This window comes from Paraburkholderia sediminicola (assembly GCF_046027355.1).
GTDB lineage: Bacteria > Pseudomonadota > Gammaproteobacteria > Burkholderiales > Burkholderiaceae > Paraburkholderia > Paraburkholderia sediminicola_B.
Genome location: NZ_JAQQEK010000010.1, coordinates 57,672 through 171,588, shown reverse-complemented (window position 1 = coordinate 171,588; position 113,917 = coordinate 57,672). Strand labels below are relative to the sequence as shown.

Sequence of the window (113,917 nt, the reverse complement as noted above, 5' to 3'; positions counted from 1 at the left end):
CCAGAGCTGGGTATCCGAGGCCAATGCCCGACCATGCAGCTCGGCGAAGTCGCGGCGAATGTCATTGAGAAGCGCGACCGGTTTGTAGCAACTGTGCTGCAACGCTTCGGCTCGCGAGCGTCCGAGAAAGTGCACGAGATCCGCAGCCGGGTCGGTTCCGCGCAACTGGTGCTTCAGCGCATAGACACACGCAATCAATGTGTGGGCGATCTTCTGGCTATCCGCTCCGCGCGGAACATAGCACAGCATTTGCGACGTCAACGCGCGCGTCGAGATGAGGATGCTGCCCCACAGATGGCGTGCCTCATTGAACCGCTCGTAGCTGGCGTTGTTGCGAAACGCGAGAAAGATCGCGAGCGCGAGACCGAATAACGTGAAGGGCGCGGTATTGAGCGGTATCTTCTCGCCGAAAATGCGCCCTTGCGTCAAGACCGCGAGACTGCTCACGATCGCCATGAAAACCAGTTGGGGAATGATCGACTGCAGGACAGAGCCATTCCAGACGAACAGCAACCGGAGCCAGTTTTGCGTCGGCCTCACAATCATGATGTGCTCTTGTAGTGTGCTGACTGCCTCGAGATGAAAACGTCCGCGCGCCGATGCATGACTTCATTGTGCAGCCACCCTCAGTGGTAGCCGGCGTCCCCCTCCCGCACCTTGCCGCGGAACACGCGGTACTGCATGGCGTTGTAGACGAGGATGATCGGCAGCACGATCACCGTGCCGACCAGCGTAAAGAGCTGGCTCGAGTGACTCGACGACGCTTTCCAGATCGTCAGCGAAGGCGGCACGATGTTTGGCCAGATGCTGATGAGCAAGCCGCTGTATCCGAGAAAGCACAGCGCAAGCGTGAGCAGGAACGGCATTGCTTCATGCTGAAGGCGAAGCGAGCGAAAAATGCCCCACACACAGGCGATCACGAGAATCGGCACCGGCATGAACCAGCCGAGATAGCCGCTCCCGAACCAGCGATGCTCGACCGCCGGCAATCCGATCACGGTCCAGAGACTCACCACGAAGATTATCCCCAGCAGCACGGCCAGCAACGGCCGCATCACCTCGCGCATCTTGCGCTGCAGTTCGCCTTCCGTCTTCAGGATCAGCCAGCCGCAGCCGAGCGTCGCATAGGTGAATAGCACACCGATCCCGCAGAACAGGCTGAACGGCGACAGCCAGTCAAACGGGTCGCCGGCGAAACGGTCATCGACGATCTTGATGCCTTGCAGCAGCGATCCCAGCACGATGCCTTGACAAAGCCCCGCGAGAGCCGACCCGGCAATGAAGGCGAGATCCCACGCATGCTGGGTCCGCGTGGCCTTCGCGCGCAATTCGAAAGCCGCCCCGCGGAAGATCAGGCCGACGACCATCAGGATCAGCGGCAGATAGTTCGCCGGCAGCAGCGTCGAATAGACGACCGGGAATGCGCCGTATAGCCCCGCGCCGCCGAGCACGAGGAACGTCTCGTTGCCGTCCCAGACGGGGGCGATGGTGTTGAGCATCACTTGCCGCTCGGCTTTTTCCTCGAAAAACGGAAACAGCAAGCCGATGCCGAGATCGAAGCCATCCAGCATCACGTAGATGAAAACGCCGAGTCCGATGATCGCAGCCCACACTACCGGAAGATCGATTTGCATGGCGTCACTCCCGTTCCAGTGCGTCCAGCGGACGATTGCGCAGGACCGGATGCTTGACGGACTGGCGGGCGTCGACATGTTCCTCTGGTCCGCGCTTCATCATCTTGAGCATGTAGTAGACCCCCATACCGAATACCAGGAAGTACACCAGCACGAAGATCAGCAATGAAACGCCCGCTTGCTGGGCACTGATCGGCGAGAGTGAGTCCTCAGTGCGCAGAACGCCGTAGACCGTCCATGGCTGGCGGCCGACCTCCGTCGTGACCCACCCGGCCAACAGCGCGACAATTCCCGACGGACCCATGCACAGCACGAAAACCTGATACCACCGCGTCTCGTAGAGACGGCCTTTCAACCTGAGCAGCAGCCCTAGCAACGCGGTCAACAGCATCAACATACCGAGGCCCGCCATGATCCGGAAGGTCCAGAAGATGATTGGCGAATACGGACGGTCTCTGGCTGGAAACTCCTTGAGCCCGCGGATTTCTCCGTCCCAGCTATGGGTCAGAATGAGGCTGCCCAAATGCGGTATTTGCACCGCGTAGCGCGTGACTTCCGCTTCCATGTCGGGCAGACCGACCAGATTGAGCGCCGTGCCGCCTTTCTCGGTTTCCCACAGTCCCTCCATCGCCGCGATCTTGGCGGGCTGATATTCGCGGGTGTTGAGGCCGTGCGCATCGCCGACGAAAATCTGGATCGGCGTCAGCAGAAGCAGAATCCACAGCGCCATCGAAAAACTGCGCTTGATCGGTCCGTCGCGCCGGCCATGCAGCAGATGCCACGCCCCGCACGCGGCGACGATAAAGCCCGCGACGATGAACGCGGCGATCGTCATATGCGCGAGCCGGTACGGGAACGATGGGTTGAAAATCACCTTCATCCAGTCGACCGGCACGATCCGGCCGTTCTCCATGGCGAATCCTTGCGGCGTCTGCATGAAGCTATTCGACGCCAGAATCCAGAAAGTGGAAATCAACGTGCCGACCGCCACCATCAGCGTGGCGAAAAAGTGCGCGCGTGGACTCACGCGCTGCCAGCCGAACAGCATCACGCCGAGAAAGCCGGCCTCAAGAAAGAATGCCGTCAATACTTCATATGTCAGGAGCGGCCCCGTGACGTTGCCGGCAATGGTGGAAAATCCACTCCAGTTGGTACCGAACTCGTAGGCCATCACCACGCCTGACACCACGCCCATGCCGAAGCCGACCGCAAAGATCTTCGACCAGAACAGAAACATGTCCTTGTAGACCACGTCGCCGGTCAGCAGCCAACGCCACTCCAGCACGGCGAGGAAACTGGCCATTCCTATACTGATCGCGGGGAAAACAATGTGAAATGAAACCGTGAACGCAAACTGCAACCTGGCGAGGTGGAAGGCATCGAAAATTTCCATGATTGATCAGCGGCTCCAGGTGATAGCGGCATTTGCTGGTCTCCCCGTGTCTCGATCGACTGGACGCGCACGCTCAGTCGATCGACCCGTCAAACTCGCCGGCATTCAGGCTTGCGCTGAGCGCGAAACATGAACAGGAACCGACTTGTACGATGGCGTGCCGCTTTCCTTGTCGATGAAGTCGAGCGGCACCAGCACGTTTGCTTCCGGATAATACGCCGCCACCGATCCTTGCGCGATGCCGTAAATAATTGCCGTGATGTTCTTCAGGCAAAGCTTCCTGCCCGATGAAATAGTCTCGATATCGACCAGATCGCCATGTTCGAGTCCGCGTGCCGCCAGATCGGCTTCATTCATGAACAGCACGTCGCGCCGGCCGAACACGCCCCGGTAACGATCGTCGAGGGCATAAATCGTGGTGTTGTACTGGTCGTGACTGCGGATCGTGATGAGGCGCAGCACATTTTCAGCACCGTATACTTCGGCGTCTTCCTTCACTCCACCGTAGACGGAAAACATCGCTTTTCCGGACGGCGTGTGCCACACGCGTTCAGTTGGAGGAAGCGGCAGACGGAATCCGCCCGGCGTTCTGATTCGCGCATTGAATGCTTCAAAACCCGGCACGGTCTGTTCGATCAGATCGCGAACCTTGTCGTAATCGGCAACCAGTTCCTGCCAGGCGACCTTGCTGTGCGGCAACGTCGCCCGCGCAATACCCGCGACGATCGCCGGCTCGGACAACAAGAATTCGGAGGCGGGTTTGAGCTTCCCGGACGAAGCATGGACCATCGACATGGAATCCTCGACCGTGATGGATTGGCGGCCGCTTGCCTGGATATCGAGTTCCGTGCGGCCCAGGCACGGCAGCACATAGGTTTCCTTCGACACCAATAGATGCGAACGATTGAGCTTGGTCCCGAGATGGACGCTCAGATCGAGTTTGGCCATGGCGGCAAATGACTGTTCCGAATCGGGCAGCGCGACCGCGAAGTTTCCGCCCAGGCAAACCAGCACCTTGGCCGAGCCGTCGATCATCGCCTGCATCGCCTGAACGGCATCGTGTCCGTGTGCCTCGGGCGGCTTGAAACCGAGCACATCCTCGATCTGTTTCAGGAAGGCGCTGGAGGGTTTTTCGGTTATGCCTACCGTCCGGTTTCCCTGCACGTTCGAATGTCCGCGCAAAGGACAGATGCCCGCGCCGGGTTTGCCAAAGTTTCCGCGCAATAGCAACAGATCGGCAATCAGCCGGACGTTGGCCGTGCCTTTATTGTGCTGGGTCACGCCCATTCCATACGTGACGATGGTCGCGTTCGATTTGGCATAGGCGATGGCGACCTGTTCGAGATCGGACCGGCTCAGTCCGCTCGCCGTTTCAATATCGTCCCACGCTGTCGCTTCCAGATCAGCGGCGAACGCGTCGAAATTTTCCGTGTGTGCCGCGATGAATTCATGGTCCAGAACGTTGCCTTCCTCGGCCTCCATCGCCAGCAGCGCCTTCATGATGCCCTTGAGCGCGGCTGCGTCACCGCCGGCGTCGACCTGAAAATAGGTCGAGGCGATTCGGGTCGAGCCGTACGTGGCCATTTCAAGCAAGTTCTGCGGGTCCGCAAATCGTTCGAGTGCGCGCTCGCGAAGCGGATTGAAGACGATGATGGGCACATTGCGCCGCGAGGCTTCATGCAGCGTGCCCATCATCCGTGGATGATTGGTGCCGGGATTATGGCCAATCGAGATGATGAGTTCGGTCTCGTCGAAGTCTTCCAGCGACACCGTGCCTTTGCCGATCCCGATCGACTGCGGCAATCCCACGCTGGTCGGCTCGTGGCACATGTTGGAGCAATCGGGGAAATTGTTGGTCCCGTACTCTCGCGCCATCAACTGAAACAGGTAGGCGGCCTCGTTCGAGGCCCTGCCCGACGTGTAGAACTCGGCCTGGTCGGGAGAGGACAGCCCTTGAAGCACTTGCCCGATGCGAGCGAAGGCGTCATCCCATTCGACAGCGCGAAACTTGTCCGTGTCGCGATCGTAGACAAGCGGATGTGTGAGCCGGCCAAGATCCTCGAGTTCGAAGTCGGATCGTTGCAGCAGCGACGACACCGTATTGTTCTGGAAAAACTCCGGCCCCACGCGCTTGGTCGTGGCTTCCCATGTGACCGCCTTGGCACCGTTCTCACAGAACTGGAATGTAGATTTATGCTCCTTGTCCGGCCACGCACAGCCCGGACAATCGAAACCGTCGGGCTGATTGGTCCGCATCAGCGTGATCGGCGCTTCGATGCTCTCCATCTGTTGCCTGATGGCTTGAGCAGTCGCCCGGAGCGCGCCCCAACCGCCAGCGGGTCCGTCATACGGCCGGATGCCCGGCACTTCGCGTCGCGTGGTCATATGAGACTCCATGAACCGTCACAGGAATCCGGGAACGGTCCTGTCGAGGGCTACGCCATCGTGTTGCGCTCAACCGTCCCTATCCGCCAGGTCGAGCGCCGCCGCACTGCCGCCAGGTGCGGCAGTGATCTTGCCTGCTCGCTACTCACACCATGCATTCAGGAGCGGGCGCCTTCCGTGGACTCGGTGCTGCTGACTTCGTCGGACGACTTCTTCTTTGCCCGGCCATTGGCGCGCTTCGCCTTGGGCGGCGGCGCCTCGCTGCGAGTGAACTTCACTTCGCCGCTGTCCTTGTCGTAGCTGACCTCGACACTGTCGCCCGACTTCAGGTCGTTGTTGAGAATCTCCTTGGCGAGCCGCGTTTCCAGTTCCTGGCGGATCTGGCGTTTCAGCTCACGGGCACCGAATTCCGGCCGATAGCCGGCGTCGGCAAGGTGATCGACAATCGACTCGTCCATCTTGAGCGTGATGTCTTGCGCCGCCGCGGTGCGCGTAACGCGTTCGAGCTGGATTTGCACGATCGAGCGGATATTCTCGCGCGAGAGTCCGTGGAAGACGATCACCTCGTCGATCCGGTTCAGGAATTCCGGACGGAAATGACCCTTCAGCACGCCCATCAATTCTTCGCGCATCGCCTTGTCGGCGAGGCGTTCTCCCTCGGGTTTCTCGAGGTTGTCCATGATGATGTGCGCGCCGAGATTGCTCGTCGCAATGATGATCGTGTTGCTGAAGTCCACGACGCGGCCCTTCCCGTCGGTCAGCCGGCCATCGTCGAACACCTGTAGCAGCACGTTGCTCACGTCCGCGTGCGCCTTCTCGATCTCGTCGAGCAGAATCACGCTGTACGGGCGCCGCCGGACCCGCTCGGTCAACTGGCCGCCTTCGTCGTAGCCGACATAGCCCGGCGGCGCGCCGATCAATCGCGCCACCGCGTGACGTTCCATATACTCGGACATGTCGATACGGATGACGGCCTGTTCATCGCCGAACACCGTTTCCGCCAGCGCCTTCGCGAGTTCGGTCTTGCCGACGCCGGTCGGGCCGAGGAACAGGAACGTCGCGATAGGCCGGTTCGCTTGACCGAGACCCGCGCGCGAGAGGCGCACGGCGTCGCTCACGGCAACCACCGCGTCGTCCTGGCCGACCACGCGTTCGCGCAGCTTGTTCTCCATGTCCAGCAGTTTCTGGCGTTCTTCCTGTGTCAGTTCCGTGACCGGAATGCCGGTCAGACGCGACACCACTTCGGCGATCGCCGCCACCGTCACTTCGAGCGTTTCCGAACCGGTCTTGCGCTGCCATGCCTCCATCTGCTCGTCGAGTTTCGTCTGCTTTTCGCCGATTCGTTCCTCGAACTTCTTCGCCTCGTCATAGCGCTTGCGCGAGGACGCATAGTCCTGCTCGCGCCTGAGCTGGGCGATTTCGGCTTCGAGTTCCTGGATGTCCGCCGGACGTGAAGTTGCACCGATGCGCACGCGCGCGGCGGCCTGGTCGATCAGGTCGATGGCTTTGTCGGGCAAAAAGCGCGACGTGATGTAACGGTCCGACATTTCGGCGGCGGCGACGAACGCGTCGTCGGCAAAGGTCACCTGATGATGCGCTTCGAGCTTGTCGCGCAGACCGCGCAAAATGACGATGGTCTGCTCGACGGTCGGCTCGGGCACCAGCACCGGCTGAAAGCGCCTCTCGAGCGCGGCGTCCTTTTCAATGTACTTCTGGTATTCGTTGAGCGTCGTCGCGCCGATCAGACTGAGTTCGCCACGGGCCAGCGCCGGCTTGAGCACGTTCGCGATGTCGAGGCCGCCTTCCCCGCCGCCCTGGCCAGCGCCCACGATCATGTGCAATTCGTCGATGAACAGAACCAGTTCGTCTTTCTTTGCCGTCACTTCGTCGATCAGCGTTTTTGCGCGCTCTTCGAACTCGCCGCGATACTTCGCGCCCGCCACCATCGAATTGATGTTGACCTCGACGAGCCGCTTGCCGCGCAGATTTTCGGGGACGTCGTCGTTGACGATACGCTGCGCCAGGCCTTCAACAATCGCGGTCTTGCCGACCCCGGGCTCGCCGATCAGCACCGGATTGTTCTTCCTGCGCCGCGCGAGCACCTCGATCGTACTTTCGATTTCCTGCGCGCGACCCAGCACGGGGTCGAGCTTACCCTGCCGCGCGAGGGCCGTAAGGTCACGCCCGAACTTGTCGAGCGTGGGCGTGCCGGTCGGCGTGTCGACGCGGCCGTCCTCGGCGCCTTTGCCGACCACTTTCACCACCTTCTGCCGCAGCGCTTCCGGCGTCACGCCGTATTTCTTCAGCAAGGTGCCCGCGATACTGTCTGGCACCGCCGCAAGCCCGATGAGCAAATGCTCCGGGCCGACATAGGAATGACCCAGATCGCGCGACGCCTGGAACGCGCTCTGGAACACTTTTTTCATGCGAGGCGAGATGGTCATCTTCTCGATCGGCGCATCAGGATTCGCGGTGCCCTTCTGGGCATGCTGATCGATATAGCCTTTGATGTCCTGCGGCGACAACTTGAGTTCCTTGAGCAGCGCCGCGCACATGTCCGTGTCCGCCAGCACGTAAAGCAGGTGCTCGGTGTCGAGTTCGGTGCGTTGAAGCTCATGGGCTTTTTCCGCCGCACGCTGCAACAATTCGAGCGTCTGTTCGCTGAAGGCGTCGGTTGCGTCGACCGATTCGCGCGGCAGCTCCGCGGCGAACCCCTCGTCCTCGTCATCTTCCTCGCCCGCGCCGCCAAGACCGCCGAAGAAGCGGGACAGACCGCCTCCTCCGAGCAGCGAGTCGAACGGGTTCGCCATGCTTTGGTGCCGCATTAATTGCCGATAGTCGTAGTCGCAAATCGATAAAGTTTTCCGCTCGCCGTTCTGCACAACGGTCACACGGGCGACAGCGGGACGGGCGTTACAGATTTCGCAAAGGGCGGGCATCGTAAATTCACCTTTATCAGTTAAGGCAACGTTGTTAAAGGTTATGGAACGCGTTCATGTGAGGGGCGAATGCTCGAAACCTGTCGGCGGCCTTTCGATATGTGGTGCGCCAGGGACCGATGCTTCGCTGGTCAGCGTTCAAAATGCCGGCGTCTCTTTCGGACAGGTTGAGACGCGCGAGCGGCTTCCGGCGACCGGCATGCGCTCGCGTGTTCGCGCTACGCGCCTGATCACCACATGATTGGCATAACGAACCTAAAAAACCGCCCTTGAATTCTATGAGTGGATCGTTAGTAAGGGAACATTGGTTTTTCCGATGATAGGGATTGGCAGGCATGCACAACGCTATCAGGCTGCGAGATGGCGCGCTTGAACGCGCCTGAATGCCCCTACTTGCCGGTCTCTCGGCGGCTCTGCTCCGCGACGGTGAGGATAGCCTCCGGCATGACTTCGAGCCGCTCCTTGGGGATCGGCTGGCCGCTTTCATCTGAGAGACCGTAGGTGCCTTCGTCGATCTTCCGCAGCGCACGCTGGATATCCGCGACGCGCTGGTCGTTCACGTCATGCAGCGACTGGTTGATCTCATTCTGTGCCATTCCCTGCGCCTCGTCCTCGTACTCCTCGGCCTCGTCGCCATGCTCCTCCTGAGCCGTTCTCTCGTCCGCGATCGTATCTTCCTCGCCGCCCAGCAGTTCCCGGCGCAGCGCCTCGAGACGCTTCTTCTGCTGCGCGATGAACTCGTCACTCAGGTCACCCTGTTGCTCCGGCATGGTCTTCTCCCTCAGCTTGATTCGCTCTACTCGCCGTAGAGCCGGGCGTCACCCACCCAGTTCCTGAAATACGTGGCCATTGGCCTCGAGTCCTTTCAGGAGTTCGGGTGTCAGTTCGCTTTGCCAGACATGCCCCTCGAATTGCCAGTCGCTCTTGTCGGCGAGGTCGGGAAGGCCAGCGCCATTGCGCACATAGAGTCCGAGTGTCGGCTTCTTCAGGTTAATGTAGAAATCGAATTCCTGCATTTTCACCACCTCATGCAAGTTAAGGTCTCAATGACTAGAATCACCAGAACAGATATCCGCGGCGCTCCGTTCATACAATGAGTCTATATCCCCAGGTGCTTCGCAACCGGCCACACATGATGATCGGTCTGCTCGCCGGGCTGAGCGCCGGTGTGCTGGCGCCAGCCTCGATACGGACCACGGCGCGCCTGCTGCTCGGTTGGGACATCGCGATCTGGACGTACCTCGTCATGATCTGGTTCCACATGGCCTTCGCCAACGAGGACGACGTGCGAACCCACGCCCGGCGTGAGGACCAGAATGCGGTCACGGTACTGACGGTGATTTGCGCCGCGACGATTGCCAGCATTCTCGCGATCGTGCTGGAACTCGGCACCACCAAAGATCTGACCTTCGAATCGAAGGTGCTGCATTCGCTGCTGACAGGACTGACATTGTTTGGCGCCTGGTTTCTGATCCCGACCATCTTCACGATGCACTACGCGCGGCTCTATTACGGCTCCGATCCGAATGCGCCCGCGCTCGCCTTCCCCGACAGCACGCTCGAACCGGACTATTGGGATTTTCTGTACTTCTCCTTCACGATCGCGGTTGCGTCGCAGACCGCGGACATCAGCCTGCGTGGACGCAGCGCCCGGCGTGGCGTGCTTGCGCAATCGATCCTGTCTTTCTATTTCAACGTTGCAGTGCTGGGTTTGTGCGTGAATATCGCGGCGAGCATGCTGGGCAACTGATCGGCATCGGATCGGGCCCTCATCCGCTACCGGTGTTCCAAAGACGCGTCAACTATCGTCGACGTTGTCCGCGTAATGGTCGACAGTAACCTTGCATTCGTCGACCACGACCTGAAGGAAAGCGGGATCGCTTCTTTCCACCCATCGCTCCACGTGAAGGAAACGCTGCGTGCCGAGATCGGCGACGCGCTCCGCGTCCGAGGTCGTGACATCGACTGTGACTATGCCCCGGCTCCCTTGCAGAGGCGAGATCGTTGCGGAAAACAGGAATCGTCGATACGAGAATTCTTGTGCCATAACGCCTCCTTACGAAAGATCAGTTGAGCCCACGATTTCTTCATACGAGTACGCGTCTTCGTGCGCGGCACGCCACATGGAATTCTATGAGCAAGTCACGACCCGGTGAACGTAGGACTCTCCAATGTTAACTATCGGCGAAATACGGTCGGCGCGCGCCATTCAGACGCGATTTTCTTTGTGTCGGAATGCTGAGATTACGGCATGATGGCGCTGAGCAGAGACCCGCTCGCTAAAGGAGAAAACGATGCCAGCATCTACTGTTTTTTACGGCGAGTTTGAGATGGTCGTGCGCCCCGAGACCAACAAGTTCGGCGCATGGATCGCGAGCGTGAGCCTGAAGAATGGCGCGGGAAAAATCGTCGATATTCGCCCGATGACCGTTCAACCCGAATGGCTGACCGAAGAAGAAGCGATTAGAGACGCGGTCGAATGGGGCCGCCGGTTCATCGATCGTGAGTTCGAGACGCCGCAACCGCACTCCTGGGTCAGCGCCCGGTCTCGCGCGGAGGTCTGGTTCCGTGATGCGGAAGAAAAATCGCACGGGCCCGAAATCAGCTCCTGAACCTTGCAAAGCCGAGCCTGCAAAACCTTTGCAGGCTCGGTGAAATTCCCTCTCAGCCGATTACTGCTTGCGCAAACGTGCCTCGATTTCCTGAGTACTGAGCGCCAACAGATCCTCGCTGATTTGCTCGAATATCAATCGACGCGTGTCCTCGCTCAGATTCGAACGCACCATGCCGAGGAATTTCGCCTCGATGGCAAGCCGCAGCCGATTGTAGAGTTGATGGAGCCGCCCCTCCTCCAGATAGTCGCCCACGCGCTTTGCAAACTTCTCCCGATCTTTTTCCGTCAAGACCGTACCGGTGTATTCGTCGTTGACGAGAACTTCGACCTCCTGCAAGTCGAGCGTGAGTCCAGGCATCTTGAAGACACGCGCGCGACCTCCGTCAGCCACGACAAGCCAGGTAACTTCGACCATCATGCACCTCTAGGCAGGTATTTTTCAGCACATTTGCGGCGCTCGATCGCCAACTGTGCTGACGACACTCACTCAAGATAGCAGTTCGAACCGGATACGCCCAAGGTCAATTCACCGATTCATCATATCGGTCTGGCGTTCACCGCTCGCCCCACGATTGCGGACACTGGCGTCCGATAAGTCGGGAACGCCAGCATATTGATCGCCGCGAACGCCGCCCCCAGAATCATGCAACGCATCACTTCCGCCTTGAGGCATTGCATGAAATCCGTACACGTTACCTCCGATCTTCCCGCTCCAATCTACTGGCTGGCGCTCGGCGCTTTCGCGACCGGCACCGAAGGCTTCATGATCTCGCCGCTCTTGCCCGGACTTGCCGCCGACCTCTCGGTGAAGATCGAAACCGCGGGCCAGCTGGTCACCGTTTTCGCTCTGGCGTATGGGCTCAGCTCGCCGGTGTTGACGGCGCTAAGTGGCAGTCTGAATCGCCGTACCTTGTTGCTCTCCAGCATGATCGCCTTCGCGCTCTCCAACGTGCTCGCCATGGTCGCGCCGAACTTCTGGGCGCTGATGGGCGCGCGCGTGCTGCTGGCGCTGTCCGCGGGTCTGTATGTGCCGGGCGCCAACGCGCTGGCGAGCGTGATCGTGCCGCCCGAACGCCGCGGCCGCGCAATCGCGGTGGTGAACGGCGGCATCACGATCGCCATCGCACTCGGCGTGCCGCTCGGCGCGGTCGTCGGCCATGCACTCGGCTGGCGCATGACGTTTGCCGGCGTCGCCGGCCTGGCGACGCTCGCCGCGGCCGGGTTGGTCATCGGTCTGCCGCGCGACATTGGAGCGGGCATCCCGGTTGCAACGCTGCGCGAGCGCATCGCCGTGGCGCGCAACCCGGTCGTGCTGGCCACGCTGCTGACGACCACGCTCTGGGCCACCGGCGCCTACACCGTCTACACGTATCTGTCGCCGTTTCTCGCCAGCGTCACCGGTTTGGCCGGTGCGCAGATCGGTATGGTGATGTTCATGTGGGGTCTCGCCGCGGCGGCCGGCGTCGTGACCGGCGGCAACGCCAGCGACCGGCTCGGGCCGCTGGCCGTGATCGTGCCGACGATCGTGTTGTCGGGGCTCGCCTTCGCCACGCTGTCGATCAGTGCAGGCTTCATGTCACCCGCCGCCGCACTCATCCCCGTGCTCGTGGCCATCGCGTTGTGGGGCGTCGCGCACTGGGCGTTCTATCCGGCGCAGCAGGCGCGGCTCATCGACATCGCCGGCCTGAAGGTCGCGTCGATTGTGCTGTCGCTCAATGCATCGTTCATGTACATCGGCTTCTCGATGGGCGCCGCGCTCGGCGCACTGACCTTGGCTCACGGCGGCGTGGCCGGCCTGGGATGGGTCGCGGCGGCTTGCGAACTGGCGGCGGTGTTGCTCACGCTGGCGATCGTTGGACGGCCCGCCGTGGTGAGCGCGCCTTGCCAGGCGGAGCGCGGCTAGTCGCCGATTACCGCCCGTGCTATCACTCAGGACGCGCTGTCCAATGCGGCGGCGCATCGCACTGGACAGTCGTCGCATCGTTCTTTTCAACCGTGAGATTGACGGAGCGCGCCCCGACTGGCCGCGTTCGATGGCGCGTGCCCGCTGGCACAGTCAGCAATTGGCCGGCTTGCAGGTCAATCGACCCATCTTCGAAGTCGATGGTAAGAACGCCTTCGACGACGAAAAATGTTTCGTCCGAATTCGGATGAAAGTGCCAGAAAAATGGCGCGTCCATCACGCTCAAATGGACGTCGTGGTCATTCACGCTTGTCAGTACCTTGTTTGAATATCCTTCAGGCGTGTCGCCGGCGATCGCGCCGACGTCGATCATCTGGATCATGTCGTCTCCGTTTAATGTTACAGGCAGGATTGCGCTGTTAATACGCAGAGCACGCCCGACGTACTAACTGACTTGGAACGTCCAGCGTAGTCCCGTATCGCGTGGTCGCTAAGGCAGAAATTTTCATGCGTATGTGAGCGAAACTCGCCGGTCGCCGCATGCTTGCCGATGTTCTTGCCCGTTAAGCAAAGACCGTTCCGAAGATGACGCGGTCGTCGGCATCGTCCACCACCAAACCTCGAAGTTCGGTACGATAAGCCCGCCTGTCGCACGAGCACATCCTGCTATGAACGAAATGACCATGGACTGGGGCGATGTCCGCGTGTTTCTCGCGATTGCCCGTTGCGGCACACTCGGCGCAGCCGCGCGCCAACTGGGACAGACCCAGCCCACCATGGGCCGCCGGCTGCGTGCGCTCGAAAACGCGGTCGGCCAGGCGCTGTTCCAGCGCACCGCCGAGGGCTTCATCCTGACCGACGAAGGCAATGCGGTGTTGAGTTTCGCGGAGCGAATGGAGGAAGAAGCGCTCGCGTTCACACGTTCGCTCGCAGGAACCACGCAGCAGTTGACGGGGTCGCTGCGGGTGTCGTCTTCGGACTGGTTCGGCATTCATGTGCTTACACCTGTCTTCGCCGGGTTTCTCTCGCGGCACCCGCAGCTTTCGATCGAGTTGATCACCGATTCGCGACGCTACAGTCTCTCGCGCCGTGAAGCGGATCTCGTGTTTCGCATCACACCGTTCGACGAACCCGACGTCATCCAGCGAAAGATCATGGATTTGAATTACGCGCTGTACGGGCACGTCGATCTGGTTGCGCCGCAGCCCGGCGATGGCGCGGGGCAATCGCTCATCACGATGGACAGTGCCTTCGAGGCCTTGCCTGACGTGACGTGGATCCGCCGCATGCTGCCGAATGCGCGGGTCGCTTACGCCAGCAACAATCGTGGCGTCCAGGCGCGCATGTGCGCCGAGGGCGGCGGCTTCGCAGTCCTGCCGTGCGCGCTGGGCGACAACACGCCGGGCCTGCGGCGCATCGACCTCGGCGAAACGCCGCCGGGCCGCGAGGTCTGGCTCGGCTACCATCGCGACCTTCGGCGGCTTGGGCGGTTGCGCGCGCTGATCGACGTTGTCGTTGACCGACTCGCAGACGCCTGACAGGCATCTGGCTGCCGCTTAACTCACTCGCGGTCGCCGACCCGCGCGGCCAGCGTCACTCGATATCGACGACGATTTTGCCGCGCGCGCTGCGATCGGTGATCGCGTCGTACCCTTGCTCAGCCGAGCGAAGATCGAAGCGGCGCGGATCGAGCCGTGGCGTCAGTTGACCCGCTTCGGCGAGCCGCGTCGCCTCGCCCAGCATCTCGCCGTGATGCGCCCGATTCTCGCCGGTCAGCAGCGCATGCAGGGTGAACACGCCGGAGTAGGTCGCCTCGCGAAATGAAAGTGGCGCGAGTGCATGCGTACCCCAGCCGAGCGCGCTGACGACATGGCCGAAATGCTTGACCGCCGCGAACGATGCATCGAGCGTCGTACCGCCCACTGTGTCGGCGACCAGATCGAAACCCGCGCCGTCAGTATGCTGCGCGACGTATTGCTCGACATTCTGGGCGGCGTAATCGATCGGCGTGGCGCCGAGGCGCATGAGCTCGTCGTGGTCGCGCGCGCTCGCCGTGGCGAACACTCGCGCTCCTAGCGCCCGCGCCAGTTGCACTGACACGTGACCCACGCCACCCGCGCCGCCCTGCACAAGCACGGTCTGCCCGGCCTGAAGCTTCGCGCGATCCACGATCCCCATGTAGGCGGTGATGAACACCAGCGGCAGCGCGGCGGCTTCGCGCATCGACAGATTGGAGGGCTTCAATGCGAGCAGATCCGCGTCGACGGCGGCATATTGCGCAAGCGAACCCTGGATGCCGCCGACGCCGCCCGTCATGCCGTAGACCTCGTCGCCCGCTTTGAAGCGGGTCACGCCCGCGCCCACCGCCTCGACCACGCCGGCCATGTCGATGCCGAGCACCAGCGGCAGCGGATGTTTGGCATGGGCGGCGCCGCCTGCGCGTATTTTCGTGTCGAGCGGATTCAGACCGGCCGCCGCGATGCGCACCAGCACCTGGCCAGGCAACGGCTCGGGGCGCGCCAAGGTGGTGAGTTCGAGCGGCCCGTTGTACTGGGAGAGAACGAGGGCTTGCATAGTCATGGTGAACGCTCCTTGCAAATACCGGTAAGGGAAAAAGCAGATGAAGCGAATGATGGTCCATGCAAATCAGCCTGAAAACTTACAAATCTGCACACCTGTCATGCATTAACGCATGGCAGGATTTTTCACCGGGCGCGCGGTCGGTTAGCGGTTGAACGGACATACGGCATGGCGGGCAGCGTTGATGACGGCCGGCAGCCTTCCGCGTCACCGAAACATCGCGGCATCGTCGATCAGCGCGGGCGTCACGCGGGCCTTGAGCAGATCGAGCCACGCCTTGGTCTTGGCATCGAGAAAGTGTCTGGAGGGATACAAGGCGGAGACAGTGACATCAGGCGACCGCCATGACGGGAGAACGCGGACCAGACGCCCGTCGCGAATCGAATCCCTCACGGTGAACCACGGCAACAATGCTATACCGCTGGCTTGCTCCGCGGTCTTAAGAAGAACGTCGGGATTGTCCGCAATGATGGGGCCGACGGCTTGCGCCTGATATGAACGCTTGCCCGATATCACTTCCCACTCCGAGGCGACGGAAGGATTGATCAGCCGAATGCAGGCGTGGTCCGCGAGGTTGCGCGGATGCCGGGGCGCACCGTACCGTTCAATGTAGTCAGGCGCCGCGCACATGACACCGAACACCGTACCCAGCGACAGCGCCACCAATCCCGAATCCGACAGTTGTCGCGACAGGTAGATGCCCACATCGATTCCCTCCGCAAGCAGCGCGGGCGCGTACTGCGAAGTCGCGTACTCGATGCTTACTTTCGGAAACGCTGCGCAAAATTCGGCGATCAGCGGGACCACATAGTAATTCCCGAAGCTACCCATGCATTGAACCCTGAGCCTCCCCGCCGGCTCGAGCGTCGCCCCTGATGCATACGCCTCCGCCACATTCACTCGCTCGAGGATATCGCGGCACTGAATCACATACGTCTCGCCGGCGCTGGTGAGCGCAATCCGGCGGGTCGTTCTCTGCAGCAGCTTGGTGCGCAGGCGCTCCTCCAGTCCTGAGACGAGCCGCGAGATCTGCGCGGTCGTGAGGTCCATCTGCTCGGCGGCCGATGTGAAGGTTCCGGCATCCACCACCCTGACGAATGCCGTCATCGCGTGAAGCAGTCCGTAATCCAGATTTTTACGCATGATGTAACTAAGTTTCCAATCCGACTTGATTGTTACTCACAGTAGGACTACCGAGAATGGTCGTCAAGCCGGCACTGCGTCCGAATCCATCAGACAGCGGCGCCCCCTTTTCGCCATCTTTGGAGCAACACCATGAACGGTGCAGAAAGTCTGCTGAAGTCGCTGGTCGCCAGCGACGTGGAAGTCTGTTTTGGAAACCCGGGCACATCGGAAATGCATTTCGTTGCAGCGCTCGATGCCGTCAAAGAAATGCGACCCGTGCTCGGTCTTCAGGAAAACGTCGTCACGGGTGCCGCCGACGGCTATGCACGCATGGCCGGCAAGCCGGCCGCCACGCTGCTGCATCTGGGACCGGGGCTGGCAAATGGTCTGAGCAATCTGCACAACGCGCGCCGCGCCTCCAGTCCGATCGTGAATATCGTCGGCGACCATGCGTCGTCGCACGCAAGGTACGACGCGCCGCTCGCCTCGGACATCGCGGGCTTTGCACGCCCGGTGTCGGACTGGGTGCATTCGTCCACGAGCGCCCGTTCCGTCGGCGCGGATGCGGCACGCGCCGTCCGCGCGGCGCGGGAGGCGCCGGGCAAGATCGCAACACTGATTCTCCCGGCCGACACCGCCTGGGATCCGGCGGTTGAAGTTGCAGCTCCACTGCCGCTTCAGCCGCGCACCCACGCGGCCGGTTCGACTATCGATCGTGTAGCCAGCAAACTGCAGGCAGGGTTAAAGGCGGTCCTTCTCGTTAGAGGCGACGCGCTTCTCGGCGAAGGTCTGGTCGCGGCGGGCAAAATCGCGGCGAAGACCGGGGCGCGGCTGGTGTCGGATACGTTTGCACCTCGTTTGGAACGCGGCGCGGGTCGCGTGCAGGTCGAGCGGCTTCCCTACTTCGGTGAGCACGCCACCGAATTCCTGGCCGGGACAGAACTGCTGATTCTGGTCGGCGCACGTCCCCCGGTCAGTTTCTTCGCGTATCCGGACAAACCCAGCTGGCTGACGCCCGACGGCTGCGAGATCGCTGTGCTAAGTCATCCGCACGAAGACGGCGCGGCCGCACTGGCAGCGCTCGTGGATGCCGTGGATGCACAAGGCGCCGAGGGACGCGTCGTCACGCGGCAAGCGATCCCGTTATCGCTCGACGGCGCACTCGACGCGAAAAGCATTGCGCAGATCGTGGCCATGCACCTGCCCACGAACGCGATCGTGGCCGATGAAGGCGTTTCGTCGACCCTGCCTTACTACGACATCCTGAACAACACCGCGCCGCATGATTTTCTCAACCTGACCGGCGGTGCGATCGGCAGCATGATGGCGGTGTCGACCGGTGCCGCTATTGCGCGTCCGGACCGCAAGGTTGTGACGTTGGTCGGCGACGGCAGCGCGATGTACACCGTGCAGTCGCTCTGGACTCAGGCGCGCGAAGACCTCGACATTGTGACCGTCGTGTTCGCCAATCGCGGTTACAAGGTGCTGAACAACGAGCTGGTGCGCGTGGGCGCGTCTTCGAATGGACCGAACTCGGGGGCCATGCTCGATCTGGGCACGCCGACGTTGGACTGGGTTTCGATTGGACAAGGCCTGGGTGTTGCCGCCGTCCGCGCGAATTCCCGTCGGGCGTTCGAGCAGGCGTTCGTTTCGGCGATAGCGCAGCGTGGCCCGCGCCTGATCGAGGCGGTGCTCGAGTAAGCGCCCGGAACCTGGACTAGGGGCAGGCTCTACATGTCAATTTCGTAATGAAGCGGTGGGGATCGCGTCATTTGCAGAAGCGCAATATGGCTTCCAGACGCTCAGAGAAGAAAGACCCGCGCAATACCAGTAGCGTCGAAGTAGCTGCTGCTATTCAGCGAATTTCCATCAGTCACCCATCGTATTTATTTCGGAGTCTAGATCATGAAGAAAGCTATTGTTTGCCTCGCCCTCGCCGCTGCCGCCTTGTCCGCTCCGGTGATCAGTTTCGCGCAATCCAGCGGCCCGGTGACACGTGCCGAGGTCCGCAGCGATCTCGTGCAGGTGGAGCAGGCCGGCTATAACCCGGCGCGATCCGACGACGCCAAGTATCCGGGCGACATCCAGGCCGCCGAAGCAAAAGTCGCGGCGCAATCCGGTGACCAACAGCCGACGCAGGGCTACGGCGGTGTGTCGGCGAACAGCACGTCGTCAGGTGGTTCGGCGCACACGGCGATGCAATCGACCTGTGTCGGTCCGGTCAGCTTCTGCACGCCGTACTTCGGCAAATAAATGACATGCCCTGCAGGTCCCGTGCTCGTCGGTAAACGCACGGGACCGAGCTCATCCTTGAGCCGCTCTGGGCGGCAGAATGAAGCTTCACCGTTGACAACATCCCGCTGAATCTCAGCTTGCCCCAAGACGCACGCGAAGAAGCGCGTCACCTCTTATCGAATTCCGTCTCCCACACCTGCTCGATTGCCTGCAATGCAGTCAGCACGATCGACCGGTTCAGCGCCGCCGCAAGCGTGCCGTCGCGCTCCGCATACGCCTCGCACAGCCGTTGGTGATCAGCGCACGAGCGCTGCATCCGTCCGGGCAACGACGTGCTGAGGTGCCGCAGCCGGTTGGTGCGCATCCGCATCGAATCGAGCACTTCCTTGAAGATGCCGTTGCGGCTCACCCGCAGCTCTTCATCCCGAAACGCCACGTTGGCCCAGAAATAACCGTCGACATCGGCGCGCGCGGCCGCGTCGGCGAGACGCGCGTGCGCGCGCCACAACGACTCGATGTCCTCGGCGGTGGCGTGCTCGACGATCGCGAGCGACACCTGCCCATATAGCAAGACGCGCAGTTGATAGATCTCGCGCACTTCCGTGAGGGTCATCGACGACACGCGCGGGCGCCGCCGCGGTGACCAGTCGACCAGCCGTTCGCGGTTCAGCACGAACAGCGCTTCGCGCACCGGCGTGCGGCTGACGTTGAAGCGTTTCGCGAGATCGACCGAATTCAGGTCGTCGCCCGGTTGCAGCCGGCCTTCGATGATGCCGCGCGCCACCCAGTCGACGATCTCCCCGACCGGCGATGCGTCGCCCGGCTCCTCTTCGTCGCGTGTGTCGACAGTTTCGTCCATCCCGTTATTCCTCGATATCTCCTGGCGTGCCGCCCGGCTGCGTGGACGGATTCTAGCAAACCGACGCCCGGCCAGCCCGTTACGGCTGCCTGCCCGATTTCAACAAGTGTGCACAGTTTATCTAATTTCTCTTGAAATTCACTCGAGATTCGCCATACACTTGGCGAAGTGTCGACACTACCAATATAGGACAGTAAGTCCAGTCGCAACTAGTTGCATGGGGCCGGAGTAAGCGCTGAAGCGCCAACTCCGGCCGACATCGGAGACGCAAGCATGTACATCGAAAAGGAGATTGCCGGCACAACCGGCGTCGAAGCCAGCGTTTCGGCGCGGCTCGACCGCCTGCCGCCGACGCGTTATTTCAGCGGTCTCGTCGCGCGTATCGCGATCGGCGGCTGGTTCGAGTTTTACGAAATGTTCATGGCGGCCTATATCTCACTGGGGCTCATCAGTAGTGGTCTGTACCGCGCCACCACGGCCGGCCTGTTCGACGTCAACGGCTTCGCCAGCTTTCTCGGCTCGTTTTTCGCCGGGATGTTCGTCGGCACGGTGGCGCTCGGCGGCTTCACCGACCGTTTCGGACGACGCGCCGTGTTCACCTGCGCGATGCTGATCTATTCGGTCGCGACCTTCGCCGCCGCGTTCCAGCATTCGCCGGAAACGATGGATCTCTGGCGCTTCGTCGCGGGCCTCGGGATCGGCGTGCAGCTCATCACTGTCGACACTTATATCTCCGAGCTGACGCCGCATCACACGCGCGGCCGCTACAGCGCGTTCAGCATCCTCGTGATCCTGACGTCCGTGCCGACCGTCGCGGTGCTGTCGTTTCTGCTCGTGCCGCACACCATCCTCGGTCTCGAAGGCTGGCGCTGGGTGATGATCATCGGCTCGGCGGGCGCGGTGCTGATCTGGTTCATGCGGCGCGGGCTGCCGGAATCGCCGCGCTGGCTCGAAAGCAAAGGCCGTGTCGACGAGGCGCGCGCCATCGTCGATGCGATCGAGGCCCGCGTGGTCGCCGAAACCGGCCGCGCATTGCAGACGCCCGCGCAACACACGCCGGAACCGCCGGCCGGCGAGCACAGCGGTTCATGGTCTGAGATGTGGAAAGGCCGCTACTTCAGCCGCACGGTGATGCTGTCGCTCTTCAACTTCTTCCAGACCTTCGGCGTGTACGGCTTCGGCGCGTGGGTGCCGGTGCTGCTCTACACGAAGGGCATCACGATCACGCATTCACTGCTCTACACGATGGTGATCGCGTTCGCGACGCCGCTTGGCGCACTCGGCGCGATGGCGTGCGCCGAGCGCGTGCAGCGCAAGTGGCAACTGGTCGGCTGCGCGATCGTCGTCGCGGTGGCCGGCGTGCTGTTCGGCATGGTGCGCGAACCCGTGCTGATCCTGCTGTTCGGCAGCGCCGTGACCATCGCGAACAACTGGCTGATCGGCATCTTTCACACCTATCAGGCCGAGCTGTATCCGACCCGGATTCGCGCCCGTGCCGTCGGTTTCGTTTTTAGCTGGAGCCGTCTGAGTTCGATCTTTGTCGGTTTCTGGGTGGCGGCATTGCTGAAGCATTCGGGCGTGCCCGCCGTGTTCGTGCTGATTTCGTCAGCCATGTTTGTGATCGTCGTGATGGTCGGGCTGCTAGGGCCGAAGACCAACGGCATTCGTCTGGAGGAGTTGTCTCAATGAGTTCCATCGCCGCCGCATTCGCGCACGGCCTTTTCGCACTGGTGCAGCGTCCGCTGCCGGTTCCGGTCGCGGAAGAAGCCAGGCGTTCCTTGATCAATGTGATCGGCACTTCGATCGGCGCATCGCGGCATCCCGGTGTCGACGCGATCCTCGCCGCCGCCCAGGAGTTAGGCGTCGCGCAGATTGCGCCGGTGCCGGGCCGCAGCGAAAAAGTCGACCTGCATTTTTCGGCGCTCGCGACCGGCTTTGCCGGCCATCTCGACGATTTCGACGACACCCATCTCGCGACCGTCATTCACCCGGCCGCTTCGGTGCTCGCCGTGCTGACGGCGCTTGCACCCGACACGCGGCCCACTGGCGCAGCCGCGCTGACCGCCTTCACGCTCGGCTGCGAAGCGCAGTTGCGGGTCGGCGTCTCGATCTCGCCGGAACACTACGACCGCGGCTGGCACATTACCGGCACGTGCGGCGTGATCGGCTGCGCGGTGACGGCCGCGCTGCTGCTCGGACTCGACGAAGCGGGATTGACGCAAGCCGTGTCGATCGCCGCCTCGATGTTCGTCGGCCAGCGTGAAGCGTTCGGCACGATGACCAAGCCCTATCACCCCGGCAAGGCGGCCGCGAATGGCATTGCGGCCGCGCGTCTCGCGCAGCGCGGCCAGCGCGCCGCCGCCGACATTTTCGAAGCCGCCGGCGGCTACTCGCATTCGCTGTCGACCAAGGTCGATTTCGAGCTGATGAACGGCGCGTTCGGCGAGCGCTGGGAACTGCTCTTCAACACGTACAAGCCGTATCCGTGCGGCATCGTCGCGCATCCGGCGATCGACGCGGGACTCGCGCTCGCGCCGCAAATCGACGACGTGCAGTCCATCGAATCGATCACGCTGCGCTGCCATCCGCTCGTGCCCGAACTGATGGGCAACCCGCAACCGAAGGACGGCCTGCAGGCGCGCTTTAGCGCGATTCATGGCGTGGCGGCCGCGCTCTGCGACGGCCAGGTCGGTCTCGCACAATACGAAGACGCGCGTGTGGTGCAGGACGACGTCACGGCGGTGCGCGCGCTGACGAAGCTCGCGCCCGACGCATCCGTGAATCGCGACGAGGTCTTTATCGCGGCGACGCTGAAGGACGGCACGGTCGTCGAACATCACGTCGAGCATGCGCGCGGCAGCCTCGCGCGTCCGTTGACCGACGACGAATTGATGAACAAGGTCCGTCTGCTGGTGGACCCGCTGCTTGGCGACGGCATCGCCGCACAACTCGCTTCCGCCGTGGCGACACTCGACAGCGCCGCCAATCTCGACGCGCTCTTTGCACTCTGCGCACCGTCCGAGGAACTGAATCATGCATAACGCCGCTCAACATTCCGTCGTCTCCGACGCGCTCGTCGGCTTCGCCGTCGCCGCGCTGCCCGCTTCGGCCGACGCCGCACTCGGCGCCGCCCGCGACGCGCTCACCCACGCACGCCTGCTCACCGATCCGGCGACGCGCTCCACCGAGCAGATCAGCGCACTGCTGCAATCGCAAGGCAGCGCGACAACTGATTCGCGCACCCGCGCATGGATTCTCGGCACGTCGCTCGCGACGCAGGCCGCCGCGTCGCCGGCGATGCCGGTGCTCGCCGCCGTGATCGCAGCCGGCGACACGCTCGGCTCATCCGAAAGCGATGCGATCGCCGCCGCAGCGATCGGTATCGAAGCCGCCGCGCGCATTCTCAGCGCGGTCGATAGCGACGAATTCCGCGCGCGCTGGAACGTGGCGTCGTCGGTGGGATTGCTCGGCGCGGTGCTGGCAGTCTCGCGCCTGTTGCGTCTCGACGAAGTGCATACACGTCATGCGCTCGGCGTCGCCGCAACGCAGGCCGCGGGCCTCGCGCACAACGCGGACCACGCGATGGAAGCGATCGAGATCGGCAAGGCCGCAGCGGACGCGCTCGAAGCCGCGATGATCGCGAAGCATGGCTTCACGAGTGCGGCTGCGTCGATCGACGGACGGCGCGGCTTTGCTGCGCTGATGGCGTATCGCTTCGACGCCGCCGCTATCACGGAAGCGCTGGGTACGCGCTGGACTTCGCTCAACTGAGTGTGACGCGCTTCGCCCAATGTGTTTGACGCATCGGGCGAAGCCGTCACCGAGCGCCAATGCTCGACGCCTTTTATCGGCCACATCACGGGAATCCAATATGACCAGCAAGCGAATCATCCAAGCCTCGTTGCCCGCGCTGTTCTCGCTGTTCTCGCTGTGCGCGGCACTGAGCGGCACGAACGCCATCGCGCAGACGCCCGCGTCGCAACCGTCGGCCGGTGGCCTGCCGGCGCACTCGCCGTTCGATATTCCATACGGCATGCCGATCAGCCTGCAAAACGCCAACCAGGCGCTCGAAGCCGCCGAAGCCGAGGCCGCCCGGCATGGTTGGCCCGAAGCCATTGCGGTGACCGATCCGAGCGGAGAACTCGTCGCGTTCGCCAAGATGGACAACACGCAGAACTCATCGCCAAAAATCGCGCTGCGCAAAGCCGCGACAGCCGCGCGCTTTCGCCGCGATACGCGCACGTTCTACAACGCGTTCGAAGCCGGGCACACTTATTCAGCGACGCTCGATCATTCCGTGGTCGCGTCGCCCGGCGGCTATCCGCTCGTGATCGGCGGCAAGATCGTCGGCGCGATCGGATGCAGCGGCGGCAGCGGCGATCAGGACGCGGATATCTGCAAGGCGGGCGCGGATGCGGTGAAGTAAAGACGCGAGTCGCCGTTTTGCGGCGCTTACGTTGGTCGACAAACTTGCTCGCAAGCCAGCTCGATCAGGATGCCTTTTTAATGCACGGAGAAGCTCATCATGGACGATAAACCCGCTGCCGCGTCAGCGATGCCTCCCAAAGCATCATCGCGGCGCCGGTTCCTGATCAAAAGCGTCGCGGTGTTGCCGGTGGCGGGCGGCCTCGCCGCATGTGATCGACCCGGCGGCGTGACGGCGTCGGCATCGACCATTGCCGGCACAAACGGTTCCAGCGCCACACCGTACCAGCCGAAGTTCTTCAAGTCCGACGAGTGGAGCGTCCTGCAAGCCGCAATCGACCGCCTGATTCCCGCCGATGCGGAAGGTCCGGGCGCGCTCGAACTCGACGTCGCGGCATTCATCGACCGGCAGATGGAAGGCGCGTTCGGTCATGCAGCAGCGTGGTATATGCATGGCCCGTTTCATCCGGATGCCACGCCGCTCGCCGGCTATCAGAGTCCCATGTCCCCTCGCGACCTGTACCGCACCGGCATCGCGGCGCTCGACGCCTATTGCAAGGCGCACTTCGGCGGCAAGCCGTTCGTGCAATTGACGACCGCGCAACAGGACACGTTGCTGCATGGCATGGATAGCGGCAAGGTCAAATTCGAGCAAACCTCGGCCGGTCATTTCATCGCGTTGCTCTGGCAGAACACGAAAGAAGGCTATTTCTCCGATCCGATTCACGGCGGCAACAAGCACGCCGCGAGCTGGACCATGATCGGTTTTCCCGGCGCACGCGCCGACTATCTCGACTGGGTCGCGCAACCCGGCAAAGTGTATCCGCTCGGACCCGTGACGATCGAAGGCAACGCGTAGCCTCCTTCATCCAGCAACGCGCACAGCAGCATCACATAAAACACACGCCAGGAGGAGACACATGGCGAACATCAGTAAACCCAAAGTGGACGCGGTGGTCGTCGGCATGGGCTGGTCAGGTTCGATCATGGCGATCGAACTGGCGGACGCCGGCCTCACCGTGGTCGGCCTCGAACGCGGCGAAAACCGCGATACGTATCCCGACTTCGCGTATCCGAAGGTCGCCGACGAACTGACCTACGTGCAGCGCTTCAAGCTGATGCAAAGCCTCGCGCACGAGACCGTCACGATCCGCCGCCAGGCGAAGGAAGTCGCGCTCCCGTTGCGCCAGTACGGCGCCTTTCTGTTCGGCGATGGCGTCGGCGGCTCGGGTGTGCACTGGAACGGCTTCACGTATCGTGCGACCGAAGCCGAACTGAAACTGCGCAGCCACTACGAGCAACGCTACGGCAAGAGCTTCATTCCCGACGACATGACGATTCAGGACTGGCCCGTCAGCGCCGCCGAACTCGAGCCGTTCTACGACCGCTTCGAATATGTCGCGGGCACTTCGGGCAAGGCGGGCAACCTCAACGGGCAATCGATCAGCGGCGGCAATCCGTTCGAAGCGCCGCGCTCGCGAGATTACGCGTTGCCGCCCCTGCCTACTGCGTATCCGTCGATGCTGTTCGAGCAGGCCGCGCGCGAAGTCGGCTATCACCCGTATCCGACGCCTGCGTCGATTGCGTCGAAGGCGTATACGAACCCGTACGGCATGCAGCTTGGGCCGTGCAATTTCTGCGGCTACTGCGAGCTGTTCGGCTGCTACATGTTTTCGAAGGCATCGCCGCAGACCTGCATTCTTCCCGCGCTCGCGAGGAAACCGAACTTCGAATTGCGCGACCGCTCGGCGGTCGTCAAGGTCAATCTCGACTCGACCGGCAAGCGCGCGACTGGCGTCACCTATATCGACGCTCAAGGTCGTACCGTCGAGCAGCCCGCGGATATCGTCGCGCTGTGCGCGTACCAGATGCACAACGTCCGGCTGCTGCTGTTATCGGGCATTGGCAAGCCATACGATCCCGTGACCGGCGAAGGCACCGTCGGCAAGAACTACGCGTATCAGAAGAACAGCAAGATTCAGGTCTTCTTCGACAAGGACGTCGCGATCAATCCGTTCATCGGTTCGGGATCGGGCGGCGTCGTTTATGACGATTTCAATGCCGACAACTTCGATCATGGTCCGCTGAATTTCATCGGCGGCGCGATTACCTTTGCGACGGTGACCGGCGGCCGTCCAATCGCGCAGGCACTGGTGCCACCCGGCACGCCGAAGTGGGGTTCGGGTTGGAAAAAGGCCGTGAAAGAGCACTATCTGCATTCGTTCGCCATCTCCACGCAAGGCTCGGTGATGTCGTACCGCGACAACTATCTCGACCTCGATCCAACTTACAAGGATGCGTACGGCCTGCCGCTATTGCGCATGACGTTTGACTGGAAAGACAACGAAGGCCGCATGACGCAGTTCGTCAGCCACAAAGCCGCCGATGTCGCGCGCGCGATGAACCCGAAGCCGCAATCGGTTGCGATCAACGCGGGCAAACCGGGCGATCACTTCGACGTCGGGCCGTATCAGAGCACGCATACGACCGGTGGCGCGATCGCGGGCGACCGGCCGGACAACAGCGTGGTGAATAAATATCTTCAGTCGTGGGATGTCCCGAATGTGTTCGTGGCCGGCGCCTGTTCGTTTCCGCAAAATCTCGGCATCAATCCGACCGGCACCATCGGCGCCATGACGTACTATGCGGCAAAGGCGATCCGCGAGACCTATCTGAAGAATCCCGGCCCGCTGGTTCAGGCGTGAGCGACCGTCATGAAAATCACATTCGATCGCTTGAGACAGTATCTGATTCCCGTGTTTGCGCTGATGTGCAGTGGCGCGCCCGGCGGCGCCAATGCGCAAACCCCGAACGCCGCGCTCACGCCGGCGACCGTCGATGCACAACTGGCCAAAGGCGCTTATCTCGCGAAGGTCGGCGATTGCGCGGCCTGTCACACGGCGAACAAGACGCAGCCGTTCGCGGGCGGGCTGCCGCTCGCGACGCCGTTCGGCACGCTCTATTCGACCAACATCACACCGGATCCATCGACCGGCATCGGCGGATATAGCTACGACGACTTCGCCAAAGCGTTGCGCCAGGGCATAGCCAAGGACGGGCATCGTCTGTATCCGGCAATGCCGTATCCGTCGTACGCGAAGATTGACGATAGCGATATGCATGCGCTGTATCGCTACTTCACGCAAGACGTCAAACCCGTCGGGCAGCCGAATCGCGCATCCGAACTGCGCTTTCCATTCAACGTTCGCACGCTGATGACAGTCTGGGATCGTTTGTATGCGCATGACCCGCTGCCTTATCAAGCCGATCCGCACCAGAGCGTCGAATGGAACCGTGGCGCGTATCTGGTGCAAGGGCTCGCGCATTGCGGCGCATGTCACACGCCGCACGGCATGCTCGGGCAGGAGAGCGTACTCGACGAGAAGGACAACACCGCGTTCCTGTCCGGTAATACGTTAGCGGGCTGGTACGCGCCAAACCTGCGTGGTCATATGACGCAAACATCGGCCAGCGATAAAGCGTGGAGCAAGGCCGATCTTGTCGCCTATCTACGCAGTGGTCGTATGCACGACGGCGCGGCATTCGGCCCGATGACCGAGGTCATCGACGACAGCACGCAATATCTGCACGACGACGATCTGAACGCGATCGCAACGTATCTGACGTCGCCCTCATTGCAAGCGGGCGCAACGCCGCCGGCCTCGCAGCAAACCGGTCGCGCGGACCCAACGGCTATCGCGCTGAGAGCCGGTCACATCGATTCGACCGGCGCGCATCTCTATCTGGACAATTGCGCGGCCTGTCACCGCACGGATGGAACCGGCGCGATGCCGGCCTTCCCTAGCCTCAGGGGCAATGCATCGGTGCTGAGCGGCGATCCGGCATCGTTGATTCATATCGTGTTGAGTGGCTCCCATATGCCGTCCACCGCGGCCGCGCCGACGCCGCTCGCCATGCCCGACTTCGGCTGGCGTTTGACCGATCAGCAGATCGCCGATCTGTTGAGCTTTGTGCGAAGCAGTTGGGGAAATCGCGCGACTGCCGTCACTGCTGGCGAAGTCGCCAAAGTTCGCGGCGTGGCGATCAGCGCGAAATAATCTGGCAGCGTTGGCGTGGAGTGTTAGCGCGCAAAGCTTGAATGCATGAATGAAGCCCAGGGCATCGCTCGACGCCCCGGGCTTTATGCGTGAAAAACGAGCGTCCTTAGAACTTATGATGAATCGCGACGCGCGCCACCGCCTGATGATTGTTCGACGAATCGCCGAGACTGCCGATATCCGCAACCGCCGCGGCGCCGGTGGAACTCGTGCCGCTTGCGGTCTGGAAGGTGCCGAGGAGATAGACATCGGTACGCTTGGAGAGCACGTAGTCGAGCAGCAACGAGAACTGGTTGTACTTCTGGTCGCCGATGTCGCCCTTCACCGCGTTGCCCTTCGTATAGTTGTACTCGCCCGACAAGAACAACGCCGGCGTGAAGCGATAGAGCGCGTTCAACTCGTAGCTGTTGAACGTCGCCGTCGCGCCACCGAATGCGCCGATATTCATGTACTTGGTATTCGAATACACCGCGCCGATTTTTGCCGGGCCGAAATCATACGAGCCGCCCGTCGTGATGATTTGAAGCGAATTGGCGGGCTTCGTGCCGAGATAGCCCGAGTTCAGCGAGTTGAACGTCGTGGCGCTCGCGTTGCTGTTCAGAATCGAGCCCAACGCGGACGGATTCTTGAACAGTTCATACGCGACCGCAATCCCGAACGGGCCGTGTCCATAATTCGCACCGAGGCTGTATCCGCTCGACTGCGAAATCTCGCCCGCCACGCCGCCCAGACTCACCGTGCCGCCGAACGTCAGCCCGTTGAAATTGGGGCTCGCGTATTTGATCGTGCTGTTCGCGCGGAACGTGTGGTTGACGTTGTCGAGGTCGCCCGGGTGTTCCGTCGTCGATCCGCCATACGCCGCGGCATAGCCGTAGTTGCCGACGTAGTCGTTGATGCTGTCGTACTGACGGCCCAACGTCACGGAGCCGAACGAGCTGCTGGCGAGACCCACGTAGGCTTGCCGGCCGAATGCGGTGCCGCCTTGTCCGAACGCGCCCGTGCTGACGTTGATGCCCGACTCCAGCACGAAGATCGCCCTCAGGCCGCCGCCCAGATCTTCGGCGCCCCGGATGCCCCAGCGACTGCCCTGCGTGCCCGCGTTGGAATCGACCGAAAATTGCCGGCCGCCGACGTTCTTGCCGTTCACCACGTTCTTCGCGTTGGTGTTGATCATCACGCCTTCGTCGACAATGCCGTACAGCGTCACCGAGCTCTGCGCGTGAGCAGTCACAGCAAAGGTGCCTAATATCGATAATGCAAAAAGCGACTTTTTCATTCTTTCATCTCCACCAAGTCATGATTTATTTGTGCCTTTAACATTTCACTCTGTAATACTAATTAATTTTCCGTCTTCACCGCATAAGCAATCCTCCTGCGAAACCCGCAGCAGCGGGTTCGACTTTAAACGGTTCGACAGCGGCGCGCAGGTGTCGCCTGCCGCGCCGCTGCGGCAACGCTCAGCCTAGAAAAGCGCCGCCGTTCGCATGAATCGCCTGGCCCGTCAGATAGCGTGCTGTCGGCCCGCACAGAAACTGTACGAGGCTCGCGACCTCGTCGGGCTGGCCGCGCCGGCCGAGCAAGGTGGTGCGCTCAGCGTGATGCGCGGGTTCGGTATTGCCCGCCGCGCCGCCTCGCACGGTCGCGATCAGGCCGGGCACCACGCAATTGACCGTGATGCCGTCCGGCCCCAGATCGTGCGCCAGTGCGCGCGTCAAACCTACTAGACCCGCTTTCGCGGCGATCACGTGCGCGCGCCCCGCCGAACCCGCATGCGCGGACATGCCGCCGATATTGACGATCGCGCCGGCCTTCGATTGCCGCAAATAGGGCAAGGCCGCGTGCGCACACAGATACGCGCCGTCGAGAATCACCGACATCACCTCGCGCCAGCGCGCGTAATCCAGCTCCGCGAACGGCACTTCGCGACGCACCGCGGCGTTGTTGACGAGAATGTCGATCTGCCCGAAATGGTGAATCGCCGCTTCCATCAGACTTTGCGCGCCCGCCGGTTCGCTGACGTCGGCCAGATGCGCGGCCGCGCGGCCGCCCGCTGCCTCGATCGCGCGCACGACTTCGGCGGCCTCGGCGGCGGAACTGCGCGCGTTGACGAGCACCGCATTGCCCGCTGCCGCGAGTTGCAGCGCGATCTCGCGGCCGATATTGCGCGCCGCCCCGGTAACGACCGCGACGCCGCTGATTTCTCCACTCATGAATGCACTCCCAATGATTCCGTTGATAGTGTGGGTTTCGCGCTGACTTGCAGCGGCCGGTCGGGACGAATCCAGAACGACAGCGCAATGCCGACCAGCAACAGCGCAATCGACATCACGAACGGCAGGCGATAGCTGCCCGTCATGTCGGTAATGAGGCCAAACGCGACCGGCGACACCACCGCCGCGAGACCGGCCGCGGTGCTGATGAAGCCGCTCGCGACGCCCGCAAAGGCCGGCGCGATATCCATCGGCACGGCCCAGATCGGGCCTTCGGTCGATTCGAGGCAGAAGAGTGCCGCGGCCAGACACAGCGCGATCACCGTCCGGTCTCGCACGAACAGCACGCACGAGAGAAACAGCAGCGAGCCTGCGAAACCGATGATGATCACGTTGCGGCGCGCCGTGTTCAGATTGCCGGTGCGTCGATAGATCGCGTCGGTCAGCAGACCGCCCGCCGTATCGCCGACCACGCCAGCGAGAAACACGCCCGACGTGAACAGCGCGGTGCTTTTGAGGTCGATGCCATACACGCCGACAAAGAAACTCGGCAGCCAGCTCAAATATAGCCACAGCGTCCATGCATGGCAGAAGAACACCAGCGTGACCGGCATGATGCGCCGGATCAGCGGCCACCACGGCACCGCCGTGCGATGACGCGGGCCCGCATACGGCGGCAATGCATCGACTTCAGCGGCGGTGATCGACGGATGCGTGCGCGGATCGTCGCGGAAATACAGCGCCCATACGACCACCCAGATCGCGCTGACGCAGCCGAGCGCGACAAACGCGCCTCGCCAGCCGAGCAGTGGAATCATCAGCACGAGCAGCGGCGGCGTGACGGTGGCCGCCAGGCGCGCGGCGGAATGCGTGAAGCCCTGTGCGAAGCCACGTTTGACCTGCGGGACCCAGTTGGCCATCGCCCGCGTGGCGTTCGGAATCGTGCCGGCTTCACCGAGACCGACCAGGGCGCGCGAAAGCACCAGCGTCGCGAGGCCGCCGGTCACGCCGGTCGCGAGCGTGCCGAGCGTCCACAGGATGCCCGAGAACGCCAGCATCCGGCGAGGTCCGATCTTGTCGCCCAGATAGCCGTTGATGACCTGGAAGATCGCATAACAGTAGCCGAACGCCGACAGCGCAATGCCGAGTTGCGTGTTCGACAGATGCATCTCCGACTTCAGCAACGGCGCCGCGATGGAAAGATTGACCCGGTCGACGTATTCAATGAAATACATCGCGCAGATGAGCATAAACACTCTGCCCGTCGTGCCGGTGAACATGCCTGCTTTCGCTTTCATCTCGAACCGCCCTGCCCGTGACCGCGACTGTGACCGTGATGCATGGTTTGCTCCTTCAGTTTCGATTGCCGCCGACGCCCTGCGGCGCACGACGCACATCATTCGGAATACTTAGGCTTATCTCTGCAGTGCCCGATGCGCGGTTTCCGGCGCCCACTTCACGCAGAACAGACCGACCAGATAGATCAGCGAGACAGCGGTAATCGCGAGCGGATAGGAACCGAACATCGCCGCGAGCGCGCCGACAATCGACGGCCCCGCCGCCCCGAGCACGCGGCCAAAGCTGAAGGCGAATCCGGAACCGAGCGCGCGCTGCATCGTCGGGAACATTTCGGGCAGCCAGATCGTGAACAGCGAGAACACGCCGCTCGTGAAAAAGCCGAGTAGCGGCAGCGTGATCAAAAATAGCGGCAGGCTTTTCAGCAGCACCACAATGCCGAAGTACGACGTGACATTGCAGATCAGCGCGCCGGAGAAGAACAGGCTGGCGACCGATTTGCGGCGCGGAATCCAGCGCACGATCCACGGCATCGCGACGCATCCCGCGAGCGTGCCGACGCTCAGGATCAAGCCGCTCAGCGAGCCGAGATACTGCGCATCGGCAACGGATGCGCCGCCCGCGCGCTGCCAGGTAATCACGAGCGTCGGAATCCAGAACGTCGACGACCACAGCCCGAAGATCAGACACGTCATCATCAGCGCGGCCGACCACGTGGTGCGCGACATGCCACGCGCGAACAGATCGCTGACGCGTGCACGCGGACCTTGTGCGCGGCGCTGTTCTTGCCAGCGACGCGACTCCGGCACGCCGAGCCGCAGCCAGATGGTCAGCAACGCGGGCGCGCTGCCAATCAGAAACAGCACGCGCCAGCCGCCCAGCGGCAGAATCACCAGCGCGGCGGCCGACGCCAGCAGAAAGCCGATCGGCGTGCCGGTATGCAGCCATCCCGACAGACGCTCGCGCAAATGCTCAGGCACCGACTCCTGCAACAACGGCGCGCCCGCGGCCCACTCGCCGCCTATGCCGAAGCCCGTCAGAAAACGAAAGATCGCGAACGACACGATGCCCGGCGCGAGCCCGCAGGCGCCAGTAAAGATCGAATAGATGAGGATGGTCGCGCACATGGTCGGCACGCGGCCGAAGCGGTCCGCGCACCAGCCCCAGAACATCGAGCAGGCCCAGCCGAGCATAAAGAGGCTGAACATCAAACCGCCGAGCCGCGCGATATGCGCGTGATCGGCCACGAAGCCGCTTTTCGGCAGCAACTCGGTCAACGCCGGCACGATCACGTAGATGTAGATGGCGTTGTCGAAGCCGTCCAGCATCCAGCCCGCCCAGGTGGCGATAAAGACGCGATACGGACGTGCTGCTGCGACTGCCACACCGACGGAACTCGACATCTCGTCTCCTGACTGAATTCACGGTCCGCCGCGTTCATTGTTATCGCGGCTTGTGTTATGTCGACAATGTTATCGATGACGCGCGCGGTGCTTGCACGCGGAGCGCGTCATCGGTACTGCACGTGAGCGCTGTTTTACGACGTCTTCTCGACAGGGCGCGCCAACTCAGCCAGCGTCGCGATGTTATCCAACGATTCCATCCGCCATCCTGCTTCGAGCAGTTTCGCGGCGTGCGCGCCGCCCAGAATCGGTTCGACCAGATCGGTGAACTTGGCGGCCAACTCGGCATTGCTCATCGGCCGATCGATGCTGCCGATCGCATGCTCGACATGTTTCTCGAACCGCTCGCCATTAGTCAGCGTGACCGCGATGTGAACAGCGTCGGCCGGCATCGCGGGATCAATCTCGGCGGTGACCTTGTCGCGCAGCCGCACCGTCGCGGCGTCGTGAACAGCTGCATCGCTGTACTGATGCTCGCCGGCGCGACCGTCGATGATCGCCACCGCCGCCGAGTGATAGACACTGAACTTGCCGTCGAGCCCGGTCTGCGGCGTGCGCTTGCCGGTCAGTTCGAGCACCAGCGGATGCACCTTCAGCAGCACCGACGCAATCGCGTCCGCCTTCAGCGCATGTTCGTTGCGCAACTGGATGCAGCCGTCGATCGCCGGATGGATCACGATGCCGCACGCAAACGGCTTGTACGAATTCAGCAGACTTTCATGACGCTCGCCGAGCCCTTCCGTGATTTCGGCGTAGTTGCGATGCGTGCTCGTCACGTTCGCCCAGCCGCGTTTCGCTTCGATGCCCTGCTGCGAACTCGTATAGCCGCGCGCCGCCAGCAACGCCGACACGAGGCCGTTCTGCGCCGCACGTCCCGGATGGAAGCTCTTGGTCATCGTGCCGAACATCTCACGCAGGCCGACCGGCTGCGTTGCCGCGAGACCGAGCGCCCAGATCATCTGCTGTTCGTCGAGCCCGAGCAGCTTGCCCGCGGCGGCCGCCGCGCCGAACACACCCGCCGTGCCGGTGATGTGCCAGCCGATGTCGTAGTGGTTCGGATACACCGCATTGCCGATCCGGCATTCGGTCTCGATGCCGAGCGTCAGCGCGAGAATGAACTCCTTGCCGCTGACCGGCCGATACTCGGCCAGCGCAAGAATCGCCGACGCCACCGGCCCCGCCGGATGGATCACGGTCTTCAGATGCGTGTCGTCGAAGTCGAACACGTGCGAGCTGATGCCGTTGAAGAGCGCGGCGCTCAGCACGTCCACCTTTTCGGTGCGGCCGAGCACTGTCGCCTGCGCCGGGCCGCCGAACGGCGCGAGCGCCGCCATCGCGATCTCGACCGCTTCATGCCGCGACGCGCCGACCGCACAGCCCATCCAGTTGACGAAAGTACGCACCGCGTGGTCGCGCACGGCTTGCGGCAGGCTGTCGGCACGCGCGTTGACAAGGTAGCGCGCGAGAGTTTGGGTGACGCGATCGGCTTGGGTCATCGGATCGGAAAGAGTAGTTAAGGCATGAAAAGGGAACCGCCAGGGTATGAGATCGCATTGTACATATTGTCGACAATACGCAAATCATGGCAAATTCTAGTTGCACGCCTGCGTTGTGGATAGTATGTTGTCGACAATCTTCAAGACGCAATGTGCGTTGTACACTGCCAGCTTTCCCCAAAACAGGTCCGTCTATGCCCCGCCCCACCACTTCGCTCGAGTTGCTTCGCTCCGTCACGCTGTCCGGTCTCGTGCAAGAGGAAATTCTCCGTCGCATCAAGACGGGTGAGCTCGAGGCCGGCATGAAACTCAATGAGATGGATCTCGCCGACCATCTGAAGATCAGCCGCAGTCCGGTGCGCGAAGCGTTTCGCGCGCTCGAGGAAGCGGGTCTCGTGTGGCTCGAAAAGAACCGCGGCGTCTACATCCGCGAGATTTCCGACGACGAAGCCGCCGAGCTCTATGAAGTGCGCGCCGGCCTCGACGAGATGGCCGGCCGCCGGCTCGCATCGAAGATCACCGACACGCAGTTGCAGGAATTGCACGCGATGCTCGATCAGCTCGAAGCCAGTTCGATCCACGGTGAGCTGAACAATTACTTCACGCTGAATATCGCCTTTCACGACCGGCTGGTCGAACTGGCTGGCAACGCGACGATGCTCGGTCTGTACCGGCAAACGATCAACCGTATGCACCTGCTGCGCCGGCGCGGCTTTTCGATTGCGGGCAGTTCGCAGGCGTCGCACACCGAACATCGCCTGATTCTCGACGCGTTGGCGAGCCGCGATCCCGAAGCCGTCGCGACGGCGATGCGCCAACACGTGCAGGCGGGGTTCCAGCGCGCGATCGCCGCTCATAGCGCGGAAGACGCCGCGCCTGCAGCCGCGGACAGCGCCGCCGCCGGCAAGACGGCGCGAGCCACCGTCGCCGAAGGTCCGCACTAAGCCTCACAGCGCGCCCGAAACGCCTGGCACGCGCGCGACACGGCGCGCACGCATTTCATTACCGACTCGGAGTGGTCACCCGTATGAGCGTTGAAAAACCAGAAGGACACGGAATCATTGGCGAAAAACTCGGCGCCTGGATTGCGGATGTGCACGCGTCGGCATTGCCGGCCCAGACGGTCGAAATCGCCCGTCTGCTGCTGCTCGATGTGACGGGTCTGTGCATTGCCGGGCGCGACGAATCGTATATCCGCGCGACGCTGCAAGCCACCGATGCAGGCGGCGCCTGCACGGCGCTCGGCCACGTGGGCAGCTTCAGTGCATTCGATGCTGCGCTGATCAACGGCACTGCCGCGCACGGCGAAGATTACGACGACACGTTTGAAGGCGGTCCGGTGCACTCGGGCGCGGTGGTCGTGCCCGCGGTGCTGGCAGCGTGCGAACGCGAAGGCCTCGGTGGCGAGGCATTGCTGCGCGGCATCGCGGTCGGCACGGAGCTGATGTGCCGGTTGAGTCTCGTCGCGCCGCGCGCAATTCACACCGCTGGTTTCCATCCGACGGCCGTGATCGGCGCGCTCGCGGCAGCGGGCGGCGTCGCGAGTGCGTTACGCCTGAATCCGCAGCAGGCCACGTCGGCGCTCGGCATCGCAGGCAGCATGGCGGCGGGGATCATCGAGTATCTGGCCGAAGGCACCTCGACCAAGCGGATGCACGCCGGATGGGCCGCGCAGTCGGGCATTCGCGCGGCGTTGATGGCGCGCGGCGGCTTCGACGGCCCGCGTACGGTACTCGAAGGCAAGCACGGTTTCTTCAAGGCGTTCGCACCGTCTCGCGCGCCGGATTTCTCGCCGGTACTCGATACGCTCGGCAAGTCGTGGATCATGGAGACCATCGCGTTCAAGCCTTACGCATGCGGCACGATGACCCAGCCGTATATCGATTGCGCGATCGCACTCGCGGAGCGCGGCGTGCAGGCGGATCAGATTCGCGACATCCTATGTGAAGTGGGTGAAGGCACGGTGCATCGGCTGTGGGAAGACCTCGCGGTCAAGCATCGGCCGCCGACCGCTTATGCCGCCAAATTCAGCACACCGTTCTGCATGGCCGTGGGTTTCTTCGATCGCAAGGCGGGCTTCAGCCAGTTCACCGAAGCACGCATTCACGATCCGGCGGTGCTCGCGCTGGCCGGCAAGATCCGCTATGTGATCGACCCGGACAACGAGTATCCGAGCAACTTCACCGGCCATCTGCGCGCGACGCTCAACGACGGCACCGTTCAGGAAGTGCGTCAACCGCATATGCGCGGCGGCGCGCGCGAACCGCTGTCGCGAGCCGAACTCGCGGCGAAATTCACCGACAACGCGCAGCACGGCGGCTGGAGCATCGCACTCGCCGACGAGGCACGCGTATGGTGCGAGACGGTGTTCGGCGAGCCGGCGCTCGGCGCGATTACGCAGTTCCGGCAATAGCCTGGTCGATGCGAACGACGTCCTGCGTATGGGCGTCGTTCGTTGATGACGTGCAGCGTTTTTCAGGCGCGAGGCAGACGCCGCGACCGCGTCAAAGCAGTCACTCAGGCGCACCGCCCTCCCCACCGCCGACGCACACCGCTCAATCCTGCAAGCCGCGCACGTTCCGATACGAACAGCGGCTCGAATCGACATAGCGCACGCGAAATTCGACCGGCTGGTCCTTGAACGTGTAAGCCGTGCGCTCGATGCGCAGCACCGGCGCGCCGACTTCGATATTCAGCGCGCGCGCCACCTCTTCGTCGGCGGCCGCGCCGCCCAGATCTTCCACCACGCGCACGACCGAAATTCCGAAGTGCTCCTGGTAAAAGCCATAGATGGAACCGCGCCGTGCTTCGAACATTCCGGGTTCGAGCGTCGGGAACACGTCGAGCGGAAACCACAAACGATCCAGCATGACAGGCACGTCGTCATGCAGCCGAAGATTGTCGGCGGTGGCAAGCCGTGCGCCGCGCGCAAGCTTGAGCGTCGCGGCAAGCGCCGGGCTCGCGCGCTCCTTGCCGAAGCGCAGCAGGCGCGCCGTGACCTTCAGCAATTCGCCGTCTGTATCGACGAAGCTGAAGTAGTGGTCGAACGCATGTTCGTCGGCGAACTTCGCGACGATCGTGCCGCGCCCTGCCCGGCGAATCAGCAGACGCTCGGCCACCAGTTCTTCGACGGCGCGGCGGATCGTGCCGATGCCGACGCCGAATTCCTCGGCCAGTTGCGGCTCCGTCGGGATCTTGTCGCCGGCCGTCCAGTGGCCGGTACGAAGGCGCTCGAGAATACCGGCGCGGACGATTTCATAGAGCGGTTGCTCTCCCGGAGTACGAAGTCCTGGCATTCAGGTCAGTGTCAGAGTGAAGAAAAAGGAATCGGAAAAAAGCCGCTCGATCCGCGATGAAATGGCCGCGAGACGCACACTTTTCATGCGCCGCTCCCGGTCCGATTCGCAGTCCGCACGGCGAATTCCGGAAGGATACAGGATCGACACCCGCATGCGTGACTGTGATCGGCGCCATGGCGATACCGGGCGCGATGGCCGGAGGCAATCGGCATTGACCCGGACCTATCCATTAATTCGAATCATTCGAATGATTCGATTGACGAGAGCGACATGTCGTCTTAGACTGATCTTCATCGCGCAACCACGCGCGCTTACATCAGAGGAGATGGGCCATGCCGAATTTCATCAAGCACATTGCATTCAAGGTTGAAGACGTCGAGAAGGAACGCGCGTTCTATGAGAACGTGTTCGGCTACAAGCACGTGAATACGGTGCGTCGCAAGGGCAAGAACGGCGATCACATTTCGCATCACCTGACCGACGGTTACATGGACCTGACGCTGATTCACTATGAGAAGTCGGATTCGGACGAAGCCGACTTCGCCGGTCCGGCGCCGTGCATTCACCACATCGGCATGGAAGTGGAAGACCTCGACGCGTTCATCGCGCAGATCAAGGAAAACGGCGGCGAAATCCTGACGGCGCCGGGTCATCTGCCGGTCAAGTTCCGTTCGCCGAACGGCCCGGTTGCCGAAGTTGTGCCGATGCAACGCTGGGAAAAGAAGACACTCGCTGCAGGTGTACACGGCGAAGTGCTCGAGTAAGACGTTTCAGTTCGCATCACACCAATTCATAGCGAACTGTTCGGCGTACGGCGACGTGGGGCGACCCCCATGACGCCGCGACACAAAACGCGACGGCACGTGCCGTTGCGTGGTCGCAAGGAGGAGACACGATGGAATCGATCCGCCGCCGCAACCGCTTTTCCGCGACGACAGGCGTACTGATTGTCCTGTGCATCATGTCGTTCCTGATGTATGTGGACCGCACCAACATTTCGACTGCGGCTCTCGCGATCCGTCGCGATCTGCATCTGAGCAACTCGCAGCTTGGCATCGTGTTTTCCGCCTTTGCGCTGACCTACGCGCTCGCGATGATTCCAGGCGGCTTTATCGGCGACCGTCTCGGCGCCCGCAAGATGCTCGCGGTATGCGGCGTGCTGTGGGGCCTCGGCACGCTTCTGACCGGCTTCGCCAGCGGGCTGGGGACGTTGCTGCTCGCGCGCTTCGTCGTTGGGCTGGGTGAGAGCCCGATCGTGCCGGCATCGGCCCGCGCGCTGACCGCGTGGATGGAACCCGAGCGCCGCGGCTTTTCGCAAGGCATCACGCATGCCTGCGCCCGGCTCGGCAACGCCTCGACGCCGATTCTCGTCGCCGGTCTGATCACCGCGTTTTCGTGGCACATCGCGTTCATCGTGCTCGGTGCGGCGAGTCTCGCGTGGGTCGTGTTGTGGGTCTGGTATTACCGCGACAATCCCGCCGATCATCCGGGTATCACGCCCCAGGACATTGCGCGCTTGCCCGCGAAACTCGGCAAGACACGCGTGCCGATGCGCTGGCCGCCGCTGCTGCGCGCGCTGTGGCCGGCTACCGTCGTGAGCTTCTGTCACGGCTGGATTCTGTGGTTCTTTCTGAACTGGATGCCGTCGTTTTTTGCGCAGGCGTATCACCTGAATATCCGGCATTCGGCCGTTTTCAGTTCGGGGATTTTTTTGAGCGGCGTAGTCGGCACCACGCTCGGCGGCTCGCTCAGCGATCTGATGCTGAAGAAGACCGGTAACATCCGCCGCTCGCGTCAAACGCTGATTACAGTCGGTTTCCTCGCGCCGATCGTGTTCTTCGTGCCGATGTTCCTGCACACGTCGTCGACGCTCGCCGCGCTCTCGCTGGCTGCCGCGCTGTTTCTCTCCGAACTGGTGACCGCGCCGCTGTGGGCCGTCGCAATGGATCTCGCGCCCAATCACGCGGCGACCTCGAGCAGCATCATGAACACAGGGCTCGGCATTGCGGCGTCGGTCTCGCCGCCGCTCGTCGGCTGGCTGGTCGATACGATGCATTCATGGCAGCCAGTGTTTGCCCTGTCGATGTTCTTTCTCGTGCTCGGGCCGATTGCCGCGCACTGGATTCGCCCCGACCGTCCCTATCTCGGCGAGCCGGAAGCAAAGGCGAAAGAAGCCGGCAGCTTTGCGGCGCCGATGGACGCTTATTGAACGCGCCGCCTATCGATGCATGTCTGTTTGGGGCAAGCTGGGCGCGTCGAGCCTCGCGGCGTTTGCCCACGAAATCGTATGCTAAGACTTTGCAGTGTTCCCGTCGTCGTTGTCGTTGCCGATGACCCCAAACTCGACAGGCGTCTTGACGTAGAACAGATGCACACCATCGGCGCGCAGCCGATCGAATAATCGATCGGCTTCGTCGCTCGTCATCGCCATCACGACGGACAAAGGCTGGTCCGCCAACTCAAAGAAGTGTGCGGAGTGAATGCGGTGATGTTGGCCGACTCCTTCGCAGCCCGGTATCACGGTCGCACCGCGCAGGCCGAGCTCGCCCGCGAGATGGACGAGCCAATCGGCCAGCGGCTTGCCGTGATGGCGGCGATCCTGTTGAGTGAAGAAGGTGACCTGATAGCCGTTCATGTCGGTGTCTCCTGTCCGCGCGGATCGCTGTTGATTGTTCTTGTCGGCGGAGAGGCGCGGCAATACCTGCGCCGCCTGTTCGGCGCAGTGCTTGGCATCATCAGCCAAGGTATGGAATAAGTGTAGATGCCGGGTTGAACTAGTACTAGCCCAAGGCGGCTTTCATCAAGCCGACGTTCCATTGGTCCGGCCGCCAGCTGGAACGCCCCGAGGCGCTATGCCCGCGATCGCGCCTGCCGCTACGGCTGCCGGGAAGACGAACATTGCTGCTGCCAGCAGCGTAGGCCGAACAGCGGCACGAGGCCATAAGCATGGTCCAGCATGTCCGACTGCAGGTTTTCGTACGGTTCCCAGCGGGTCTCGTCGATGTAGAGAAAGATCTCCAGCGCGACGACGGGCTGGCTGGACTGCACCTGGCGAATCACGAGAGGCATGTCGCGGCGGATCGCCGGATGGTCGCGAAAATGCGCGGTCAGATAGAGACGGTACAGGCCGAGGTTCGTGCGGCGCCGTGCGTCGTCGGGCGCGAATGCCGCGAGCGGCGGGTCGATATCGCTGCGCAGCCGGGCGAGCAGCGCCTCGTCGGGAAAGCGGACCGTGTCGGCGTCGAAATGAATCGAATGCTTGACGCGCCTGCCGCCCGACTCCGTCATGCCACGCCAGTTCTTCACGCCGTTCGTCAGCAGGACGTAGCTCGGCAGCATGACGATCGAGTTGTCGAAGTTCTGCACCTTGATCGTGTTCAGCGCGATGTCGATCACCGTGCCGTCGGCGACGTAGCCGGGCACCTCGATCCAGTCGCCCACCCGCAGCATGTCGTAGGCGGCGAGCTGGATGCTCGCCACGAAGCCGAGCAGCGAATCGCGGAAGATGATGATGAGTAGCGCCGTCATCGCGCTGAGGCCGGTGAGGAAGTAGGCGGGCGAACGCTCCAGCAACACCGAAATCACGGCGATCAGCGCGATCACGTAGAGCACGATGGTGGCGATCTGCAGGAAGCTTTTGATCGGCCGCTCGCTCGCGGATGGGAAGTGGCTGTAGCGCTCGCTGACACTCTCGAGGAACGCGAGCGCGGCGCGCAGCAGCGTGTACACCATGTAGCAGGCCGCCAGCAACGACAGCGGATGCCCGAGCGCCGCGATCAGCGGGAACGTGATGCCGGAAAGCAGCGGGCCGGCCGCGTAGACGATCGCGGCGGGCACGAGCGGTGCGAGCCGGTGGAAGACCTTGTGGCGCTCGGCGGCTCGCAGCCACTTGTGCCGCTCCTGGCGCGCGAGCCGGCCGACGATCAACAGCATGATCGAGCGCGTCAGGTAGTAGCAGACCGCGCTCGCCAGCAGAATCGCGAGCAGCAGCGCCACGACGAGCAGTACCGCGACAAACTCGCTGTCGGTATAGACGTGGAAGTGATGCCAGTCCGGTCCGCCCTCGATACGCAGCGCCTTGTCGAACATAGACTCTCCCATTGCCGGCGAACCTGTTTCGCCGGGCAGATCCGGTCTGGCTGTTTGATCGGCGCGCTGTGACGGCGAGCGTGCCGCACGATGCTGCAGGCGTCGCTACCGTGCGAATTCGGCCGCACCGGACGGCGGGCGCATCGCACGATGGCTATTGTGACTCACGATCCTCGCAACTCGCGCACTCCCTTACCCAAGCGCCGCCGCAGCAACGTCCGCAAAGTGTGACCGTCCGCATACCCGACCTGCTCAGCAATGCGATCAACCGTGAGCTTGGTCGTCTTGAGCAATTGAACGGCACGCTCGATCCGCAGATCCTGAATGTACTCGACGGGCGTTTTACCGAGCACCGCGTTCAGACGCCGCGTCAACGTCCGCGTGCTGGTCGCCAATGCGTCGGCGACGGCGTCGAGCGAGATTGCCGTGTCGAGACGTTCACGCACCCAACGATCGAAACGCTCGACGAGCGGATCCGAATGGGAAAGGTGATCGGAGATCGCATACGCCGACTGCGATAGCCGCGAATCGAAGACGAGGTACCGGGCCACGAGCGCCGCAAGCTCAGGGCTGTTGTTGCGGATCAGCCAGAGTGCAAGGTCGACGTGGCTCAGGGCCGCCCCTGCCGTCAGCGCGCCGCCGCTGGAAACGACGATCCGGTGTGCATCCAGATGCACGTGCGGGTAACGCTGCCGGAACAGTGGCGAGAGCCACCAGGTGGTCGTGGCTTCGCCACCGTCGAGCAAACCGCTTTCAGCCAGCACAAACGTGCCCGTACAGGCGGCTGCAACGCGGGCGCCGCCGCTGCGCCACGCACGCAGGGCACTTGACGCATCGATCACATCATCGCGGCCGAGCAAAGGCACAAGCGCATCGGCCGTCATGCGGTTGAGCGCCGGCAAGACGACCCAGTCCGGCGCAGGAGCGTCGGACATATCGCAAACGGGTACCTGCATCCCGAGCGCGGTACGCACCTCAGGCCGCAGCCCCACCACGGTAATGTCGAAGCCCGGCGTGGTCATCCCTGTCGCGTGCGCAAGGCCGTTGGCCATCGTCAGGCTATCGAGCACGGTGGTGAGGCCCGTGTCGAACACCCCCTCGAGCGCGAGGACAAAAATTCGCATGGCGGAATTGATACCAAAATTGTCGATTGAGACAGTATTCCCCTGCCCACTCTGTTTGTACAGTGTCACTCACCGCATGAACCCATCACGCGGACACTGGAGAACGAAGATGATCAAGCACGCTTTTTTTGTCCGACTTGAAGCCAAACCGGGAAAGGAGCAGGCGATAGCAGACTTCCTTACTAGTGGACTTGAAATGACCAATCGCGAGGCGACCACGCCGATCTGGTTCGCCCTCAAGCTCTCGCCGACAACGTTCGGCGTGTTCGACGCCTTTGCGAGTGAAGAGGATCGTCAGGCACACCTGCTCGGTAGCATGGCCAACGCCCTGATGGCGCGCGCCGACGAGATGCTGGCAAGCCCCCCTTCCATCGAACCGATCGACGTCCTCGCCATGAAAAATCAATTGCCCTGACCCGTTCGCGCCTCGGCAGCGCACAAACCCGCCGCGGGAGAATTGTCTCCTGTCGATCGGAGTTAGCGCTTTAGCGCTCCGATCCCATGCAACAAGGTTGCTGCAACCGCGGCGCCCCGATTCAATCGCGTTCATGTAGATGGAGTAACTCGTGTCGATTCATTACAAACTAGGCGTTGTGTTCGCTGCCGTTGCGTTTTCCAGCGTGTCTTTCGCGCAAACGCCTGACGTCAAACCGGAACGGATTCGTGGCGATATCGTGTCGTTCAAAGGCGAAATGCTGACCGTACACCGGAACAGCGGCGACACCGTGTCGATCGATGTCAAGCCGGACGTCGGCGTGTCGGCTTTCAAGCCCGCCAAACTTGCCGACGCCAAAGTCGGTTCGTACGTCGGGACGCCGGCGCTCACGGGCAGCGATGGGAAATTGACAGCCACTTCGATGATCGTTTTTCCTGAGGCGGCACGCGGTACGGCCGAAGGACATTTCGCCTATGACTTCGGTCCTAACAGCACAATGACGAATGCAAACGTGGTATCGGTTGTCACCGGCACCAGCGGCCGTGAACTGAATCTGTCATACAAGGGCGGCTCCAGCACGGTAACCGTGCCGACAAACGTGCCCGTCGTGACGCCGGTTCCGGTCAGCAAAGCCGATCTGATCGCGGGAAAGAAAGTTTTCGCCGTGGTGACCCCAGGCGCGAACGGCGTTTATGACGCGCACGTGCTGTTCGTCGAAAAGGACGGTGTGGTGCCGCAGTTCTAACGCATGATGCCGGTCCGCTGTGGCCGCTCATGGCGGTGATCTGGCCTCCTGGCAGCGTGGATGACTGCAGCAGCGACTACACACCACTTTACGCCGTCGACACTCCGATTTTCGTTTCCATTCATTCAACAATCCTAATCTACCGTTGCACTTCTACTATTCAAGGATTCACCATGCGTTTTCCCGCGTTACGATCTGCCGCGGCGCAAGCCGCCGCTGCACTCTGCCTGCTTACCACTGCCGCCGTGCCTGCTTTTGCCGCACCTGTTAAGAACATCGTGGTGGTCCACGGCGCATTCGCCGATGCCGCGGGTTGGCGCCCTGTCTACAACATTCTGACGAAGGATGGCTACCACGTGACGCTGGTGCAACAACCGCTGACATCGTTCAACGACGACGTGACTGCCACAAAACGCGTGCTCAATAGCCTCGACGGTCCGTGCGTACTCGTCAGTCACAGCTATGCCGGCGCGATCATTAGTGAAGCTGGGAACGACGATCACGTGAGTTCGCTGGTCTACATCGCCGCGCATGCGCTCGACGTCGGCGAAACCATTGCGGCCAACGGCAAGAAGTACCCGGGTGCACCCATCTCGATCGTCGGCACGCCGGATAATTTTGTTTACCTGAAACCGGCCGACTATCCGTTGCAGTTCGCACCCGACCTGCCCCGTGCACAGGCCGAGTTCGAAGCGCATGCGCAGATACCGCTTGCGGCGTCCGAGTTCTCAGCGCAGATTTCCGACCCGGCATGGAAGACAAAACCGAGTTGGTACATGGTCGCGAAGGCCGACAAGATCATCAATCCGGACCTCCAGCGCATGTATGCGGCACGCTCTCACGCAAATACGGTCGAGATCAACGGTGCGAGCCATGCGGTGTTTGAATCCCATCCGCGGGAAGTCGCTGCGTTGATTGAACAGGCCGCGCAGAAGTCCGGCCAATAAGCGATTGTTATTCCGAGCCAGCCGCCGGCCAGACGTTTCCGACGACGAGCAACCTCATCAATCACGAGATCGCTTTGAGCCACGCAACGATTCAACCCGCCTGGGTCCGCATCACCCACTGGATCAATGCACTCGCTGTTGTCCTGATGGTGATGAGCGGCTGGCAGGTTTATGACGCCTCGCCGATCTTTCCGGTCTTGCGATTTCCCTCTGCCATCACATTGGGCGGCTGGCTCGGCGGCGCGTTGCTATGGCATTTCGCCGTCATGTGGCTGCTGGTGGCGAATTTCCTCGTCTATATCGGGCTGAATTTCGCTACCGGTCGCCTGCGCCGCAAACTGCTGCCGATCAGTCTCAAGTCGCTTGCAACCGATCTCACCGCCGCGCTGCGCGGCACGCTCGGGCATGAGGATCTCACACGCTACAACGCGGTACAGAAAGTCGCCTATCTGCTCGTCATCGTCGATATCGCGGTCGTGATCCTGTCGGGACTGGCGATATGGAAGTCAGTACAGTTTCCGCTGCTGCGCACGCTGATGGGCGGATACGACAACGCCCGCGTCGTCCATTTTGTCGCCATGAGCGTGCTGGTTGCGTTCTTCGTCGTGCACGTCGTCATGGTCGCGCTGGTGCCGCGCTCCCTGCTCTTGATGATTCGTGGACGCTAACCATGCCCAGGAAGCCCAATACGTTTCTCTCCTCTCACGCTGAATCCATCATCAAGGATGCGCGCAACGAACTGAAAAATCCCGCGCGCCGGCTGCTTGGCAAGCGAGTGCTCACGCTCGGCGGCTTAGCTTTGCTGTCAGGCTGCGATTTGACCAATGACAAGTCCGTGAACACCATGCTGCGCAAAATGTCGTTCTTCAACGACCACGTGCAAGCCCTGCTATTCAATCCGAACGAGATGGCCCCGACCTATCCTGAGTCGATGATCACGCGACCGTTTCCGTTCAACGCGTTCTACGATGTCGACGATGTGCCCGCAGTCGACGCCGCCACTTACCGGCTCCAGGTGGGCGGCCTCGCGAATGGCAAACGCGTCTGGACGCTCGACGAACTGCGCGCGATGCCGCAGGAAAGCCAGATTACGCGTCATATTTGCATCGAAGGATGGAGTGCGATTGGCCGATGGGGCGGCGTGCGTTTCTCCAGTTTCCTGAAGCATTCGGGCGCCGATACCACTGCGAAGTACGTGTCGTTGCATTGCGCGGACAACTATTGGACCAGCATCGACATGCCCACTGCACTGCATGCGCAGACGCTGCTTACGCTGACCTACGACGGCCAGGTGCTGCCACCGAAATACGGCTTCCCGATGAAGCTGCGCATGCCGACCAAGCTCGGCTACAAGAATCCGAAGCATATCGTGGCGATCACTGTGACAAACGAATACCCCGGTGGCTACTGGGAGAACCAGGGCTACAACTGGTTCGGCGGCTCCTGAACGGCACACTTCATCGAACTACCGGCGAATTCGTGCTTGCGCTGATTGACCCCCTGCTTCAGCCGGGACGAAGCATCATCCATGCTCGATGCCAAGCAGCCGCGCGTCAAGCCGCCGCGCTAGCGCCGCGCCGCCTTCGCGCATCACTGCATCGTGGTTCCATTGGAAAACCGGTCGCAACAACGGCGCCAAGGCATTCATCCATGGGCGGTTCGTACGCACGCACCAGTCATAGCGGACCACAGTCAGGTCGCGGCCGTCGCTCGAAAAGCTCCACCGGCCGGCGCCTTCGAGATCGCCACTGGCTTCCCCCTCGAGCGCGACCAACGGGTCGACGCGCGTCACCCGCATATCGAACACGAGGCGATACGGCAACCAGCCTTTCCACGTATAGCGTTGAACGACGCCCACGCCCTGATCGGAACCCTCCTCCAGCTGGTCCACGCGCTCGACGTTATGCCACCACTCGGGCCAGCGCGCCGAATCCTGGATTGCCGCCCACACTTCCTGCACTGGCGCATCGATGCGCCAGGTGGTGGAAAAGCGGTATTCGATCGTCCGCAAGCTGCCTCCATTCTTAGTATTCTTCTAGAGATTTTGTCAGATGCTCGCCGCACTTGCCACCACCGGAGGAACAGCGCTGCGTTGACACGCCTGGCGTTAGGGTTCCTGAAACGTGTGAGATAAGCGTCGGCTGGAAGCGGGCAAACCCGACCGACGCTCTATGGCGTACACGATGCACGGGGCCTTTTGCTAATCCGTCGTCCCCGCATAGGCGGATTTCAACGCGGCGATGTCGAACTTCACCATTTTCAACATCGCGTCGGCAACGCGCGTGGCCTTTGCTGGATCGGGGTCAGCCATCATGTCGAGGACATCGGTTGGAACGATCTGCCACGAGACGCCGAAGCGGTCTTTCAGCCAGCCGCACTCCTCGGGCGCACCGCCGCCCTCGAGAAGAGCGTTCCAATAGCGGTCAAGTTCTGCCTGATCGGCACAGTTGACCATCAGGGATATCGAGTGGTTGAACGTATCGAGTCGCCCCGCGCTCATGGCGATGAAAGGCTGTCCAAAGAGAACTAACTCGACAACCTTCGTGGAACCGGCGCTCGGCACCGCGGTGACCCGAGTGACGCGCGAGTCTGGAAAGATATCCGCATAGAAAGCAGCGGCCTCCTCAGCTTCCGTGGAATACCAAAGAAAAGGCGTGATCTTTTGAATCGCCATGGCAAATCTCCTGTCAGTGGTGGCTGAATGCGGAGGCAAGCCGCATGCTGCCATTGAGACGACGAAGGAAGACCATCAAAATTGACACGGCGGGAAGAAAAAGTTCACTTTTTTATTAGCTCCAGCCATGCCACACGACCGTCGCCTCTCGTCCCATATGACTTATGCTAAGATAAAAGTTCGTACACGAACTAACTTCCAGCGAAGACGCTCAGTCCTCTGGAGCGCAACAGGCGAGGAAAAAAACATGGATCATCGGCTCGTATATCTGCTCAATGTGGGCCAAAAGCGCCTGAATCGATGGTCGCAGACTCGGACAGCCGCAGGTGGAGTCACTGCAGCGCAAGCGGGGCTGCTTTTCTTTCTCGGGAAAAACGACGGAGCCCTTACGAGCGAGGCGGCCGCGGCGCTCGATCTCAAGGCGCCCGGCATGAGCGGACTGGTCGATCGAGCTGAGCGGGCCGGTCTTGTGGAACGCCATTCGGACGAACTCGATCGACGCGCGTCGCGGCTTTGGCTGACCGCCGCGGGACGCGCCGCACTCAAGCGGTCGAAGTCGGGCCTTGCTGAGTTGAATGCCCGACTGACGGAGGGATTTACGGCGTCCGAGATCGACGTGGTTGCGCGCTGGCTGACGAGTTTGCAGGACAAGTTTCCCGACGTCGAAGAGGAAGCGGCATAGGATGACACGCGAACGCGGCGGCACCGCCGTGCCGCCGTTTTGCTCGGCAGTGTACGCCGCTCACATCATCGCGGAATCTTCGTGAAGTCTGGCCGGCGCTTTTCGGCAAACGCCAGGAATGCTTCTTTCGCCTCCGCGCTTGCAAGCCGCTCCACGAATGTGGTGGTTTCCCGATCCATCTGGGTCGTCAGCCGCGCTGCGTCCCGCATGAGCCGTTTCGTTGCCGTCAGTGATCCGTAGGGCTTGGCGGCAATTTTCTCGGCAATCCGGCGTGCTTCTGTACGCAGTTCCGCAACGGGGACCAACCGATTTGCAATGCCCCAGGCAACTGCAGCATCAGCCGAAACCGGGTCGCCGAGCGCGAACATTTCGAATGCCCTGGCATGTCCAATCTGGAGCGGCAGAAGGTAGCTCGACGCGGCTTCGGGAACCAAGGCCAGATTCACGAAGGGGGTCATCAATTGCGCCTCTTCAGACAAAAGCACGTAGTCACAGTGGAGCAACATCGTCGTACCGATTCCTACGGCCTTGCCCTGAACAGCGGCCACGATAGGCACTGTCGCGTTAGCCAGGTTTCGAACAAAGCGGACTACGTGACGTTCCTTTGGACCGTTGCCCGCAGCCTGCATGGCAAATTCCGAGAGATCGTTGCCGGCTGTGAACATGTCCCCATCTGACTGAATCAATAATACGCGAACGTCATCATCGACATTGGCCCGCTCGATTGCATCCGCAAGCGCGCCATACATCACGTTTGTAATGGCGTTCATTTTTCCAGGTCGCGAGATCGTGACGACCAGCACGCCGTTTGCAAGTTCTACATTCACTTCTGGATTCATTGCCTCGTCTCCAAAGATTTGCTCAGGCGATCTACGGGTATGCACGCCTGGGCACATTGGAACGCGTCTAAACGTTCGCATGCGAAGTATATAACATTCGCATGCGAAGTAAACGTCTTTATGATTGATTAGACGACGGTGGCCGTGATCGCCCGCACTCTGCCGCTCAATGCGAATGGCGTGGCACTTCCGCGCCCCGGCAGCCCACCAGAAAGTCGAAGTCACATCCCTGATCGGCCTGCAATACGTGCTCAACGTACAGATGCCGGTAGCCGCTTGCGTCGGCGGGATCGTCCTGGCGTGCTTGAGTCCATGCGGCGAGACGCGCAGCGAGTTCGTCATCGCTGACGTCGAGATGCAGGCGCCCGGCATCGCAGTCCACTTCGATCCAGTCGCCGTTCCGGACCACCGCGAGCGGGCCGCCCGCGCGCGCCTCGGGCGCTACGTGCAGCACCACCGTCCCGTACGCGGTGCCGCTCATCCGCGCATCGGATATCCGGACCATGTCCGTCACGCCTTGAGCCAGCAGTTTTGGCGGCAGGCCCATGTTGCCGACTTCGGCCATGCCGGGATAGCCCTTGGGTCCGCAATTCTTCAGGACCAGCACCGAATCGGCGCTCACGTCCAGCTCGGGCGCGCCGATGCGTGCCTTGTAGTCTTCGAAGCTTTCAAAAACCACCGCCCGTCCACGATGTCTGAGCAGCGCGGGGGTGGACGCGGAAGGTTTGAGCACCGCCCCGTTGGGCGCGAGATTGCCGCGCAGTACGTATAAGCCGCCATCCGGAAAAATCGGCTTATCGAGCGTGCGAATGACTTCCTCGTTGTAAAGCGGGGCATCCTTGCAGTTGTCCCACAGCGACTGCCCATTTGCAGTCAGCGCACCCGGATGCGGCAGCAGACCGCCTTCGCCGAGCCGGCGCAAGACCGCGGGCAGGCCACCTGCGTAATAGAACTCTTCCATCAGGTAGCGGCCCGACGGCTGCAGGTCGACCACCGTCGGCGTACCGCGTCCAATCCGCGTCCAGTCATCGAGTTCAAGGCTCACACCGATGCGTCCCGCAATTGCCTTCAGGTGAATCGCCGCATTCGTCGAGCCGCCGATCGCTGCATTGACGCGAATCGCATTTTCGAATGCCTCACGCGTGAGCAGCGCCGACAGACGTAAATCCTCGAGCGCCATCTGCACGATGCGCATCCCCGACATATGCGCCAGCACGTAGCGGCGCGCGTCCACCGCGGGAATCGCCGCATTGTGAGGAAGCGTGACGCCAAGCGCTTCCGCCATGCAGGCCATCGTCGAGGCGGTGCCCATCGTATTGCAGGTGCCTGCCGAGCGCGACATCCCGGCTTCGGCCGACATGAAGTCGTGCAGCGAGATTTTGCCCGCCTTCACCTGCTCGCTCAGTTGCCAGACGATCGTGCCCGAGCCGATATCGCGGCCTTGATGCTTGCCGTTGAGCATCGGACCGCCGGTGACGAGGATCGCCGGTACATCGCAGCTTGCCGCGCCCATCAGAAGCGCGGGGGTCGTCTTGTCGCAACCGGCGAGCAGGACGACAGCGTCGATCGGATTGCCGCGAATCGACTCCTCGACGTCCATGCTCGCGAGATTGCGTGTGAGCATCGCCGTGGGACGCAAGTTCGACTCGCCATTGGAAAACACCGGGAATTCCACCGGGAAACCGCCCGCTTCCAGCACGCCGCGCTTTACGTGTTCAGCAAGCTTTCGAAAATGCGCATTGCACGGGGTCAACTCGGACCACGTGTTGCAGATCCCAATAATTGGTTTACCGTGAAATTCGTGATCGGGAATGCCCTGGTTTTTCATCCAGCTTCGATACATGAAACCGTTCTTGTCGGCTGACCCGAACCATTGGGCAGAGCGTAGCGGGCGCTTTCCGTTCTTCATGTCCCTCTCCTTCCAGGTGCCAACTCGATAGTAATACTATTAAATCGGTGTATCGTGCACATCATTCCGACGACACGTGATTCCGCGACCAACGAGCCAGACCTGTCCGGTGATCGTGTTGCGCCGCACCCCGAGCCGCGAATGAAAAAGGCGTGAGCTGCGCGACAGTAATTAATTAGTCAGACTAGTTAAGGGTATACATCGATTAGTAGGCAAAAGTGCGTGATATAGCATTTTCTGAGGGGTAGTCATGCGTACGCGCGTGCACGTGGGCTTTCCGAAAGGAGTTATGCCCGGTTCCGGTGCCTGTCTTGCCGGAGCTTTTCCTGCTTGCGCCGTTATAAACAGTGAAGTGTTCAACAACTGAGAGACGGGAGACTGAGATGGCGCAAGCGAAGGAAGACAAGGACGAAGTGCAAGGCATGCGTCGCGGATTGCTGCAGGGCGCGGGTCTGTCCGCAGCACTGGCGCTGATGGGTGGAATGGATGGAATGATCTCGTCGGCCCAGGCGGCCGAAGCGGGTTCGTTCCCGGCGCACAAACGATGGAAGATCGTATTCGTCAACCATGTCACGACGAATCCGTTCTTCGTGCCGACGCAATACGGCATTCAGGACGCGACCGCTTTGCTGGGCATGGACTATCAATGGACCGGTTCGGCCAATGCCGACATCGCCGAAATGGTGAATGCGGTCAACGCGGCGATTGCCTCGAAAGCCGACGCGATCGCAGTACCGATCGTCGACCCCAAGGCATTCGACAAACCCATCCAGGCCGCGCTCGACGCCGGCATTCCCGTGTTCGCCTATAACGCCGACGCACCTTCGGGTTCCACGAATCCGCGCCTCGCGTATATCGGCCAGGATCTTTATCTGTCCGGTTATCAGATGGGCGAGCGGATCGTGAGCCTCATCGATAGCGGCCTTGTCGCGCTCTTTATTGCAACGCCGGGCCAGCTCAACATTCAGCCCCGCCTGGATGGCGCGGTGGCTGCAATCAAGAAATCGGGCAAGAAGATCGACGTGCAGACCATCGCAACCGGCGCGACCGTCAACGAAGAACTCTCGAAGATCAAATCCTTCTTTCTCGGCCACCAGGATCTCAAAGGCATGTTCGCGGTGGACGCGGGCAGCACCCAGGGCGTCGCCGTGGTCATGAAGGAATCCAACCTGCCGTCTAAGGGCGTTCACGGCGGCGGCTTTGATCTCTTGCCGCGCACGGTTGATCTGATTCACGAAGGCTTCCTCGACTTCACGATCGACCAGCAGCCGTACGTACAGGGTTTCTATACCGTGGTTGAGGCGTTCACCTTCCTCGCCTCCGGTGGGCTCGTCGGACCGGCCAACGTCAACACGGGTCTGAAGTTCGTCACCAAGGGTACGGTGGATCCGTACCTGAACACGTCGACGCGCTATGAAGGCAAGAGCACGAAAGCCCAGATCGTGCCACGCACCGGTGCGATCAAAGGGTGACGTCTTCTGTGACGGACGCCCAGAAAGCCGCCCAACGTCCGAGGCGCCGGTCAGGCGCGCTCGGGCGTTCCAGCGAGATCCGCATCTTTGCGGTAGCGCTCATCCTCTGCATCTACTTCGAGACGGTCAACCATGACTTTCTGCTGACCAGCGCGAGTCTGCAGAATCTCTCGCAGTTCATCGCGCCAGTGGCGATCATTGCCTTTGGCGAAATCATGCTGATGATCGGCGGGGAGATCGATCTCTCCGCCGGGATGGTTTTCGCATTTGCGCCTTTCATCATGCATTTCGCCATCGAAGCGGGCTTGCCGCCATGGCTTGGGATGCTCACCGGCGTGTTCGCCGCGGCCCTCGTCGGTCTGATCAACGGCGCCGTGACGGTGTACCTGCGCATCCCATCGTTCGTGACGACGCTCGGCACGTTGTTCTTCGTGAACGGCCTCACGTTGACGATTTCACGAGGCACACCGGTTTCGCCGCCGGAAAATTCAGCGTTTGCGGCATTCATGGGCGAATGGGGTTACAGCGAAATCATCTGGACGCTTGTCATTGCTGCGCTCATGCATGTGCTGCTACGTCACACACGTTGGGGTTTGCATACGATCGCGTCCGGGGCGAATCCACTGGGTGCGAGCGAGGCGGGGATACAGGTGAGACGCCTGAAGCTGGGCAACTTCATTCTTGCCGCGCTTCTCGCCGGCCTGACCGGGATCCTGGAGGGTTTCCGCATCACGTCGATCGATCCGCAAGCTGGCGGCAATCAGATCATGTTTCTCGCCGTCGCCGCTGCCGTGATTGGCGGCACGCCCCTCGCAGGGGGATCGGGCACGATCATAGGCGGGCTGATCGGCGCGGCGGTGCTTGGCATTCTCAACGACGGCTTCACGCTGATCGGCATCAACGCCTTCACCTTCAACATGATTCTCGGCGCGGCAATTCTCGGGGCCATGATCTTCAACATCCACGTGGTTCGTCTCGCACGCAAGGGAGAGCTGTAATGTCCGAGGTGCTGGAGGCGCTGCGCGGTGAAGACATTGTGAAGCGTTTCGGCGCGGTCACCGCGCTCGATGGCGTGACGCTGACGCTAAGACAGGGCGAGATTCTCGGCGTGCTTGGCGACAATGGCGCAGGCAAATCGACGCTGATCAAGATTCTGACCGGCTTTCATCAGCAGACAAGCGGCAAGCTGTTTGTCGGCGGCGAGGAAACGATGCTTCGGTCGGTCGATCACGCCCGTTCGCTCGGCATTGAATGTGTCTATCAGGATCTGGCGCTCGCCAATTCCCTGAGCATCTATCACAACATGTTCCTGAATCGGGAAATCATCCGTCGAGGGCCATTCCGCCTGCTGAACAATCGCGCAATGCGTGAGCGCGCCGCGGAGTGTCTTGAAGAAATCGGCGTGCACGTGCCCTCGGTCGACCTGCCGGTCGAGCAGCTTTCCGGCGGGCAGCGGCAGGCTATCGCGGTCGCTCGCGCGGTCAATTCGAATGCAAAGATACTGCTGCTCGACGAACCGCTAGCCGCGATGGGCGCCCGCGAGGCTGGACTGATCATCGACCTGATCCTTCGGCTCAAGGCGAAAGGCGGTTTGTCTATCGTCATGATCATGCACAACTACGCGCAGACGCTCGACATCGCGGATCGCGTGATGCTGATGCAACGCGGACGTGTGACGTATCAACGGGAGGCAGCCAGCACGTCGGTCGAGGAGCTCATGGATATCGTCCGACGCGAATATCGGGCGATGCGGGCAACGACGCATTGATACTTTGCGGCAAGTGCTGCTTCAGGGGTTAATCGCAGCGGCAGCGCAGCGACGGCACCTTCATCGGCACAAGCGCGGCGTCCACGGTATACCGCTGAACGAGATCCTTATAGATCCTGGGCGCTCGCGCTGCCGAGCAGGGTCGCCGACGCTCATTCAACGGCCGCGATCGCATCACAAGCGTCGAAGCCAAACAAGCTGCGAGGCGTAGTCCACAAAACACGTCGGCGTGCGTCCGGATCGGGAATCAGACGCTGGACCAACGCCAGCAGCGGAGCATAGTCCATCCGCACCGGCGAGCGCAGGAACGGCCAATCCGAGCCCCACACGCAGCGATCCGGGCCGAACGTGCGAAGAATCTGCCGCGCGAAAATCTGCGCGTCTTCGTACGGATATTCAAGCTGCGAAAATTTTTGCAGCCCGGAAAGCTTGACGACGGTGCGCGCGGTGTCGGCAAGGCGCAGGAGCGCCTGGAAGCCGGGCTGATTCAAGCCGGCCGCAATATCGGGGCGACCGCAGTGGTCGATCAGTACCCGCGTCGCAGTCCGCCCGATCAGCGGTTCGAGCGCGACCAACTGATCGCCCGTGACCTGGATCTGCGCGAACATATCGAGGTCGGCCAGCGTATTGAATAACGCGTCGGCATCGTTCATCACGTCGACGCCTTCCATCGCCGGATTGAAGGCGACGCCGACCACGCCGGCGCGCTTCATCTCCAGCAGCGCTTTCCGGCCCACGTCGTTGTCCACCACGGCGATGCCTTTGAAACGATCGCCATGACGCGCTATGGCATCGAGCATGCAGCGATTGTCGGTGCGGTAGCCGCTCGTCGGCCCGACCAGCAACGCATGTCGCACGCCGTATGCGTCCATTACGTGAGCAAACTGCGCAGCGGTGCCGATCTCCTGCATCGACGGCCGGTACGCGGTGTCGGCGCGATAAGGAAAGCGCGCGGGATCGAGAATATGGTTGTGACAGTCGATCTTCTCTTCATCGAAAATATTCATTGATGCGACTCTCCGAGAGATTCGTGACGGCGGCGTGCAACTTCAAGCATAGCGCGCGTGCTTCGGTACGCAAGCTCGAGCCGGTCCTTCGCGGGCAGCGACGGCAACGGCATCTCCACGCCCAACGCCGTTTCAGCGGGCAGCGCGTCCAGCAAGTCGATGAGCGGCAACTCCCCTTCACCCGGCGGCAGACGGCCGGTGCGCGCTTCGAGGATCGTCGCATCGTCCCCAACGGGCGCGTGCTGAGATGCGTCGCAAAGCTGCACGGCTCGCACCATCCCCGCCGGCAGTGCCCGGATGTCCGCCGGGCTGCCGCCCGAGCGCGCGAGATGCAAAGCGTCGACGAGAATCGCGAGGTTGGCACTGTCCACGCGCTCGACCATCGACCGGGCCTGATTCAGCGTGCCGACATGGCGCCAGCGCATGAACTCCAGATCGACACGCAAGCCATATTGCGCGGCCAGTTCGCACAGGGCCGCGAGGTTGGCGGCAAGCCGCCCTGCGTCTGAATCGTCGCCCGAGACTGTCACGCAACGGGCGCCCAGATCGGCTGCGGCCTCGAACATCGGCGCATGGGACGCGACGTCGATATCGGGCAACACCGGAATGAACTCGACGTCGTGCACCGCCACGCCCTCGTCGGCAAGCACGCGCCGCAGTGCGCGATGCGCTTCGCTCCCCACGATGGACGGGTACGCGATCGCATCCGCGGAGGTCGGGTTCAGCCTCAGCCCCACCGCATCGAATCCCGCGTGCGCCGCTTGCGTCACCCATTCCAGCGGGGCCAGCTCCAGCGCGGTGAGATGCGCGACGGCAAGCTTCGGCGCTTCTGTCCGCGCGCTCAATACGTGGCCCTCCCGCCGGTCAGATCGAAAGTGAAGCCGCTCGTAAAGCTGCATTCTGGACTCGCGATCCAGCTAACCATCGCACCGACTTCCTCGATCTGAAGAAAGCGGCCCATCGGAATCTTGGCCTTGCTCGCCTCGATATGCGCGTCGGACATCTCGCTGAACAGTTCGGTTTCGACCATCGCCGGCGCGACGCAGTTGATGAGCACATTGTCCTTCGCCAGTTCCTTCGCCGCGGCCTTGGTGAACGCGATGACACCCGCTTTCGCCGCCGAGTACCCCGAGATGAACTGAACGCCTTCCTTGCCCGCGATCGACGCCACGTTGACGATGCGCCCACCGCCGCGCGCGCGCATATGCGGAATGGCCACGCGGCAGCAGTAAAACACGCTATTCAGATCCACGGCGATCACACGTTGCCATGCGTCCACCGGATATTCCCAGCACGGCGCCACCGGTCCATTGATCCCCGCGTTGTTCACGAGAATATCCACCTGACCGAGACGTTCGAGCGTGGCCGCGAAGGCCTGTTCGACCGAGTCGATGGAAGCAACATCCACCTGCTGAACGTGGTCGGGCGCGAAGCCCAGACGTTGCGCGCCGCAGTCGTCCACGTTCAGGTCCCACACCGCCACGCGTGCGCCGTCCGCTTTCAGCTTTTGAGCGATACCCAGACCAATGCCGCGCGCGGCGCCCGTGACGATGGCCACTTTTCCGTCGAGAGAACGAGTCATACGAAATTTATTCCTGTGCCTGGAGAATGTCGTCTTGTAGTTCGATGCGCCTGATATCACCGACGACGAAGATGTACGAAAGCGCGCCAACCAGCGTGACGGCCGAGATGAAGGCCAACGCGTAGACGAACGAACCCGTCGCGTTGACGATCAGGCCGATCACCAGCGGCGTGACGATCCCCGCTGCGTTGGCGAACAGATTGAAAATACCGCCGCTCAAACCGAGCAGACCTTTGGGGGCGATGTCCGAGACGATCATCCATGCGAGCGCCGACATCCCTTGAGCAAAGTAGGCAACGCAAAGAATCGCGATGACGGTTGCGGTGGACTCGACATAGTTCGCCAGGACAATGCTCGACGCAGCGAGCAGGCCCACGATGACCGGCAGCTTGCGCGACCAGTTCAGAGAGATGCCCCGGCGCAGCATGGCGTCGGAGATCCAGCCTCCCGCGAGCGTACCCACGGACGCGGCGATGAACGGCAGCACCGCGATCAGCCCGACCTTCAGCCACGGCATATGACGTTCGGTGACGAGGTAAGTCGGGAACCACGTCAGAAAGAACACGTTGGTCGAATTGCAGGCGAACTGGCCGAGGCAGATGCCGAGCATGCTGCGCCGCTTGAGCAACGCGCCGATGTCGGACCAGCGAAAGTGCGTGGCCTGCTGGCTTCCGTCGACCACGCCGCCGCCATCCGCGATGTAATCGAGTTCGGCGCGATTCGCGCGCTTCGACTGATGCGGCTCGTGAAAGCGCATGAGCCAGATGCCGCCGAACACGACCCCGACCGTGCCGACGATGCCGAACAGCGCGCGCCATCCATAACGTTGTTCGAGCCAGAACAGGAACGGACTCAGGAAAGCGAGGCCAACGTATTCCGCGAACGTGTAGATGCCGGTTGCGCGGGCACGCTCGCTCTGTGGAAACCAGATCGCGACCACGCGGCTGTTAGTCGGAAAACACGGCGCTTCGGCAATACCGATCAGCAAACGCATGATCAGCAGCGACACGAAGCCCGTTGCCAGACCCTGCAATCCCGTGAAAAGAGACCACAGCGTAAGCGCGAAGAAGTAGGTCCAACGGGTTCCGACACGGTCCAGCATCACGCCGCCGGGAATCTGCGAAGCCGTGTACGTCCACGAGAACGCTGAGAAGATCACGCCCATTAGCGCCGGATTGAGGCCGAGTTCGTGACTCATGCTCGGCGCGGCAATCCCGGCGACGCTGCGGTCCAGATAATTGATCATCGTGCCGACCGCCAGCAGCGCGAGTATGCCGAAGCGGGCGCGGGTCCGCCGCGCGGTCGTGGCAATGTCCATTGCCGCGACTCCAGACTGAGTTGCGTGATTCATCGTGTCTCCATCCTGTCTATTCTTGGCGCGCTTCGCGAGCCGCCGCTTGCCCGAGGCCCGTTGCCCGCTTCGCAGCCGTTGTTCAGGTCGTGCGGCTTGTGCGCGTTACGCATTGCGGGAGACGGGCTCCCGTTGAGCAGATACTAGATAGTTGCCGCAAGCTTGTCGTATGCCGAGTTTCAGCTACCCTATAACTTTTGGTTAATATCTCCGGATACGCGTTCTGGAGGATGCATGCGGTTCAAGCTCAGGCAGATGGAAGTGTTTCGCGCGGTCATGCTGACCGGCTCGATCAACGCAGCAGCGAAGATGCTCTACGTGTCCCAACCGGCTGTCAGCAAGCTCATCTCCCACACGGAGACCACCTTGGGGCTGCGCCTCTTTGAACGCACGAAAGGCCGGCTGATACCGACAGCGGAAGCGCAGGCGCTATTCAGGGAAGTGGAACAGGTCTATCAGGCGGCACTGAGCGTCGATGAATTCGCGCGGGCGCTGGCGCTTGGGCCGGCGAGCCTGTTGCGGGTGTCGTGCAGTCCGTCGTTGGCGACGTCGATTGTCGCGCCCGCCATCGTCGAGTTGAAACGGCAGTTGCCGGGGCTCAGCGTGGATTGGCACACCACCCTGATGGCCGACATGCCGCTTGAAGTGTTGAGCAAGGCCGTCGACGTGGCGGTCACGTCGATGCCGATCGAGCACGAACACCTCGACGTCGTGCCATTCATGCGCGGCAGAATGGTCTGCGTCGTGCCGCCTCTTCATCGCCTTGCCGCGCCCGAACCCATTGCACTGGCCGACCTGATTGGCGAGCCCATGATTCTCTTCAGGCGCGACATTCCGTTCGGCACGATGATCGCGCGCGCATGCCAGCAAGCCAATGTCGAACTGCAATCCGTGGTGGATGTCACGCGCGCGGACCAGGCGCTGGCACTGGTGAAAGGCGGACTCGGGCTCGCTATCGTCGACGAGTTCGCCGCGGAAGGTCAGGGCTTTATCGTCCGTCCGTTGATCGAGGAACTCGAACTCGTCTCGACCTTTGTCTATTCGAAGTTCTCCCCGCCTTCCCGCAATACGGCGCTGTTGATGCACGCCATCTACAAGCAGGCGCAACGTATAAACCGGCAGATTGCGGGTGCGTCGCTGCCGGACTAGAGCAAACCCGCGAAGTGCAGCACGACAAACGACACGGCGCCGCCCGCTATCAACACCAAAGCGTTGATTCGCGTCGTCATCACCAGCACCGTTGCGATTGCCGCGATAAGCCACGCTATCCAGCCGCCATCGAGTTGTTTCATCAACACGTAGACGGCGGCCAGAATGAGACCGGCGGCGACGGGCCGCAGACCCGCCTGTAATGCGTTCAACCAGCGGGCGCCTTCATGTCTGTTCCACACGTGCACGACGCCGCACATCAGGAACGCCGTTGGCCCGAATAAAGCCAGCGTCGCCACGAGGGCTCCGCCAAAGCCGCCGACCTGCCAGCCGATCAATGTCGCCAGCAGCGACCCCGGGCCCGGCGCGAGGCGTGCAATCGCGAAGTCGCTCAGGAATTGGGCATGCGTCATCCAATGATGCACGTCGACGACTTGCCGTTGGACCTCGGCAATGATCCCTTGCCCGCCGCCGACCGTCACGATCGAAAGCGGCGCGAAAACCGAAAACAGTGCGATGAGATTTCTGGACACGTGATGTGGCTTTCTGAAAGTTGCCCGACTGTCGTTATTGCTGCCGCGGCGAACGGACGTATTCGTAGCCGACGCTCAGGGCGCCGGCTATCAACACGGTCCACACGAGCGACGCCCTGAATAACGCCACCGCCACGAAGGTCGCAATCAGCATGAGATACGAAAAAACGCGCCGCGGCAGCCTGCGCGCGGCGGTGATCGCCATCGCCGCGGATAGGCCGATCGCACCTGCCGCCGCACCGGCCAGCGCGGTATGCGTCAGCGGAAGATAGGCGATGGCCGAGAAGAATGCGCCGAGCAGCACGATCAGGATGGCCGGCGGGAAGATGATTCCGCAAAATCCGGCCAGCGCCCCGCGCCAGCCAAGCAAACGATAACCGATCCAGATGGCCAGGTTCTTGACGTTGACGCCCGGCAGCGCCTGCGACAACGCCAGTCCGTTGAGGAATTCATCCTCGCTCAGCCAGTGCCGGTCGTGCACGAACTCGCGCAGAAACCAGCCACTCAATCCGCCGCCAAAACTCGTGAGCCCGATGCGGGAAAAAATAAGGAACAGCCCTAGCGCGGTCACCTTGCCGGGCGCACGTTCGCCGCCTTGCCCGATGTCTTCGTGCCCCGATGCCGCGTCGAGAACGTCTTGCCCGTTGGTGCCTTTGACCAATGCTCCCTCCTTACGAACTGTGTGGCATAGCCTGTGAATCCTGGCGCGTCGTTGGCGTCATTTGCGTCGTTGCGGCCACAACGACGCTGTCACCAGGTTTGCCCCGCGTGCTAAATGATAGCTGCAATAGGCCGGATTCATTCACCCATCATGAAACGACGCCAAAGCCTCGCCCCCTGCGCGTCCGTGCGAACAGTCTCCTTGACACCCGTTCAGGACGGTATTTAATTCCACTATCTGCCGGCCGGGCCACAACGTAGAAGTACATTTACCTGCTGTTGCCGGAAATCCAATTTCGCACCGAGCGTGATTTTCATTTCATGCGGCGCCGTCGTTCGCCTGACCGCCGGACCTTCTGATGCCGTGATCTCGCCGTGACGGGATGCATCCGCTGCGAATCGAGCCGCTTAACGTGCAGTCAACGCTGGAGACGTGCCATGAGCCCGACAATCAATCGACAGTGGAAAAGTTGGGCCGCAATCGCGAGCGCCTTTCTGCTGGTGTCGTGCGGCGATTCGCTCAATTCGAATCCGACGGTCCCCGATTCGATCATGCAGGTGATGCAAAAGCCGATCTACCAGAACGCGACCTGGTCGATGCAGGTGGTCGATCTCGACTCGGGCCATGTGATCTACGACATGAACTCGAGCGCACAAATGCTGATCGGTTCGGTGCGCAAGCTCTTTTCGGTCGGCTCCGCGCTGAATCAACTGGGTGCGCAGCATCAATTCGTCACGCCGGTCTACCGGCAGGGTACGGTCAATGCGAGCGGCACCCTCAACGGCAATCTGATTCTGCTGGCAAGCGGCGATCTGACGATGGGCGGCCGCGCCAACCCGGACGGCACGATCGCCATCACGAACTTCGATCACAACGAGGCCAACTCGCTGGGCAACGCGATACTAGCCACGCCCGATCCGCTCGCCGGCTTCAATTCCCTCGCGGCGCAGGTGGCGGCTGCGGGCATCAAAACAATCAATGGCGATGTCGTGATCGACGACCGCCTTTTCGAGCCCTTCAACTTTCGCGGTGAATTCAACGTGCGGCCGATCTTCGTCAACGACGACGTGGTCGACGTCACACTGAACCAGAGCGGCGAAGGCTCGCCCGTTCCATTCGACTGGCGGCCCAAAACGGCCGCGTTCAGCGTGCAATCCACGCTCGCGACGGGCAGCGCGGCCTCGAAGCTGGATATCGAACTCGCGCCTGAACTGCCGTTGTGCATCGGTTCGCCGGGTTGTGTCGGCAACGTAACCGGTAGCGTGCCGGCGGGCTTCGTGCCGCCACTGACGAACGCCTACCCACTGATCCGCACGTTCCGCGTGACCGAGCCCTCGAATTACGCCCGCACGGTGTTCATCGAGGCGCTGGCGCGCGCGGGTGTCACGGTCACGGCGGCGCCCGTCGCCGCCAATCCGGTTCAGTTGCTGCCCGCGCAAGGCTCGTATTCGAGCGCGACGCAGGTTGCGCAACTCACTTCGCAACCGTATGAGCAATACGTCAGATACATCATGAAGGTCAGCTATAACATCGGCGCCGATACGAGCCTCATGCTGTTCGGTCTTGCGAACAACAACGCCACGACGCTGACCGGCGCGTTGGCGGCGGAACAGAGCGAACTGTCCACCACGTTCAAGATCCCGTCGAGCCAGTACCACTTCATCGACGGCAGCGGCGGTGGCGACTCGACTGCGAGCGGCACGGCGGTCATTGCCATGCTGAGAGGCATGAGCACGACGCTGGTCTTTTCGCCCTACTTCGACGCGTTGCCGGTGCTGGGCGTGGACGGATCGCTGGCTACCATCACCGCCTTCGAATCCGATGCGACGCTCGCGGGAGCGAAAGGCCAGGTGCACGCGAAAACCGGCACTTACGTCACGGAAAACCCCTCTGCGCCGTCGTTACCGTTCCTGAGAGGACAATCCCTCGCCGGCTATATCGATGCGAAAAGCGGCCACCGTATCGTATTCGTGCTGACGGTGAACAACGTTCCCATTTCGGGCATCATCGACGTGCTATCGGTCTTCCAGGACGAAGGCACGATTTCGGCGATGCTCTGGAAACTGCAGTAGCGCGGCGGCGCAGCCTGCCTGCGTTTGGTCAATACCGTGCGTAGACGATGCCGAGTATTGCTGCTTCGTCGTCGAATACATCGAGCGTGTCGGTGAGCGCGGCCACCGGACCGGCGTTGTTGACGAACAGCGCGTAGGCGAGTCGCCGTCCGCTCCTGGCGTCGATATAGCCGGCCATGTTCATGGCGACCATCTGCCCGCCGGAGACGGTCGCGCCACTCTTCACGACGATATGCTCCTTGCCCGCCACGTTTTTACCGATTGCGGCAAGCGAACCATCGACACCGAGAATCGAGAGTGCGTTCCGATACACCGTGTAGTTCGGCCGGCGGCTCATCACACTGAGCAGCGTCGCGGTGGTGCGTGCCGTCGCGCGGCTGTCAGGTGTGCCGCTGCCATTGGTCGGAAAATTGAAGCCGGCTCCGTCAAGGCCCAGATCGCCTGTCAAGGATTGACGCTCGGTGGCCAGCGCGTCGCTGACGGTCCGCGCGCCTTTCGTCAAACCCTGGTACATCAGGCTCAGATTAGCGCCCGTATTCAGGCTGACCTTGAGGATCAGCTTCGCGAACTCCGAATACGGCAACGACGTAAAACTCGCGACCTGCGTCGCGCTCGTATAGGTTTGCGGCGCGGGCAATCTGTCTGAAGCATTCGGCTGGACAGCGGGCGCGGACACCGTCACGCCGGCGCGCATCAATGCGTCGATGAATGCGGTCCGCGCAAAGGACGGCGGATCCTCGACACGCAGGTTGCTGACGTACAGGTCGTTGCCAATCAACGCCGCCTGATAGCCGGCGGGGATCGACGCCGGCGTGCTGAGGCTGGCTTCGCCGGAGATCGTTCCTTTACAGCCGGGCGTGGCGAGACAACTGAGCGGCCCTTCGTCGAGCGCGTCACCGGATGTCACGATGTCCGGTGCGCTGTTGGCCGCGGCCGTAATCGACGTTCCCTGCATGGTCATCGCACTCGTGCGCGGCCGCCAGTCGAGCTGGCCAGGTTGCCCCGCGTTCGCACCGGGTGCGAGCGTCACATCGATCACGTTCTCGTTGATGAGAATCGGCGAAATCAGCACGTTGCCGTTCGGCACGCGGAACGCGTCAAAGAGCCTGTCGTCGATGATCACGTCGCCGCTGATGGACGTGATGCCCGCCGCCCTGACCTGCGTCGCCAACTCGTTCACGGCCGTCAGCGGGTCTTCGGGCGTCAGGATCGCACCATTGAAGGCACGCGCCTCGTTGTGGTCGAAGTCGGTGAAATCGATCGTGCCGTCGGCCTTCATCCGGCCGCCGAAAGTCAGATCGCCGGATGCCTTGACGATGAGATCGCCGGTCAGTTTGCCGGATGCGTCGACCGTGCCATTACGATAGACCGGCGTTTCAAAACGATAATCCGGACCGATTGCGTTGAGCGCCGTTCCCACCGAGAAGAGCTTGCGCACCGAGCCGGTCAATGACAGCACGTCCGGCTGCAGCGAGTACAGCACTTCGCCCGTGCCCGCGTCCATGACGATCATCGACCATTGCGACTTCGCACTCGTATAGCGCGACTTGTCCATGATCTGCGTAATGGGATCTTGCGAGATGTCGCTGCCACAACCACCGACGAACGAACATGAGGCGATCAACGCCAGAACAGCCAGGAATTGCGTGCGCATGGGAATTCCCGCCGATCGCCATGGGAGAGTTTCAGCATAGTATGCCGACGGCAGGAATACAAAATGCTGTACTGCAACGCACGGATTTATTTCGTACGAGAGGGTGATTGGCTGACGCTAGCTCGTCTTCGGACGATAACGCAGTGAATCGATAATCAGCGCCATCGCTCGCGAAGACTCGGATCGGCTGGCGTAATACGCGTGCAAGCCCGGAAACGTCGGACACCAGTCGTCGAGCACGCGAACGAGACGCCCAGCCGTAACGTGAGGCTGCGCCAGGTCAGACGGAATGTACGCGAGACCGTAACCGGCCAATGCGGCGTCGAGCATGTGATAGGTGCCGTTGAACGAGAACTGGCCCTCCACGCGAACCTGAACTTCACGACTGCCCTTTCTCAATTCCCACGCGTAAAACGCTCCGAGTGTCGGCAGGCGCAAGTTGATGCAGTTGTGCGCCATCAGATCCTGCGGCTTCTTCGGCAACGGCTGCTTTTCCAAATAGGCCGGCGTGCCGACGATCGACATCTTCATATCCGCGGCAACGCGCACCGCGATCATATCCTTTGCGACCTGGTCTCCGTTACGAATGCCGATGTCGTAGCGGTCCGTCACGATGTCAGTTAAGCCGTAGTCGGTGATGATTTCGATCTTGATCTCCGGATATTTACGGAGCACCTTCGACAACCTGGGCCAGAGAACCGTGTTGGTCGCGTAATCGGTCGCCGTGATGCGAATCGTGCCAACAGGTTTATCGCGAAGCTCTGTGACGGCTGTCAGCTCGGTTTCGATCTCCTCGAAGCGCGGCGCCACCGTCCGCAGGATGCGCTCGCCTGCCTCGGTTGGCGATACGCTGCGTGTGGTTCGCGTCAACAGCCGCAGGCCGAGCCTGTTTTCGAGTGCGCGGATCGTGTGGCTCAAAGCCGATTGCGATACACCGAGTTGGGCGGCCGCACGAGTGAAACTTCGTTCGCGCGCGACGGCGATGAAGGCGAGCAGATCGTTGAACTTTTCGCGTGGCATTAATGAACCGATCTCATGGGTGATTGCGGAATTTAACCACTAGTCACACACGCGTGCACTGGTTAAATTCGTCAGGTCAATGGCGGCTTGCGATTAGAGCCGGTTGAGACGCGCTACATGAACTAACGCCACGCGTTTGCACAGGCATGCAGGAATATTCATGAATGTACTTCATAACCTCTTGCAGTTTCATGGACTTAATCTCTAGACGGCGAATGTCTATGATCCCAACTTAGCCGCTGTTTATAGCGTGGTCCGGATGCACGTATCGGTTGACGGACAAGTCGTGCCTGTCACCGAGGTCGGTTCCGGCATCGATGTCGCCACGGCCTCGTCGGGATGAGTGACAAAGCACAGGCGTAGCCTGCATGGAGAAAGCTAATGGATTATCGATATCTGGGCCGTAGCGCCCTCAAGGTTTCACCCTTGTGTCTGGGCGCGATGATGTTCGGTGGTGAAACGGATGAAGCCACGTCGAAGCGCATCATCGATAAAGCGTTCGATCAGGGCGTCAATTTCATTGACACAGCGGACGTCTATCACGCCGGCCGTTCCGAAGAAATCGTCGGCCGTGCAATTGCCGAGCGCCGCGACAGTTGGGTAATCGCCACGAAGTTCGGCTATCCGACGACGCAGGGTCCGAACGAACAGGGCCAGTCGCGCAAGTGGATCATTCAGTCGGTGGAAGCCAGTCTCAAGCGCCTCGGCACGGACTATATCGACATCCTCTACTTCCATCGCGCACTGCTCGACGCGCCGCTCGAAGAGGGTGTCCGCGCGATTGGCGATCTGATTCGCCAAGGAAAGGTTCGTTACTTCGGCTTGTCCAACTTCTGCGGCTGGCGCATTGCTGAGATCGTGCGTCTGGCCGACCGGCTCGGCATCGATCGGCCAGTCGTCAGCGAGCCGCTTTACAACATGGTCGACCGCACTGCCGAAGTCGAGCAGTTGCCCGTAGCGGCGCACTATGGCATCGGCGTCGTGCCTTATAGCCCGCTCGCCCGCGGCGTGCTGACCGGCAAATACACGCTGAATGGCGCGCCGCCGGCTGATTCGCGTGCAGGGCGCGGTGACAAGCGCATCCAGCAGACCGAATGGCGGCCTGAATCGCTGGCGATCGCACAGCAGGTTGCGGCGCACGCCGAGGCACGCGGTACAAATTCGATCGCCTTCGCATTGGCCTGGGTGCTCAAGAACAAAATCGTCAGCTCGACTATCGCCGGTCCTCGCACTGAGGCTCATTGGGATAGCTACGTTCAGGCGCTGGATGTGCAACTGGGGGCCGACGACGAAAAGTTCGTGGATAACCTCGTGCCTCCGGGTCACGCCTCGACCCCGGGCTACACGGATCCGGGATATCCGATTGAAGGCCGGCGAACTGTTTGAAGCAGGATAGCGGGCGTACGCGCGGGTGAACCTCTTCACGCGCATCACCCGTCTTCAGGGACGGCGGCGCAGTTCGCGCCGCCCCGCATCTAAAGTCAAAGCATCAGGTGACAAACACCGGAACTCGAATCAATTCGAAATCTCGTCGAGCGCTTTGCCCCGTGTCTCGGACCCCAGCGTGGCGATAACTACCATCCCGCATAGGGCCACCATGGCGAGATAGGCGAACACCGCTTCCACGGCAAAATACGTCAGCAGGGCGCCGATAATCATCGGCCCAAAAACCGACGAAAGACGCGTCACCGCAGCAGCCGCGCCGACTTTGCTCGAGACACCGGATACGGGCGTTCGATTGGCGCCGGATCGCGCCGCCTGGATTCCGGCAGGACTGCCTCATTCGGTTTTCATGGATCGCACATTCCGCTATCACAGCCTTTACATCGACCGTTCCCTCTACGCAAGCGATTCGTTTCTCGTACTCGCAGTCAAGCCGCTCCTGAAGGAGCTGATCCTCGATGCAAGTAACTGGACAACGGATAGTCTGGATTTCAGACAACGCTACCGAAAAACTCTCGTCATCGTCGACGAACTGAAACAGGCTCCTCTGTCATCAACCGGCATTCAGATCCCGGACGATCGGCGCATCGCAGCCATTTGCCGAGAACTCGAAAGCGATCCATCCATCGGCAAGTCCATCGAGGCATGGGCTCGCGACGCGGGGGCAAGCGAAAAAACGATCCAACGCGCGTTCGTTGCCAGCACAGGACAGACATTCCAGCAGTGGCGCCATCATGTCCGCATGACGAGAGCCCTGGAACTTCACGCGCGAGGCATGCGGTTACTCGATATCGCCGTGTCGGTCGGCTACGCGACGGAGGGCGCCTATTCACAGGCATTCAAGAAGTTCTATGGACACCCTCCGAGCTTATTGAGGTCCCGCAAGTTATGAGCGATACCGTCGGCTTGCGTACTGCCCTATAAGGATTCCCTGACCCAAAGTTCAGCATCGACCACTCTTATTTTCTTGATCTCCTGACAGCACCACGAAAACTGGCCGCATACGATGAACGCACGCCGATCGTCCTTTAAATGAGTATCGCCATGGTTCCCTATCTGTCTGAAAGAGAAAATTCGATCGAGCACATCAACGCAATGTGCTTGCATCTCTTCGACCGGTGGTGCGAAACCAGAAGCGTCGTGCCGCTAACGTATCTGTTAAGAGGCTGGCCGATGATGAACAGCGACCCCGAGACGCTTCGGCGTCTTGGAACTGCGTTACGCGAGCTCAGACGGCAACATCTGCACGATTCCAGCGATGCCACCTTTCAGGAAGTTTGCGAGCTATCGGATTGTGTCGAGGATCTGCTGATTCTGTCGTCCCTGCCAACGTGGCTGACGAGCGGGTGGTAGCGCGAACGCAGATGTGGAGGCCAGCGTGCATTTCAACGAAATCAGTGACGAAGAGTGGTTGCTGCTCGCGCCCATCCTGGCAAATCCTCCGATTGTTCACCGGCAGCGCGGCCGGCCACGCGCACCGGTTCGCGTCGTGGCGAATGCCGTGCTGTGGGTACTGACAACCGGCGACTCCTGGTCTATGTTGCCGAGCCACTATCCGTCGGCGCCGACGTGCCGGCACCGCTTCGAGGCGTGGCGTTCGAGCGGCGCCCTCGCGGAGATGTACCGGATTCTTTCGAGTACCGGACGCAAGTTTCGGTGCGGTCCGCAACTGACACTGGAACGCCGCGATGCCCTGACGCGCGGCATCGATCGCCAGACTCGGGACGAAGGTTTTCGCCGGGTGTTCTGGAGAGACCAGGCGTCGTGGCAGACACCGCGCGAGACATGGCAGTCATCCGAAACGGCCGATACGTTCAGGGACATCGCGCGGCAGCTCCCGCATCCCGTCAATTCCACGCATGCCGTAGCCGAGCGCATCGAATCCCGCGCGCCGGTGACACCCCTTCATTCCATTCATCGAACCGCGTCACCGTGGATGGGCCTTGCGTCGAAAGGCCAAACCGAATCCGACCCGCGCGGCTACGTCATCTACATTGCCGCCGACCGGTTAGCGAACACCCGTTTCCGCGGATGGGCCGAGATCGTGCGTGATGAAAGGCGAGTCGCGCGTTCCGGGCTGATCGGTCCGGGCTTCAAAAACTGCGAGACGGCACAGCAATACGCGCTCGAATGGGCGCGGCGATGGATCGACGAGGAAAGCGGTGAAGATAGCGACGCCGCCGAACCGGACAGCCACGTCCGGCAACAAAAAGCCCGCTCCGGGTGAGCAGCGCATCGACAAGCGGGTGCGCCGGCTCGTCTGACGCCGTCAATGCACCACGCCGAAGATCGCGTTGACGCCCTCCGCGGGCGTCAGACCCACATCGAAATAACCCTCCAGCCTCAAAGCGGTCGCGTCGTCGAGTATGAAAGGCGGCTGGATGAAGCCAGTCGCGAATGCGTGGTCGTACCATTCGCTCAGCCACGCGCGCAATTTCGTTTCGTGCCCCGACAATGTCCCCAGGTTGTCTGCGTTCATCGATGATCTCCTTTGTCCGGCCTCGTTCACGTCACACGACGAGTGGCTCGAAGCTCATTCTGCACAGGTTCTTTGCCGGCGGAAATACGTGCCAGGTACCGTCTTCGTGCCGGAAGAAGAACAGCAGGATCGGACCATCCGGACGCCTGACTTCGACGCATACCCGGCAAGTCAGACCGTCCTGCGAACCATGCAGCGTGAGCACACGGACCGGCAGCGTGCCCGCCGTTGCCCATAATTTCTCGCGCAGTCCGCGTAGTGAGCTTTTCGTCGCATCCACATCTGCCCCCGCACCTTAGGTTCCCATTTGACAATCGTGGGACAACGGCGAGGATTCTTCAGTCAGCAGCGCCGGATTGTTGATTCGGGAAACGCTGCTTCGAGCCTCAGGATTTCCCTAACGGCTCTGTCACTCGGTGACCAGACCGTGCCTGATCGCATACCGGATCAGCTCGGCGTTGTTGTTGAGGCCGAGCTTTTGCATGAGACGCATCTTATGGGTGCTGATGGTCTTGGCGCTGAGCGAACACGACTCGGCAATCTCGTTGATGCTTTGACCGGCGGCCAGCATCTGCAATACCTGAAATTCACGGTCGGACAACACCTGGTGCGGTGGAGCGTCGCCGGAATGCGTTTCAAAGACCATCGCGTCGACCAGTTTCGGGTCGATGAACCGCCCGCCTCCCGCCAGCTTGCGGATCGCCGCGAGCAGCACGTCCGGATCGCTGTCTTTCGTCACATAACCCGTCGCGCCGGCGCGCAGCGCGCGCGACACGACCTGTGCCTCGTTGTGGATACTGAGCACGAGGATCGGTAAAGGTGGCTGCTCGGCACGTACGCGCCGGATCAGATCGACTCCGCTGATGCCGGGCATCGTCATGTCCAGCAGCACGAGATCGAACCGCCTCGCGCGCAGCCGGTCGAGCACTTCCGAACCTTGCGCGGCCTCGGCGGCGACGACGATATCCGTGGTCGTCGCGATAATCTGTTTCAGGCCGCCACGCACCACGGCGTGGTCATCAGCAATCAGGACGTCGATCATTTTCTGCCCCGCCTGTAAGCGGAATGTGAATGGAAATAGCAGTGCCCATGCTCTGCGCACTGTCGATAGTCATCGCGCCGCCGATCAGGCGGGCGCGCTCCTGCATGCCGAGCAGTCCATAGGAATAACCCGTACGCGCCATGTTTGGATCAAAACCGCAGCCGTCGTCGCTCACGTGGAGTTCGAGTGCCGCCGCCGTGCTGGTCAGCGTCACGTCGGCCCGCGTCGCATGCGCGTGGCGCCCGACGTTGGTCAGCGAAGCCTGAACGATACGAAATACGGCTGTGGCATAAGCCTCCGGCAGCACCGGTTCGCCTCCGTTGATATGCAACTGGCAAGGAATGCCATTGCGTCGCATGAAGTCCTCCACGAGCCACTCCAGCGCCGACACGACTCCGAAGTTCAGCGCCACCGGCCGCAGATGGTTCGCGACATTGCGGACCATCCAGATCGTCTTTTCGACCAGTTCCCGCATGTCCTCGGCTTTGCGCATCGCGTCCGGATCCTTGCCGAGGCGCATTTTCAGCAGCGAGACGTCCATCTTCAGGGCGGTCAGCAACTGGCCGAGTTCATCGTGAATCTCCATGGCGATGCGCTTGCGCTCTTCCTCGCGAATCGCCTCCATATAGGCGGACAACTCGCGCAATTGATTGCGCGATTCGAACAACTCCTGCTCGATACGCTTGCGCGACGTAATATCGCTGAGGCCCACGTAGATCGCCGGCGCGTCGCCGAACGTCGCCACGCGCGCGGTCGCCATGGCCCAGAACGCCGAGCCGTCCACGCGCCGCATCTGGACTTCGCTATTGTTGAAACTGCCCTCCGTGCGCAGATGCGACACGAGCCGGTCACGGTCGCCGGGATCCACATAGAAATCGACGATGTTGGTCAGCGTGCCCATGCCCGTATCGATACCGAACAGTTCTCGCAGCGGTTCATTCGCGTACAGGATGACGCCTTCGGGCATCGACGTGATGCACAGCGGAATCGGGCTGGTTTCGACAATCGTGCGAAAGCGCGCTTCGCTCGCCTGCAATTTCGCTTCCGCCCGGCGGCGCTCGTCGACCTGAGCGGAAAGCCTCGCGTTCGACTCCGCGAGTTGCCGCGTGCGCTGCTCGACCTGCTGCTCCAGTGCATCGCGTGCGCGCGACAATGCGGCTTCGGCCTGGTGGCGCACCGCCACTTCGTTCAGGAGCTGGCGGTTCTGCACGACCAGCTGCCGGTGCATCACGCGCAAGGCGAGATGGGTCTCGATGCGCGCCATCATTTCATTGACACGGACGGGCTTCGCCACGTAATCGACGCCACCGGCCGAGAAACCCTCGACCATGTCTTCCGCGCCCGTCAACGACGTCATGAAAATTACCGCGATATCGCACGTGCGCGCATCCGCCTTGAGTCGCCGACAGGTCTCGAAGCCGTCGATGCCAGGCATCTTCACGTCGAGCAGGATCAGATCGGGCTGGGAGAACAGCGCGCGTTCGAGCGCCTCTTCGCCGTCGAGCGCAACGAGTACCCGGAAGCCGCGGTCCGTCAGGCTCTCGACGACCACGCCGAAATTCGCCGGCGTGTCGTCCGCAATGAGGATCGTCGGCCGTTCGCCGGCCTCCACGTTGGGCTCGTTCATGGCTTGGGCTCGACATTCAGATGCCGCTCGACCAGATGGAGTATGGCTTTCGACTGGTAGTCGCGAGCGAGCGCGCAGAGTTGCGCCGTGAACGAGCGATAACGCGAATCGCGCGCCGCCACGCTCTCCGCCCACGCGATGATTTCATGCATGTCGCCAAGGCGGGCGAGATGATGCAGTTCCTCCATCTGTTGCCGAGGCACGGCCGCAAGACTGATTTCGGGCGTAGCAGTGCGAGTGGGCGGCGCCGGCGATGCATGGGTCCACTTCAGACCGAGCAGCGTGGCGACCTGTGCCAGCAGCGCTTCGAGGTCGACCGGTTTGGAGAGGAATGCGTTCACCCCCGCTTCAATGCTCATCGCCCTGTTGACTTCGGATGGGCTGGCGGACATGGCAACGATCGGAACATCGGCGAACTCCTGCAATTGACGCAGGTCGCGTGTCAGTTCGAATCCGTTCATTTCGGGCATCACGATGTCCGTGAGAATCAGCGCCGGTCGTTCGCGCTGCGCCTTCTCGAGCCCGTCGCGGCCGTTTTCCGCCTCGACGGTATCGAAGCCGAGACGGCCTAGCAGATCCACAACGATCTCGCGATTGACCTCGACGTCGTCGACGACCAGCACCTTCCTGCGCGGCCCCTCATAGCCCGTCGCCGTGAACGAGAGCGCCGTAGGGCCCGTCGTCTTGCGCAACACGGGCGTCATGCTCGCTGCCGGCAGTTCGAAGCGGAAAGTACTCCCCTGCCCGATTTGGCTTTCCACCTCGATCTCGCCACCCATCGCACGCACGAACTCGCGGCTGATGGCCAGACCGAGGCCGGCCCCGCCTGCTCGTCGCTCGGCCGCGCCCAGTTGCTCGAACGGCTCGAAGATCGTATTCAACTGATCGTGGCCAATGCCGATCCCCGTGTCGCGCACTTCGAAACGGACGCGGTTCGACTCGGACCTCGAGATATGCAGGCTGACGCAACCCGAATCGGTGAACTTCACGGCGTTGGCAAGCAGGTTGAGCATGACCTGCCGCAAGCGCCGCTCATCGGCACGCACGCCGACGGGCGCATCCCCGGCGATTTCGCAGATGAAGTCGAGGCGCTTCTGCTCCGCTTTCACGTCGATGATGTCCCGAATGACATCGACAAACCCTGCCAATGGCACGTCACCGATTTCGACACGCAGCTTGCCCGCTTCGATCCTCGCGAAATCGAGCGTGTCTTCGATCAAGGTCAGCAGATGTTCGCCACTATGGCGGATCGCCGCCACGCGTTCACGCTGCCGCTCGCCCAGCGTGGTATCGCGCTCGAGGATCTGCGCGTAGCCGAGAATGCCGTTCAGCGGTGTCCGCAGCTCATGACTCATATTCGCGAGGAATTCGCCTTTGGCGCGGTTGGCCGCTTCCGCCAGATTGCGTGCTTCGCGTTCAGCCGCCGTGTCCTGCTCGTCGCGATACGCGCAGTACAGCCGCGCGCCCATCGCATTGAATGCGGCCGCCACGCGATCCAGTTCGTCCGGATCACGCCGTTTGCGCCGCTGGAGACTGAACGGCTGAGGCGGCTCACGGAAATCGTAGTCTTCCACCGTGCGCGCGATGGCCGCGACGTGCCGCATCACAAGACGGGACAGGATGTAGACGATGAACAGCGAGACGAGGAAAGTGTTGGCGGCCTGAGTGACAAGAATCATCGCAGCGGTTCGCATCAGCTCATGGTAAAGGTCGAGCAGCGTCGCCTCGACGTAGAGCTTGCCGATCTCGCGCTCTTTACCCTGCACGCTATAGAGGAGCGGAAACTCGCGGGCAATGACGGGACCGGCTGAGCGCTGACCCGCGCTCAGGTAGGCAGATTGACTGTCTTTCCCCGTCTCGCGGATTTCCACGGCACGAATGTCGGCGAGACGCAGAATGCCGTTCAACTCCAGTTGCAGCTGGGCGCCGTCCAGGCGCCAGAGCGCTTCCGCGAGACTGTCGCAATTGCTGCGGTCAATGTCCGCAAGGCGATTTTCAATCTCCTCTACGCCCCGGTAGTAGTCGCGGTAAAGCTGCAACCCGGTCAACAACACAGTGACTACGCAACTGACGAGCAGCACCGTCACGAGAAGCCGCGACACAAGGCTGCTCCTGAAGCTGCCGATCAAACTCCACCATGCATCGAACAGGTTGTGCTTCATACATCCCCGCGAGTGCTACGGTTCTTGTTTCGTCTATTCTGCACTCGTTGCCGCTGCGCGGCCCAGACCAATCGGCCGCCGCATCGGCAGGGTGGCGATTTAATGTTTGCCTGCCCCGGCCGGCCAGTCACTCTCATTTCCTGGTCTGCGCCGGCGCTCATTCTGGGTGAAACGCGCCGTGATTAATCTGACGAGAATCTACATGACGTACATGATCGGCTCGACAGGCGGCGAATCGGTGATCGCCCGCGGCAAGCAGATCCGCGGATACAGCAGAATCTCATCGATGCATGACGTCAGCTCGCCGAGGATCGGCCGGACGCGGCCGCCGAGAGCGTCGGGGTTCGACATCCTCAGTTCGCGCAATCCGTCCGACAGTCGCTTCACGGACGCGTATCCCCAATCCGGCAACGGCCAGCAGTGCAACAGATAGCTAAGCGGTATGACGCTTCTGCTTTCGCACCAGATATCGAACAGGCGCTCGCATGCGGTGTTGAGGAATTCAACCGCGACTTCGCGGTTTTCTGAATGACCGTTCATAACGGGTCCGCTGATATAGACGATTTCGATAAAACATCCTAGGGAGACCGAGGGCGGCACACAGTCAGGAAGCCCGGAAAAATGCACTTCCGATCTGCTGAATATGCCGTCAGGAAATCCTGAATGCCTGCGCATCGGCATTTGGACGCCGGTCTGATGCCGTACGGGGCATCAAAAGCCATGCTCTGGGGAATGCGTCGACCTGTTCCGGACAACATCCCGCACTTCCTGACAAAGGGATTACACGGTTTGTCAGCACGATCAGGACGTGGCACGATGAAAAACCGATCAGGCGAGAATCTGCGCGGACAAGCGCCCAATTGAGCGCGTCATTCCTGTTTCGAGAAATCATCCATCCATGCATCGCAGGCGCTTTGTACTGGCAGCGCTGAGTGCGGCGGGCATCACGCTTCGCGCGCGTGCCGCGCCTGCCGACCCTCCCGTTCACTTTGACATCGTCTATCCCCGCATTCGGCCCGCCCGCGACGTGCACGTCGCGTTTGCGCTCGCCGTCCTCGATCTGGCCATGAAAACGGCCAACGCATCGTACACATTGCACTCAGCCGACATGGAAATGGAGCGCGGTCGCGCGCTGGCCGAACTGGCCGGCACCAACAACATGATCAATCTGCACTGGACGAGCATGGAGGCGCAAGCCGAGCGCGGCAGGAATGTAGTGCGGATTCCGATACATCGTGGGCTGATCGGCCACCGGGTGTTCGTCATCCGAAAGGATCGGCAAGCCGATTTCGACAAGGTCGAGCGCTTCTCCGATCTGAAAGCATTCGCGTGCGTGCAGGGAATTGGATGGATCGATACGGAGATCCTGAAAGCAGCCGGCCTGAATGTCCAGACCTCGACCTATGACACGATGTTCGAGATGACCCAAGGTGGCCGGGTCGACTATTTTCCACGCGGCTTAGTTGAAGCATTTACTGAACTCGATGGACGCCAGCACCGGGAACCGGATCTCGTGGTTGAGAACCGTCTGCTGCTGAAGTATCGATCGGATTTCATTTTCTATGTCGCCTCGGGCCACGAAGCGCTGGCGGAGACGATCGAAGACGGGCTCATCGCTGCGTATCGCAATGGCGCCTACATGCGACTGTTCAACTCTCATCACTACATCCAGGACGCGCTGTCACGCGCCAGGATCGCGTCCCGGCTGACCTTCACGCTCGACAACCCTTTCCTTTCCGAAGCGGACCGCAGGATTCCAGACGAGTACTGGATGAGCTGACGTCGTCCGCGGCGCGCCACGCCGTTGGAAGGGCTATGCCTGGGCCAAAATCAGGAAATCCTGATATCAAGCCGCATGCGGCGTCGCCGTATACATGGAGAGGCGGCGCTAGTCCCGCGACGCGGGCATCAACTCAAATGCAAACGGCCATAAGGAAAAGAAGTGAGCAAATTCGCCCACATCGTCAGGTTCAGAATCATTCGTCGCGACCCACGAACGCCTACACATGGACACTGACAGGTGAAGCCGCAGACGTTCGTCCTACAGGCGCGGCTTTGCGATCGCGCCGCGGCGCTCAAGACGCGCATGGCCGAAGCGCATGACAAAGCGAAAGAACTGGCCCAGCGCGCGGAGGGCTGTCTCGCGGTGCTGGATCACCTGCGGCAGGGCACGTCCGCCGCGGCAAATATCGCTTTGGCGGACGATGCCGGACCTCTTATCGAGGCGCTATATCGGGCGGAGAGTGACTGGCACGGTCAATTGCAGATGTTGAAGGGGCTGCTCACTGAACTCACGGATCAGAGTCAGAGCAACCGTGGCGAGATCGAGTCGCTCGCCTCGCACGCGTTTCGCTCGAAGACGACTCCTGAGGCGATTGCCGCCGCCGGGCGCGCTGTCGAATTGCACGAGGCCCACTTTCAGGAAGTCGACGCGCAATTGGACGCGGCGCGGTCATGGTTCGAACGCTTCGACGTGCAGATCAACGCGATTGTCGCCCGCTTGCGAAAATCGCCTTGACGATTCAATCAGGTTCTCGGCAGCTACGCAGCGTCGACAACCGGTATGCGCACGGTGATCGAGGTGCCGCTGCCAGGCGCGCTGAACATCGAGATCTCGCCGCCCGGCTTCCGCGAAATATCCGATCCGGCTCCAGGCGAAGGAGCGGCAAGCCGCGTTTGCGCCTTCAACAACGTCGCATTCCCCCGCAAATGGCCGGGGTTTACCCTCCAACACTGCGCTAACGCTTGCAATCTCCTCGAAGTGGAGCTCAAAATGTAAGCGCTATCATCGAGATGCCTGAAGCGAAATTGCCAAAAAATCCCATGAATAGCTCAAAATCACCGGCAAATGTAAGCGCTAACATACGCCACTGAACGACACCGTCGCCCAGGTGGATGCGCAATTTCCGGCCGCCCGACATCGCATCGGCGCGGCTTGCTCACACCAACCGAAGACATGAAACGGAGACAACGATCATGAGCGCAACACCGAGCCTCGAGCAGGCGCCACCGAGAGTCCGCCGCGCCCAGATCGTGGCGCTCACGCTGCTGATGGTGAGCGGCATCGTCAACTATCTGGATCGCGGCACGCTCGCGGTTGCCAATCCGCTGATCCGTCATGATCTCGGGCTGTCGCTCGGACAAATGGGGCTGCTGCTCTCCGCGTTCTCGTGGAGCTATGCGCTCTTTCAGTTGCCGGTAGGCGGCCTCGTCGACCGGATCGGACCGCGCAAGCTGCTCGGCATCGGCCTGATCGTCTGGTCGCTCGCGCAGGCGGCGGGCGGATTCGTCTCGACCTTCGGCTGGTTCATCCTCGCGCGGATCGTGCTGGGCATCGGCGAGGCGCCGCAGTTTCCGTCGGCGGCCCGTGTGGTGAGCAACTGGTTTCCGCTGCGCGCGCGCGGCAAGCCGACCGGCATTTTCAACTCGGCGTCGCCGCTCGGCACGGCGCTCGCGCCGCTGTGCCTGTCGGTTCTCGTCGTGCAGTTTCACTGGCGCTGGGCGTTCATCGTGACGGGCGTGGTCGGCCTCGTCGTGGCGCTCGTGTGGCTCGCGGTGTACCGCGACCCCGTCAAGGCCACCATGACCGAAGCCGAGCGGCACTATCTCGAAGGCGACGAAGCCGACCGCAAGCCGGCACCCACGGTCACCTTCGCCGAATGGCGCTCGCTGTTTTCGCACGGCACCACGTGGGGCATGCTGATCGGCTTCTTCGGCTCGGTCTACCTGAACTGGGTGTACCTCACGTGGCTGCCCGGCTATCTGACGATGGAACGCCACATGAGCCTGATGCATACGGGCGTCGCGGCATCGATACCGTTCTTCTGCGGTTTTCTGGGCTCGCTGACGGCCGGCTGGTTCTCCGATCTCATCACGAGCCGCAGCACGAGCCCGGTCGCGAGCCGCCGCAATGCGGTGGTGATCGCGATGCTCGGCATGGTCGCCTTCACGATTCCGGCGGCGCTCGTCGAGAGCAACACCATCGCGATCGTGTGCATCTCGGTGGTGATCTTTCTGGCGAATGCCGCATCCGCGAGTTCATGGGCGCTCGCTACCGCCGCCGCGCCGCCGAACCGCGTCGGCTCGCTCGGCGCCATCCAGAACTTCGGCGGTTTTCTGGGCGGCGCCCTCGCGCCGATCCTGACGGGCTACATCGCGCAGAGCTGGTCGTTCGTCCCCGCGCTGCTGACGGCCGCAGGCATCGCATTTATCGGCGCGATGAGCTACCTGCTGCTGGTGCGCAAGCCGATCGAAGACCCGTCCGCCCCAACCGAATCCGTGCGAGCGCCCGCATGATCGCGCGCGCCGCCTCGACTCAACGAACCCTCTCCGGGAGATCACGAGCATGACCACTTCCAAACAAGCCACCACGTCGATCGAAGGCATCGTCCCCGTGATGCTGACGCCGTTCGACGATACCGGCGCAATCGACTACGCCGGACTCGAACGCCTGATCGAGTGGTATATCGCGCATGGATCGGACGCGCTCTTCGCCGTCGCGCAATCGAGTGAAATGCAGTTCCTGACGCTCGCCGAGCGTGGCGCGCTGGGACGTTTCGTCGTCGACAAGGTGGCGGGCCGCATTCCTGTCGTCGTCTCCGGCCATATCAGCGACGACCCCGAGGCGCAGGCCGAGGAACTCAACGTCGCCGCAAGCACGGGCGCACAAGGCGTCGTGCTGGTGACGAACCGGCTCGACCCGAAGCAACAGGGAACCGAGGCTTTCGCGGCGAATCTCAAGCAACTGCTCGCGCGCCTGCCGTCCGACATTCCGCTCGGTTTGTACGAATGCCCCGCGCCCTACCGCCGTCTTCTCTCCGACGACGAATTGAAGCTGTGCATCGACACCGGCCGCTTCATCATGCTGAAGGACGTGAGCTGCGATCTCGCCACGGTCAAACGGCGCGTCGCGCTCGCCGCAGGTTCGCCGCTGAAAATCCTCAACGCCAACGCGGCCATCGCATGGGACGCGATGAAGGCGGGTTCCGCCGGCTTCAACGGCGTGTTCACGAACTTCCACCCGGATCTGTACAGCTGGCTGCGCAACGATGCGGCGCAAGACCCGGCTCTTGCGGAGGAACTCGCCACGTTCCTCGTGCTCGCCGCCGTCTCCGAATCGCTCGGTTATCCGGCTCTCGCGAAGATCTACCATCAACGGATCGGCACATTCGCCTCGATTCGCTGCCGCGTGATCGACTACGACGTGCGCGAACGCTTCTGGGCGCTCGATGCGGTGCTCGACAAGATCGTCGCCGGCACTGAGCATTTTCGTGGCCGTATTGCGGCACTCGGCGGGAACCGCGCCGTTGGCTAGCGTTTGCCCGGAGGACTTCCGGATCACAGGAACGTCCGCTGAAACTGTCACGCGCGCCCACGCTTCGCGCGCGTAGGCGGCGGTAAGATGGCGGGCGTTCTCCGATTCACTCTGCGCGTTCCAACCCGATGCCTGACTCCCTCGACCCGCCGGCCGCCGCCCGCACCCCGACGAACCGCGCTCGCCGCAGCACAGGCCGCAGCGTGCTGTCCGATGTCGCCAAGCTTGCGGGCGTCTCCACGGCAACCGTATCGCGGGTCTACAACGAGCCGGACAAGGTCTCCGCGAACGTGCGCGAGCGCGTCGAGCATGCCGCGCTCACGCTCAACTGGTTTCCGAATGCGGCGGGCCGCGCCCTCGCCTCCACGCGCAGCCATATTGCCGGCATCATCATTCCGACACTGGATGATCGCGTGTTCGCTTCACAGGTGAGCGGGATGCAGGCAGCGTTCGCGGCACGCGGCATCACACTGGTGCTCGGCTGCTCGAACTACGATCCCGCGCAGGCGCTCACGCAGGTGCGCGCGATGCTGGCGCGTGGCGTGGAAGCGATGGCGGTGGTGGGCGAAGCTCATCCGCCCGAACTGTTCGATGCGTTGCGGCTCTACCGCGTGCCGTATGCGGTCACGTACGCATATCGCAAGGACAGTCCGCACACCTGCATAGGCTTCGACAATCACGCGGCCTATGCGGAGATCACCGAACATCTGATCGCCCTCGGGCACCGCTCGTTCGCGGTCTGCATCCAGCCGACGCGCGATAACGACCGCGTGCAGGCGCGCGTCGCGGGCATTCGCGCGACGCTCGAACGTCACGGCCTCGCCGTGCGGCCGGAGCATATGTTCGAAGGCGAGTCGACCATGGGATTCGGGCGGCGCAGCCTGCGCACGATCTGGCAAGCGCCGGGCGAACGTCCCACCGCGATCATCTGCGGCAACGACCATATCGCGCTGGGCGTGCTGCGCGAGGCGGAGGAACTGGGCATCGCGATTCCCGGCGAATTGTCCGTCACCGGGTTCGACGATCTGGAAATGGCGCAGGAGATTCGCCCGGCGTTGACCACGATGCGCGTCGACACCTATGAGATCGGCCGGCTTGCCGCGCAGTATCTGCTCGACACGCTCGACGGCAAGCGTCCGCTGCACGGGCACGAGGTGCATGCGTTGTTTCAGCACCGGGAGTCGACGGGACCGGCCGCGAGATAGCCTCGCGGCGCGGCGCCTTATCGACGGACTACAGCGTGGCGGTCACGCCGCCATCCACATAAAGAATGTGACCGTTGACGAAGTTCGAAGCGTTGCTCGCCAGAAAGACCGCGGCGCCGACGAGATCTTCCACATCGCCCCAACGCCGCGACGGCGTCCGTCCAATCAGCCACTTGCTGAAGGTCTCGTCCTTGACGAGCGCCTCGGTCAATTCGGTCTTGAAGTAGCCCGGCCCGAGACCATTGACCTGGATGCCGTGCTGGCCCCAGTCGATCGCCATGCCCTTCGTCAGCATCTTCACGGCACCCTTGCTCGCGGTGTAGGCGGCAATGTTGGGGCGGCCCAGTTCGCTTTGCACTGAACAGATGTTGATGATCTTGCCGCGTTGACGCTCGATCATATGCCGCGCCACCGCCTGCCCGACGAGGAACACGCTGTCGACGTTGGTCTTCATCAGTTCCTGCCATTGTTCATGGGAGAACTGTTCGAGCGGCGCGCGACGCTGCATGCCGGCGTTGTTGACCAGAATGTCGATTGCGCCGATTTCGCGTTCGATAGCGGCGATCGCCTTTTCCACTTCATCCGCCGATGTCACGTCGAAACTTGCGGCATGGACGGTGGCCCCTTCATCGCGCAAACGGCTGACAGCCTCCGCCAGCCTCGCCTCGCTGCGGCCATTCAGAATGATTTCCGCGCCGGCGCCGGCCAGTCCTTTTGCGAGCGCGTAACCAATACCGGTACTCGACCCTGTGACCAGAGCACGACGGCCCGACAGATCAAACATGTTCAGATTGCTATTCAACTCAACCTCTCCTCGATTCTAATTCTTCCGATTTCCATTGCGTGCCAGCGGTTGCGCTCAACCATTGCATGACCTCTCGCAGGTTGCAAGCGCTGTCTTGCGACGCGCAAAGATGAAGCACTCCGGCTTCGCCCACAGGCGACTCGAGCGTATCGAACTGATCCGCGACCAGCGTCGCGGGAAACTCATGATCGGTCCGTCCCGCCACGCGCGCAATCGCCGCGGACAAGGGAATGTCGAGAAACACGAATCGCAGCCCGGCGACACGCGCGCGCATGCGCTCCCGGTAATGCCGCTTCAATGCGGAACAGGACAGTACCGCGACGCCTTGAATCTCGTCCATCTGCCCGGCAAGACGATCCAACCATGGTTCGCGGTCACTGTCGCACAAGGCGATACCGCGGCACATCTTGTCGCGGCTTTCCGCCGAATGATGCTCGTCCCCTTCGATAAACACGCCCGCCAGCGCGACGGCCAACTCACGCGCGAGCGTCGACTTGCCCGAGCCCGACACGCCCATCACCACTATCTTTTCTGTCACGTTGCACAATCCAGCCACGTTGTTCCGGCAGACGATCGATCCGATCGCGCCGGCCATTCAAGCGGCAGCGGTGCGCCGATGAGCGCACCGCTACAGCGCACGCTTTCCGCTTCAGGACACCGGCGTGAACTTGAGCTGGTTGATCGGCGTGACCTTGTCAGTGCGCGTCAGACCATAAGGCGTCTTCGGTCCGAGCCATTTGTTGAAGATCGCGCTCATCTCGCCGCTCTGCTCCATCGCCGCCAGCGCCTTGTTGACCGCGCTCAGCATGGCCGGTTCGTTCTGCCGCAAACCCACCGCGATGGGCTCGATCAGCATCGGCTCCGACGCAATCGCCACCGCGCCGTCCGTGCCGTCCACCTGCTTCGCGATCTTCGTGGCGGTCATCTGATTGGTCACGAAGCCTTTGACCTTGTTCTGCTCGAGTGCCAGAAACGCCGAGCTGGTATCGTGAAAGGTCACGGCCTGGCCATCCTTGATCGAAATCGGAATCGACTGCGCGGACGTCGAGCCGTCGGCGGCGCTGATCTTCTGCCCCGTGAAATCAGCCAGTTTCTTGCTCGCGTCGGCTTTCTTCACGACCAGGACTTCCTTGGTGGAGTAGTACGAGTCGCTGAAGGCAATCTGCGTGGCACGCGTCTTCGTATAGGCCAGGTTCGCCACCACGATGTCGACGCGCCCGAGCTTCAATTGCGGAATGCGTGCTTCCACGGCCAACGGCTCCAGCTTCGCCTTCACGCCCAGTTGCTTCGCCACGGCGTTGCATAGGTCCACGTCCATGCCTTCGAGCTGCCGCGTCTGCGCGTTCGGATACGAGAACGGCTCGACATTCGAATACACGCCGCAACTCAATTCGCCGCGACCCTTGATGTCGGCCAGTTGATCAGCATGGGCCGAGGCAATCGATGCAACCGCACCGCCTACGACCAACATCCCCGCAAAAACTTTCTTTACCTGCATCGTGATGCTCCTGAAGTGTATGTGTAAAGCAACCCATTGCTGATCAAAGGTGGGCAAACCGAATCGCTGAGGCGAACCCCTCGCCTCAATGCGTACGAAGATCGGACAGGAATCGCTGCGCGCGTTCGTGTTTCGGACGCGAAAAGAACTCTTCCGGCTCCGCTGTTTCGAGAATCTTCCCTGCATCCATGAACCACACGCGATCGGCGACTTCACGTGCAAAGCCCATCTCGTGCGTGACGCACATCATCGTCATGCCTTCCTGCGCGAGACTCTTCATCACGTTCAGCACTTCGCCGACCATTTCGGGGTCGAGCGCGCTGGTCGGCTCGTCGAATAGCATGGCGGGCGGATCCATTGCCAGTGCTCGTGCAATCGCGACACGTTGCTGCTGGCCACCGGACAATTGTGGCGGGAAAGCCTTGGCCTTGTTCGACAGACCCACACGCGACAGCAGATCCGCCGCCTTGCGTTCCGCTTCCGCACGCTTGAGGCCGTTCACACGCATCGGCGAAAGCGTGATGTTGTCCAGCACGGACAGGTGCGGAAACAGGTTGAACTGCTGAAACACGAAACCGACCCGGCTGCGATATGCATTCAGACCCAGCTTCTTGTCGTGAATATCCTGACCATCAAAAAAGATCTGGCCGCGGTTGATCTCTTCGAGCCGATTGACGGTGCGAATCAAAGTCGATTTACCCGAGCCGGACGGCCCGCACACCACCACGACCTCGCCTTTGCGAACCTCGGCGTTCACGTCCACGAGAGCGTGATATTCGCCGTACCATTTGTTGACGCTGGAAAACTTGATCATGCGAATTACCTCGATGTGATTGAACGCCTAGTTCTCGGTGGGCAGCGGGTCGGCCAGCGCGACGGCGTCGGCCTTGCGGGTCTTCGCCACGACACCGGCACGCTTGCGTGTCACGCGCCGCTCCAGATACTGCGCAAGCTGCGTCAGCGCATAACAGAGGGCGAAGTAGCTCAAGGCGAGAATCAGGTACACCGGAAACGGCTTGGTCAGCAGCCGGTTGTTGATCTGATCCGCCGCGAAGGAGATCTCCTGCACGTTGATGATGTAGCCGAGCGACGTTTCCTTGATCGTCGAAACGAACTGCGTGACCATGCTCGGCACCACGTTGTAGAGCGCTTGCGGCAGAATGACCGCGCGCATGGTCTTCATGTAGCTCATGCCGAGCGCACGCGACGCTTCGGCCTGCCCTTTCGGCAGCCCCTCGATGCCGGCGCGGATGATCTCGCCGAGATACGCGGAGTCGTAGATCACCAGCGCGCACAGCATCGTGACGAATCCGGTGACCGGATAGCCGGTCAGCACAGGCACGAGAAAGTACACCCAGAAGATCACCATCAGCAGCGGAATGCCGCGCACCATGTAGACGAGTCCGGTGGCCGGCGCCCGCAGAAAGCGGAACGGGCTGATACGCGCCAGGGCGACCAGAATCCCCAACGGAAAAGCAATCACGAGTGCCGACAGCGACAGCAGTATCGTCAGCACGATGCCGCCTAGCGGTCCATGCGGATACTGCCCGATAAGCAGCAGCGTCCAGTTGTCGCGCAGGATGTCGAACATGTCACTTCACTCCCGGAATGCGGTAGTGCATCGCGATCCTGGCGCCGCCCAGCATGATGACGAGGGACAGGCCGAGATACACCACCGTGGCGACGAAATACGATTCGAAGGACAGGAAGGTTTCGTTCTCGATTTGCCGGGTGACATACGTCAGCTCCGCGGCGCCGATTGCCATGGCGAGACTCGTGTTCTTGAACAGCAGCACCGCGTGATTGACCATCGGCGGAATCGAATTGCGCAGCGCTTGCGGCAAGATCACGAAACGCATGCCGTTCAGGAAGTTCAGACCCAGCGCGCGCGAGGCTTCATACTGACCGTAGGAAATCGCGCGCAGTCCGCTGCGGATGTCCTCGCTCAGATAAGCCGCACTGCACAAGCCGATCGCGATCACCGCGAAGATGAACTGACCGTTGTAGTGGTTCAGTACGGTCTGCAGCGAGTCCGGCAAGATGTTCGAAATGCCGAAGTACCAGAACAGGATCTGGACCAGCATCGGCACATTGCGATGGTATGCAACGAACGCCGCGACGAAGGCCGTGGCGAGACGATTGTTGGTGAGGCGGATCAGCGTGAGAAGAATGCCCACCATCAGCGAGAGGGTCCATGCCAGCGCGGCCATCGCGAGCGTGAGTTCGATCCCGTGAAGGAACAGCGCCCCGTAGTCGCCTTGCAGCACTGTCGCCAGATCAAAATGAAGTTTCATGTTGCCCATCCCAGTGATTCGGATCGAAGCGATGACCACGGTCTGATTCGACCTGCGGCGGCATCGTTATCTCTGCGGAGGTCGTCGTCGACTCCCGTGTTGAATTGATACTAGCTCGCAAAAAAAGGCCGTTGCAGAGGCCTTTCTTCTGGTGCAATAAGTTTCGGGAATGATGAAGCGAGCGGGCTTCCGGCAACGGAACAGACGGGGTTCTGCATGGTGTTTGTCTCCTGTATGCGGCGCCTCTTTGAACGCCTCATCAGTGGATGCGCGCCTCTGCGGGCGCGCACAATTTCTCGCGAAACGACGCCGGCGCGGCCCGCCGCGCCGGTCTTCGCTCAGGCTGCCGCGGTTGGGCGAGCCAGCACCTGCGGATTGACCGGTGTCGGCGGCTTGCCGGCCGAAGCGCCGCAACCCAGCGCGGCGAGCAAATTGTCTGCGCAAAGCGACGCCATTGCACGCCGCGTGCTGACGGACGCACTGCCGATGTGCGGCGTCAACACCACGTTCTTTTGTGCGAGCAGCGCCGCACAGACCACCGGCTCGCCTTCGAATACGTCCAGACCGGCCGCCGCGATGCTGCCTTCGTTAAGCGCCACCGCGAGAGCCGCATCGTCCACCACGCCGCCGCGGGCAATATTGGTCAGCGTGGCCGACGACTTCATCTGCTTGAGCTCGGCCGCGCCGATCGCATGGTGCGAGCTGGCCGAGTACGGCACCACGACGATCAGATGATCGGACTCGCGCAGCAGCGTCTCCTTGTCGACATAGCGGGCCCGGCAGCTCGCCTCGACATCCGGCGCCAGTTGCGAACGATTGTGATAGATCACCCGCATGTCGAAACCGAACGCGCCGCGCCGCGCGATGGCCTGGCCAATGCGGCCCATGCCGAGAATGCCGAGCGTCGCCCCATGCACGTCGCTGCCGACGAACATGTCGTAGCGCCCGGTCTTGGTCCATTCTCCCGCGCGCAGGAAGTGTTCCGACTCGGTGATGCGCCGGGCTGTTGCCATCATCAGTGCGAAGCCGAAGTCGGCGGTGGTGCCGGTGAGCACGTCGGGCGTATTCGTCACCAGCACGCCGCGCGCGGTGCAGGCTTCCACGTCGACGTTGTTGTAGCCGACGCCGATATTGCACACTGCCTTGAGCTGCGGGCAGGCATCGAGCAAGGTCGCGTCGATCTTGTCGCTGCCTGCCGTCATGGCGCCCACTTTCCCTTGCAACCGGGCGATCAGCTCCTGCTGCGTCCAGATCGTATCTTCCGGGTTGTCGGTCACGTCGAAGTTCGCGCGCAGACGATCGACGATGTCCGGAAATGACGCACGGGTAACCAGTACCGATGCACGCATGGAAAACCTCCTTGTAGAACTCGGGTGATGTTTCTTGCGCATGGGCCATTGGCCGCGCAAGAGTCGGAATGGCTTAGCCGAACGCGCCGACCTCGCGGGTCACCGCGGTCGATATCTCGCGATTGCAACGGAATGGCCGCGCCGTCGGCATGAAGGTCTCGGCGTGCTCGCGCACATGGGATCCGGCCGCGCACCGCCGGCAGCAGCAGCACCGCCGGCCTGGCGCGCAAGTCGCGCGGCACGAACCGAAGACAGGCGTGGACTTATGCGTCGTTGCCAGCCGGATCGCGTTTGATCGTCGTCAGACCGCCGGGCACCTGCAGCGTGGGCAGGATTTCCATATTGCTGATATTGACCGCCAGCGGCGCGGCGATCGCGAAGGCAATCGCATCGGCAATATCTGAGGGCAGCGGCAGCTCGAAGCCATCAATAAACTTCTTGCGCGCCTCTTCGATATCGCCATGCACGTGACCGAAGATATCCGTGGCAACACGGCCCGGGCAGATCTCCGTCACGCGCACACGCCTGCCCGTCGCGTCCACGCGCAACTGCCGCGACAACGCGTGAATACCCGCCTTCGTGGCGCTGTAAATGGAGTTGCCGTTGAAGTTGTAGATGCCCGCGATCGAGCTGATATTGACGATATGGCCGCGATCCCGTTCGACCATGCCCGGCATGGTGAGGCGCACGAGATGCAGGACCGCTTGCAGATTCACTTCCACCTGCAAATCGATGTCTTCGGCCCCGGCGTCCAGAATCGAGCCTTTGGTCGATATGCCGGCATTGTTCACGACGATATCGAACGGAACGTCCTGCGTGAGTTTCGTCAGCGCCGCCAGATCGCGCACGTCGATCGCGTGCGGGATGCAACCGGTGCGCTCCGCCAGTTCATTCAGACGATCGGCGTTGCGGGCGAGCGCATGCACTTCGAGTCCTTCACGGCGGAAGCGCTCGACGATCGCCGCACCCATCCCTGTCGAAGCGCCCGTCACCAGCGCGGTCTTATAGTCTGAAAACGGCATGAATGACCTCTATCTGTAGTTCTGAAATACCGCACCTTCGAGGCGTGCGACAAGCCTGTTACCAATGTATACGCCGTGAAAACGTCGGGCAAAGACGGATTGGCTTTGTAGCGATAAGGCCGGCTTATGGTTCGCCGGATTCGCCGGATTCGCCGGGCTCGCCGATGCGCCGCCTAGCGCACGAGCTTCGACACCGGCACCACCCGGCCACCCGCCGATTCGATCACGCCGCGCACCGTGCGCGCGAGTTCGACGGCGCCTGGCGTGTCGCCGTGCAGCAGGATCGATTGGACCGCGATCTTGAGCTTGTTGCCGGTGATCGTCGTGATGGTGCCCTCTTCGAGCAATTCCTTGACACGCGCCAGCACGGCCGCGCGGTCCTTGATGACCGCGCCCTCGAGTTTGCGCGACACCAGCGCGCCCTGGTCGTCGTAGGCACGGTCGGCGAGAAACGTGTTGGCCGTGCGAATGCCGATACGATCCGCGGCCCGCTCGATTTCCGTATTCGTCGAAACGCTGATGATCACATCGCGGTCGAACTCGGCGACGGCCCGCACCAGCGGCTCGGCCAGCACGTACGACGCCGCGGCCATGTTGCCCAGCGCGCCGTGAAAGCTCATGTGCGTGACGCGATGCCCCGCGGCTTTTGCAATGCCGGCGAGCGCGCCCATCTGATACACCACGTAGTTCGCCAGCTCCAGCGGGTCGGCCTGAATCTGCCGCCGGCCGAAGCCCATCAGGTCGGGAAAACCCACGTGCGCGCCGACATCGATCTGGCGCGCCAGAGCCATCCGCACGGTCTTGTCCATGATCACGGGGTCGCCCGCGTGATAGCCGCACGCGACGTTGGCGGACGAGACGATATCGAGCATCGCTTCGTCCTCGCCCATCCGGTACGGTCCGAAGCCTTCACCAAGGTCCGCGTTCAGGTCGATTTCCACAATTCACTCTCCGTTCTTTGAGCGCTCTACGCCGCCGGCGAGAGCTCGAGCAAGGGCGTTCCATACCCGACTGTCGTTCCGTGCGCGGCAAGCGTGCGCGTCACCACGCCGTTCACTGGTGCGACCAGCGGAATGCACAACTGCGCAATCTGCAGCAAGCCGACGATGTCGCCCGGTTTCACCTGAGCGCCCGCTTCGACCAATGGCGTCGAGTGCGCCGGATGCGTCGCCAGAAAGATGCCGGCCGAACTGGCATTCACACTGACGGACTGCGGTTGCGTGTTGTTCGATGCCCGCGCCGCTGCCGAGGCTGAAACCGCCTGCGAAACCACATGATCCGTCGCGCTTGCATCGGCCGCACACGAGGCCCGCTCCAGCGTCAAGCGAACCGTCGTCCCGGCCCTGCTGATTTCGATGAACTCGATATCGACCGCTGCCAGCCACGACGTGATCTGCCGAAGCTCGCCGATATCCACTTCGTTTTTTTGGGTCATGTTTCAGTGTCGGGAAGGACGAAAGAGCTCAACGAGATTACGCACTTTGACGAGATAGCCGTTCAGTTCGTCCAGTGCCGCAACGGCTTCAGGATAGGTCGTCTTCACAAAGCGAATCTTCGTACCAATGCGCGCCTGCGCAAGCCGCCACAAATCCGCTTCGATGACCGTGCCGATCTTCGGATAACCGCCCGACGGCTGCGCATCCCGCAGTTGAATGATCGGCTGTCCGTTATGCGGCACCTGGATCACGCCCGGCACGATGCCATGCGAACGCTTTTCGATCGCATGCGTCGGGACCAACGTCGGGCCGGCAAGGCGATATCCGTAACGATCGCTTTGCGGCGTCACTTTCCAGCCGTCGCGCCAGAAGGTCTCCAGCGACTCCGGCTGGTAGCAGTCGTATTCGGCGGCGGGCAGCACGCGGACCACGGTTTCGCCCGCTTCGGCTGCGGGAACGGATGACGGCGCCGGCAACGAGTACTCCGGTGGCACCGTGCCGAAGCCCGCCGCGTGCGCAGGATCCTGCGACGCCGCGCGGCCGGCCAGCTCAGCCGCCTTGAGCACATCGCCTTTCTGCAACTGACGGCCGTTGTAGCCGCCGAATTGACCGCGTAACTGCGTGCTGCGCGAGCCGAGCACGACCGGCACATCCACGCCGCCGGCAAGCGACAGATAACAACGTGTGCCGCTGGCCGGTACGCCGATCGTCAGCACGTCGCCCTGTTTCGCCTGCACCGTCCACCACGGCAACACCGGCCGCTCGCCCAAACGCGCCGCGCAATCGGCGCCGGTGATCGCGAATGCGAGGTCTTCAAGGAAGCGGATGCGGAACGGGAACATCGGAATCTCGATGCCGGCGGCATCGTCTGGATTGCCGAGCAACAGGTTGCCGACCGCGAGCGCGAGCCGGTCCATCGCGCCGGCCGTCCCCACGCCGTAGCGCAGATAGCCTTCGCGACCCTGGTCCTGCACGGTCGCGAGCGCGGACGAAGACAGTATCTCGATCATGGAACAATCCTCTCGACGCGAAAACGGATCATGTCGCCGGGTGCGAGCGTCGCGGGGTTCGCGCGCGCCGGGTCGAAGAACGACATCGACGTATGGCCGATGGTGTTCCAGCCGCTCGGTCCCGCGGATGCCGAAACACCGGTTTGCACGCCGCCGATCGACACCGCACCGCCCGGCAACCCAAGCACCGGCACCTTGCGCCGCGGCGTGGCGATTCGCGGGTCCATTCCACCGAGGTAGCAGTAGCCCGGATGGCTGCCGAGCGCATAGACGGTATAGAGCGGCGCGCAGTGCAGCTGCACGACTTCATCGACGGACAGTCCGGTGTGATCCACCACGTCCTGCAGATGCGGCCCGAACTCGCCGCCGTACTCCACCGGCAGTTCCACGACGCGTCCGTCGATCTGCAACTCGCCGGCCGCGGCCCACGCGTCGCGCAATGCAGCGTCGAGCGAATCCAGGTCCGCTGGCGGCGTGAAAAACGTCAGCATCAGATTGGTCACGCCGGGCACCGCTTCACGCACACCCGGCCACGTTTCGACCTCGCGCGCGAGCGCCCAGATGCGGCGCTGCGCATGCAGATCGAGTGCGCCCGGCGCTTCGAACAGCATCGCCGTGGTGCCCAGCATGCTGATGCGAAGCGGCTGCTCCGATTCGTCCTGTTTCATTGCAAGGGCAGTCCTGTGTGAATCCGGTCGTAGCCGTTCGACTGCGTCCGCGTGCGCGATCGACGCATGTTCAACAGTCAGCGTCATGTCTGTTTCCTCTTGGCGAGCCAGCGCTCCAGATGATGAATATCGACCCCGCCTGCGCCGAATCCTTCGTCTTCGAGCATGGCCCGATGCAACGGCACGTTGGTGCGAATCCCTTCGACGCGCATCTCCGAGAGCGCAAGACGCATGCGCGCCAGTGCCTCGTCACGGGTTGCGCCGTGCGTGATCACCTTGGCGATCAGCGAGTCGTAGTAAGGCGGCACGACAGCGCCGCCGCTCATATGCGAGTCGACCCGCACGCCGTTGCCGCCCGGCAGCTCCCACACGGAAATCTTGCCCGGGCAGGGCACGAAGGTGAACGGGTCTTCGGCGTTGATCCGGCATTCCAGCGCATGGCCCTGAGTGCGAATGTCCGATTGACGAATCGTCAGCGCGTGCCCTTGGGCGATGCGAATCTGTTCCCGCACGATGTCGATGCCCGACGTCATTTCCGTCACGGGATGCTCGACTTGCAGCCGCGTGTTCATTTCGATGAAGAAGAACTGATCGTTCTCGAACAGGAATTCGAAGGTGCCAGCGCCGCGGTAATTCGTCTGCCGGCACGCCTCGACACAGCGCTCGCCCACTTGCCGGATCAGTTCCGGATCGATGCCGGGCGCGGGCGCTTCTTCCAATACTTTCTGATGACGCCGTTGCAGCGAACAATCGCGCGAGCCCAGCCACAGCGCGTTGCCGTGCGTATCGCACAAGACCTGAATTTCGACGTGACGCGGATGCTCGAGAAACTTCTCGACGTAGAGTTCGGGCTTGCCGAAGGCGCGGCGCGCTTCCTCGCGTGTCACCGAGACCGCTTCGAGCAACTGTTCGGGGCCGGGCACGACGCGCATGCCGCGTCCGCCGCCGCCGCCCGCCGCCTTGACGATCACCGGATAGCCGATTTCCTCGGCGACGCGCAGGATCTCGGCGGAGTCGTCGGGCAAACCGCCGTCCGGGCCCGGCACGCAGGGCACGCCGGCCGCGCGCATGGCGCGTTTGGCCGCGACCTTGTCGCCCATCGTGCGGATCGAATCCGGTTCGGGGCCGATGAAGGCCATGCCCGCCGCCTCGACCTGCGCGGCGAAATCGGCGTTCTCCGACAGGAAGCCGTAACCGGGATGAATCGCCTGCGCGCCGCTCACGTGCGCGGCGAACAGGATCGCGGTCCGGTTCAGATAACTCTGCCCCGGCGAAGCAGGGCCGATGCACAGCGCCTCGTCGGCGAGACGGACATAGCGGGCGTCGGCGTCGGCCTCGGAATGCACGGCGACGGTTTTCAGGCCCAGTTCACGGCAGGCGCGCTGGATTCGAAGCGCGATTTCGCCGCGGTTGGCGATCAGTACTTTATTGAACATGGTCGTTCAGCCGATCCGGAAGAGCGGCTGGCCGGATTCGACCTCGCTGCCCGGCGTCACCAGAATCTCCAGCACAGCGCCGCTGAACTCGGACTCGATCGCGTTGAACATCTTCATCGCCTCGATCGTGCAGAGCACTTGCCCTTCCTCGACCGTGTCGCCGGGGTTGACGAATGGCGCCTCGCCGGGCGCCGGTGTCAGATGAACGACGCCGAACATGGGCGCACGGACGAGTTGCGGTTCATGCGCGGTTGCGGAAGTTGCGGAGACTGCTGGGATTGTGCGCGTTGTATCGACGGCTTGAGCCGGCGCCGGCGTTTGAGTGCCTTGCGCTTCGGGGGCGAATGCCGTGGCTGCGCTTTCCTCGCCCGATGGCGCATCGGCCCGCTTACCGCGCCGTTTGGCCTTCACGAGCTTGACCCTTTCCTCGCCCTCGATGACTTCGAGCTTGCGAAGCGGAGATTCCGCCAACAGGTCGATAAGCGCCTTAATCTTCTGGAGATCCATCACTGAGTCCGTAGCCGGTTGGATGCACTCCGGCTCACTGCAAGCCGGGCGATCGACGATGGACTCAATGTATCCGTCACATAAAAATTGCGCCAAGACGGTTTGGCTTTGTAGCGATAAGGCGCGCTTATGTATCGGCGGTATCGGCGCCGGGCTCGAAGCGCACGTCGAGCGCAAGGTCGCCCGCCAGTTCCAGCAGGATGTCCTTGACGGCCGCGGCGGGCTCGGAAAGCGGCAGATGGTCGGACAGACAGACCGAAAGTGGAATCTTGATGACCGGCGAAACGATCCGGCATTGCACGATATCGCCCGCTGCCGCGACCACGCGCGCGGTGGAATCGGGCAGGATCGTCGCGCCGATACCCGCACTCACGGCCGCCGAGAGCGTCGACGCCGATTCGATTTCGGCCACCACTTTCGGGATCATCTGCACGCGCGCGAATCCTTCGTCGACGTATTTGCGCAGATAGTTGTACGGACGCGGCAGCAGCAAAGGCACATCGCGCAATTCGGTCACGCCGATCTGCTCCTGCGTGATGCCCATGCTGCGCGGCGCGACAAGGAACAGTTCCTCGTTCATCAGAAGCTGGAACGACAGGCCGTGCACAGGCTTGTCGCCATACAGCACGGCCATGTCCATGCGGCCGTTCATGATCAGTTCGCTGAGCGTCGTGCCGAAGTTCTCGTTGATATACAGCAGGATGTCCGGATGCCGGGCCCGCACGGTTCGCAATAGCGGCAACGACAGCGCCGATGCCCCGGTGCCGGGCGCCAGGCCCACCGAGACCTGGCCTGACAGCGTCTGGCCCGCGCTTTTCACGTCGGCCTGCGCCTGTTCGTACTGGCGCAGGATCAGCTGTGCATGGCGATACAGCGTGGCCCCTGCCTCGGTGGCGGTGACGCCGCGTTTCGTGCGCACCAGCAGTTGTTGCTGGAACTCGTCCTCGAGCGTGATCAGTTGCTGGCTCAGCGCCGGCTGGGCGATATGAAGCACTTCGGCGGCCTGGGTCAGGCTGCCGATATCGACGATCTTCACGAAGTACTTCAAACGCCGCAGGTTCACGGTAGTCGCGTCTCAACGTTGGGGGATGGCAACAATGATAGGGCAAGCGCCGCCCGCCGCACAGTGCTTAAAAAACTCCCTGCTCGCTCTGGCATGCCGGAAAAGGCGCTGTGTCAGCGTATTCCCCGCATGGACCACGGCTGCGGGAGCCGGACTCGCGCGCGTGTCTTCGCGTCATAAGCGGATGTTATTGCCCCAGCGGAAAGACGTCTTGGCTTGAACTTTTTCTCACGCTTAATGTGAAGGCTCGTTAAATGCTGTTGAGGAGTCAAGTGTGAGTGCATCGCGCATCGCCGCCCGCGTCCAGCGAATCAAACCTTCGCCGAGCAGCGCCGCGGCCGACCGCGCCGCGGAACTGCGGCGGCAGGGCAAGACCATCGTCAACCTCGTGGTCGGGGAACCCGACTTCGACACGCCGGCGCATATTCGCCAGGCCGCATTCGAAGCGATGGAGCGTGGCGAGACACGCTATACGCAAACAGCGGGCACGCCCGCGCTGCGCGCCGCCATCGCCGCGAAGCTGCAACGCGAGAACGGCCTGTCGTACGATCCGAAGCACATCATCGTCACATGCGGCGCCAAACACGCGATCTTCAACGCGCTCGCCGTGACCGTGGAAGCGGGCGACGAAGTCCTGATTCCCGCGCCGTACTGGGTCTCGTACCCGGACATGGCGCTCGCCTGCGATGGCGTGCCGGTCGTCGTGCCCTGCACCGAGGCGGACAGTTTCAAGCTCACGCCCGCCACGCTCGAGGCGGCGATCACATCGCGCACGCGCTGGCTGATCATCAATTCACCGACCAATCCCACCGGCGCGACCTACGCGGCCGATGAACTGCGCGCGTTGGCGGACGTGCTGCTGCGTCACCCGCAAGTGCTGGTGATGATGGACGACATCTACGAGCACATCCGCTTCGAAGGCGAAGCGTCGCAGCATCTGCTGTCGATCGAACCCGAACTCAGCTCGCGTACGTTGGTCGTCAACGGCGTCTCCAAGACTTACGCGATGACCGGCTGGCGCATCGGCTATGCAGCCGGCCCCGCCGACCTGATCGGCGCGATGGACACGCTCCAGTCCCAATCCACCAGCAATGCCAGCTCGATCAGTCAGGCCGCGGCGCTTGCGGCGCTGACCGGCGATCAGAGCTTCGTGCAGCAATCCGTGCGGACTTATCGCGAGCGACGCGACCACGCGCTCGAAGCGCTCAACGCGATTCCCGGCATCAGTTGCAAAACGCCCGGCGGTGCCTTTTATCTGTACGTCAATTGCAGCGGCATGATCGGCCGCACGACGCCGCAAGGCAAGCGTCTCGAAGGCGACGTCGACGTGGTGCTGTATCTGCTGGAGCACGCGGGCGTCGCGTTGGTTGCCGGATCGGCCTACGGCGTCTCTCCTTTCTTCCGGATGTCGATCGCCACGAGCATCGAGATCATCGACGAGGGTTGCAGGAAGATCGCTGCCGCAGTCGCCGCTTTGAACTGAGAGTACGGCGGCGATGCGATAGACCGCATCGTCGCCTCGTAAAAAGACATGCCGCGCCGACAGGACGCGGCAGTCGGCTTGGAGCTTTCCATCTTTTCGTCAATCTGCAAGGGGATCTATTCGTGAAAAAGCATACTTTAGGCATACTAACTGGATTTGGACTGGCCATTTCGGGGATCGCGCACGCACAATCGAGCGTCACCCTCTACGGCATCATCGACGAAGCCGTGCGCTACGACACCCACCAGAACAAATCCGGCGGGAAGCTTTTCACGATGGGTAGCGGCGGCGAGATTCAGGGAAGCCGCTGGGGCCTGCAGGGAACCGAAGACCTGGGCGGCGGCATGGCTGCGATCTTCCAGCTCGAAGGCGGCTTCACGCCGAATACCGGCGTGACGCAGCAATCCACGCCGTCCGGCGCGGCGCGCCTGTTCGGCCGTACCGCGATGGTCGGGCTCAGCACGCCCTACGGCACGGTGACGGCGGGCCGGCAATACACCCTGGTGCACGAAATGGGGTGGATGCACGATATCTATGCGTTCGCCAATTACACCGGCACGGTCGGCTTTCAGGGCGCGGGCCTGACCGGCGGCGGCCGTCTCGACAATACCGTGCGTTATACCTCGCCGACGCTTGCCGGCTTCACTCTCAAGGGCGCGTACACGTTCGGCCAGACAGCGGGCAGCATTCACCAGAACTCGTCGCCGGCCGTGAGCCTGTCTTATGACAACGGCCCGTTGAGCGTCGGTGCGGCTTACCAGATCGTCAACGACATTGGCGGCCTGAATCCTTCGACCACCGCCTACGGCAGCACCTACTTCGGCGTGACGATTCCGGACAGCTCGCAAAAGATCTTCACGGCGGGCGCGACCTATAAATTCGGCCCGGCGAAGGTGTACGCCTCGTATATCTACAGCCACGTCTATCCGGCCGACTATCGCAACGACTCGTTCTCCACGGCCCTTCAGTACACCATCACGCCCGCGCTCGTGCTCGATCTGCCGTTCTATATCGACTTCGTCCACCACGCGGGCCAGAGCGGCACGCGCATCACCGGCGGCCCGACGCTCGATTACCTGCTGAGCAAGCGGACCGACGTCTATGTCGGCGTGGACTACAACCATCTGACCGGCGCATGGACCACCCTCGCCGCCGCGTCCGGCTCGAACCAGCCGTTCTATGGCTTCAATTCGCTGTTCGAAGCCGCGATCGGTTTGCGCCACAAGTTCTAACTCCCGCGTTTTCTTCCGGCATCTCTCGACACCGGAAGCACGTTTCAACAGCCAAACCACATCGGGACGCGCTGCCGCGTCCCGATCGTCAATGCACGTCCCGGCATCGAAAAAAGGCGGACCTCGATCCGCCCATCCCATCCATTCGCTTCTGGAGGAAACACTCATGAGAATCGGCATCCCTGCCGAAAGCCGCGCCGGCGAAACGCGTGTCGCCGGCACGCCGGAAACGGTCAAAAAACTCACCGCGCAGGGGCATACCGTTCTGGTCCAGAGCGCCGCAGGTGAACGCGCTCATTTCCCCGATACGGCCTACGCCCAGGCGGGCGCCACGCTGGTCGGCGCAGCCGAAGCATTCGCGGCCGACGTCGTGCTCAAGGTGCAGGCGCCGACAGAAACCGAGCTCCGGAAAATGAAGCGCGACGCGATTCTCGTCGGCATGCTCAATCCGTTCGACGCCGATCAGGTCGCGCAAATTCGCGCCGCGGGCGTGGCCGCTTTCGCACTCGAATCGATTCCGCGTACGACGCGGGCTCAAAGCATGGATGTGCTCTCGTCGCAAGCCAATATCGCCGGCTATAAGGCCGTGTTGCTGGCGGCCAGTTTGTACCAACGCTTCGTCCCCATGCTGATGACCGCCGCGGGCACCGTCAAAGCCGCGCGCGTACTCATCCTCGGAGCGGGTGTCGCGGGATTGCAGGCGATTGCCACCGCCAAGCGTCTTGGCGCCGTGATCGAGGCCTCGGACGTGCGTCCCGCCGTCAAGGAACAGATCGAATCGCTGGGCGCCAAGTTTCTCGATGTGCCATGCGAAACCGACGCAGAGCGCGAAGCCGCCCAAGGCGTAGGCGGCTACGCGCGGCCCATGCCGCCCTCGTGGATCGCACGCCAGGGCGCGCTGGTGCATGAGCGGGCCAGGCAGGCCGACATCATCATCACGACCGCGCTGATTCCGGGGCGCACCGCGCCCACCCTGCTCAACGAAGACACGGTTCGCACGATGAAGCCAGGCTCGGTGATCATCGACCTCGCGGCTGGCAAAGGAGAAAGCGTCGGCGACCGGCGTGGCGGCAATTGTCCGTTGACCGAAGCCGATGCCGTGGTGCTGCGGCACGGCGTGCAGATCGCCGGCTATACGAATCTGCCGGCCATGGTCGCCACGGACGCATCCGCGCTATACGCTCGCAACGTGCTCGATTTTCTGAAGCTGATCATCGACGCCGGCGGCAATCTGAAGATCGACACCAGCGACGACATCGTGGCGGCCACCTTGCTGGGTCAGGACGCCTCGATCCCGCAAACCGCCTAAGGACACTGCGATGGAACTCATCACCCACACCACGACCAATCTCATCATCTTCGTGCTGGCGATCTATGTCGGCTACCACGTCGTCTGGAACGTGACGCCCGCCCTGCATACGCCGCTGATGGCCGTCACCAACGCGATATCCGCGATCGTCATCGTCGGCGCCATGCTGGCCGCGGGGTTGACCGTGGGCAGCGCGGGCAAGGCGTTCGGTGCAATCGCCGTGGCGCTGGCGGCGGTCAATGTGTTCGGCGGATTTCTCGTGACGCGCCGCATGCTCGAAATGTTCAGGAAAAAAGAAGCGAAAAAGCCTGCCGCAAACGCCGTTAACGGAGTCGCGCAATGAGTATGAACGTCGTTACGCTGTTGTATCTCGTCGCCTCCGTGTGTTTCATTCAGGCGCTCAAAGGACTGTCGAATCCGAAAAGCGCGCGGCTCGGCAACGCCTTCGGCATGGCCGGCATGACGATCGCCATTCTGACGACGCTCGCGCTGATCGCGAAACAGGCGTCTTCGCTCGGATCGGATCTGGTGCTCGGGTTGGCGGTGCTCGTGGTCGCGCTGATCGTCGGTGGCGCGATCGGCACGGTGGTTGCCGCGCGGGTCGAAATGACCAAAATGCCCGAACTGATTGCAGCCATGCACTCGCTGATCGGGCTGGCCGCAGTCTGCATTGCGTATGCAGTGGTGTCCGAGCCGTCCGCTTTCGGATTGGCCGCGCTCGGCGGTGAACTGCCATATGGCAATCGCGTCGAGTTGTTCATCGGCACATTTATCGGCGCGATCACATTCTCGGGGTCGGTGATCGCATTCGGCAAGCTGTCGGGCAAATACAAGTTCCGGTTGTTCCAGGGCGCGCCCGTCGTGTATCCCGGACAGCATGCGCTCAACCTCGCGCTCGCGATCGCCATGGTCGGCTTTGGCATTGCGTTCTTTATCACGCAGTCGTGGCTGCCCTTCATCGTCATGACCGCGGCTGCTTTCGCGCTCGGCGTGCTGATCATCATCCCGATCGGCGGCGCCGACATGCCGGTGGTCGTCTCGATGCTCAACTCCTATTCGGGCTGGGCTGCCGCGGGCATCGGTTTCTCGCTGAACAATCCGATGCTGATCATTGCCGGCTCGCTGGTCGGCTCGTCCGGTGCGATTCTGTCGTACATCATGTGCCGGGCGATGAACCGTTCATTCTTCAGCGTGCTGCTCGGCGGCTTCGGCGCGGAAGCCGCGGCTGACAGCGGCGCGAAGCGGGAGCAACGGCCGGTCAAATCCGGTTCCGCCGACGATGCCGCGTTTCTGCTCGGCAATGCCGAATCGGTCGTGATCGTGCCGGGCTACGGCCTCGCCGTCGCGCGCGCGCAGCATGCGTTGAAGGAGTTAACCGACAAGCTCACCGGCAAAGGCATCGACGTGCGCTATGCGATCCATCCGGTGGCGGGCCGTATGCCCGGTCATATGAACGTGCTGCTCGCCGAGGCCGAAGTGCCGTACGACCAGGTCTTCGAAATGGAAGACATCAACGCGGAGTTCGGCCAGACCGACGTCGTGCTCGTTCTCGGCGCCAACGATGTGGTCAATCCCGCGGCGAAGACCGACCCGGCGTCGCCGATCGCCGGCATGCCGATTCTGGAGGCCTACAAGGCACGCACCGTGATCGTCAACAAACGCTCGATGGCCTCCGGCTACGCCGGCCTCGACAATGACCTCTTCTATATGGACAAAACGATGATGGTGTTTTCCGACGCCAAGAAGGTCATCGAAAACATGACCAAGGCGCTCGAGTGAGCATGAGCATCCATAAGCGGCAGGTATCGGCCCAGACAACTTTGCTCTTTGTCGGTCGCGCCTTTAAACGCTAACGTATAGCGTGCTGATCCCGCATTCACCGTTATAGGCACTTACCATGCATGCACTCGTCATTCACGCACCGCTCGATCTGCGCATCGAGGAGGTGCCCACGCCGGAACCCGAAGCCAACCAGTTGCTGGTACGGGTTCGAGCCGGCGGCATCTGCGGCTCCGATCTTCACTACTTCAATCACGGCGGTTTCGGCACGGTTCGCATCAAGGAACCGATGGTGCTCGGCCACGAAGTATCCGGCGCCGTCTCGCGTGTGGGCCCCGGCGTGACGGACATGCCGGCCGGCACACGGATCTCCATCAGTCCGAGCCGGCCTTGCGGTCTGTGCCAATACTGTCAGCAAGGGCTGCAGAACCACTGTCTGGATATGCGCTACTACGGCAGCGCGATGCGCACGCCGCACGTGCAAGGCGCATTCCAGCAGGAAATCGTGATCGACCGTTCTCAGGCTCACGTGGTCGCGGACTCGCTGAGCGATGCGGAAGCCGCGATGGCCGAGCCGCTGTCCGTCGCGCTGCATGCCGTGCGGCGCGCGGGTTCGCTGCTCGGCAAGCGCGTGCTCGTGACGGGTTGCGGGCCGATCGGCGCGTTGATCGTGGCCGCCGCGCGCAGGGCCGGCGCGGCGACGATCGTGGTGACCGATGTCAACACACTGCCGCTCGAGAGCGCGCTAAAGGTCGGCGCGGACCTCGCGATCAACATCGCCGAAACGCCGGACGCGCTCAAGCCGTTCGCCGTCGACAAGGGCAGCTTCGACGTTCTGTTTGAAGCGAGCGGCAATGCGGCGGCATTGCGCGGCGGCTTCGACGTGCTCAAGCCGCGCGGCGTGATCGTCCAGGTGGGACTCGGCGGAGATATCGCCCTGCCGATCAACGTGATCGTCGCCAAGGAATTCGATCTGCGCGGCGCGTTTCGTTTCCACGAAGAGTTCGCCGTGGCCGTCGAATTGCTGAACAAGGGTTTGATCGACGTGAAACCCCTGATTTCGGGCATTTTCCCGTATCAGGATTCGGTCAAGGCATTCCAGACCGCCGGCGATCGCTCCAAAGCGATGAAGGTGCTGGTGACTTTCGATTGATAGCACACGAAAGCGGTGATTGCGCAGCCATGCGTGATCGCCGCTTCGCGCCACTTGGGCCGGTCACGTCATCTTTTGCTACCGGCACGCGCGAAGCGCAATCGTCGTTGTCCTCAATCGGACCGGCAGGCGAACCTTACGGACCATGACAAAGCCGACGTCGGAAAAAACAGACGTCGGCCCTTGCGCTACTCTCCAGGCATTGCTCAGTTATTGCATCGCGCTTCGAGCGCATCGATGAACGCGCGGTTCCAGCGGCCTTCCTTCATCGCCCGCATGGTTTCGGCTTCCGCTTCCAGAACGGCTAGCGCTTGCTCGATGACGTGTGCGGCATCGTCCTGCGGAATGGCCAGCAAGCCATCCTGATCGCCGACGACGATATCGCCCGGATTCACCACCATGCCGCCGACCGACACCGGCACGTTGATCTCGCCCGGACCGTCCTTATACGGACCGCGGTGCGTGACGCCACGCGCGTAGACCGGAAAATCCCGCTCGCGGATTTCCGCGACATCGCGGATTGCGCCATCCACCACCAGACCGACAACACCCACGTGGGCCGCATAGAACGACAGAATCCCGCCGACCACGGCGTTGTTGAGATCGCCGCCCGCGTCCACGACCAGCACGTCGCCGGGACGGCAAAATTCCAGCGCCCGCAGGTAAGTGAGGTTGTCGCCGCCTCGTGAGCGCACGGTAACCGCGGTGCCCGCCATGGTCTGCTTGCTGGGCCGTTGATACGGATGGAGTCCCACACTGCCGATGTTGCGATGCATGTTGTCGCTGAGCGCAGAGACGGGGATGGCGCGCAATGCGGTAAGAATCGTGTCGGCGGCTTGAGCCGCCGACGGGTTTTTCCTGATGGCTTTGTACATGATCGATCTTGGCTTCCGGGTGGCTGAGACACGGATACAACGGTATATCGCCCCTGCGAATCACGCCAAGACGGGTTCGTTCTTGCACGATAGGAAACGCTTATGAAGCACGGTCGTGCCCGCGCAGGCGGCCGGAGAACAAGGTTTTCCCTAACCTACCTGTTCCGGGTGGTTACCCACCCTCCCGTACCCTTTACCGTGGCGCTACAAAGTCCGCATGACCGGTCGGGACAGCGAAGCCCGCCAGCAGAAGGACGACAGGAGACAACCTATGACCGCTTCCCCTGATTTCCAGGCAAAGTCCGCATGGACGATGACCTTCCTGCTGACGGGGCTCGCCCTCATCAATTTCCTGGACAAGATCGTGCTCGGTCTGGTGGCCGTGCCGTTGACGGCTGAACTGCATCTTTCGCCGGAAAAATTCGGACTTGTCGCCGGCAGCTTCTTCTGGCTCTTTTCCATTTCGACGGTCCTCGTGGGGTTTCTTTCAAACCGCTTCCCGACCCGCTGGCTACTGCTGGCGATGGGTCTGAGCTGGGCGGTGCTCCAGTTGCCGCAAGCCATGGCGACGAGCGCGTTGGGGCTTCTCATCTGCCGCGTGATCCTGGGCGCCGCCGAGGGCCCGGCGTTTCCAGTCTCCGTGCATGCGTTGTACAAGTGGTTCCCCGACCGGAAACGCAATCTGCCTGTCGCCTGCATCAATCAGGGTGCGGCCTTCGGCATGCTGCTGGCCGGCCTGCTGATTCCGCTCGTCACGAGACAGTGGGGATGGCGGATGAACTTTCTGCTGCTCGGCGCGATAGGCGCAACGTGGAGCGTGCTGTGGGCGTGCTTTGGGCGCGAGGGCGGACTGGGCAAACAGCAAGCCGCCCCGATCCTGCGAGCTCAGGCGTACCGGCTGCCCTATCGGCGGATCCTCACGGACCGTTCGGTCCTCTCCGTGTTCGCACTCGGATTCACTGCCTACTGGACATTGGGCCTGAGCCTGACCTGGATACCCACCTACCTTGAAAAGGGGCTCGGATTCAACGGCGTCGAAGCCGGACGTTGCTTCGCCGTTGTGGTCGCGACCGCGACACCCGTCAACGTGGGCCTGAGCTGGTTATCCCAGCGCATGCTCGGACGCGACGTGTCCACACGCAAGGCGCGTGTTCATCTGATCTGTCTGTCGGCGGCTGCCGGGGCTCTGCTGTATGTCGCTCTCATGGTGCTTCGTTTGCCGCCGTTGCAGAAAGTGGCGCTACTCGCGATCGCGGGCGCGCTGCCGACTTTGAGCTTCACGCTCGCTCCAGCGCTGCTCGCTGAAATGGTCCCGGACAGCCAGCGCGGATCGCTCGTCGCGATCCACACGGCACTGGCCAGTCTTGGCGCCGCATTCGCGCCGGCCGTGATGGGACGGATCGTGCAGGTCTACGGCGGTGGTAATAGCCATGCCTATGAACTCGGCTTCACTGTCAGCGCCGTACTGTTGATCGCAGCCGCCCTCGCCGCGCTGCGCTGGCTTCATCCAGATCGATCGCACAAAACACTCCATCACTTTGCTGCGCAGGCCGCGGCTTGATGCCCCTCTGCCAAGCCAGCGCTGATGGCGGCAACGGCCGCTGTGCGTGCGCAAACCTCTTTCACTCAATAAAGGCACCATGATCAGACCTGATAACAACGCTCGCGGCACCATGATCGCAGCGGAGTACGACTATATCGTCGTAGGCGCAGGCTCGGCAGGCTGCGCGGTGGCCGCCAGACTGGCGGAGGACCGATCGGTCACGGTGGCTCTGCTCGAGTCCGGGCCGCATGATCATCACATGAGCGTGTGGGTGCCGATAGGTCTTGCATCGACCGTGCAAAAGGCCGGGGCGCGCAACTATGCGTACCACACGGAGAGCCAGGCCGGCCTTGACGGACGCCCCTCCTATCAGCCGCGCGGACGCGGACTGGGAGGCAGTTCGTCGATCAACGGCATGGTCTACATTCGCGGCCATCGCAACGACTACGACGAATGGGCGGCCCTGGGTTGTACGGGCTGGGGCTACGACGATGTTCTGCCCTATTTCCGCCGCAGCGAATGCAATCAACGCCACGCCGGGCGCACCGACGATCCATGGCATGGAGGGGACGGCCCGTTGCACGTCAGCGACTTGCGCACGCCCAACCCGTTCTCCCATCGTTTCGTGAACGCCGCCCAGCAAGCCGGCTTGCCGCTGAACACGGACTTCAACGGCGCGGAGCAGGAAGGCGCCGGCCTTTATCAGGTCACGCAATTCAATGGCGAACGCTGGAATGCCGCGCGTGCCTACCTGCACAACGGCAACGCGAAAGACTCGGATCTGAACGGCGGCCGGCCGAACCTCGACGTACTCACGGATACGCAGGTATTGCGTCTTGTCATCGAGGACAAACGTGCGCGCGGCGTCAGCGTCGTGCGCGAAGGCATCGAGCAAACGTTGCGGGCCCGGCGCGAAGTCATCCTCAGCTGCGGCGCTTTCAATTCGCCGCAACTGCTGATGGCATCGGGTATCGGCCCGGCGGAGCATCTGCGTAGCCACGGTATCGAGGTCGTCCAGGATCTGCGCGGCGTCGGCGAGAATCTGCAGGACCACCTCGACGTGATCGTCAACAAACAGGTCAAGTCCAACGACCTCTACGGCTATTCGACGGGCGGCTTTCTGCGGCTGGCATCCGGAATGTGGCGCTACCGGCGCGATCGCAGCGGCATGGTCAGCTCCAACTTCGCGGAGGCGGGCGCCTTTGTGAAGAGCCGCCCTGAACTGGCCATTCCAGACGTGCAGCTAGCGTTCGTCCTCGCTCTGCTCGGCAATCGCAACGTGGCGAAACGCAGCAGGCTCGGGCATGGCTACTCCTGTCACGCCTACATCCTGCGTCCGCAGAGTCGCGGTCACGTGCGTCTGCGTAGCGCGGACATGCGTGACGCACCGTCGATCGACCCACGCTTTCTGTCAGCGGAGGCCGACATGGACGCTCTGGTCGCCGGTGTCAGGATCGTCCGCCGTATCTTTGCGCAACCAGCGCTGGCTGAAGCGGGTGGAAAGGAACTGCTGACAGACGATTTCGGACCGGACGATTCGAACGAAGAGGCGATCCGTGCGTTCGTGCGCAGTCACGCCGACAGCGTCTATCACCCGGTCGGCACATGCAAGATGGGCGTCGACGCGATGGCCGTGGTCGATCCGAGCCTGCGTGTGCGTGGGATCGAAGGTCTGCGCGTGGCCGACGCGTCGATCATGCCGACGCTAATTGGCGGCAACACGAACGCGCCCGCCATCATGATCGGTGAGAAAGCCGCCGATCTGATCCGTGCCGACAACCGGTAGATCGTCGCTCCGCGCGCTGAGCCGGCCAGCAGAAAGCGACGCGCGAAAGAAGAATCCGGCATACGCAAACCGCGTCCGCCTGTGAAACCGCCCCAACCGCAGCGAGCCTCACGTTCCGCGGCATATGCGGGCCCAAACAATGGAGACATGACATGCAAGCAACAGAGATCGCGCCCGCTTCGACAGTGCCGCACCCGGATTCCGGCGCCTGGCCATTCGCCGTCGAACGCTACACGCCGACAATCGGCGCGGAAATTCGCGGCGTCGACCTGCGCGATCCACTCGATGACCAAACTTACGCCGCGTTGCGCCGCGCACTGTTGAAGTTCAAGGTTCTGTTCTTTCGTGACCAGGACATCACGCCGGCCCAGCACGTCGCCGTCGCAAAGCAGTTCGGCGAACTGGAAATTCATCCTGCGTTTCCCCACCATCCCGAGCATCCGGAACTGGTGATACTCGGCCGCAACGATACCAAACGCGGTCGAGAGAACCTGTACCACTCCGACGTATCGTGGCGCGAGATCCCGTCGATGGGCTCCATGTTGCGATGCTTGCAATGCCCCGAGGTCGGCGGCGACACCATGTGGATCAACATGGTGGCAGCCTACGAGAATCTGCCCGACGACGTGAAGGCGCGAATTGCCGGCGTCAAGGCGGTCCACGACTTCCTCCCGCTATTCGGCATTGCGGTTCCCGAAGACCAGCACGCGGCGATGCGCGCGAAGTTTCCGCCCGTCGAGCATCCGGTGGTGCGAGTCCACCCGGAAACCGGCGAGAAGATTCTCTACGTCAACGAAGCCTTCACGACTCATCTGTCGAATTACGGCCGGTTGACCGCTAAGGAATATCGCGTCGGCTTCGACTACAAACTCGCCGAAATGGATCTGCTGCAGTACCTGTTGCGTCAGGCCCAGGCGCCCGAATACCAGGTCCGCCTCAAGTGGCGCCCGAACACGATCGCCTTCTGGGATAACCGCTCGTGCCAACACTATGCGGTGCAGGACTACTTCCCCGCCCCGCGTCACATGATGCGGGCGACGGTGATCGGCGATCGTCCGGTCGCGGCCTGAATTGGACGCGGCCTGAAGAACCTGAGGAAACGAAATGAAAACGCTGAACACCTTCTATATCGATGGCCAATGGGTCGAGCCGTCTGCCGGCAACACGCAAACGGACATCGTCAATCCGGCCACCGAGACGCTGACCGGACGGCTGACGATGGGGACGGCGCAAGACGCGGATCGTGCCGTCGCCGCGGCGCGGGCCGCCTTTCCGGCCTGGTCGGAATCGAGCCGCGCCACGCGGATCGCGCTGCTCGAGCGGATCATCGAATGCTACCGCGCACGGCTCGACGACATCGCAGAAGCGGTCCGCATCGAGATCGGCGCGCCCATCACGCTGTGCAAGCATCTGCAGGCCGCAATCGGCCTCGCGCAGCTTCAGGCCGCATTGGAGACGCTACGCGATTTCGAGTTCGAGACTCATCACGACAAAAGCTACGTGCGCCGCGAAGCGGTCGGCGTCGCGGCATTGATCACGCCGTGGAACTGGCCGTTGAACCAGATCGCCGCCAAAGTCGCGCCGGCCCTGGCAGCAGGCTGCACCGTCGTGCTGAAGCCTTCCGAGATCGCGCCGCTGGACGCTGTCATCTTCGCGGAAATCATGCACGAAGCGGGCACCCCGCCGGGCGTCTTCAACTTGATCTTCGGTGAGGGACGTGTCGTCGGCACGCGATTGTCGTCGCATCCTGATGTGGACATGGTGTCGATCACCGGTTCGACACGTGCCGGCGTCGAAGTGGCCATGAGTGCCGCGCCCACGGTCAAGCGCGTCGCGCAGGAACTCGGCGGCAAGTCACCACTGTTGATTCTCGACGACGCCGATCTGCAAGCAGCGGTGACGAGCGGTGTCGCCCAGTGCATGGTCAATTCCGGACAGACCTGTGTCGCACCGACCCGCATGCTGGTGCCGCGCGAACGATACGACGACGCCGTTGCGATTGCCGCGGCGGTCGCCAATGGGATCGTCGTCGGCGATCCGGCGGACCCGGCCACCAGGATGGGCCCGATCTCGAACCGCGCGCAATACGAGAAGGTGCAGCACATGATCCGAGCCGGTATCGAGGAGGGCGCCCGCGTCATTGCCGGCGGTCCCGGCAGGCCGGAAGGACTCGCGCAAGGGTTCTACGCGCGTCCGACTGTCTTCGCGGATGTCCGCAACGACATGACGATTGCGCGCGAGGAAATCTTCGGACCGGTGCTGGTGATGATCCCGTACGACGGCGAGGAACACGCCATTGCGATCGCCAACGACACGGAATACGGCCTGGCCGGCTATATCGCCAGCAGCGACACCGGACGCGCGCGCCGCGTGGCCGCGCGCCTGCGTGTGGGATCAGTGCGCATCAACGGCGCGATGCTGGATATTACGGTTCCCTTCGGCGGCTATAAGACGTCCGGTAACGGACGTGAGTACGGAAGCGAAGGGTTGGCTGAGTTTCTTGAGTGCAAGTCGGTAACGGGCTGAGGCCCAGTGCCCTTGTACAAATCAAAGGGCCTGCTCACAACCCATGAGCAGGCCCTGGCATCATTACCAGAACGCTAGAAATACGCTTTACAACGTGGACAACGTCAGCGCGTTCGTCACCGAGGTGACACCCTCGACGCCTTCGGCCGCCTGAGTCGCCAGACCGACCTGCGACTCTTCCGGCACGGTTCCTTCCAGTATCACCGCACCGTTATGCACCCGCACGGTAATCGTGGCGGCCCTGAGGCCTTTCGTTCTGCTCAGCGCGCGAATCACGTTCTTCTGGAGCGCGCGGTCGGCGGCCTTGACCACTTTCGCGTCCGATGCATACGGCCGGGCGGGCACAGGCGCCGCATCGCTGCTCTGCGCGTACACGTCGAGTGACGCCAGAACGAGCAGCGCCCCACCTACCAGCGTGAATACCTTGTTTTGATTCATCGATGTTTTCCTGTTGTTATATCGAACCCGTTGAAAACAGACATGACAGCGCTCACGGGCGACGTCGCCACACGACGTCTTCCCGAAAACGCGCACCGCCGTCAGAAACGATGTGTCATGCCGAGCACGGCAAGAGCCTGCTTCGAACCGGCTGCGACGCCCGTCACGCCAGGCCAGCTCATGTTTGCGCTGCCGTTGTTCTTCAGGTAACCGGCCCGCATGTAAAGACTCGTCCGCTTCGACAGACTGTGGTCGACGCCGACCTCGATCCCTAGCGTGTTGTCGTGAACCCCACGCACATTCCGTTCAATGCCGGCGATTTCGATCACGTCCGCCGCCGTGGCCTGGATCGTCGCCCCCAGTTCCATAATGCTGAACGAGTGAACCAGCGAAGAAAGCGGCAACTTGACTGCGGGCGTGACGGTGACGAGCGCGCCGGCGGGCGCATCCTTCGGCCGGTTATACGAGTAGTTGAACTGGAAGTTCACGATGCCCAGCCGGTAGGCCAACGCCCCCGCGAAGTGCTCTGTTCCCATCAGGTCGAATGTGGTGAGCAGCGTCGGGGCAGCGGGCACCAGCGGCGCACTCTCCTGTGATCCATGCTGATATTGGTAACCGACGCCGGCATAAAAACCATAGCCCGAATAGTTCGCCGCCAGGTCGACCATCGCGCCGGACCGAACCTGCACGGGTTGCGTCACCGTGGAAGGCATCGCGTACATCGCGTAGACGTGCACGCCTCTCATGTCGGGCGACATATAGACGATCGAATTGCTGGTTCGGCCGGACACGTACTGCGTCGCTAGCGTGGACCGGTCGGTTGCGCCGGCGAGGTCGGCCGCTGCCAGCGGCGACATGACTTCGTTGCCACGGAACGGGTCCGTGAAGTAGACAGCCCAGAAACTCGGTTGATACTGACGGCCGAAGGTCAGCGAGCCATAGGTATCGTGTTTCAGTCCTACCCACGATTGCCGGTAGAACATCGCCGTATTGTCGGCAAAAAAGGCGCCGTTGTTGATGTTGAAGCCGGTTTCCACGTCGAACACCGCCTTCAGCCCGTTACCGAGGTCTTCGGTTCCCTTCAGGCCGAACAGGGAACCGGTTGAACCGCCACTTCGTTCGGAAAACGAATGATTTCCGCCATTGTCCAGATACTGAACAAACGCGTCTGCTACCCCGTACAGCGTCACGCTCGACTGGGCCGCCGCTCCCCCGGCGGCAAGAATCAATGTAGCCCCGCAAATACCCTGACTCATAAAACGCATGCATGTCTCCTCTTTGTGTTTGCCGTGTCCGATGGACACGGGTCGAGCAAACTCACGCAGATCCCCGCCGGACGACGGCCGGCAATACCAGGCCGATCTTTGCCAGCCCATATTGCAGGCACCTCCGGACAGATGACCTACCCAAACAGAGGGGGGACGGGAATACCCCGAGCGATGAAGCGGGCGGCGATCCGCATCGAGACCGCCCCCCCGATGCAGGGGGCGGCCGGCGTTCGCCGTTCAAATAGGCTCGATAATATTGAGATTGTTTCCGCAAGCGAGATATCTATGTCTGCCATCCCATCGAATCCTTCAGCGCGGCGGCTCGTGCATACGCGCCGTGTCGAATGCATGGGCTTCGTACGAAGCGACGGCCTGTTCGACATCGAAGGCCGCATGCGCGATACGAAGGCCGACGACACCGATCTGCTCTTCAAGTCCGTGCCCGCCGGTTCGCCGATTCACGAAATGCGCATCATCGTCACGATCGATTCGAAGCTCGTGATCCATCGCATCGAGGCCCATACCGACTCCGCGCCGAGCCGCTTTTGCACGGAAATCAACGACGCGTATCGCCGCCTCGAGGGCTTGAGTATCGGCGCGGGATTCATGAGGGAAGTCAAGAGCCGGCTGAGCGGTCCAAATGGCTGTACACATCTGACCGAACTGCTCGGTCCGATCGCCACGACGGCCATCCAGACACTGATGGGTTGGCGCAAGACCACGCCCGTCCAGAACGAATCCGACGACGGGGAAAAAACTGTTCAGGCGCATCCGATGATCGACACCTGCCACGCATGGCGCGCGGACGGCGACGTCGTGCAATTCGTATCGCGGCGCAAACACGAATTGCCGCGACGCGACGCGCACACTGCCAACACAAGCCGCCCGCCAGGCCAGGGATGATTCGGGAAGACACTCCCCTGCCGGTCGTGAAAACGCTATCTGCGCTGCGCTACAATGTGCCGATTATCATTTCGTCCTTTGGCCCACGCCGGCGAGGCGCGAAGCCGAAGCGCGCAAGGCGCAGGTCAAGATGCCGCAGAATTTCCCTCCCGTGGACCCACGCCGCTCACAAGGCGGCGCCGCGGAATCCCGAACTGATCCCCGCTTGATTCCGCCCCGCAGCACCGCTCGCATCGTCGCGCGCGAACGCCTTCTGGCGCAGTTACTCGACGCACGGCGCAATCGTTGCGTCGTACTCCAGGGTCCCGCCGGCTGCGGCAAGACAAGCCTGTTAATCGCGTGGCGCGAGGCCTTGCTTCCGCTCGGCTTCGATATCGCATGGCTGACACTCGCACCTGAGGACAACGAACTCGCGCACTTTCTCGACTACCTCGTCGCCAGCCTCGCCCACGTCGATCCGGCGATGTGCCGCGAAGCGGCCCTGTTAGACGGCCGCGGCATGGACGACGAAACGGTCGAACGCACGATCATCGCCCTCGTGCACGGCATCGCGGCCCATTCGAACGACGTCGTACTCGTGCTGGACGACTTGCATCACGTTACCAATGCGCGCAATCACGAAGCATTGCAATGGCTGCTCGACTACGCGCCGGCGAATCTCCATCTCGTGCTCGTCTCGCGTGGCACGGTGCCGCTTTCACTGGGCCGCCCGCGCGATCAGGGCCTCGTGCTGGAACTGGACATGCGCGACCTGCGCTTCACGGCCGCCGAATCCGAAGCATTCCTGAAGGGGCAAGTGGGCGAGATTGGCCAGCGCAACGCGCGGCACATGCACGAACTCACCGACGGCTGGGTGGCGGGACTGCAGCTCTTCGCGATGCGTCTCAAGCGAAAGAAGCAAAGTGTTTCGGACCTCGCGTCGGCCGACCCGCCCGCTCACGCCCAGCTTCTGGACGCCCGCGGGTTCGCGGAGTACTTCGAACGCGAAGTATTGTCTCGCCTCGCGCCTTCCGAAGTGGAACTGCTGGTCCGGATGGCGAGCTGCACGCGGGTATGCGCACCGCTGTGCATCGCATTGATCGGCGACGAACAGTCGCCCGCCGAAGTGCGTGCGCTGCTGACGAGACTGGAGAGCGACAACCTGTTCCTCGCACCCATCGAAAGTTCGGGTCGCGAGTCGTGGTATCGGCTGAATCCGCTCTTTCGCGAGACACTGCTCGAGCGTTTTCGTGCACGCAGCGAACCGCATCAACGGAACGTGCATCTGGCCGCATGGACCTGGTTCCGCGATCACGAGCAGCCCGACGACGCCGTGCGGCATGCGTTACTCGCGGGCGAGCCGGCAGCGGCGGCCGACCTCGTGCTGCGCGTCGCGCGAACGATGCAGATCAACGGCGACCTGCGCAAGCTGGTCGGGCTGATACGTCTTCTGCCGCTTGCCGAAGTGCAAGCCCGTATCGGACTGCGCCTATGGATGGTGCATCTGCAACTGTATGCGCGTGAATTCGATGCCTGCGCCACCGCCATCGCGCGCCTGCACGCTGATATCCCCGAAAGCGATGCGCATTCCCGCTATCGGCTCACCCTCTTACAGGCGGCGCTCGCGGTCCAGCGCGACGACTCCGACGAGGCGGTATCGGTGTTGCCGCACTTGCTGCCCATTCCGGCCGACGCCGACAGCCTCGCCGTCGGCGGCCGCAACAACCTGCTGTCGTGGATTTACATGCGCCTCGGCGAGTACGAAGAAGCCCGCCGCGTTCAGAGCGAGGCGCCGCAACTCCTCGTGGACGGCGCACCGCTCATGGGTACCTCGGCCGGCATGCTGAACGGCCGCTGCATCGCGGGTTTCAGCTATGCGCTGGAAGGCCGGTTCATCCAGGTCGAGCGGATCAGCCGAGACGTTCTATTCGAGGCCGATCGGCGCGGCAGCGCCGCCGCCGAAGCGGCGTGTTTTGCGGCAGCCCTGCTCGGCGAAGTGCTGTACGAATTCAACGAACTGGACGCGGCTCGCAAGCTTCTCGAGGATCGCATCGACGTGCTCGAACGCGTGTCCATTCCGGACTCCGTATTGCGTGTACTGACCGTGCTGTCTGCGGTCCATTGGGTAGCGGGACATCGTCTCGATGCGTTCGCCTATCTCGAGCGCCTCGAAGAATACGCGACGCAATACGGTTTGCATCGGCTCATCGCGCATAGCATGGCGGAGCAGATTCGTCGCCATCTGCTGAGCGCTCAGTTCGATGCAGCGGAAGCCGGCCTCGCCCGCATCGACATGATCGCGGCGCGGGCCGTGGACACCTCGGTGGCCACCCCGGCGGGGGCAGGCGCGGAAATCCACGCCATGGCGGAGAGCTCGCACATCAATTGCTGTATTGCCCACGAAGATTTCGAAAGTGCCGCGGCCCGCCTTCAGGCGCTGATTCCATTCTGCGAGGCCCGCGGCTGGCAACGTCATGTTGCGCATTTCCAGATGCAGGCGGCCGTCGTCGACGCGCGGCGCGGCCGGTCCGATGCGGCGCGCGACGCCGTGCTCGCCGCGTTACGCCGGGGTCACCGGCTGGGTCTCGTGCGCAGCCTGCTCGACGCCGATCCCGGCGCGCTGGATCTCATTACCGCAGTGGTACAAGGCGAGGCACACGATCCGGTTTTGTCCTTCTATGTGAACCGGCTGCAGGCTGCGCGGAAGGCCACCTTGAGCCGCGGCGGAGAAGCGGCCGCCAAACCCGGCACCCGAAGCGCGCCGCCCACTGGCGCCGAGACACTGAGCGAGCGCGAAGCGCGGGTTGTCGGCCTGCTTGCGCAGGCGTTGCCGAACAAGAAAATTGCCCGCACGCTCGGCATCTCGCCTGAGACCGTGAAGTGGCATCTGAAGAACATCTACGGCAAGCTCGGCGTGACCAGCCGCGATGAAGCGGTAGCACGCGTACGCGACCTCGAACTGGGCTCGCCACCCGTTGCCGGTGAAGAGGCCGGCTGACGCGCCCAGGTCTTCACGTACTCCGCCGGGCGTCCCCCTCGCGTTCTGCTCCATCCCTCCTGGCCACCCACCTTGGGTGGTTCGCTCCCGGCCACGAGCCCCTATCCTATAACTCAAGGGGTCGCGCGCAACCGTTCACGGCAGGCGCGCCTCACAAAACAAACGCAGGTGCGCACCTTGGCGCGCACTGAAGCTCAGGAGACAAGCGTAATGACTACGCTCATGGCTAATGACTACACGGCAGCCCCTTACCGTCCCGTACGCTTTCCCGAACGGCGTCCGCTCGTCGCGCGCCGCTCCGACGGCACGTTGATGCTCAGTTCGGCCAGTCCGCCCCCCGACATTACGCAAACCAGCTTCGCTGATTTCATCCCCGAATGGGCCGAGCGCCGCGGCGCCAGTCCGGCATTCCGTGAACGCGATGCAAGCGGCGCGTGGCGCTCGATCAGTTGGCGCGAACTGTGGCGTCAGGTGCAAACAGTCGCCGCCGGATTGCTGGACATGGGCCTCGGACAGCAGCGCCCGCTCGTCCTGCTGTCGGGCAATTCGATCGAACAGGCGGTGCTGCTGCTGGCAGCCGAATACGTCGGCATTCCCGCCGCACCGGTGTCGCCCGCCTATTCGACGCTGAGCAAGAACTTCGCGCGGCTGAAAGGCGTGCTCGAACTGGTGCCGCCGGCGGCCGTGTTCGTGCAGGACGCGACGCCGTTCGAACGC

The 113,917-nt window shown here is 62.1% G+C and carries 110 protein-coding genes (2 of these 110 only partly in view); 51 read left to right on the top strand and 59 right to left on the bottom strand.

The features are described 5' to 3' along the window. From PQR42_RS19150 to PQR42_RS19120, 7 genes are all read right to left on the bottom strand, one after another. Window positions 1-546: the 5' portion of a bestrophin family protein gene (locus PQR42_RS19150; RefSeq protein WP_408208698.1), read on the bottom strand. The gene continues 366 nt to the left of window position 1, outside the view; the window shows 546 of its 912 coding nt (coding positions 1-546); the start codon lies at window positions 544-546; the stop codon falls past the left edge of the window. 80 nt (window positions 547-626) lie between these two features. Beyond that, window positions 627-1,634, bottom strand: a complete 1,008-nt coding sequence (gene cydB / locus PQR42_RS19145; protein ID WP_408387079.1) for a cytochrome d ubiquinol oxidase subunit II — start codon at window positions 1,632-1,634, stop codon at window positions 627-629. Window positions 1,635-1,638: 4 nt separating this feature from the next. Beyond that, window positions 1,639-3,027, bottom strand: coding sequence for a cytochrome ubiquinol oxidase subunit I (locus PQR42_RS19140; protein WP_408387080.1), 1,389 nt, complete (start codon window positions 3,025-3,027; stop codon window positions 1,639-1,641). A gap of 105 nt (window positions 3,028-3,132) precedes the next feature. Continuing rightward, window positions 3,133-5,412: an FdhF/YdeP family oxidoreductase gene (locus PQR42_RS19135; RefSeq protein ID WP_408387081.1), complete on the bottom strand. Its 2,280-nt coding sequence runs from the start codon at window positions 5,410-5,412 to the stop codon at window positions 3,133-3,135. A gap of 158 nt (window positions 5,413-5,570) precedes the next feature. Beyond that, complete coding sequence (locus PQR42_RS19130) at window positions 5,571-8,351, bottom strand: ATP-dependent Clp protease ATP-binding subunit (protein WP_408387082.1); 2,781 nt, start codon at window positions 8,349-8,351, stop codon at window positions 5,571-5,573. A 389-nt stretch (window positions 8,352-8,740) separates the two neighbouring features. After that, window positions 8,741-9,121, bottom strand: coding sequence for a TraR/DksA family transcriptional regulator (locus PQR42_RS19125; protein ID WP_408208684.1), 381 nt, complete (start codon window positions 9,119-9,121; stop codon window positions 8,741-8,743). 48 nt (window positions 9,122-9,169) lie between these two features. Continuing rightward, entirely contained in the window at window positions 9,170-9,367 is a 198-nt protein-coding gene (locus PQR42_RS19120; protein ID WP_408208681.1) for a hypothetical protein, read from the bottom strand. Window positions 9,368-9,444: 77 nt separating this feature from the next. Here PQR42_RS19120 and PQR42_RS19115 point away from each other — a divergent pair, with 77 nt between their 5' ends. Continuing rightward, complete coding sequence (locus tag PQR42_RS19115) at window positions 9,445-10,101, top strand: DUF1345 domain-containing protein (RefSeq protein WP_408208678.1); 657 nt, start codon at window positions 9,445-9,447, stop codon at window positions 10,099-10,101. Between the two features lie 48 nt (window positions 10,102-10,149). Here PQR42_RS19115 and PQR42_RS19110 read toward each other — a convergent pair whose 3' ends face one another. Next, window positions 10,150-10,398 (bottom strand): hypothetical protein, encoded by a 249-nt coding sequence (locus PQR42_RS19110; RefSeq protein WP_408387083.1) that lies wholly within the window; start codon window positions 10,396-10,398, stop codon window positions 10,150-10,152. Between the two features lie 247 nt (window positions 10,399-10,645). Between PQR42_RS19110 and PQR42_RS19105 the strand changes: the two genes are divergently transcribed. Continuing rightward, a complete protein-coding gene (locus tag PQR42_RS19105) occupies window positions 10,646-10,963 on the top strand; it encodes a DUF6566 family protein (protein ID WP_408387084.1) in 318 nt (105 codons plus the stop codon). A 60-nt stretch (window positions 10,964-11,023) separates the two neighbouring features. Here PQR42_RS19105 and PQR42_RS19100 read toward each other — a convergent pair whose 3' ends face one another. Then, window positions 11,024-11,383: a host attachment protein gene (locus PQR42_RS19100; protein ID WP_408387085.1), complete on the bottom strand. Its 360-nt coding sequence runs from the start codon at window positions 11,381-11,383 to the stop codon at window positions 11,024-11,026. Window positions 11,384-11,641: 258 nt separating this feature from the next. On the opposite strand from PQR42_RS19100, the gene PQR42_RS19095 reads away from it, so the two are divergent. Continuing rightward, window positions 11,642-12,868 carry an MFS transporter gene (locus PQR42_RS19095; protein ID WP_408387086.1) on the top strand — a complete coding sequence of 409 codons (1,227 nt, stop codon included), beginning with the start codon at window positions 11,642-11,644 and terminating at the stop codon, window positions 12,866-12,868. A 22-nt stretch (window positions 12,869-12,890) separates the two neighbouring features. On the opposite strand, the gene PQR42_RS19090 is transcribed toward PQR42_RS19095, so the two are convergent. After that, entirely contained in the window at window positions 12,891-13,250 is a 360-nt protein-coding gene (locus PQR42_RS19090) for a cupin domain-containing protein (RefSeq protein ID WP_408387087.1), read from the bottom strand. A gap of 286 nt (window positions 13,251-13,536) precedes the next feature. Between PQR42_RS19090 and PQR42_RS19085 the strand changes: the two genes are divergently transcribed. Then, window positions 13,537-14,406 carry a LysR family transcriptional regulator gene (locus PQR42_RS19085; protein WP_408208661.1) on the top strand — a complete coding sequence of 290 codons (870 nt, stop codon included), beginning with the start codon at window positions 13,537-13,539 and terminating at the stop codon, window positions 14,404-14,406. Between the two features lie 55 nt (window positions 14,407-14,461). Here PQR42_RS19085 and PQR42_RS19080 read toward each other — a convergent pair whose 3' ends face one another. Together PQR42_RS19080 and PQR42_RS19075 are read right to left on the bottom strand one after the other, a co-directional pair. Continuing rightward, complete coding sequence (locus PQR42_RS19080; protein WP_408387088.1) at window positions 14,462-15,448, bottom strand: zinc-dependent alcohol dehydrogenase family protein; 987 nt, start codon at window positions 15,446-15,448, stop codon at window positions 14,462-14,464. A gap of 207 nt (window positions 15,449-15,655) precedes the next feature. Continuing rightward, entirely contained in the window at window positions 15,656-16,591 is a 936-nt protein-coding gene (locus PQR42_RS19075; protein WP_408387089.1) for a LysR family transcriptional regulator, read from the bottom strand. 132 nt (window positions 16,592-16,723) lie between these two features. On the opposite strand from PQR42_RS19075, the gene PQR42_RS19070 reads away from it, so the two are divergent. Then, window positions 16,724-18,274, top strand: coding sequence for an acetolactate synthase large subunit (locus tag PQR42_RS19070; RefSeq protein ID WP_408208653.1), 1,551 nt, complete (start codon window positions 16,724-16,726; stop codon window positions 18,272-18,274). Between the two features lie 204 nt (window positions 18,275-18,478). Further along, the gene (locus PQR42_RS19065; RefSeq protein WP_408387090.1) at window positions 18,479-18,826 is read left to right on the top strand and encodes a DUF4148 domain-containing protein; all 348 of its coding nucleotides are present in this window, start codon (window positions 18,479-18,481) and stop codon (window positions 18,824-18,826) included. A 148-nt stretch (window positions 18,827-18,974) separates the two neighbouring features. Here PQR42_RS19065 and PQR42_RS19060 read toward each other — a convergent pair whose 3' ends face one another. Beyond that, a complete protein-coding gene (locus PQR42_RS19060; protein ID WP_408208647.1) occupies window positions 18,975-19,667 on the bottom strand; it encodes a GntR family transcriptional regulator in 693 nt (230 codons plus the stop codon). 273 nt (window positions 19,668-19,940) lie between these two features. Here PQR42_RS19060 and PQR42_RS19055 point away from each other — a divergent pair, with 273 nt between their 5' ends. From PQR42_RS19055 to PQR42_RS19025, 7 genes are all read left to right on the top strand, one after another. After that, the gene (locus PQR42_RS19055) at window positions 19,941-21,356 is read left to right on the top strand and encodes an MFS transporter (RefSeq protein WP_408387091.1); all 1,416 of its coding nucleotides are present in this window, start codon (window positions 19,941-19,943) and stop codon (window positions 21,354-21,356) included. Further along, entirely contained in the window at window positions 21,353-22,708 is a 1,356-nt protein-coding gene (locus PQR42_RS19050; protein WP_408387092.1) for an MmgE/PrpD family protein, read from the top strand. The genes PQR42_RS19055 and PQR42_RS19050 overlap by 4 nt, the downstream gene beginning before the upstream one ends. Next, a complete protein-coding gene (locus PQR42_RS19045) occupies window positions 22,701-23,438 on the top strand; it encodes an MmgE/PrpD family protein (protein ID WP_408387093.1) in 738 nt (245 codons plus the stop codon). The genes PQR42_RS19050 and PQR42_RS19045 overlap by 8 nt, the downstream gene beginning before the upstream one ends. A 100-nt stretch (window positions 23,439-23,538) precedes the next feature. Further along, a complete protein-coding gene (locus PQR42_RS19040; RefSeq protein WP_408387094.1) occupies window positions 23,539-24,093 on the top strand; it encodes a GlcG/HbpS family heme-binding protein in 555 nt (184 codons plus the stop codon). A gap of 99 nt (window positions 24,094-24,192) precedes the next feature. After that, window positions 24,193-24,951, top strand: coding sequence for a gluconate 2-dehydrogenase subunit 3 family protein (locus tag PQR42_RS19035; RefSeq protein ID WP_408387095.1), 759 nt, complete (start codon window positions 24,193-24,195; stop codon window positions 24,949-24,951). A 61-nt stretch (window positions 24,952-25,012) separates the two neighbouring features. Beyond that, a complete protein-coding gene (locus PQR42_RS19030) occupies window positions 25,013-26,797 on the top strand; it encodes a GMC family oxidoreductase (protein WP_408387096.1) in 1,785 nt (594 codons plus the stop codon). A 9-nt stretch (window positions 26,798-26,806) separates the two neighbouring features. Then, complete coding sequence (locus tag PQR42_RS19025) at window positions 26,807-28,150, top strand: cytochrome c (RefSeq protein ID WP_408387097.1); 1,344 nt, start codon at window positions 26,807-26,809, stop codon at window positions 28,148-28,150. Window positions 28,151-28,256: 106 nt separating this feature from the next. Here PQR42_RS19025 and PQR42_RS19020 read toward each other — a convergent pair whose 3' ends face one another. From PQR42_RS19020 to PQR42_RS19000, 5 genes are all read right to left on the bottom strand, one after another. Next, window positions 28,257-29,426, bottom strand: a complete 1,170-nt coding sequence (locus PQR42_RS19020; protein ID WP_408387098.1) for a porin — start codon at window positions 29,424-29,426, stop codon at window positions 28,257-28,259. A 181-nt stretch (window positions 29,427-29,607) separates the two neighbouring features. Continuing rightward, window positions 29,608-30,360: an SDR family NAD(P)-dependent oxidoreductase gene (locus PQR42_RS19015; protein WP_408208621.1), complete on the bottom strand. Its 753-nt coding sequence runs from the start codon at window positions 30,358-30,360 to the stop codon at window positions 29,608-29,610. After that, window positions 30,357-31,658 carry an MFS transporter gene (locus PQR42_RS19010; protein WP_408208618.1) on the bottom strand — a complete coding sequence of 434 codons (1,302 nt, stop codon included), beginning with the start codon at window positions 31,656-31,658 and terminating at the stop codon, window positions 30,357-30,359. Before PQR42_RS19010 ends, PQR42_RS19015 begins: the two co-directional genes overlap by 4 nt. A 117-nt stretch (window positions 31,659-31,775) precedes the next feature. Continuing rightward, a complete protein-coding gene (locus PQR42_RS19005; RefSeq protein ID WP_408387099.1) occupies window positions 31,776-33,059 on the bottom strand; it encodes an MFS transporter in 1,284 nt (427 codons plus the stop codon). 134 nt (window positions 33,060-33,193) lie between these two features. Then, window positions 33,194-34,555 (bottom strand): MmgE/PrpD family protein, encoded by a 1,362-nt coding sequence (locus tag PQR42_RS19000; protein ID WP_408387100.1) that lies wholly within the window; start codon window positions 34,553-34,555, stop codon window positions 33,194-33,196. A gap of 194 nt (window positions 34,556-34,749) precedes the next feature. On the opposite strand from PQR42_RS19000, the gene PQR42_RS18995 reads away from it, so the two are divergent. Together PQR42_RS18995 and PQR42_RS18990 are read left to right on the top strand one after the other, a co-directional pair. Then, window positions 34,750-35,499: an FCD domain-containing protein gene (locus tag PQR42_RS18995; RefSeq protein WP_408208609.1), complete on the top strand. Its 750-nt coding sequence runs from the start codon at window positions 34,750-34,752 to the stop codon at window positions 35,497-35,499. 83 nt (window positions 35,500-35,582) lie between these two features. Continuing rightward, on the top strand, window positions 35,583-36,968 hold the full coding sequence (locus PQR42_RS18990) for an MmgE/PrpD family protein (RefSeq protein ID WP_408387101.1): 1,386 nt from the start codon (window positions 35,583-35,585) through the stop codon (window positions 36,966-36,968). Window positions 36,969-37,110: 142 nt separating this feature from the next. On the opposite strand, the gene PQR42_RS18985 is transcribed toward PQR42_RS18990, so the two are convergent. Continuing rightward, window positions 37,111-37,851 carry a GntR family transcriptional regulator gene (locus PQR42_RS18985; protein ID WP_408208603.1) on the bottom strand — a complete coding sequence of 247 codons (741 nt, stop codon included), beginning with the start codon at window positions 37,849-37,851 and terminating at the stop codon, window positions 37,111-37,113. A gap of 335 nt (window positions 37,852-38,186) precedes the next feature. On the opposite strand from PQR42_RS18985, the gene PQR42_RS18980 reads away from it, so the two are divergent. Further along, window positions 38,187-38,618: a VOC family protein gene (locus PQR42_RS18980; protein ID WP_408208600.1), complete on the top strand. Its 432-nt coding sequence runs from the start codon at window positions 38,187-38,189 to the stop codon at window positions 38,616-38,618. A 131-nt stretch (window positions 38,619-38,749) separates the two neighbouring features. Continuing rightward, window positions 38,750-40,063, top strand: a complete 1,314-nt coding sequence (locus PQR42_RS18975; RefSeq protein WP_408387102.1) for an MFS transporter — start codon at window positions 38,750-38,752, stop codon at window positions 40,061-40,063. Between the two features lie 81 nt (window positions 40,064-40,144). Here PQR42_RS18975 and PQR42_RS18970 read toward each other — a convergent pair whose 3' ends face one another. From PQR42_RS18970 to PQR42_RS18960, 3 genes are all read right to left on the bottom strand, one after another. After that, window positions 40,145-40,489 carry a DUF190 domain-containing protein gene (locus PQR42_RS18970; protein WP_408387103.1) on the bottom strand — a complete coding sequence of 115 codons (345 nt, stop codon included), beginning with the start codon at window positions 40,487-40,489 and terminating at the stop codon, window positions 40,145-40,147. Between the two features lie 239 nt (window positions 40,490-40,728). Next, entirely contained in the window at window positions 40,729-41,943 is a 1,215-nt protein-coding gene (locus PQR42_RS18965) for a mechanosensitive ion channel family protein (RefSeq protein WP_408387104.1), read from the bottom strand. 164 nt (window positions 41,944-42,107) lie between these two features. Continuing rightward, window positions 42,108-43,067: a GlxA family transcriptional regulator gene (locus PQR42_RS18960; protein WP_408208591.1), complete on the bottom strand. Its 960-nt coding sequence runs from the start codon at window positions 43,065-43,067 to the stop codon at window positions 42,108-42,110. A 109-nt stretch (window positions 43,068-43,176) separates the two neighbouring features. On the opposite strand from PQR42_RS18960, the gene PQR42_RS18955 reads away from it, so the two are divergent. The 5 genes from PQR42_RS18955 to PQR42_RS18935 all read left to right on the top strand — a co-directional run bounded on the left by PQR42_RS18955 (window position 43,177) and on the right by PQR42_RS18935 (window position 46,642). Further along, on the top strand, window positions 43,177-43,482 hold the full coding sequence (locus PQR42_RS18955; protein ID WP_408208588.1) for a putative quinol monooxygenase: 306 nt from the start codon (window positions 43,177-43,179) through the stop codon (window positions 43,480-43,482). Between the two features lie 151 nt (window positions 43,483-43,633). Next, window positions 43,634-44,248: a hypothetical protein gene (locus PQR42_RS18950; protein WP_408208585.1), complete on the top strand. Its 615-nt coding sequence runs from the start codon at window positions 43,634-43,636 to the stop codon at window positions 44,246-44,248. Between the two features lie 173 nt (window positions 44,249-44,421). Then, window positions 44,422-45,195, top strand: a complete 774-nt coding sequence (locus tag PQR42_RS18945; RefSeq protein ID WP_408387176.1) for an alpha/beta hydrolase — start codon at window positions 44,422-44,424, stop codon at window positions 45,193-45,195. A gap of 74 nt (window positions 45,196-45,269) precedes the next feature. Next, window positions 45,270-45,863, top strand: coding sequence for a cytochrome b/b6 domain-containing protein (locus tag PQR42_RS18940; RefSeq protein ID WP_408387105.1), 594 nt, complete (start codon window positions 45,270-45,272; stop codon window positions 45,861-45,863). A 2-nt stretch (window positions 45,864-45,865) separates the two neighbouring features. Beyond that, window positions 45,866-46,642 carry a molybdopterin-dependent oxidoreductase gene (locus tag PQR42_RS18935; RefSeq protein WP_408387106.1) on the top strand — a complete coding sequence of 259 codons (777 nt, stop codon included), beginning with the start codon at window positions 45,866-45,868 and terminating at the stop codon, window positions 46,640-46,642. A gap of 75 nt (window positions 46,643-46,717) precedes the next feature. On the opposite strand, the gene PQR42_RS18930 is transcribed toward PQR42_RS18935, so the two are convergent. Both PQR42_RS18930 and PQR42_RS18925 read right to left on the bottom strand, forming a co-directional pair. After that, window positions 46,718-47,206, bottom strand: coding sequence for an SRPBCC family protein (locus tag PQR42_RS18930; protein ID WP_408208573.1), 489 nt, complete (start codon window positions 47,204-47,206; stop codon window positions 46,718-46,720). A 189-nt stretch (window positions 47,207-47,395) separates the two neighbouring features. Next, window positions 47,396-47,869, bottom strand: coding sequence for a VOC family protein (locus tag PQR42_RS18925; RefSeq protein WP_408387107.1), 474 nt, complete (start codon window positions 47,867-47,869; stop codon window positions 47,396-47,398). 247 nt (window positions 47,870-48,116) lie between these two features. Between PQR42_RS18925 and PQR42_RS18920 the strand changes: the two genes are divergently transcribed. Beyond that, on the top strand, window positions 48,117-48,551 hold the full coding sequence (locus PQR42_RS18920; RefSeq protein WP_408387108.1) for a MarR family winged helix-turn-helix transcriptional regulator: 435 nt from the start codon (window positions 48,117-48,119) through the stop codon (window positions 48,549-48,551). Between the two features lie 65 nt (window positions 48,552-48,616). Here the strand turns inward: PQR42_RS18920 and PQR42_RS18915 are convergent, their stop codons facing one another. Next, window positions 48,617-49,390: an enoyl-CoA hydratase gene (locus PQR42_RS18915; RefSeq protein ID WP_408387109.1), complete on the bottom strand. Its 774-nt coding sequence runs from the start codon at window positions 49,388-49,390 to the stop codon at window positions 48,617-48,619. Between the two features lie 166 nt (window positions 49,391-49,556). After that, window positions 49,557-51,299 (bottom strand): IlvD/Edd family dehydratase, encoded by a 1,743-nt coding sequence (locus tag PQR42_RS18910; RefSeq protein WP_408208561.1) that lies wholly within the window; start codon window positions 51,297-51,299, stop codon window positions 49,557-49,559. Window positions 51,300-51,682: 383 nt separating this feature from the next. Here PQR42_RS18910 and PQR42_RS18905 point away from each other — a divergent pair, with 383 nt between their 5' ends. Genes PQR42_RS18905 through PQR42_RS18895 form a run of 3 tightly spaced genes read left to right on the top strand, consistent with a single transcriptional unit; the run spans window position 51,683 to window position 54,539 of the window. Beyond that, a complete protein-coding gene (locus tag PQR42_RS18905) occupies window positions 51,683-52,771 on the top strand; it encodes a sugar ABC transporter substrate-binding protein (RefSeq protein WP_408387110.1) in 1,089 nt (362 codons plus the stop codon). Further along, window positions 52,768-53,769 carry an ABC transporter permease gene (locus PQR42_RS18900; protein WP_408208555.1) on the top strand — a complete coding sequence of 334 codons (1,002 nt, stop codon included), beginning with the start codon at window positions 52,768-52,770 and terminating at the stop codon, window positions 53,767-53,769. The genes PQR42_RS18905 and PQR42_RS18900 overlap by 4 nt, the downstream gene beginning before the upstream one ends. Continuing rightward, on the top strand, window positions 53,769-54,539 hold the full coding sequence (locus PQR42_RS18895) for an ATP-binding cassette domain-containing protein (protein WP_408208552.1): 771 nt from the start codon (window positions 53,769-53,771) through the stop codon (window positions 54,537-54,539). The genes PQR42_RS18900 and PQR42_RS18895 overlap by 1 nt, the downstream gene beginning before the upstream one ends. Window positions 54,540-54,691: 152 nt before the next feature. Here PQR42_RS18895 and PQR42_RS18890 read toward each other — a convergent pair whose 3' ends face one another. From PQR42_RS18890 to PQR42_RS18875, 4 genes are read right to left on the bottom strand one after another with little or no spacing between them, the layout of a single operon-like run. Further along, a complete protein-coding gene (locus tag PQR42_RS18890; RefSeq protein ID WP_408387111.1) occupies window positions 54,692-55,546 on the bottom strand; it encodes an amidohydrolase family protein in 855 nt (284 codons plus the stop codon). Then, a complete protein-coding gene (locus tag PQR42_RS18885; protein WP_408387112.1) occupies window positions 55,543-56,391 on the bottom strand; it encodes a sugar phosphate isomerase/epimerase family protein in 849 nt (282 codons plus the stop codon). The genes PQR42_RS18890 and PQR42_RS18885 overlap by 4 nt, the downstream gene beginning before the upstream one ends. Continuing rightward, window positions 56,388-57,128 carry an SDR family NAD(P)-dependent oxidoreductase gene (locus PQR42_RS18880; protein ID WP_408208543.1) on the bottom strand — a complete coding sequence of 247 codons (741 nt, stop codon included), beginning with the start codon at window positions 57,126-57,128 and terminating at the stop codon, window positions 56,388-56,390. The genes PQR42_RS18885 and PQR42_RS18880 overlap by 4 nt, the downstream gene beginning before the upstream one ends. Before the next feature lie 7 nt (window positions 57,129-57,135). Continuing rightward, a complete protein-coding gene (locus PQR42_RS18875) occupies window positions 57,136-58,479 on the bottom strand; it encodes an MFS transporter (protein WP_408387113.1) in 1,344 nt (447 codons plus the stop codon). 234 nt (window positions 58,480-58,713) lie between these two features. Between PQR42_RS18875 and PQR42_RS18870 the strand changes: the two genes are divergently transcribed. Beyond that, complete coding sequence (locus PQR42_RS18870; protein ID WP_408387114.1) at window positions 58,714-59,628, top strand: LysR family transcriptional regulator; 915 nt, start codon at window positions 58,714-58,716, stop codon at window positions 59,626-59,628. Here the strand turns inward: PQR42_RS18870 and PQR42_RS18865 are convergent. Together PQR42_RS18865 and PQR42_RS18860 are read right to left on the bottom strand one after the other, a co-directional pair. Beyond that, entirely contained in the window at window positions 59,625-60,161 is a 537-nt protein-coding gene (locus PQR42_RS18865; protein ID WP_408208534.1) for a chromate transporter, read from the bottom strand. The two genes, PQR42_RS18870 and PQR42_RS18865, sit on opposite strands and share 4 nt — an antisense overlap. Window positions 60,162-60,195: 34 nt before the next feature. Then, window positions 60,196-60,822, bottom strand: a complete 627-nt coding sequence (locus tag PQR42_RS18860; RefSeq protein ID WP_408208531.1) for a chromate transporter — start codon at window positions 60,820-60,822, stop codon at window positions 60,196-60,198. Window positions 60,823-61,259: 437 nt separating this feature from the next. Here PQR42_RS18860 and PQR42_RS18855 point away from each other — a divergent pair, with 437 nt between their 5' ends. Beyond that, complete coding sequence (locus PQR42_RS18855) at window positions 61,260-62,894, top strand: D-alanyl-D-alanine carboxypeptidase/D-alanyl-D-alanine-endopeptidase (RefSeq protein WP_408208528.1); 1,635 nt, start codon at window positions 61,260-61,262, stop codon at window positions 62,892-62,894. Window positions 62,895-62,922: 28 nt separating this feature from the next. On the opposite strand, the gene PQR42_RS18850 is transcribed toward PQR42_RS18855, so the two are convergent. Both PQR42_RS18850 and PQR42_RS18845 read right to left on the bottom strand, forming a co-directional pair. Continuing rightward, window positions 62,923-64,548: a D-alanyl-D-alanine carboxypeptidase/D-alanyl-D-alanine-endopeptidase gene (locus tag PQR42_RS18850; protein WP_408387115.1), complete on the bottom strand. Its 1,626-nt coding sequence runs from the start codon at window positions 64,546-64,548 to the stop codon at window positions 62,923-62,925. A 117-nt stretch (window positions 64,549-64,665) separates the two neighbouring features. Then, window positions 64,666-65,568 carry a LysR family transcriptional regulator gene (locus PQR42_RS18845; protein ID WP_408208522.1) on the bottom strand — a complete coding sequence of 301 codons (903 nt, stop codon included), beginning with the start codon at window positions 65,566-65,568 and terminating at the stop codon, window positions 64,666-64,668. Between the two features lie 381 nt (window positions 65,569-65,949). On the opposite strand from PQR42_RS18845, the gene PQR42_RS18840 reads away from it, so the two are divergent. After that, entirely contained in the window at window positions 65,950-66,954 is a 1,005-nt protein-coding gene (locus tag PQR42_RS18840; protein ID WP_408387116.1) for an aldo/keto reductase, read from the top strand. A 129-nt stretch (window positions 66,955-67,083) separates the two neighbouring features. Here the strand turns inward: PQR42_RS18840 and PQR42_RS18835 are convergent, their stop codons facing one another. Next, window positions 67,084-67,227 (bottom strand): hypothetical protein, encoded by a 144-nt coding sequence (locus PQR42_RS18835; RefSeq protein WP_408208517.1) that lies wholly within the window; start codon window positions 67,225-67,227, stop codon window positions 67,084-67,086. 49 nt (window positions 67,228-67,276) lie between these two features. Between PQR42_RS18835 and PQR42_RS18830 the strand changes: the two genes are divergently transcribed. The 3 genes from PQR42_RS18830 to PQR42_RS18820 all read left to right on the top strand — a co-directional run bounded on the left by PQR42_RS18830 (window position 67,277) and on the right by PQR42_RS18820 (window position 69,238). Next, entirely contained in the window at window positions 67,277-67,903 is a 627-nt protein-coding gene (locus tag PQR42_RS18830) for an AraC family transcriptional regulator (RefSeq protein ID WP_408493696.1), read from the top strand. A gap of 152 nt (window positions 67,904-68,055) precedes the next feature. Next, a complete protein-coding gene (locus PQR42_RS18825; RefSeq protein WP_408208511.1) occupies window positions 68,056-68,364 on the top strand; it encodes a hypothetical protein in 309 nt (102 codons plus the stop codon). 25 nt (window positions 68,365-68,389) lie between these two features. Continuing rightward, window positions 68,390-69,238, top strand: coding sequence for a DUF6566 family protein (locus PQR42_RS18820; RefSeq protein ID WP_408387118.1), 849 nt, complete (start codon window positions 68,390-68,392; stop codon window positions 69,236-69,238). Window positions 69,239-69,280: 42 nt separating this feature from the next. Here the strand turns inward: PQR42_RS18820 and PQR42_RS18815 are convergent, their stop codons facing one another. The 6 genes from PQR42_RS18815 to PQR42_RS18790 all read right to left on the bottom strand — a co-directional run bounded on the left by PQR42_RS18815 (window position 69,281) and on the right by PQR42_RS18790 (window position 75,002). Beyond that, window positions 69,281-69,490 carry a hypothetical protein gene (locus PQR42_RS18815; RefSeq protein ID WP_408208505.1) on the bottom strand — a complete coding sequence of 70 codons (210 nt, stop codon included), beginning with the start codon at window positions 69,488-69,490 and terminating at the stop codon, window positions 69,281-69,283. Between the two features lie 31 nt (window positions 69,491-69,521). After that, window positions 69,522-69,770, bottom strand: a complete 249-nt coding sequence (locus PQR42_RS18810) for a hypothetical protein (RefSeq protein WP_408208502.1) — start codon at window positions 69,768-69,770, stop codon at window positions 69,522-69,524. Between the two features lie 129 nt (window positions 69,771-69,899). Beyond that, complete coding sequence (locus PQR42_RS18805) at window positions 69,900-70,532, bottom strand: response regulator (RefSeq protein ID WP_408208499.1); 633 nt, start codon at window positions 70,530-70,532, stop codon at window positions 69,900-69,902. Further along, the gene (locus tag PQR42_RS18800; RefSeq protein WP_408208496.1) at window positions 70,510-72,159 is read right to left on the bottom strand and encodes a response regulator; all 1,650 of its coding nucleotides are present in this window, start codon (window positions 72,157-72,159) and stop codon (window positions 70,510-70,512) included. Before PQR42_RS18800 ends, PQR42_RS18805 begins: the two co-directional genes overlap by 23 nt. Then, window positions 72,156-74,321, bottom strand: a complete 2,166-nt coding sequence (locus PQR42_RS18795) for an ATP-binding protein (RefSeq protein ID WP_408387120.1) — start codon at window positions 74,319-74,321, stop codon at window positions 72,156-72,158. Before PQR42_RS18795 ends, PQR42_RS18800 begins: the two co-directional genes overlap by 4 nt. A gap of 198 nt (window positions 74,322-74,519) precedes the next feature. After that, window positions 74,520-75,002, bottom strand: coding sequence for a hypothetical protein (locus tag PQR42_RS18790; RefSeq protein ID WP_408387121.1), 483 nt, complete (start codon window positions 75,000-75,002; stop codon window positions 74,520-74,522). A gap of 217 nt (window positions 75,003-75,219) precedes the next feature. Between PQR42_RS18790 and PQR42_RS18785 the strand changes: the two genes are divergently transcribed. From PQR42_RS18785 to PQR42_RS18760, 6 genes are all read left to right on the top strand, one after another. After that, window positions 75,220-76,101 carry a transporter substrate-binding domain-containing protein gene (locus tag PQR42_RS18785; RefSeq protein ID WP_408387122.1) on the top strand — a complete coding sequence of 294 codons (882 nt, stop codon included), beginning with the start codon at window positions 75,220-75,222 and terminating at the stop codon, window positions 76,099-76,101. Between the two features lie 240 nt (window positions 76,102-76,341). Then, window positions 76,342-76,839 carry a hypothetical protein gene (locus PQR42_RS18780; protein WP_408387123.1) on the top strand — a complete coding sequence of 166 codons (498 nt, stop codon included), beginning with the start codon at window positions 76,342-76,344 and terminating at the stop codon, window positions 76,837-76,839. Window positions 76,840-76,884: 45 nt separating this feature from the next. Further along, window positions 76,885-77,100, top strand: a complete 216-nt coding sequence (locus tag PQR42_RS18775; protein ID WP_408208482.1) for a hypothetical protein — start codon at window positions 76,885-76,887, stop codon at window positions 77,098-77,100. 197 nt (window positions 77,101-77,297) lie between these two features. Beyond that, window positions 77,298-78,617: an MFS transporter gene (locus PQR42_RS18770; protein ID WP_408208480.1), complete on the top strand. Its 1,320-nt coding sequence runs from the start codon at window positions 77,298-77,300 to the stop codon at window positions 78,615-78,617. A 49-nt stretch (window positions 78,618-78,666) separates the two neighbouring features. Continuing rightward, window positions 78,667-79,635 (top strand): dihydrodipicolinate synthase family protein, encoded by a 969-nt coding sequence (locus PQR42_RS18765; protein WP_408387124.1) that lies wholly within the window; start codon window positions 78,667-78,669, stop codon window positions 79,633-79,635. Between the two features lie 128 nt (window positions 79,636-79,763). Next, on the top strand, window positions 79,764-80,840 hold the full coding sequence (locus tag PQR42_RS18760) for a LacI family DNA-binding transcriptional regulator (RefSeq protein WP_408387125.1): 1,077 nt from the start codon (window positions 79,764-79,766) through the stop codon (window positions 80,838-80,840). Between the two features lie 28 nt (window positions 80,841-80,868). Here the strand turns inward: PQR42_RS18760 and PQR42_RS18755 are convergent, their stop codons facing one another. The 15 genes from PQR42_RS18755 to nac form a co-directional block, all read right to left on the bottom strand. Further along, a complete protein-coding gene (locus PQR42_RS18755; RefSeq protein WP_408387177.1) occupies window positions 80,869-81,624 on the bottom strand; it encodes a glucose 1-dehydrogenase in 756 nt (251 codons plus the stop codon). 19 nt (window positions 81,625-81,643) lie between these two features. Further along, the gene (locus tag PQR42_RS18750) at window positions 81,644-82,183 is read right to left on the bottom strand and encodes a gluconokinase (protein ID WP_408387126.1); all 540 of its coding nucleotides are present in this window, start codon (window positions 82,181-82,183) and stop codon (window positions 81,644-81,646) included. A gap of 111 nt (window positions 82,184-82,294) precedes the next feature. Further along, on the bottom strand, window positions 82,295-83,143 hold the full coding sequence (locus PQR42_RS18745) for a transporter substrate-binding domain-containing protein (RefSeq protein WP_408208469.1): 849 nt from the start codon (window positions 83,141-83,143) through the stop codon (window positions 82,295-82,297). Window positions 83,144-83,228: 85 nt separating this feature from the next. Beyond that, window positions 83,229-83,957: an amino acid ABC transporter ATP-binding protein gene (locus PQR42_RS18740; protein ID WP_408208466.1), complete on the bottom strand. Its 729-nt coding sequence runs from the start codon at window positions 83,955-83,957 to the stop codon at window positions 83,229-83,231. A 27-nt stretch (window positions 83,958-83,984) separates the two neighbouring features. After that, window positions 83,985-84,734 carry an amino acid ABC transporter permease gene (locus PQR42_RS18735; protein WP_408208463.1) on the bottom strand — a complete coding sequence of 250 codons (750 nt, stop codon included), beginning with the start codon at window positions 84,732-84,734 and terminating at the stop codon, window positions 83,985-83,987. Between the two features lies 1 nt (window position 84,735). Further along, complete coding sequence (locus tag PQR42_RS18730) at window positions 84,736-85,437, bottom strand: amino acid ABC transporter permease (RefSeq protein WP_408387127.1); 702 nt, start codon at window positions 85,435-85,437, stop codon at window positions 84,736-84,738. 338 nt (window positions 85,438-85,775) lie between these two features. Continuing rightward, a complete protein-coding gene (locus PQR42_RS18725) occupies window positions 85,776-86,786 on the bottom strand; it encodes a 2-hydroxyacid dehydrogenase (RefSeq protein WP_408208457.1) in 1,011 nt (336 codons plus the stop codon). 263 nt (window positions 86,787-87,049) lie between these two features. After that, window positions 87,050-87,808, bottom strand: a complete 759-nt coding sequence (locus PQR42_RS18720; protein ID WP_408208454.1) for an SDR family oxidoreductase — start codon at window positions 87,806-87,808, stop codon at window positions 87,050-87,052. A gap of 173 nt (window positions 87,809-87,981) precedes the next feature. After that, window positions 87,982-88,749 (bottom strand): LamB/YcsF family protein, encoded by a 768-nt coding sequence (locus PQR42_RS18715; RefSeq protein WP_408208451.1) that lies wholly within the window; start codon window positions 88,747-88,749, stop codon window positions 87,982-87,984. 26 nt (window positions 88,750-88,775) lie between these two features. Next, window positions 88,776-89,243, bottom strand: coding sequence for an acetyl-CoA carboxylase biotin carboxyl carrier protein (locus PQR42_RS18710; protein ID WP_408208448.1), 468 nt, complete (start codon window positions 89,241-89,243; stop codon window positions 88,776-88,778). Between the two features lie 3 nt (window positions 89,244-89,246). Continuing rightward, window positions 89,247-90,254, bottom strand: coding sequence for a 5-oxoprolinase subunit C family protein (locus PQR42_RS18705; protein WP_408208445.1), 1,008 nt, complete (start codon window positions 90,252-90,254; stop codon window positions 89,247-89,249). After that, window positions 90,251-90,922, bottom strand: a complete 672-nt coding sequence (gene pxpB, locus PQR42_RS18700) for a 5-oxoprolinase subunit PxpB (RefSeq protein WP_408208442.1) — start codon at window positions 90,920-90,922, stop codon at window positions 90,251-90,253. Before pxpB ends, PQR42_RS18705 begins: the two co-directional genes overlap by 4 nt. Window positions 90,923-91,005: 83 nt before the next feature. Further along, window positions 91,006-92,358, bottom strand: a complete 1,353-nt coding sequence (accC, locus tag PQR42_RS18695; protein WP_408387128.1) for an acetyl-CoA carboxylase biotin carboxylase subunit — start codon at window positions 92,356-92,358, stop codon at window positions 91,006-91,008. Window positions 92,359-92,364: 6 nt separating this feature from the next. After that, window positions 92,365-92,865, bottom strand: coding sequence for an acetyl-CoA carboxylase biotin carboxyl carrier protein (gene accB / locus PQR42_RS18690; protein WP_408208436.1), 501 nt, complete (start codon window positions 92,863-92,865; stop codon window positions 92,365-92,367). Between the two features lie 127 nt (window positions 92,866-92,992). Beyond that, entirely contained in the window at window positions 92,993-93,928 is a 936-nt protein-coding gene (gene nac, locus PQR42_RS18685; RefSeq protein ID WP_408208433.1) for a nitrogen assimilation transcriptional regulator NAC, read from the bottom strand. A gap of 274 nt (window positions 93,929-94,202) precedes the next feature. Here nac and PQR42_RS18680 point away from each other — a divergent pair, with 274 nt between their 5' ends. From PQR42_RS18680 to PQR42_RS18655, 6 genes are all read left to right on the top strand, one after another. Further along, window positions 94,203-95,411, top strand: coding sequence for an aspartate transaminase (locus tag PQR42_RS18680; protein ID WP_408208430.1), 1,209 nt, complete (start codon window positions 94,203-94,205; stop codon window positions 95,409-95,411). A gap of 122 nt (window positions 95,412-95,533) precedes the next feature. Further along, window positions 95,534-96,643: a porin gene (locus tag PQR42_RS18675; RefSeq protein WP_408208427.1), complete on the top strand. Its 1,110-nt coding sequence runs from the start codon at window positions 95,534-95,536 to the stop codon at window positions 96,641-96,643. Window positions 96,644-96,809: 166 nt separating this feature from the next. Beyond that, the gene (locus tag PQR42_RS18670; RefSeq protein ID WP_408387130.1) at window positions 96,810-97,952 is read left to right on the top strand and encodes a Re/Si-specific NAD(P)(+) transhydrogenase subunit alpha; all 1,143 of its coding nucleotides are present in this window, start codon (window positions 96,810-96,812) and stop codon (window positions 97,950-97,952) included. Window positions 97,953-97,962: 10 nt separating this feature from the next. Next, the gene (locus PQR42_RS18665; RefSeq protein ID WP_408387131.1) at window positions 97,963-98,295 is read left to right on the top strand and encodes an NAD(P) transhydrogenase subunit alpha part 2; all 333 of its coding nucleotides are present in this window, start codon (window positions 97,963-97,965) and stop codon (window positions 98,293-98,295) included. Then, window positions 98,292-99,731, top strand: coding sequence for an NAD(P)(+) transhydrogenase (Re/Si-specific) subunit beta (locus PQR42_RS18660; RefSeq protein WP_408208417.1), 1,440 nt, complete (start codon window positions 98,292-98,294; stop codon window positions 99,729-99,731). The genes PQR42_RS18665 and PQR42_RS18660 overlap by 4 nt, the downstream gene beginning before the upstream one ends. 118 nt (window positions 99,732-99,849) lie before the next feature. Continuing rightward, window positions 99,850-100,884, top strand: a complete 1,035-nt coding sequence (locus PQR42_RS18655) for an L-idonate 5-dehydrogenase (protein WP_408387132.1) — start codon at window positions 99,850-99,852, stop codon at window positions 100,882-100,884. A gap of 206 nt (window positions 100,885-101,090) precedes the next feature. Here PQR42_RS18655 and PQR42_RS18650 read toward each other — a convergent pair whose 3' ends face one another. After that, on the bottom strand, window positions 101,091-101,759 hold the full coding sequence (locus tag PQR42_RS18650; RefSeq protein WP_408387133.1) for an RraA family protein: 669 nt from the start codon (window positions 101,757-101,759) through the stop codon (window positions 101,091-101,093). Between the two features lie 271 nt (window positions 101,760-102,030). On the opposite strand from PQR42_RS18650, the gene PQR42_RS18645 reads away from it, so the two are divergent. From PQR42_RS18645 to PQR42_RS18630, 4 genes are all read left to right on the top strand, one after another. Beyond that, window positions 102,031-103,320, top strand: coding sequence for an MFS transporter (locus PQR42_RS18645; protein ID WP_408387134.1), 1,290 nt, complete (start codon window positions 102,031-102,033; stop codon window positions 103,318-103,320). Window positions 103,321-103,399: 79 nt separating this feature from the next. After that, on the top strand, window positions 103,400-105,088 hold the full coding sequence (locus tag PQR42_RS18640; RefSeq protein ID WP_408387135.1) for a GMC family oxidoreductase: 1,689 nt from the start codon (window positions 103,400-103,402) through the stop codon (window positions 105,086-105,088). Window positions 105,089-105,240: 152 nt separating this feature from the next. Next, a complete protein-coding gene (locus PQR42_RS18635; protein WP_408493695.1) occupies window positions 105,241-106,158 on the top strand; it encodes a TauD/TfdA dioxygenase family protein in 918 nt (305 codons plus the stop codon). 34 nt (window positions 106,159-106,192) lie between these two features. Beyond that, the gene (locus PQR42_RS18630; protein WP_408387136.1) at window positions 106,193-107,614 is read left to right on the top strand and encodes an aldehyde dehydrogenase family protein; all 1,422 of its coding nucleotides are present in this window, start codon (window positions 106,193-106,195) and stop codon (window positions 107,612-107,614) included. 87 nt (window positions 107,615-107,701) lie between these two features. Here PQR42_RS18630 and PQR42_RS18625 read toward each other — a convergent pair whose 3' ends face one another. Together PQR42_RS18625 and PQR42_RS18620 are read right to left on the bottom strand one after the other, a co-directional pair. Then, a complete protein-coding gene (locus PQR42_RS18625; RefSeq protein ID WP_408208396.1) occupies window positions 107,702-108,052 on the bottom strand; it encodes a BON domain-containing protein in 351 nt (116 codons plus the stop codon). Between the two features lie 101 nt (window positions 108,053-108,153). Next, on the bottom strand, window positions 108,154-109,317 hold the full coding sequence (locus PQR42_RS18620) for a porin (protein WP_408387137.1): 1,164 nt from the start codon (window positions 109,315-109,317) through the stop codon (window positions 108,154-108,156). 288 nt (window positions 109,318-109,605) lie between these two features. Between PQR42_RS18620 and PQR42_RS18615 the strand changes: the two genes are divergently transcribed. The 3 genes from PQR42_RS18615 to PQR42_RS18605 form a co-directional block, all read left to right on the top strand. After that, complete coding sequence (locus PQR42_RS18615) at window positions 109,606-110,223, top strand: DUF2889 domain-containing protein (protein ID WP_408208391.1); 618 nt, start codon at window positions 109,606-109,608, stop codon at window positions 110,221-110,223. A 130-nt stretch (window positions 110,224-110,353) separates the two neighbouring features. Next, window positions 110,354-113,200, top strand: coding sequence for a winged helix-turn-helix domain-containing protein (locus tag PQR42_RS18610; protein WP_408493694.1), 2,847 nt, complete (start codon window positions 110,354-110,356; stop codon window positions 113,198-113,200). A 210-nt stretch (window positions 113,201-113,410) separates the two neighbouring features. Continuing rightward, a protein-coding gene (locus PQR42_RS18605; RefSeq protein WP_408387138.1) for a feruloyl-CoA synthase crosses the window boundary here: on the top strand, window positions 113,411-113,917 show its 5' portion. The gene runs 1,374 nt beyond the window's last position; the window shows 507 of its 1,881 coding nt (coding positions 1-507); the start codon lies at window positions 113,411-113,413; its stop codon lies off the right edge, out of view.

Coding starts and splice junctions, on each gene's coding strand:
- cydB (WP_408387079.1), bottom strand. CDS start 1,634: ATGCAAATCGATCTTCCGGTAGTGTGGGCTGCGATCATCGGACTCGGC.
- PQR42_RS19140 (WP_408387080.1), bottom strand. CDS start 3,027: ATGGAAATTTTCGATGCCTTCCACCTCGCCAGGTTGCAGTTTGCGTTC.
- PQR42_RS19135 (WP_408387081.1), bottom strand. CDS start 5,412: ATGACCACGCGACGCGAAGTGCCGGGCATCCGGCCGTATGACGGACCC.
- PQR42_RS19130 (WP_408387082.1), bottom strand. CDS start 8,351: ATGCCCGCCCTTTGCGAAATCTGTAACGCCCGTCCCGCTGTCGCCCGT.
- PQR42_RS19125 (WP_408208684.1), bottom strand. CDS start 9,121: ATGCCGGAGCAACAGGGTGACCTGAGTGACGAGTTCATCGCGCAGCAG.
- PQR42_RS19120 (WP_408208681.1), bottom strand. CDS start 9,367: ATGCAGGAATTCGATTTCTACATTAACCTGAAGAAGCCGACACTCGGA.
- PQR42_RS19115 (WP_408208678.1), top strand. CDS start 9,445: ATGAGTCTATATCCCCAGGTGCTTCGCAACCGGCCACACATGATGATC.
- PQR42_RS19110 (WP_408387083.1), bottom strand. CDS start 10,398: ATGGCACAAGAATTCTCGTATCGACGATTCCTGTTTTCCGCAACGATC.
- PQR42_RS19105 (WP_408387084.1), top strand. CDS start 10,646: ATGCCAGCATCTACTGTTTTTTACGGCGAGTTTGAGATGGTCGTGCGC.
- PQR42_RS19100 (WP_408387085.1), bottom strand. CDS start 11,383: ATGATGGTCGAAGTTACCTGGCTTGTCGTGGCTGACGGAGGTCGCGCG.
- PQR42_RS19095 (WP_408387086.1), top strand. CDS start 11,642: ATGAAATCCGTACACGTTACCTCCGATCTTCCCGCTCCAATCTACTGG.
- PQR42_RS19090 (WP_408387087.1), bottom strand. CDS start 13,250: ATGATCCAGATGATCGACGTCGGCGCGATCGCCGGCGACACGCCTGAA.
- PQR42_RS19085 (WP_408208661.1), top strand. CDS start 13,537: ATGAACGAAATGACCATGGACTGGGGCGATGTCCGCGTGTTTCTCGCG.
- PQR42_RS19080 (WP_408387088.1), bottom strand. CDS start 15,448: ATGACTATGCAAGCCCTCGTTCTCTCCCAGTACAACGGGCCGCTCGAA.
- PQR42_RS19075 (WP_408387089.1), bottom strand. CDS start 16,591: ATGCGTAAAAATCTGGATTACGGACTGCTTCACGCGATGACGGCATTC.
- PQR42_RS19070 (WP_408208653.1), top strand. CDS start 16,724: ATGAACGGTGCAGAAAGTCTGCTGAAGTCGCTGGTCGCCAGCGACGTG.
- PQR42_RS19065 (WP_408387090.1), top strand. CDS start 18,479: ATGAAGAAAGCTATTGTTTGCCTCGCCCTCGCCGCTGCCGCCTTGTCC.
- PQR42_RS19060 (WP_408208647.1), bottom strand. CDS start 19,667: ATGGACGAAACTGTCGACACACGCGACGAAGAGGAGCCGGGCGACGCA.
- PQR42_RS19055 (WP_408387091.1), top strand. CDS start 19,941: ATGTACATCGAAAAGGAGATTGCCGGCACAACCGGCGTCGAAGCCAGC.
- PQR42_RS19050 (WP_408387092.1), top strand. CDS start 21,353: ATGAGTTCCATCGCCGCCGCATTCGCGCACGGCCTTTTCGCACTGGTG.
- PQR42_RS19045 (WP_408387093.1), top strand. CDS start 22,701: ATGCATAACGCCGCTCAACATTCCGTCGTCTCCGACGCGCTCGTCGGC.
- PQR42_RS19040 (WP_408387094.1), top strand. CDS start 23,539: ATGACCAGCAAGCGAATCATCCAAGCCTCGTTGCCCGCGCTGTTCTCG.
- PQR42_RS19035 (WP_408387095.1), top strand. CDS start 24,193: ATGGACGATAAACCCGCTGCCGCGTCAGCGATGCCTCCCAAAGCATCA.
- PQR42_RS19030 (WP_408387096.1), top strand. CDS start 25,013: ATGGCGAACATCAGTAAACCCAAAGTGGACGCGGTGGTCGTCGGCATG.
- PQR42_RS19025 (WP_408387097.1), top strand. CDS start 26,807: ATGAAAATCACATTCGATCGCTTGAGACAGTATCTGATTCCCGTGTTT.
- PQR42_RS19020 (WP_408387098.1), bottom strand. CDS start 29,426: ATGAAAAAGTCGCTTTTTGCATTATCGATATTAGGCACCTTTGCTGTG.
- PQR42_RS19015 (WP_408208621.1), bottom strand. CDS start 30,360: ATGAGTGGAGAAATCAGCGGCGTCGCGGTCGTTACCGGGGCGGCGCGC.
- PQR42_RS19010 (WP_408208618.1), bottom strand. CDS start 31,658: ATGAAAGCGAAAGCAGGCATGTTCACCGGCACGACGGGCAGAGTGTTT.
- PQR42_RS19005 (WP_408387099.1), bottom strand. CDS start 33,059: ATGTCGAGTTCCGTCGGTGTGGCAGTCGCAGCAGCACGTCCGTATCGC.
- PQR42_RS19000 (WP_408387100.1), bottom strand. CDS start 34,555: ATGACCCAAGCCGATCGCGTCACCCAAACTCTCGCGCGCTACCTTGTC.
- PQR42_RS18995 (WP_408208609.1), top strand. CDS start 34,750: ATGCCCCGCCCCACCACTTCGCTCGAGTTGCTTCGCTCCGTCACGCTG.
- PQR42_RS18990 (WP_408387101.1), top strand. CDS start 35,583: ATGAGCGTTGAAAAACCAGAAGGACACGGAATCATTGGCGAAAAACTC.
- PQR42_RS18985 (WP_408208603.1), bottom strand. CDS start 37,851: ATGCCAGGACTTCGTACTCCGGGAGAGCAACCGCTCTATGAAATCGTC.
- PQR42_RS18980 (WP_408208600.1), top strand. CDS start 38,187: ATGCCGAATTTCATCAAGCACATTGCATTCAAGGTTGAAGACGTCGAG.
- PQR42_RS18975 (WP_408387102.1), top strand. CDS start 38,750: ATGGAATCGATCCGCCGCCGCAACCGCTTTTCCGCGACGACAGGCGTA.
- PQR42_RS18970 (WP_408387103.1), bottom strand. CDS start 40,489: ATGAACGGCTATCAGGTCACCTTCTTCACTCAACAGGATCGCCGCCAT.
- PQR42_RS18965 (WP_408387104.1), bottom strand. CDS start 41,943: ATGTTCGACAAGGCGCTGCGTATCGAGGGCGGACCGGACTGGCATCAC.
- PQR42_RS18960 (WP_408208591.1), bottom strand. CDS start 43,067: ATGCGAATTTTTGTCCTCGCGCTCGAGGGGGTGTTCGACACGGGCCTC.
- PQR42_RS18955 (WP_408208588.1), top strand. CDS start 43,177: ATGATCAAGCACGCTTTTTTTGTCCGACTTGAAGCCAAACCGGGAAAG.
- PQR42_RS18945 (WP_408387176.1), top strand. CDS start 44,422: ATGCGTTTTCCCGCGTTACGATCTGCCGCGGCGCAAGCCGCCGCTGCA.
- PQR42_RS18935 (WP_408387106.1), top strand. CDS start 45,866: ATGCCCAGGAAGCCCAATACGTTTCTCTCCTCTCACGCTGAATCCATC.
- PQR42_RS18925 (WP_408387107.1), bottom strand. CDS start 47,869: ATGGCGATTCAAAAGATCACGCCTTTTCTTTGGTATTCCACGGAAGCT.
- PQR42_RS18920 (WP_408387108.1), top strand. CDS start 48,117: ATGGATCATCGGCTCGTATATCTGCTCAATGTGGGCCAAAAGCGCCTG.
- PQR42_RS18915 (WP_408387109.1), bottom strand. CDS start 49,390: ATGAATCCAGAAGTGAATGTAGAACTTGCAAACGGCGTGCTGGTCGTC.
- PQR42_RS18910 (WP_408208561.1), bottom strand. CDS start 51,299: ATGAAGAACGGAAAGCGCCCGCTACGCTCTGCCCAATGGTTCGGGTCA.
- PQR42_RS18905 (WP_408387110.1), top strand. CDS start 51,683: ATGGCGCAAGCGAAGGAAGACAAGGACGAAGTGCAAGGCATGCGTCGC.
- PQR42_RS18895 (WP_408208552.1), top strand. CDS start 53,769: ATGTCCGAGGTGCTGGAGGCGCTGCGCGGTGAAGACATTGTGAAGCGT.
- PQR42_RS18890 (WP_408387111.1), bottom strand. CDS start 55,546: ATGAATATTTTCGATGAAGAGAAGATCGACTGTCACAACCATATTCTC.
- PQR42_RS18880 (WP_408208543.1), bottom strand. CDS start 57,128: ATGACTCGTTCTCTCGACGGAAAAGTGGCCATCGTCACGGGCGCCGCG.
- PQR42_RS18875 (WP_408387113.1), bottom strand. CDS start 58,479: ATGAATCACGCAACTCAGTCTGGAGTCGCGGCAATGGACATTGCCACG.
- PQR42_RS18870 (WP_408387114.1), top strand. CDS start 58,714: ATGCGGTTCAAGCTCAGGCAGATGGAAGTGTTTCGCGCGGTCATGCTG.
- PQR42_RS18855 (WP_408208528.1), top strand. CDS start 61,260: ATGAGCCCGACAATCAATCGACAGTGGAAAAGTTGGGCCGCAATCGCG.
- PQR42_RS18850 (WP_408387115.1), bottom strand. CDS start 64,548: ATGCGCACGCAATTCCTGGCTGTTCTGGCGTTGATCGCCTCATGTTCG.
- PQR42_RS18845 (WP_408208522.1), bottom strand. CDS start 65,568: ATGCCACGCGAAAAGTTCAACGATCTGCTCGCCTTCATCGCCGTCGCG.
- PQR42_RS18840 (WP_408387116.1), top strand. CDS start 65,950: ATGGATTATCGATATCTGGGCCGTAGCGCCCTCAAGGTTTCACCCTTG.
- PQR42_RS18835 (WP_408208517.1), bottom strand. CDS start 67,227: ATGATTATCGGCGCCCTGCTGACGTATTTTGCCGTGGAAGCGGTGTTC.
- PQR42_RS18825 (WP_408208511.1), top strand. CDS start 68,056: ATGGTTCCCTATCTGTCTGAAAGAGAAAATTCGATCGAGCACATCAAC.
- PQR42_RS18815 (WP_408208505.1), bottom strand. CDS start 69,490: ATGAACGCAGACAACCTGGGGACATTGTCGGGGCACGAAACGAAATTG.
- PQR42_RS18805 (WP_408208499.1), bottom strand. CDS start 70,532: ATGATCGACGTCCTGATTGCTGATGACCACGCCGTGGTGCGTGGCGGC.
- PQR42_RS18800 (WP_408208496.1), bottom strand. CDS start 72,159: ATGAACGAGCCCAACGTGGAGGCCGGCGAACGGCCGACGATCCTCATT.
- PQR42_RS18795 (WP_408387120.1), bottom strand. CDS start 74,321: ATGAAGCACAACCTGTTCGATGCATGGTGGAGTTTGATCGGCAGCTTC.
- PQR42_RS18790 (WP_408387121.1), bottom strand. CDS start 75,002: ATGCCGATGCGCAGGCATTCAGGATTTCCTGACGGCATATTCAGCAGA.
- PQR42_RS18785 (WP_408387122.1), top strand. CDS start 75,220: ATGCATCGCAGGCGCTTTGTACTGGCAGCGCTGAGTGCGGCGGGCATC.
- PQR42_RS18775 (WP_408208482.1), top strand. CDS start 76,885: ATGCGCACGGTGATCGAGGTGCCGCTGCCAGGCGCGCTGAACATCGAG.
- PQR42_RS18770 (WP_408208480.1), top strand. CDS start 77,298: ATGAGCGCAACACCGAGCCTCGAGCAGGCGCCACCGAGAGTCCGCCGC.
- PQR42_RS18765 (WP_408387124.1), top strand. CDS start 78,667: ATGACCACTTCCAAACAAGCCACCACGTCGATCGAAGGCATCGTCCCC.
- PQR42_RS18760 (WP_408387125.1), top strand. CDS start 79,764: ATGCCTGACTCCCTCGACCCGCCGGCCGCCGCCCGCACCCCGACGAAC.
- PQR42_RS18755 (WP_408387177.1), bottom strand. CDS start 81,624: ATGTTTGATCTGTCGGGCCGTCGTGCTCTGGTCACAGGGTCGAGTACC.
- PQR42_RS18745 (WP_408208469.1), bottom strand. CDS start 83,143: ATGCAGGTAAAGAAAGTTTTTGCGGGGATGTTGGTCGTAGGCGGTGCG.
- PQR42_RS18740 (WP_408208466.1), bottom strand. CDS start 83,957: ATGATCAAGTTTTCCAGCGTCAACAAATGGTACGGCGAATATCACGCT.
- PQR42_RS18735 (WP_408208463.1), bottom strand. CDS start 84,734: ATGTTCGACATCCTGCGCGACAACTGGACGCTGCTGCTTATCGGGCAG.
- PQR42_RS18730 (WP_408387127.1), bottom strand. CDS start 85,437: ATGAAACTTCATTTTGATCTGGCGACAGTGCTGCAAGGCGACTACGGG.
- PQR42_RS18725 (WP_408208457.1), bottom strand. CDS start 86,786: ATGCGTGCATCGGTACTGGTTACCCGTGCGTCATTTCCGGACATCGTC.
- PQR42_RS18720 (WP_408208454.1), bottom strand. CDS start 87,808: ATGCCGTTTTCAGACTATAAGACCGCGCTGGTGACGGGCGCTTCGACA.
- PQR42_RS18710 (WP_408208448.1), bottom strand. CDS start 89,243: ATGACCCAAAAAAACGAAGTGGATATCGGCGAGCTTCGGCAGATCACG.
- PQR42_RS18705 (WP_408208445.1), bottom strand. CDS start 90,254: ATGATCGAGATACTGTCTTCGTCCGCGCTCGCGACCGTGCAGGACCAG.
- pxpB (WP_408208442.1), bottom strand. CDS start 90,922: ATGAAACAGGACGAATCGGAGCAGCCGCTTCGCATCAGCATGCTGGGC.
- accC (WP_408387128.1), bottom strand. CDS start 92,358: ATGTTCAATAAAGTACTGATCGCCAACCGCGGCGAAATCGCGCTTCGA.
- accB (WP_408208436.1), bottom strand. CDS start 92,865: ATGGATCTCCAGAAGATTAAGGCGCTTATCGACCTGTTGGCGGAATCT.
- PQR42_RS18670 (WP_408387130.1), top strand. CDS start 96,810: ATGAGAATCGGCATCCCTGCCGAAAGCCGCGCCGGCGAAACGCGTGTC.
- PQR42_RS18665 (WP_408387131.1), top strand. CDS start 97,963: ATGGAACTCATCACCCACACCACGACCAATCTCATCATCTTCGTGCTG.
- PQR42_RS18660 (WP_408208417.1), top strand. CDS start 98,292: ATGAGTATGAACGTCGTTACGCTGTTGTATCTCGTCGCCTCCGTGTGT.
- PQR42_RS18655 (WP_408387132.1), top strand. CDS start 99,850: ATGCATGCACTCGTCATTCACGCACCGCTCGATCTGCGCATCGAGGAG.
- PQR42_RS18650 (WP_408387133.1), bottom strand. CDS start 101,759: ATGTACAAAGCCATCAGGAAAAACCCGTCGGCGGCTCAAGCCGCCGAC.
- PQR42_RS18645 (WP_408387134.1), top strand. CDS start 102,031: ATGACCGCTTCCCCTGATTTCCAGGCAAAGTCCGCATGGACGATGACC.
- PQR42_RS18640 (WP_408387135.1), top strand. CDS start 103,400: ATGATCAGACCTGATAACAACGCTCGCGGCACCATGATCGCAGCGGAG.
- PQR42_RS18635 (WP_408493695.1), top strand. CDS start 105,241: ATGCAAGCAACAGAGATCGCGCCCGCTTCGACAGTGCCGCACCCGGAT.
- PQR42_RS18630 (WP_408387136.1), top strand. CDS start 106,193: ATGAAAACGCTGAACACCTTCTATATCGATGGCCAATGGGTCGAGCCG.
- PQR42_RS18625 (WP_408208396.1), bottom strand. CDS start 108,052: ATGAATCAAAACAAGGTATTCACGCTGGTAGGTGGGGCGCTGCTCGTT.
- PQR42_RS18620 (WP_408387137.1), bottom strand. CDS start 109,317: ATGCGTTTTATGAGTCAGGGTATTTGCGGGGCTACATTGATTCTTGCC.
- PQR42_RS18615 (WP_408208391.1), top strand. CDS start 109,606: ATGTCTGCCATCCCATCGAATCCTTCAGCGCGGCGGCTCGTGCATACG.
- PQR42_RS18610 (WP_408493694.1), top strand. CDS start 110,354: ATGCCGCAGAATTTCCCTCCCGTGGACCCACGCCGCTCACAAGGCGGC.